General features: G+C 74.8%; 101 protein-coding genes, 1 tRNA gene, 1 other RNA gene, 4 pseudogenes and 1 riboswitch (1 of these 108 running past the window's edge). Of the genes and pseudogenes, 49 read left to right on the top strand and 58 right to left on the bottom strand.

From position 1 onward, the window contains the following. Positions 1–1,237 carry the 5' end (the start) of a bifunctional [glutamine synthetase] adenylyltransferase/[glutamine synthetase]-adenylyl-L-tyrosine phosphorylase gene (locus V6V16_RS06520; protein WP_334560430.1) on the bottom strand. 1,868 nt of this gene lie to the left of the window's left edge, so the window shows 1,237 of its 3,105 coding nt (coding positions 1–1,237); its start codon is at positions 1,235–1,237; the stop codon falls past the left edge of the window. Next, positions 1,237–2,004 carry a type 1 glutamine amidotransferase gene (locus V6V16_RS06515; protein ID WP_334560427.1) on the bottom strand — a complete coding sequence of 256 codons (768 nt, stop codon included), beginning with the start codon at positions 2,002–2,004 and terminating at the stop codon, positions 1,237–1,239. Before V6V16_RS06515 ends, V6V16_RS06520 begins: the two co-directional genes overlap by 1 nt. 180 nt (positions 2,005–2,184) lie before the next feature. Here V6V16_RS06515 and V6V16_RS06510 point away from each other — a divergent pair, with 180 nt between their 5' ends. After that, a complete protein-coding gene (locus V6V16_RS06510; protein WP_334560519.1) occupies positions 2,185–3,060 on the top strand; it encodes a S66 peptidase family protein in 876 nt (291 codons plus the stop codon). A gap of 97 nt (positions 3,061–3,157) precedes the next feature. On the opposite strand, the gene V6V16_RS06505 is transcribed toward V6V16_RS06510, so the two are convergent. The 3 genes from V6V16_RS06505 to glnA all read right to left on the bottom strand — a co-directional run bounded on the left by V6V16_RS06505 (position 3,158) and on the right by glnA (position 6,182). Further along, on the bottom strand, positions 3,158–4,042 hold the full coding sequence (locus tag V6V16_RS06505; RefSeq protein WP_334560423.1) for a Vgb family protein: 885 nt from the start codon (positions 4,040–4,042) through the stop codon (positions 3,158–3,160). Between the two features lie 276 nt (positions 4,043–4,318). Next, a complete protein-coding gene (locus tag V6V16_RS06500) occupies positions 4,319–4,744 on the bottom strand; it encodes a DUF350 domain-containing protein (RefSeq protein ID WP_334560421.1) in 426 nt (141 codons plus the stop codon). Between the two features lie 88 nt (positions 4,745–4,832). Next, positions 4,833–6,182, bottom strand: a complete 1,350-nt coding sequence (gene glnA, locus V6V16_RS06495) for a type I glutamate--ammonia ligase (RefSeq protein ID WP_334560419.1) — start codon at positions 6,180–6,182, stop codon at positions 4,833–4,835. A gap of 248 nt (positions 6,183–6,430) precedes the next feature. Between glnA and V6V16_RS06490 the strand changes: the two genes are divergently transcribed. Next, positions 6,431–8,191 (top strand): NAD+ synthase, encoded by a 1,761-nt coding sequence (locus V6V16_RS06490; RefSeq protein ID WP_334560416.1) that lies wholly within the window; start codon positions 6,431–6,433, stop codon positions 8,189–8,191. 134 nt (positions 8,192–8,325) lie between these two features. After that, entirely contained in the window at positions 8,326–9,171 is an 846-nt protein-coding gene (gene panB, locus V6V16_RS06485; RefSeq protein ID WP_334560414.1) for a 3-methyl-2-oxobutanoate hydroxymethyltransferase, read from the top strand. A 46-nt stretch (positions 9,172–9,217) separates the two neighbouring features. Here the strand turns inward: panB and V6V16_RS06480 are convergent, their stop codons facing one another. The 5 genes from V6V16_RS06480 to V6V16_RS06460 form a co-directional block, all read right to left on the bottom strand. After that, positions 9,218–9,661, bottom strand: a complete 444-nt coding sequence (locus V6V16_RS06480) for a VOC family protein (protein ID WP_334560412.1) — start codon at positions 9,659–9,661, stop codon at positions 9,218–9,220. An 87-nt stretch (positions 9,662–9,748) separates the two neighbouring features. Further along, positions 9,749–10,447 (bottom strand): NADPH-dependent F420 reductase, encoded by a 699-nt coding sequence (npdG, locus tag V6V16_RS06475; RefSeq protein WP_334560409.1) that lies wholly within the window; start codon positions 10,445–10,447, stop codon positions 9,749–9,751. A 114-nt stretch (positions 10,448–10,561) separates the two neighbouring features. After that, positions 10,562–11,995: an RNB domain-containing ribonuclease gene (locus V6V16_RS06470; RefSeq protein ID WP_334560406.1), complete on the bottom strand. Its 1,434-nt coding sequence runs from the start codon at positions 11,993–11,995 to the stop codon at positions 10,562–10,564. A 65-nt stretch (positions 11,996–12,060) separates the two neighbouring features. Continuing rightward, a complete protein-coding gene (locus V6V16_RS06465) occupies positions 12,061–12,942 on the bottom strand; it encodes a histone (RefSeq protein ID WP_334560403.1) in 882 nt (293 codons plus the stop codon). A gap of 76 nt (positions 12,943–13,018) precedes the next feature. Continuing rightward, positions 13,019–13,222: a hypothetical protein gene (locus tag V6V16_RS06460; RefSeq protein WP_334560401.1), complete on the bottom strand. Its 204-nt coding sequence runs from the start codon at positions 13,220–13,222 to the stop codon at positions 13,019–13,021. A 304-nt stretch (positions 13,223–13,526) separates the two neighbouring features. Here V6V16_RS06460 and V6V16_RS06455 point away from each other — a divergent pair, with 304 nt between their 5' ends. Continuing rightward, a complete protein-coding gene (locus tag V6V16_RS06455; protein ID WP_334560399.1) occupies positions 13,527–14,363 on the top strand; it encodes a nucleotidyltransferase domain-containing protein in 837 nt (278 codons plus the stop codon). Positions 14,364–14,421: 58 nt separating this feature from the next. Here V6V16_RS06455 and V6V16_RS06450 read toward each other — a convergent pair whose 3' ends face one another. From V6V16_RS06450 to V6V16_RS06440, 3 genes are all read right to left on the bottom strand, one after another. Beyond that, on the bottom strand, positions 14,422–16,500 hold the full coding sequence (locus tag V6V16_RS06450; RefSeq protein WP_334560516.1) for an amylo-alpha-1,6-glucosidase: 2,079 nt from the start codon (positions 16,498–16,500) through the stop codon (positions 14,422–14,424). A 13-nt stretch (positions 16,501–16,513) separates the two neighbouring features. Further along, a complete protein-coding gene (locus tag V6V16_RS06445) occupies positions 16,514–16,876 on the bottom strand; it encodes an SCP2 sterol-binding domain-containing protein (RefSeq protein ID WP_334560397.1) in 363 nt (120 codons plus the stop codon). A gap of 238 nt (positions 16,877–17,114) precedes the next feature. After that, positions 17,115–17,576 (bottom strand): hypothetical protein, encoded by a 462-nt coding sequence (locus V6V16_RS06440; protein ID WP_334560395.1) that lies wholly within the window; start codon positions 17,574–17,576, stop codon positions 17,115–17,117. A gap of 119 nt (positions 17,577–17,695) precedes the next feature. Between V6V16_RS06440 and V6V16_RS06435 the strand changes: the two genes are divergently transcribed. The 3 genes from V6V16_RS06435 (at position 17,696) to V6V16_RS06425 (ending at position 19,329) form a co-directional block, all read left to right on the top strand. Next, complete coding sequence (locus V6V16_RS06435; protein WP_334560394.1) at positions 17,696–18,193, top strand: DinB family protein; 498 nt, start codon at positions 17,696–17,698, stop codon at positions 18,191–18,193. Positions 18,194–18,308: 115 nt separating this feature from the next. Further along, positions 18,309–18,914 carry a YdeI/OmpD-associated family protein gene (locus tag V6V16_RS06430; protein WP_334560391.1) on the top strand — a complete coding sequence of 202 codons (606 nt, stop codon included), beginning with the start codon at positions 18,309–18,311 and terminating at the stop codon, positions 18,912–18,914. Positions 18,915–19,041: 127 nt separating this feature from the next. Further along, positions 19,042–19,329 (top strand): hypothetical protein, encoded by a 288-nt coding sequence (locus V6V16_RS06425; RefSeq protein ID WP_334523733.1) that lies wholly within the window; start codon positions 19,042–19,044, stop codon positions 19,327–19,329. Positions 19,330–19,767: 438 nt separating this feature from the next. Here V6V16_RS06425 and V6V16_RS06420 read toward each other — a convergent pair whose 3' ends face one another. Then, the gene (locus V6V16_RS06420) at positions 19,768–20,085 is read right to left on the bottom strand and encodes a DUF4265 domain-containing protein (RefSeq protein ID WP_334560388.1); all 318 of its coding nucleotides are present in this window, start codon (positions 20,083–20,085) and stop codon (positions 19,768–19,770) included. A gap of 236 nt (positions 20,086–20,321) precedes the next feature. Beyond that, an RNA gene (rnpB, locus tag V6V16_RS06415) (RNase P RNA component class A) lies at positions 20,322–20,737 on the bottom strand. A 103-nt stretch (positions 20,738–20,840) separates the two neighbouring features. Here rnpB and V6V16_RS06410 point away from each other — a divergent pair. Next, a complete protein-coding gene (locus V6V16_RS06410) occupies positions 20,841–21,602 on the top strand; it encodes a sulfite exporter TauE/SafE family protein (protein WP_334560385.1) in 762 nt (253 codons plus the stop codon). A gap of 194 nt (positions 21,603–21,796) precedes the next feature. Here V6V16_RS06410 and V6V16_RS06400 read toward each other — a convergent pair whose 3' ends face one another. Next, positions 21,797–22,621, bottom strand: coding sequence for a TrmH family RNA methyltransferase (locus tag V6V16_RS06400; protein WP_334560383.1), 825 nt, complete (start codon positions 22,619–22,621; stop codon positions 21,797–21,799). Further along, on the bottom strand, positions 22,618–23,427 hold the full coding sequence (locus V6V16_RS06395) for a phytanoyl-CoA dioxygenase family protein (RefSeq protein WP_334560380.1): 810 nt from the start codon (positions 23,425–23,427) through the stop codon (positions 22,618–22,620). Before V6V16_RS06395 ends, V6V16_RS06400 begins: the two co-directional genes overlap by 4 nt. Positions 23,428–23,581: 154 nt before the next feature. Here V6V16_RS06395 and V6V16_RS06390 point away from each other — a divergent pair, with 154 nt between their 5' ends. Further along, the gene (locus V6V16_RS06390; protein WP_334560378.1) at positions 23,582–24,076 is read left to right on the top strand and encodes a GyrI-like domain-containing protein; all 495 of its coding nucleotides are present in this window, start codon (positions 23,582–23,584) and stop codon (positions 24,074–24,076) included. A gap of 127 nt (positions 24,077–24,203) precedes the next feature. Here V6V16_RS06390 and mctP read toward each other — a convergent pair whose 3' ends face one another. From mctP to V6V16_RS06355, 7 genes are all read right to left on the bottom strand, one after another. Beyond that, entirely contained in the window at positions 24,204–25,859 is a 1,656-nt protein-coding gene (gene mctP / locus V6V16_RS06385; protein WP_334560375.1) for a monocarboxylate uptake permease MctP, read from the bottom strand. A 58-nt stretch (positions 25,860–25,917) separates the two neighbouring features. Continuing rightward, positions 25,918–26,160, bottom strand: a complete 243-nt coding sequence (locus tag V6V16_RS06380; RefSeq protein ID WP_334560373.1) for a DUF3311 domain-containing protein — start codon at positions 26,158–26,160, stop codon at positions 25,918–25,920. A gap of 197 nt (positions 26,161–26,357) precedes the next feature. After that, the gene (locus tag V6V16_RS06375; RefSeq protein ID WP_334560371.1) at positions 26,358–27,575 is read right to left on the bottom strand and encodes a bifunctional RNase H/acid phosphatase; all 1,218 of its coding nucleotides are present in this window, start codon (positions 27,573–27,575) and stop codon (positions 26,358–26,360) included. Positions 27,576–27,579: 4 nt separating this feature from the next. Further along, entirely contained in the window at positions 27,580–28,317 is a 738-nt protein-coding gene (locus V6V16_RS06370; RefSeq protein ID WP_334560369.1) for a zinc ribbon domain-containing protein, read from the bottom strand. Further along, complete coding sequence (locus V6V16_RS06365; protein ID WP_334560512.1) at positions 28,307–29,143, bottom strand: Nif3-like dinuclear metal center hexameric protein; 837 nt, start codon at positions 29,141–29,143, stop codon at positions 28,307–28,309. Before V6V16_RS06365 ends, V6V16_RS06370 begins: the two co-directional genes overlap by 11 nt. Positions 29,144–29,327: 184 nt before the next feature. After that, complete coding sequence (locus V6V16_RS06360) at positions 29,328–29,900, bottom strand: flavoprotein (protein WP_334560366.1); 573 nt, start codon at positions 29,898–29,900, stop codon at positions 29,328–29,330. Positions 29,901–29,916: 16 nt separating this feature from the next. Further along, entirely contained in the window at positions 29,917–31,146 is a 1,230-nt protein-coding gene (locus V6V16_RS06355; RefSeq protein WP_334560363.1) for a helix-turn-helix domain-containing protein, read from the bottom strand. Between the two features lie 243 nt (positions 31,147–31,389). Between V6V16_RS06355 and V6V16_RS06350 the strand changes: the two genes are divergently transcribed. Continuing rightward, positions 31,390–32,061 carry a bifunctional DNA primase/polymerase gene (locus V6V16_RS06350; RefSeq protein ID WP_334560361.1) on the top strand — a complete coding sequence of 224 codons (672 nt, stop codon included), beginning with the start codon at positions 31,390–31,392 and terminating at the stop codon, positions 32,059–32,061. A 244-nt stretch (positions 32,062–32,305) separates the two neighbouring features. Here the strand turns inward: V6V16_RS06350 and V6V16_RS06345 are convergent, their stop codons facing one another. The 5 genes from V6V16_RS06345 to V6V16_RS06325 all read right to left on the bottom strand — a co-directional run bounded on the left by V6V16_RS06345 (position 32,306) and on the right by V6V16_RS06325 (position 38,581). Beyond that, positions 32,306–33,028 carry an FAD:protein FMN transferase gene (locus tag V6V16_RS06345; protein WP_334560509.1) on the bottom strand — a complete coding sequence of 241 codons (723 nt, stop codon included), beginning with the start codon at positions 33,026–33,028 and terminating at the stop codon, positions 32,306–32,308. A 76-nt stretch (positions 33,029–33,104) separates the two neighbouring features. After that, a complete protein-coding gene (locus tag V6V16_RS06340) occupies positions 33,105–33,698 on the bottom strand; it encodes an FMN-binding protein (RefSeq protein WP_334560359.1) in 594 nt (197 codons plus the stop codon). Positions 33,699–33,708: 10 nt separating this feature from the next. Beyond that, positions 33,709–35,130, bottom strand: coding sequence for a ferredoxin reductase family protein (locus tag V6V16_RS06335; RefSeq protein WP_334560358.1), 1,422 nt, complete (start codon positions 35,128–35,130; stop codon positions 33,709–33,711). Next, positions 35,127–36,506, bottom strand: coding sequence for a DUF1501 domain-containing protein (locus V6V16_RS06330; RefSeq protein WP_334560355.1), 1,380 nt, complete (start codon positions 36,504–36,506; stop codon positions 35,127–35,129). Before V6V16_RS06330 ends, V6V16_RS06335 begins: the two co-directional genes overlap by 4 nt. Positions 36,507–36,514: 8 nt before the next feature. Next, complete coding sequence (locus V6V16_RS06325; protein ID WP_334560353.1) at positions 36,515–38,581, bottom strand: DUF1800 domain-containing protein; 2,067 nt, start codon at positions 38,579–38,581, stop codon at positions 36,515–36,517. Between the two features lie 453 nt (positions 38,582–39,034). On the opposite strand from V6V16_RS06325, the gene V6V16_RS06320 reads away from it, so the two are divergent. Further along, positions 39,035–39,292: a DUF3040 domain-containing protein gene (locus tag V6V16_RS06320; RefSeq protein WP_334560351.1), complete on the top strand. Its 258-nt coding sequence runs from the start codon at positions 39,035–39,037 to the stop codon at positions 39,290–39,292. A gap of 28 nt (positions 39,293–39,320) precedes the next feature. Here V6V16_RS06320 and V6V16_RS06315 read toward each other — a convergent pair whose 3' ends face one another. From V6V16_RS06315 to V6V16_RS27880, 3 genes and pseudogenes are all read right to left on the bottom strand, one after another. Continuing rightward, the gene (locus V6V16_RS06315) at positions 39,321–40,322 is read right to left on the bottom strand and encodes an SWIM zinc finger family protein (RefSeq protein ID WP_334560349.1); all 1,002 of its coding nucleotides are present in this window, start codon (positions 40,320–40,322) and stop codon (positions 39,321–39,323) included. After that, positions 40,319–43,006, bottom strand: a pseudogene (locus tag V6V16_RS06310) (DEAD/DEAH box helicase); the annotation flags it as partial. The gene V6V16_RS06315 and the pseudogene V6V16_RS06310, both read right to left, overlap by 4 nt. Positions 43,007–43,120: 114 nt before the next feature. Further along, positions 43,121–43,588, bottom strand: a pseudogene (locus V6V16_RS27880) (ATP-dependent helicase); the annotation flags it as partial. Positions 43,589–43,781: 193 nt separating this feature from the next. Here V6V16_RS27880 and V6V16_RS06305 point away from each other — a divergent pair. Together V6V16_RS06305 and V6V16_RS06300 are read left to right on the top strand one after the other, a co-directional pair. Further along, entirely contained in the window at positions 43,782–45,959 is a 2,178-nt protein-coding gene (locus tag V6V16_RS06305; protein WP_334560345.1) for a N,N-dimethylformamidase beta subunit family domain-containing protein, read from the top strand. A gap of 58 nt (positions 45,960–46,017) precedes the next feature. After that, on the top strand, positions 46,018–46,890 hold the full coding sequence (locus V6V16_RS06300; protein ID WP_334560343.1) for a carbohydrate kinase family protein: 873 nt from the start codon (positions 46,018–46,020) through the stop codon (positions 46,888–46,890). A 69-nt stretch (positions 46,891–46,959) separates the two neighbouring features. On the opposite strand, the gene V6V16_RS06295 is transcribed toward V6V16_RS06300, so the two are convergent. Then, a complete protein-coding gene (locus V6V16_RS06295; RefSeq protein WP_334560341.1) occupies positions 46,960–47,481 on the bottom strand; it encodes a DinB family protein in 522 nt (173 codons plus the stop codon). A gap of 82 nt (positions 47,482–47,563) precedes the next feature. Here V6V16_RS06295 and V6V16_RS06290 point away from each other — a divergent pair, with 82 nt between their 5' ends. Further along, entirely contained in the window at positions 47,564–47,770 is a 207-nt protein-coding gene (locus tag V6V16_RS06290) for a hypothetical protein (protein ID WP_334560338.1), read from the top strand. A 6-nt stretch (positions 47,771–47,776) separates the two neighbouring features. Here V6V16_RS06290 and V6V16_RS06285 read toward each other — a convergent pair whose 3' ends face one another. Further along, positions 47,777–48,922 carry a polysaccharide pyruvyl transferase family protein gene (locus V6V16_RS06285; protein WP_334560335.1) on the bottom strand — a complete coding sequence of 382 codons (1,146 nt, stop codon included), beginning with the start codon at positions 48,920–48,922 and terminating at the stop codon, positions 47,777–47,779. 268 nt (positions 48,923–49,190) lie between these two features. Then, entirely contained in the window at positions 49,191–49,655 is a 465-nt protein-coding gene (locus V6V16_RS06280; RefSeq protein WP_334560507.1) for a GNAT family N-acetyltransferase, read from the bottom strand. 120 nt (positions 49,656–49,775) lie between these two features. On the opposite strand from V6V16_RS06280, the gene V6V16_RS06275 reads away from it, so the two are divergent. Next, positions 49,776–50,534: a hypothetical protein gene (locus V6V16_RS06275; protein WP_334560332.1), complete on the top strand. Its 759-nt coding sequence runs from the start codon at positions 49,776–49,778 to the stop codon at positions 50,532–50,534. A 92-nt stretch (positions 50,535–50,626) separates the two neighbouring features. On the opposite strand, the gene V6V16_RS06270 is transcribed toward V6V16_RS06275, so the two are convergent. Continuing rightward, positions 50,627–52,486 carry a sigma-70 family RNA polymerase sigma factor gene (locus V6V16_RS06270; protein ID WP_334560329.1) on the bottom strand — a complete coding sequence of 620 codons (1,860 nt, stop codon included), beginning with the start codon at positions 52,484–52,486 and terminating at the stop codon, positions 50,627–50,629. A 135-nt stretch (positions 52,487–52,621) separates the two neighbouring features. Here V6V16_RS06270 and V6V16_RS06265 point away from each other — a divergent pair, with 135 nt between their 5' ends. Further along, positions 52,622–53,494 carry a hypothetical protein gene (locus V6V16_RS06265; RefSeq protein WP_334560326.1) on the top strand — a complete coding sequence of 291 codons (873 nt, stop codon included), beginning with the start codon at positions 52,622–52,624 and terminating at the stop codon, positions 53,492–53,494. A gap of 194 nt (positions 53,495–53,688) precedes the next feature. Here the strand turns inward: V6V16_RS06265 and V6V16_RS06260 are convergent. The 5 genes from V6V16_RS06260 to V6V16_RS06240 form a co-directional block, all read right to left on the bottom strand. Continuing rightward, positions 53,689–53,760 (bottom strand) — tRNA-Val (locus V6V16_RS06260). 78 nt (positions 53,761–53,838) lie between these two features. Next, positions 53,839–54,306 (bottom strand): peroxiredoxin, encoded by a 468-nt coding sequence (locus tag V6V16_RS06255; protein ID WP_334560324.1) that lies wholly within the window; start codon positions 54,304–54,306, stop codon positions 53,839–53,841. An 84-nt stretch (positions 54,307–54,390) separates the two neighbouring features. Next, positions 54,391–54,828, bottom strand: coding sequence for a DUF3052 domain-containing protein (locus V6V16_RS06250; RefSeq protein WP_030330240.1), 438 nt, complete (start codon positions 54,826–54,828; stop codon positions 54,391–54,393). A 112-nt stretch (positions 54,829–54,940) separates the two neighbouring features. Continuing rightward, positions 54,941–57,427, bottom strand: coding sequence for a transketolase C-terminal domain-containing protein (locus V6V16_RS06245; RefSeq protein WP_334560322.1), 2,487 nt, complete (start codon positions 57,425–57,427; stop codon positions 54,941–54,943). A 51-nt stretch (positions 57,428–57,478) separates the two neighbouring features. After that, a complete protein-coding gene (locus tag V6V16_RS06240) occupies positions 57,479–57,961 on the bottom strand; it encodes a MarR family winged helix-turn-helix transcriptional regulator (RefSeq protein ID WP_334560319.1) in 483 nt (160 codons plus the stop codon). 87 nt (positions 57,962–58,048) lie between these two features. Between V6V16_RS06240 and V6V16_RS06235 the strand changes: the two genes are divergently transcribed. Beyond that, on the top strand, positions 58,049–58,630 hold the full coding sequence (locus tag V6V16_RS06235) for an NADPH-dependent FMN reductase (protein ID WP_334560316.1): 582 nt from the start codon (positions 58,049–58,051) through the stop codon (positions 58,628–58,630). 74 nt (positions 58,631–58,704) lie between these two features. Here the strand turns inward: V6V16_RS06235 and V6V16_RS06230 are convergent, their stop codons facing one another. Next, on the bottom strand, positions 58,705–59,109 hold the full coding sequence (locus V6V16_RS06230; RefSeq protein WP_334560314.1) for a YjbQ family protein: 405 nt from the start codon (positions 59,107–59,109) through the stop codon (positions 58,705–58,707). A gap of 211 nt (positions 59,110–59,320) precedes the next feature. Between V6V16_RS06230 and aceE the strand changes: the two genes are divergently transcribed. Next, positions 59,321–62,065, top strand: coding sequence for a pyruvate dehydrogenase (acetyl-transferring), homodimeric type (gene aceE / locus V6V16_RS06225; protein ID WP_334560312.1), 2,745 nt, complete (start codon positions 59,321–59,323; stop codon positions 62,063–62,065). Positions 62,066–62,199: 134 nt separating this feature from the next. Here the strand turns inward: aceE and V6V16_RS06220 are convergent, their stop codons facing one another. Next, positions 62,200–62,646, bottom strand: a complete 447-nt coding sequence (locus tag V6V16_RS06220; protein ID WP_334560310.1) for an SRPBCC family protein — start codon at positions 62,644–62,646, stop codon at positions 62,200–62,202. A gap of 185 nt (positions 62,647–62,831) precedes the next feature. Here V6V16_RS06220 and V6V16_RS06215 point away from each other — a divergent pair, with 185 nt between their 5' ends. The 3 genes from V6V16_RS06215 to gltX are packed head-to-tail and all read left to right on the top strand — an operon-like array spanning position 62,832 to position 66,895. Further along, the gene (locus V6V16_RS06215; RefSeq protein WP_334560307.1) at positions 62,832–64,163 is read left to right on the top strand and encodes a GH1 family beta-glucosidase; all 1,332 of its coding nucleotides are present in this window, start codon (positions 62,832–62,834) and stop codon (positions 64,161–64,163) included. Further along, a complete protein-coding gene (locus tag V6V16_RS06210) occupies positions 64,160–65,437 on the top strand; it encodes an MFS transporter (protein ID WP_334560305.1) in 1,278 nt (425 codons plus the stop codon). The genes V6V16_RS06215 and V6V16_RS06210 overlap by 4 nt, the downstream gene beginning before the upstream one ends. A gap of 48 nt (positions 65,438–65,485) precedes the next feature. After that, the gene (gene gltX / locus V6V16_RS06205) at positions 65,486–66,895 is read left to right on the top strand and encodes a glutamate--tRNA ligase (protein WP_334560302.1); all 1,410 of its coding nucleotides are present in this window, start codon (positions 65,486–65,488) and stop codon (positions 66,893–66,895) included. A gap of 88 nt (positions 66,896–66,983) precedes the next feature. Here gltX and V6V16_RS06200 read toward each other — a convergent pair whose 3' ends face one another. After that, entirely contained in the window at positions 66,984–67,568 is a 585-nt protein-coding gene (locus tag V6V16_RS06200; protein ID WP_334560299.1) for a copper resistance CopC family protein, read from the bottom strand. A 275-nt stretch (positions 67,569–67,843) separates the two neighbouring features. Here V6V16_RS06200 and V6V16_RS06195 point away from each other — a divergent pair, with 275 nt between their 5' ends. Continuing rightward, positions 67,844–68,494 carry a hypothetical protein gene (locus V6V16_RS06195; protein ID WP_334560297.1) on the top strand — a complete coding sequence of 217 codons (651 nt, stop codon included), beginning with the start codon at positions 67,844–67,846 and terminating at the stop codon, positions 68,492–68,494. 17 nt (positions 68,495–68,511) lie between these two features. Here V6V16_RS06195 and V6V16_RS06190 read toward each other — a convergent pair whose 3' ends face one another. Together V6V16_RS06190 and V6V16_RS06185 are read right to left on the bottom strand one after the other, a co-directional pair. After that, on the bottom strand, positions 68,512–69,438 hold the full coding sequence (locus tag V6V16_RS06190; protein WP_334560295.1) for an NADP-dependent oxidoreductase: 927 nt from the start codon (positions 69,436–69,438) through the stop codon (positions 68,512–68,514). Between the two features lie 36 nt (positions 69,439–69,474). After that, positions 69,475–69,801 (bottom strand): hypothetical protein, encoded by a 327-nt coding sequence (locus V6V16_RS06185; RefSeq protein ID WP_334560292.1) that lies wholly within the window; start codon positions 69,799–69,801, stop codon positions 69,475–69,477. Between the two features lie 260 nt (positions 69,802–70,061). Between V6V16_RS06185 and V6V16_RS06180 the strand changes: the two genes are divergently transcribed. The 8 genes and pseudogenes from V6V16_RS06180 to V6V16_RS06145 all read left to right on the top strand — a co-directional run. Next, positions 70,062–71,252 carry a sensor histidine kinase gene (locus tag V6V16_RS06180; protein WP_334560290.1) on the top strand — a complete coding sequence of 397 codons (1,191 nt, stop codon included), beginning with the start codon at positions 70,062–70,064 and terminating at the stop codon, positions 71,250–71,252. 16 nt (positions 71,253–71,268) lie between these two features. Continuing rightward, the gene (locus tag V6V16_RS06175; protein ID WP_334560288.1) at positions 71,269–71,937 is read left to right on the top strand and encodes a response regulator transcription factor; all 669 of its coding nucleotides are present in this window, start codon (positions 71,269–71,271) and stop codon (positions 71,935–71,937) included. 72 nt (positions 71,938–72,009) lie between these two features. After that, the gene (locus V6V16_RS06170; protein ID WP_334560505.1) at positions 72,010–73,293 is read left to right on the top strand and encodes a PucR family transcriptional regulator; all 1,284 of its coding nucleotides are present in this window, start codon (positions 72,010–72,012) and stop codon (positions 73,291–73,293) included. A 78-nt stretch (positions 73,294–73,371) separates the two neighbouring features. Then, on the top strand, positions 73,372–74,541 hold the full coding sequence (locus V6V16_RS06165) for an acyltransferase domain-containing protein (RefSeq protein WP_334560283.1): 1,170 nt from the start codon (positions 73,372–73,374) through the stop codon (positions 74,539–74,541). A gap of 58 nt (positions 74,542–74,599) precedes the next feature. Further along, positions 74,600–75,544 carry a beta-ketoacyl-ACP synthase III gene (locus tag V6V16_RS06160; protein ID WP_334560281.1) on the top strand — a complete coding sequence of 315 codons (945 nt, stop codon included), beginning with the start codon at positions 74,600–74,602 and terminating at the stop codon, positions 75,542–75,544. Between the two features lie 86 nt (positions 75,545–75,630). Then, the gene (locus V6V16_RS06155; RefSeq protein ID WP_334560278.1) at positions 75,631–75,870 is read left to right on the top strand and encodes an acyl carrier protein; all 240 of its coding nucleotides are present in this window, start codon (positions 75,631–75,633) and stop codon (positions 75,868–75,870) included. Between the two features lie 2 nt (positions 75,871–75,872). Then, the gene (gene fabF / locus V6V16_RS06150) at positions 75,873–77,099 is read left to right on the top strand and encodes a beta-ketoacyl-ACP synthase II (protein WP_334560274.1); all 1,227 of its coding nucleotides are present in this window, start codon (positions 75,873–75,875) and stop codon (positions 77,097–77,099) included. A 51-nt stretch (positions 77,100–77,150) separates the two neighbouring features. Next, positions 77,151–78,550: pseudogene (locus V6V16_RS06145) on the top strand (acyl-CoA carboxylase subunit beta); the annotation flags it as partial. 62 nt (positions 78,551–78,612) lie between these two features. Here V6V16_RS06145 and V6V16_RS06140 read toward each other — a convergent pair. Beyond that, positions 78,613–78,831 (bottom strand): hypothetical protein, encoded by a 219-nt coding sequence (locus tag V6V16_RS06140; protein WP_334560272.1) that lies wholly within the window; start codon positions 78,829–78,831, stop codon positions 78,613–78,615. An 89-nt stretch (positions 78,832–78,920) separates the two neighbouring features. On the opposite strand from V6V16_RS06140, the gene V6V16_RS06135 reads away from it, so the two are divergent. Continuing rightward, complete coding sequence (locus V6V16_RS06135; RefSeq protein WP_334560269.1) at positions 78,921–79,832, top strand: helix-turn-helix domain-containing protein; 912 nt, start codon at positions 78,921–78,923, stop codon at positions 79,830–79,832. Positions 79,833–79,891: 59 nt separating this feature from the next. Then, the gene (locus V6V16_RS06130) at positions 79,892–80,536 is read left to right on the top strand and encodes a lipoprotein (RefSeq protein ID WP_334560267.1); all 645 of its coding nucleotides are present in this window, start codon (positions 79,892–79,894) and stop codon (positions 80,534–80,536) included. Between the two features lie 5 nt (positions 80,537–80,541). Here V6V16_RS06130 and V6V16_RS06125 read toward each other — a convergent pair whose 3' ends face one another. Further along, positions 80,542–82,278, bottom strand: coding sequence for a glycoside hydrolase family 3 protein (locus V6V16_RS06125; RefSeq protein ID WP_334560265.1), 1,737 nt, complete (start codon positions 82,276–82,278; stop codon positions 80,542–80,544). Between the two features lie 78 nt (positions 82,279–82,356). Further along, entirely contained in the window at positions 82,357–82,848 is a 492-nt protein-coding gene (locus tag V6V16_RS06120) for a DUF3145 domain-containing protein (protein ID WP_334560263.1), read from the bottom strand. A gap of 305 nt (positions 82,849–83,153) precedes the next feature. Between V6V16_RS06120 and V6V16_RS06115 the strand changes: the two genes are divergently transcribed. Continuing rightward, positions 83,154–83,483: a hypothetical protein gene (locus V6V16_RS06115; protein ID WP_334560261.1), complete on the top strand. Its 330-nt coding sequence runs from the start codon at positions 83,154–83,156 to the stop codon at positions 83,481–83,483. Positions 83,484–83,566: 83 nt separating this feature from the next. Here V6V16_RS06115 and V6V16_RS06110 read toward each other — a convergent pair whose 3' ends face one another. Next, entirely contained in the window at positions 83,567–84,157 is a 591-nt protein-coding gene (locus V6V16_RS06110; RefSeq protein WP_334560258.1) for a carbonic anhydrase, read from the bottom strand. A gap of 148 nt (positions 84,158–84,305) precedes the next feature. Between V6V16_RS06110 and V6V16_RS06105 the strand changes: the two genes are divergently transcribed. The 4 genes from V6V16_RS06105 to V6V16_RS06090 all read left to right on the top strand — a co-directional run bounded on the left by V6V16_RS06105 (position 84,306) and on the right by V6V16_RS06090 (position 89,925). Then, on the top strand, positions 84,306–85,265 hold the full coding sequence (locus tag V6V16_RS06105; RefSeq protein WP_334560257.1) for an alpha/beta fold hydrolase: 960 nt from the start codon (positions 84,306–84,308) through the stop codon (positions 85,263–85,265). 123 nt (positions 85,266–85,388) lie between these two features. Then, positions 85,389–87,506, top strand: coding sequence for a HelD family protein (locus V6V16_RS06100; protein ID WP_334560255.1), 2,118 nt, complete (start codon positions 85,389–85,391; stop codon positions 87,504–87,506). 135 nt (positions 87,507–87,641) lie between these two features. Continuing rightward, entirely contained in the window at positions 87,642–88,559 is a 918-nt protein-coding gene (locus V6V16_RS06095; RefSeq protein WP_334560254.1) for a cation diffusion facilitator family transporter, read from the top strand. Positions 88,560–88,712: 153 nt separating this feature from the next. Next, a riboswitch (cyclic di-AMP (ydaO/yuaA leader) is annotated at positions 88,713–88,844 on the top strand. Positions 88,845–88,857: 13 nt separating this feature from the next. Further along, positions 88,858–89,925 (top strand): coiled-coil domain-containing protein, encoded by a 1,068-nt coding sequence (locus tag V6V16_RS06090; RefSeq protein ID WP_334560502.1) that lies wholly within the window; start codon positions 88,858–88,860, stop codon positions 89,923–89,925. 304 nt (positions 89,926–90,229) lie between these two features. Here the strand turns inward: V6V16_RS06090 and V6V16_RS06085 are convergent, their stop codons facing one another. Beyond that, entirely contained in the window at positions 90,230–90,706 is a 477-nt protein-coding gene (locus tag V6V16_RS06085; RefSeq protein WP_334560499.1) for a hypothetical protein, read from the bottom strand. A gap of 562 nt (positions 90,707–91,268) precedes the next feature. Here V6V16_RS06085 and V6V16_RS06080 point away from each other — a divergent pair. Continuing rightward, complete coding sequence (locus V6V16_RS06080; RefSeq protein WP_334560252.1) at positions 91,269–92,024, top strand: SDR family oxidoreductase; 756 nt, start codon at positions 91,269–91,271, stop codon at positions 92,022–92,024. Positions 92,025–92,761: 737 nt separating this feature from the next. Here the strand turns inward: V6V16_RS06080 and V6V16_RS06075 are convergent. Then, positions 92,762–93,208, bottom strand: coding sequence for an SRPBCC family protein (locus V6V16_RS06075; RefSeq protein ID WP_334560251.1), 447 nt, complete (start codon positions 93,206–93,208; stop codon positions 92,762–92,764). A 176-nt stretch (positions 93,209–93,384) separates the two neighbouring features. On the opposite strand from V6V16_RS06075, the gene V6V16_RS06070 reads away from it, so the two are divergent. Continuing rightward, positions 93,385–94,362, top strand: coding sequence for a 1-phosphofructokinase family hexose kinase (locus V6V16_RS06070; protein WP_334560249.1), 978 nt, complete (start codon positions 93,385–93,387; stop codon positions 94,360–94,362). Further along, positions 94,359–95,186 carry a 5'/3'-nucleotidase SurE gene (gene surE, locus V6V16_RS06065; RefSeq protein ID WP_334560247.1) on the top strand — a complete coding sequence of 276 codons (828 nt, stop codon included), beginning with the start codon at positions 94,359–94,361 and terminating at the stop codon, positions 95,184–95,186. The genes V6V16_RS06070 and surE overlap by 4 nt, the downstream gene beginning before the upstream one ends. An 88-nt stretch (positions 95,187–95,274) precedes the next feature. On the opposite strand, the gene V6V16_RS06060 is transcribed toward surE, so the two are convergent. After that, positions 95,275–95,637 (bottom strand): STAS domain-containing protein, encoded by a 363-nt coding sequence (locus V6V16_RS06060; protein ID WP_088998998.1) that lies wholly within the window; start codon positions 95,635–95,637, stop codon positions 95,275–95,277. A gap of 332 nt (positions 95,638–95,969) precedes the next feature. On the opposite strand from V6V16_RS06060, the gene V6V16_RS06055 reads away from it, so the two are divergent. Together V6V16_RS06055 and V6V16_RS06050 are read left to right on the top strand one after the other, a co-directional pair. Next, positions 95,970–96,113, top strand: coding sequence for a hypothetical protein (locus tag V6V16_RS06055; RefSeq protein WP_334560244.1), 144 nt, complete (start codon positions 95,970–95,972; stop codon positions 96,111–96,113). A 123-nt stretch (positions 96,114–96,236) separates the two neighbouring features. Further along, entirely contained in the window at positions 96,237–96,644 is a 408-nt protein-coding gene (locus V6V16_RS06050; protein ID WP_334560243.1) for a hypothetical protein, read from the top strand. 103 nt (positions 96,645–96,747) lie between these two features. On the opposite strand, the gene V6V16_RS06045 is transcribed toward V6V16_RS06050, so the two are convergent. Continuing rightward, a complete protein-coding gene (locus tag V6V16_RS06045; RefSeq protein WP_334560240.1) occupies positions 96,748–97,386 on the bottom strand; it encodes a maleylpyruvate isomerase N-terminal domain-containing protein in 639 nt (212 codons plus the stop codon). A 175-nt stretch (positions 97,387–97,561) separates the two neighbouring features. Then, positions 97,562–100,273: a cellulose binding domain-containing protein gene (locus V6V16_RS06040; protein WP_334560239.1), complete on the bottom strand. Its 2,712-nt coding sequence runs from the start codon at positions 100,271–100,273 to the stop codon at positions 97,562–97,564. 278 nt (positions 100,274–100,551) lie between these two features. Between V6V16_RS06040 and V6V16_RS06035 the strand changes: the two genes are divergently transcribed. Next, positions 100,552–101,238 (top strand): BON domain-containing protein, encoded by a 687-nt coding sequence (locus V6V16_RS06035; protein ID WP_334560237.1) that lies wholly within the window; start codon positions 100,552–100,554, stop codon positions 101,236–101,238. A 183-nt stretch (positions 101,239–101,421) separates the two neighbouring features. Beyond that, positions 101,422–101,970 carry a DsbA family protein gene (locus V6V16_RS06030; protein WP_334560234.1) on the top strand — a complete coding sequence of 183 codons (549 nt, stop codon included), beginning with the start codon at positions 101,422–101,424 and terminating at the stop codon, positions 101,968–101,970. A gap of 78 nt (positions 101,971–102,048) precedes the next feature. Here V6V16_RS06030 and V6V16_RS06025 read toward each other — a convergent pair whose 3' ends face one another. Next, a complete protein-coding gene (locus V6V16_RS06025) occupies positions 102,049–104,886 on the bottom strand; it encodes a helix-turn-helix transcriptional regulator (protein WP_334560231.1) in 2,838 nt (945 codons plus the stop codon). A gap of 203 nt (positions 104,887–105,089) precedes the next feature. On the opposite strand from V6V16_RS06025, the gene V6V16_RS06020 reads away from it, so the two are divergent. The 5 genes from V6V16_RS06020 to serS all read left to right on the top strand — a co-directional run bounded on the left by V6V16_RS06020 (position 105,090) and on the right by serS (position 110,508). Next, a complete protein-coding gene (locus V6V16_RS06020) occupies positions 105,090–105,536 on the top strand; it encodes a hypothetical protein (protein WP_334560228.1) in 447 nt (148 codons plus the stop codon). Then, positions 105,533–106,702, top strand: coding sequence for an alcohol dehydrogenase catalytic domain-containing protein (locus V6V16_RS06015; protein ID WP_334560225.1), 1,170 nt, complete (start codon positions 105,533–105,535; stop codon positions 106,700–106,702). The genes V6V16_RS06020 and V6V16_RS06015 overlap by 4 nt, the downstream gene beginning before the upstream one ends. Before the next feature lie 44 nt (positions 106,703–106,746). After that, positions 106,747–107,928, top strand: coding sequence for a saccharopine dehydrogenase family protein (locus V6V16_RS06010; RefSeq protein WP_334560223.1), 1,182 nt, complete (start codon positions 106,747–106,749; stop codon positions 107,926–107,928). Between the two features lie 68 nt (positions 107,929–107,996). Next, positions 107,997–109,073 carry a DNA polymerase III subunit beta family protein gene (locus V6V16_RS06005; protein ID WP_334560496.1) on the top strand — a complete coding sequence of 359 codons (1,077 nt, stop codon included), beginning with the start codon at positions 107,997–107,999 and terminating at the stop codon, positions 109,071–109,073. A 151-nt stretch (positions 109,074–109,224) separates the two neighbouring features. Next, positions 109,225–110,508, top strand: a complete 1,284-nt coding sequence (gene serS / locus V6V16_RS06000; RefSeq protein WP_334560221.1) for a serine--tRNA ligase — start codon at positions 109,225–109,227, stop codon at positions 110,506–110,508. Positions 110,509–110,701: 193 nt separating this feature from the next. Here serS and V6V16_RS05995 read toward each other — a convergent pair whose 3' ends face one another. Together V6V16_RS05995 and V6V16_RS05990 are read right to left on the bottom strand one after the other, a co-directional pair. Then, positions 110,702–112,165, bottom strand: a complete 1,464-nt coding sequence (locus V6V16_RS05995; RefSeq protein ID WP_334560219.1) for an NADH-ubiquinone oxidoreductase-F iron-sulfur binding region domain-containing protein — start codon at positions 112,163–112,165, stop codon at positions 110,702–110,704. Further along, a pseudogene (locus tag V6V16_RS05990) lies at positions 112,162–112,622 on the bottom strand (hypothetical protein); the annotation flags it as partial. The pseudogene V6V16_RS05990 and the gene V6V16_RS05995, both read right to left, overlap by 4 nt.

The raw sequence follows: 112,622 nt of genomic DNA, 5'->3' as shown, positions 1-112,622 counted from the left end.
TCTCGTCGCCACGGCCGTGCACCAGTTGCAGCAGCTGCACGGCGAACTCGATGTCGCGCAGCCCACCCGGGCCGCGCTTGATCTCGCGCTCCAGCTCCTTGGGCGGGACGTTGTCGATGATCCTGCGCCGCATGGCGCGGACGTCCTCGACGGCCTCCGGCCGCTCGGCGGCCCGCCACACCAGCGGGGCGAGCTGCTCGACCCACTCCCGGCCCAGCGCCAGGTCGCCGGCCGCGGGCCGGGCCTTGAGCAGCGCCTGGAACTCCCACGTGCGCGCCCAGCGCCGGTAGTAGGCGAGGTGGCTGGCCAGCGTCCGCACCAGCGGGCCCCGGCTGCCCTCGGGGCGCAGGGCGGCGTCGACCGGCCAGGCGACGAGCCCGCAGACGTGGATCAGCCGGGTGGCGACGGTGGTGGCCGCGGCGAGGTCGTCGTCCTCGGCGGCCACGAAGATCACGTCGACGTCGGAGACGTAGTTCAGCTCGTCGCCGCCGCACTTGCCCATCGCCACGACCGCGAGCCGGGGCCGGGCGGTGCCCTCGGGCAGCTCGCCGACCGCTATGTCGTACGCCGCCGCCAGGGTCGCGTCGGCCAGCGCGGAGAGCGCGGCCATGGTCTGCTCCAGGCCCCGGCCGCCGGTCAGGTCGGCCGCCGCGATGCCCAGCAGCGCCAGCCGGTACGCCCTGCGCAGCACCGCTACCGGCGGCCCGTCGCCGACGAGGTCGAGCCGCCCCTCGGCGGTCGGCGCCAGCCCGTCCGGGGCGGTGCGCAGCCCCGACCACTGGTCGGGGTTGGCGACCAGGTGGTCGCCGAGCGCGGCGGAGGCGCCGAGGACGGCGAACAACCGGCGGCGCAGCCCCGGGTCGTCGGCGAGCGCGGCCAGCAGCGCCGAGCCCGCGCGCGCCCCGGTGGCGGGGCCGGGCTCGGCGGCCGGGCGGTCGGTGCCGCCCTCGCCAGTGGCGGACGCGCGGCGGCCCGCGGCGGGACCGCTCGCGGCGGCCCGGGTCTCGGCCTCGACGATGCGGTGCAGCTGGCGCAGCGCCAGATCCGGGTCGGCGGCCCGGGAGAGCGCGGCGAGCAGCTCCGCCGCACGCTCGTCGGTCGGCTCCTGCGCCTCCGGCCGCCACAGCCCGAGCCCGGCCGGGCCGAGCAGGTCGGCGGCGCGGGCGGCCCCGTCGCCGCCGTCCGTGCCGAAGCCGAAGCGGGCGAGGCGTCCCGCGGCCCGGGCCGGCCGGCTCATCACTGCCCGAGCAGGGGCAGGCTGCGACGGGGCTCCGCGTCGTCGAGCTCGCCGAGGGCCAGCGCGGCGAACCGGGCGGCGAACGGCTGCCAGACCTCCTCCACGTCGGCCATCACCTCGTGGCAGGCCGCCACCACCAGCTCCGGGTCGTAGCCCAGCTCGGCGACCAGCGTCGAGTCGGCGGCCCAGTCGGCGATCATCGCGGTGTCGCACTCGATGTGGAACTGCAGGCCCCAGGCCCGATCGCCGAGGCGGAACGCCTGGTGGGGGTAGCGGGTGGAGGCGGCCAGCAGCGTGGCGCCGCGGGGCAGCTCGGTGATCTCGTCGGAGTGCCACTGGAACACGTCGGGGATCAGCGGAACGTAGCGGAAGAGCGGGTCGTCGGCGGCGGCGTCCCGCTTGCCGACCACGGCGGGACCGACCTCCGGCCCGGCGGCGCTGCGCCGGACCTCGCCGGCGTGCGCGGTGGCCAGCAGCTGGGCGCCGAGGCAGATGCCGAGGGTGGGCACCCGGTGCCGGACGGCCTTGCGCAGCAGCCCCTCCAGCGCCGGGAGCCAGGGCGCGGCGAACGACCCGTCCGGCAGCGGGTACGGCGGCAGCCCGCCGCCGAGCACCACCAGCGCGGAGCAGCCCGCCAGGTCGGCGGGGAGCTCGTCGCCGGCGTGCGGGCGCACCACCCACAGGTCGAGGCCGGCCTCGGTCAGCCACTCGCCCAGCCGGCGGGCGTCGTCGGTCGGGTCGTTCTCGATCACCAGAGCGGTAGCCACGACGTCGAGGCTAGCCGGTGCCCCCGGACCGTCTCCACCGGCGCGGCGGCGGCCCCGTGGGACGACCGGTAGGTGGGCCGCGACCGGCCGCGACTAGGCTCTGCCGCTGTGGCCGACCGCACCGCACCCACACCCGCCGACGTCGTACGACCGCCCGCGCTGCGCCCCGGCGACACGGTGATGCTGGTGTCGCCGTCCGGGCCGACCCGGCCGGAGCGGGTGGCCCGGGGCGTCGAGCTGCTCACCGGCTGGGGGCTGCGGCCGGTGCTGGCGCCGAACGCGTACGCCCGGCAGGGCTACCTGGCCGGCGCGGACGAGCTGCGGGCCGCCGACCTGAACACGGCGTTCGCCGACCCCGAGGTGCGCGGCGTGATCTGCACCCGGGGCGGCTACGGTGCGCAGCGGATCGTCGACGCCATCGACATGGCCGCCGTACGCCGGGACCCGAAGGTCGTCGCCGGCTTCTCCGACATCACCGCGTTGCAGTTCGCGCTCTGGCGCGGCGCCCGGCTGGCCGGCGTGCACGGCCCCGGGGCGGCCTGGCGCGACGAGCGCACGCCACTGCGCTCCGCCGAGTCGCTACACGCCGCCCTGACCACCACCGAGCCGGTGACGGTGGCCGCCGTCGCCGAGGAGGAGACCTTCGGAGTACGCGTGCCGGGGCAGGCCACCGGTCCGCTGCTGGGCGGCAACCTCTGCCTGGTGGCGGCGTCGCTCGGCACCCCGGACATGCCGGACCTGACGGGGGCGGTCCTGCTCGTCGAGGACGTCCAGGAGCCGCCCTACAAGGTGGACCGGATGCTCACCCAGCTCCGCCGCGCCCGGGCCCTGGAGGGGCTGGCGGGGGTGGCGGTCGGACAGTTCACCGGCTGCGCGGACGGCTGGTCGGTCGGCGTGGCCGACGTGCTCTCCGAGCGCCTCGGCGACCTCGGCGTCCCCGTCCTCGGCGGCCTCCCGGTCGGCCACGGCCCCGGCCAGCTCACCGTCCCCGTCGGCACCGAGGCCGTCCTGGACGCGGAGGCCGGTACCCTCACGGTCGCCCCCGCCGTCCGCTGACCCGCCCGCCCCGCCCGCGACGCGACGGAAGCGGCGGGACGCGACGGAAGCGGCGGGACCGGCGACGGGCGGTGCGGCCACCCGGCCGGCGGGTGGTTCAGGGGGTCAGCCGGGCCAGGGCGCCCGTCTCCAGGGCGGCCCAGACCGTGCCGTCCCGGGCCACCGTGAGGCCGTGCGGCTCGGAGGCCGGCGTCGGCAGGTCGTGGGTGTCGATGGTGCCGTCCGGGGCCGCGTGCCCGATCCGGTTGCCGCCCCACTCGGTGTACCAGCAGCCGCCGGCCGGGTCGGCGACGACCGCGTGCGGCCGGGCGGAGCGGTCCGGCAGCGGATACTCGGTGATCCGCCCCTCCGGGGTGATCCGGCCGAGCTGGCCGGCTGCGATCTCGACGAACCAGAGCGCGCCGTCGACGCCGGCGGTGATGCCGACCGGCGCGGCCCCCTCGGTCGGCAGCTCGTGCAGGGTCACCCCGCCGTCCATGCCGATCCGGCCCACCGCGTTCGCCCGGTTGAGCGTGAACCAGACGGCCTCGTCCGGGCCGGCGGCGACCATCGAGGCGAAGCCGCCGCTCACCGGCAGCGGGAACTCGGTGACGTCGCCGCCGGTGCCGACGCGGCCGATCGCGTCGGCGCCCATCGCCGCGTACCAGAGGGCGCCGTCGGGACCGGCGGCGATGCCGCAGGGGCCGCTGCCCGCCGGGAGCGCGACGGCGCTCTGCTCGCCGTCGGTGGTGATCCGGCCGATCCGGTCGTCGCCGGAGCGGGTGAACCAGAGCGCGCCGTCGGGGCCGGGCGTGATGATCAGCGGGCGGCTGTCGGCCGCCACCGGCCAGGTGCGCGGCTCGCCGTCCGCGCCCACCCGGGCGATCTCGCCGGCGTGCACCAGCGTCAGCCAGAGCGCTCCGTCGGGGCCGACCGTGATGCCGTACGGGCCGGCGCCCGGCCCGGTCAGCGGGATCTCGCGGATCTTCGCGGACGTCGTCAAGAGGGTCACCTTCCGTCGCCTGTCCCGCCCGGCCGGGTGGCCGCGCCGATCGCCCACCCTCGCCGCCCGCGTGCGCCGGTGCAACCCGTTTGTCCGGTCGGGTGGCCGGGCCGGCAGCTCGCTGACAGGGCCTCCACGGCTGCCGTCCAGCCCGGCCTCTCGACGGGCCAGCGGGCGCCGCGCGGCCGTGGCGACGCGGCGCGCAGCCGCTCGACCAGGGCGTGGACACGGTCCGGTTCGCCCCCGCGACCTACGACGGGGCCGTGACGCGACAGCTCAGGCGATGCAGGCGCAGACGATGAGCGCGGCGCCGAAGTGGGTGGCGGCGCTGACCCGGGCCGCCGGGTGCGGCTCGTCCGAGCAGATGATCTCGCCGAGCTTGCCCGGGGTGAGCAGGTCCAGCACGACGAACGCCAGCGCCATGATGGCCAGCCCGACCAGGCCGAAGATGACCGTGGAGGCCAGCCCTCTGGCGAAGTCGCTGTAGCTGGTCAGGATCGCGGTGAACACGATCCCGGCGATGCCGAGCTGGTTGGCCGCGAGCAGCAGCGCGGCGTTGCCGTTGCGCCGTACCCAGATCAGCTCGCGCAGCCGCCCGGGAGTGAGCACGTCGACCAGCACGAACCCGGCCGCCATCAGGGCCACCCCGACGGCCCCGAAAACCACGCTCTGCCAGGCTCCGTTGAGCAGGTCCTCCAGCACCGACTGCCTCCCGATTGTTTGTGCCGACGAGGGTGCCGACGCGGTGATCGAGACGATAGCGGCACCGCGCCACCGGCGGCAGCCCGCCCTACAGCGACAGGTAGCGCTGCCGCTCGTAGGGGGTGACCTCGCGGCGGTACTGCTCCCACTCGGCCCGCTTGTTGCGCAGGAAGAAGTCGAAGACGTGCTCGCCGAGCACCTCGGCGACCAGCTCGGAGCCGGCCATCACGTCGATCGCCTCGGCCAGGTTCTCCGGCAGCGGCTCGTAGCCCATCGCCCGCCGCTCCGCGCTGGTCAGCGACCAGACGTCGTCCTCGGCGCCCGGCGGTAGCTCGTAGCCCTCCTCGATGCCCTTCATCCCGGCGCCGAGCAGCACCGCGAAGGCGAGGTAGGGGTTGGCCGCCGAGTCCGGCGAGCGGACCTCCACCCGCGCCGAGTTCGGCTTGCCGTAGGCCGGGACCCGGACCAGCGCGGACCGGTTCAGGTGACCCCAGCAGACGTACGCGGGGCTCTCGGTGACCCGGTCCGGCAGCGCCTGCGGGAAGAGCCGCTTGTAGGAGTTGACCCACTGGTTGGTGACGGCCGTGTACTCCCGCGCGTGCACCAGCAGCCCCGCGATGAACGCCCGCGCCACCTTGGACAGCTTCATCGGGTCGCCGGCGTCGTGGAACGCGTTGCGCTCCCCCTCGAAGAGCGACAGGTGGGTGTGCATGCCGCTGCCGGGCTGGTCGGTGAACGGCTTCGGCATGAAGGTGGCCTGCACGCCGGTGGAGAGCGCCACCTCCTTGACCACGTGCCGGAAGGTCATGATGTTGTCGGCGGTGGTGAGCGCGTCGGCGTACCGCAGGTCGATCTCCTGCTGGCCGGGTGCCACCTCGTGGTGGCTGAACTCCACCGAGATGCCGATGCGCTCCAGCGCCAGCACGGCCTGGCGGCGGAAGTCGCGGGCCACCGCGTGGGTGGTGTGCTCGAAGTAGCCGCCGGAGTCGACCGGGATCGGCACCGAGCCGTCCAGCGGGCCGTTCTCCAGCAGGAAGAACTCGATCTCGGGGTGGGTGTAGAAGGTGAAGCCCTTCTCGGCCGCCCTGGAGAGCGCCCGGCGCAGCACGTGCCGCGGATCGGCCCAGGACGGGCCGCCGTCGGGGAGCAGGATGTCGCAGAACATCCGGGCGCTCTCGCCGCTGACCCCGCCCTCGAACGGGAAGACCTGGAAGGTGGTCGGGTCGGGCATGGCGACCATGTCGGACTCGAAGACGCGGGCGAAGCCCTCGATCGCCGAGCCGTCGAACCCGATGCCCTCCTCGAAGGCGGCCTCCAGCTCGGCGGGGGCCACCGACACGCTCTTGAGCGTGCCCAGCACGTCGGTGAACCACAGCCGGACGAACCGGATGTCCCGCTCTTCCAGCGTACGGAGGACGAACTCCTGCTGACGGTCCACTTCCACCCCTCGCGACACTCTCGTCCGCCTTCGACCGGGGTCGACCCGGCCTGACCGACCAGTCTCCACCGGCCTCGTTACGCCGACGTTACGCGACCGCCCGCCGGTCGGCCCGCCCTGTCCCGCCGCCCGTGCCGGGTGGCGGCGCGACCGCCCCGGTGGGTCGCCCACCCGCGTGCCGCCGCGCCGGACGCGGTCGCGTGCCGCCCGCCGTGTCGGGTCGGAGCGGCTGGGGCAAGATGAGGGACATGCCCACCCTGCGTCTCGCCCTGTGCCAGGTCAACCCGACCGTCGGCGACCTCGCCGGCAACGCCGGCCTGGTCCGTGACTGGACCCGCCGGGCCGCCGACGCCGGCGCCCAGATCGTCGCGTTCCCGGAGATGGTGCTCACCGGCTACCCGGTCGAGGACCTGGTCTTCCGCCGGTCCTTCGTCGCGGCGTCGAAGGACGCCCTGCGACGCCTCGCCGCCGACCTCGCCGCCGACGGGCTGGGCGGGCTGCCGGTGCTCGTCGGCTACCTGGACGCCGACGGCCCGCCGCAGGTCAGCGACGACGCCCAGCCCGGCCGCGGCGCCCGCAACGCGGCGGCCCTGCTGCACGAGGGCGGGATCGTCGCCACCTACTTCAAGCACCACCTGCCCAACTACGGCGTCTTCGACGAGGACCGCTACTTCGTTCCCGGCGACTCGCTGACCGTCGTCCGCGTCGGCGGGGTGGACGTCGCCCTGACCATCTGCGAGGACCTCTGGCAGGCGGGCGGCCCGTTCGCCGCCGCCGGCCAGGCCGGGGTCGGCCTGGTCCTGAACGTCAACGGCTCGCCGTACGAGCTGAACAAGGACGACGTCCGGATGCCGCTGGTCCGCCGCCGGGCCGCCGAGGCCGGGGCGACCGTCGCGTACGTCAACATGGTCGGCGGCCAGGACGAGCTGGTCTTCGAGGGCGACTCGATGATCGTCGGCGCCGACGGCACCCTGCTCGCCCGGGCCCCCCAGTTCGTCGAGCACCTGCTCGTGCACGACGTGGAGCTGCCGGCGGCCGGGGAGCCGGCCGAGCCCGGCCAGGTACTGGCGGACGGGATGCGGGTCGTCCGCGCCGAGGCCGGCGACATCCCGCCCGCACCCACCGGCCCCGCCGCCACCGGCGGGACGATCGACCCGGTGGCGGACGAGGCCGAGGTGTGGCAGGCGCTCGTGCTGGGCCTGCGCGACTACGTCGACAAGAACCGGTTCCCCTCGGTGGTGCTCGGCCTCTCCGGCGGGATCGACTCGGCGGTGGTGGCCGCGCTGGCCGTCGACGCGCTCGGGCCCGACCGGGTGGTCGGCGTCTCCCTGCCCAGCCAGCACTCCTCGGAGCACAGCCGGGAGGACGCGGCCGACCTGGCGAAGCGGACCGGGCTGGACTACCGGGTCGAGCCGATCCAGCCGATGGTGGACACCTTCCTGGCGAACATGTCGCTCTCCGGGGTCTCGGTGGAGAACCTCCAGGCCCGGGTGCGCGGGGTGATCCTGATGGCGCTGTCGAACCAGGAGGGCCACCTGGTGCTGACCACCGGCAACAAGAGCGAGCTGGCGGTCGGCTACTCCACCCTCTACGGCGACTCGGTCGGCGGCTTCAACCCCGTCAAGGACGTCTGGAAGACGCTGATCTGGCGGCTGGCGAAGTGGCGCAACGCCGACGCCGCCCGCCGCGGCGGAACCCCGCCGATCCCGGAGAACTCGATCGGCAAGCCGCCGAGCGCCGAGCTGAGCCCGGGCCAGCTGGACAGCGACACGCTGCCCGACTACGACGTGCTCGACCCGATCCTGATCGGCTACGTCGACGGCGACCTGGGCCGCGACGGGCTCGTCGAGTCCGGCCACGACCCGGCCGTCGTCGACCGGGTGCTGCGGATGGTGGATACCGCCGAGTACAAGCGCCGCCAGTCCGCGCCGGGAACGAAGATCTCGATGAAGGCGTTCGGACGCGACCGGCGGCTGCCGATCACCAACCGGTGGCGCGAGGACGGCTGAACCGGGTCGGTTCCCGGGTCGGCGCCGGCCCGGGAGTGACATCCTCCACTGCGCTCTGCCGCCGCCGGCTCGGCGGGTGCGACGATCGCGGGGACCCGGGGACCGCGTACGCGGCCTCGAGGAAGGAGAGAGTCATGGTGGAGTCCACCCCGTCCGAGGTGACCGCCCTCTACGGCGGCCCGGCCACCCGGCGGGTCCGCACCCGCGACCTGATCGCCGCCAAGGAACGCGGCGAGCGCTGGCCGATGCTCACCTCGTACGACCAGTACACCGCCTCGATCTTCGACCAGGCCGGCATCCCGGTGCTGCTGGTCGGGGACTCGGCCGCGAACAACGTCTTCGGCTACGACACGACGGTGCCGGTGACCGCCGAGGAACTGCTCCCGCTGGTCCGCGCGGTGGTGCGGGCCACCAGGCAGGCGCTGGTCGTCGGCGACCTGCCGTTCGGCTCCTACGAGGAGGGCCCGACGCAGGCACTGCGCACGGCCGTGCGGTTCATGAAGGAGGGCGGCTGCCACGCGGTGAAGCTGGAGGGCGGCCGGCGCTGCGCGGCGCAGATCGCCGCCATCACCGGTGCCGGCATCCCGGTCATGGCGCACGTCGGCTTCACTCCGCAGAGCGAACACGCCATCGGCGGCTACCGGGTCCAGGGCCGTGGCGACGCGGCCGACGACGTGCTCGCCGACGCCCGTGCCGTCGCCGAGGCGGGCGCGTTCGCGGTGGTGCTGGAGATGGTGCCCGGTGAGGTGGCCAAGCGGATCACGGCGGAGCTGCCGATCCCGACGGTCGGCATCGGCGCCGGCCCGGACACCGACGCCCAGGTGCTGGTCTGGCAGGACATGGCCGGCCTGCGCACCGGCCGCGCGCCGCGCTTCGTGAAGCGCTACGCCGACCTGGCGGGGGCGCTGACCGACGCGACCCGGCGGTTCGCCGACGAGGTCCGGGACGGCGGGTTCCCCGCCGCGGAGCACACCTTCTGATCGCCTGCGCGGGGGCGGGGCGGCCGGGCCGGCCGCCCCGCCCCCGTCACACCACGCAGAACTCGTTGCCCTCCGGGTCGGCGAGCTGCACCGAGTAGTGGCCGTTCTCCGGGACGTCCATCGAGCCGAGCACCCGCGCCCCCAGCCCTGTCAACCGGGCCGCCTCCACGTCCACCCGCAGGCGGCGCTCCGGCAGCGGCACCGACCGGCCGCCGCCCACCGTCAGGTCGAGGTGCAGCCGATTCTTGATCGACTTCGCTTCCGGCACCGGCTGGAACCAGATTCGCGGCCCGGCCCCGGTCGGATCCTCCAGCCGGTCGAGGCAGTCGCCCTCGCCGAGTTCCTCCGGTGGGATGCCGCAGGCCAGGTACCAGTCGCGCCAGGTCGGGTGCCCGTCCGGCGGAGGCTGGGGACGGTAGCCGAGCGCCTCGGCCCAGAACGCCACCAGCCGCCCCGGCTCCCCGCAGTCGATCGTGAGCTGCCATGTCATGCCCCGATGCTGCCCGCGGGGTACGACAGGACCCCCGTCGCGGCGCTCGGCGACGCCGCCCTGGCCGGCGATCGGAGCGGGCCGCGTTCAGAGGTCGGTGACGCGGATGCCGGCGTGCGCCTTGTAGCGCTTGTTGATGGCGATGAGGTTGGCGGTGAACGCCTCGATCTGGTGGGCGTTGCGCAGCCGGCCGGCGTAGATGCCGCGCATGCCGGGGATCCGGGCGGCGAGCGCGGCGACCACACCCGCCAGCTCCCGGTCCTCGGTGCAGATCAGCACGTCGAGGTCGATCCGGTCGACCTCGGGGTCGGCCAGCAGCGGGGCGCTGACGTGGTTGAACGCGGCGCAGACCCGGGAGTCGGGCAGCAGCCCGGCAGCCTGCTGGACGGCGCTGCCCTCCGCCACCGTCAGCGCGTACGGGCCCTGCTTGTCGAAGCCGAGCGGGTTGACGCAGTCGACGACGATCTTGCCGGCGAGCGGCTCGGCGAGCGCCGCGACGGTGGCGGCGTGCCCGTCCCACGGCACCGCGATGACGACCACGTCGCTGCGGCGCGCCACCTCCTCGTTGCCGGCCCCGGAGAGGAGGCCCCCGGCGGGCACGCCGGGCAGCGCCGCGATCTCCTCGGCGGAGCGCGCGGCCCGTTCCGCGGTGCGGGACCCGATCAGCACCCTCTGGCCGGCCCGGGCGAACCGGTAGGCGAGGCCCCTCCCCTGGTCGCCGGTGCCGCCGATGATGCCGACGGTCAGCCCGGACACGTCGGGCAGCGTGCTCGCGTCGTAAGCCATGCCGCCATCCTCGCAAACCTTCGGCGCCCGCAGCAGCGCCGGACGCTGTGACAATGCCCGCTGCGCACGTCGTCGGCCGGCCCGCCGGGCGGGAGCGCGGCGGGGCCCGGCGGGTCAGGCCAGCTCGAAGGCGACCGCGCGGGCGGCCGGGTCGGCGGTGACCAGGCGTACCCGGACCCGCTCGCCGAGCGGCAGCTCGCCGAGGCAGCGGGCGCGTACCGGCGGGTCGTCCAGCGCCACGGTGCCGCCGGGCCGGCGCCCCGGGCGGGCCTTGCCGTCCGGGGGCGCGTCGACGTCCAGCACCGCCGCGTCGAAGGTCTCCCCCACCCGGTGCTGGAGCAGCACCGCCTCGGCCAGCTCGATCGCGCCCCGGGTGGCCGCCGAGGCGGCCCGGTCGGTGCTGGCCATCACCTCCGGCAGCCGGGGCAGCGCCCCGCGGGCCCAGTCGGGCACCGCTCGCCCCTCGTGCAGGGCCAGGCAGACCTCCGTGGCGTAGCGGTCGGCCAGTCGCCGCAACGGCGCGGTGACATGGGCGTACGCGGCCGCGACCCCGCCGTGCTCCCGCAGCTCCGGCGGCGTGCCGTCGAAGGCCGTGTACGCGGCGCCGCGCATCAGCTCGGCGGCCTGGTCGACGAAGGCCGCCGCCCGGGGCCGCGACGGGTCCAGCCCGGCGATCACCTCGCCGGGGCCGGCACCGTCCGGCCAGTGCACGCCCAGCGGCGCGGCGGCGGCGCGCAGCCGCTCCACCGCCTCCGGCTTCGGCGCCGGCATCGTGCGCAGCAGGCCGACCCGCCCGCCCAGCATGATGTCGGCGGCGGCCATTCCGGTCAGCAGGGAGATCTGGGCGTTGTGCTCCTCCATCGCCACCGGCCCGCGCAGCACCAGCCGCCAGCCGTCGCCGTCGGCCTCCACGTCCTGCTCCGGCAGCGGCAGGTTGATCGCTCCCCGGCGCAGGCCCCGGGCGGTGAGCAGCGCCCCGATCTCGGGCAACAGGGCGATCGGGTCGGGCAGCCGGCCGGCGTCGGCGGCCGCCTGCACGCCGACGTAGTCGAGCTTGGCCCGGCTGCGCACCAGCGCGCGTTGCAGCGCGACCGCCACGGTGGCGCCGTCGGGGTCCAGGTCGATCGTCCACAGCACGGCTGCCCGGTCCACGTCCGGCAGGAGGCTGGCCGCGCCCTCGCTGAGCGTCGCGGGGTGCAGCGGGACGGTGCCGTCGGGCAGGTAGACGGTCTGCCCGCGCCGCCAGGTCTCCTCCTCCAGCGCCCCGCCGGGGCGGACGTGCGCGGCGACGTCGGCGATCGCGTACGACACCCGGTAGCCGCCGCCGGCGCGGCGCGCGAGGTGCATCGCCTGGTCTAGGTCGCGCGAGCCGGCCGGGTCGACGGTGACGAACGGGACGTCGGTGCGGTCGTTGGCCGGCCGGGGCGGCGTGGCCGCCGCGGCGTCGGCCTCGCGTTGCGCCGCCGCCGGGAACTCCTCGGGCAGCCCCAGTTCGCGGCGCAGCGCGCCGAAGTCGATGCGGGGTGCGAGTACGCGTCGGATCACCACGGGATCAATCCTGACAGTGTGGCGGATGATCCGCTTCCCGGCGAGGGCCGTTCAGCGCGCCGCGCTCAGCCGGTCGCCCTGCGTGCGCTCGCCCGTACGCCCCGGGGAGCGGTGGCCCGCGCGGCGGTCGTGCGGGCGGCGGGCGCCTTGCGGGCGGTGACCTTCCTGGCCGGCGCCTCGGCGGCGGTCGTCTTCTTCGCCGGGGCCTTCTTCGCGGCGGCCTTGCGGGTGGTGGCCGAGGACGTCGCGGTGGCCTTCCTGGCCGGGGCCTTCTTCGCGGCGGCCGTCCGGGCCCCGCCGGCGGGGCGGGTGGCGGCCGTCTTCCTGGCCGGCGTCGTCTTCGTGGCGGTGGCCTTCTTCGCCGGTGCCTTCGCCGCCGTCGTGGTCTTCCTGGCCGCCGTCGTGGTGGTCTTCTTCGCCGCCGAGGCGACCTTACGGACGGCGGTGGTGCCCCTGGCGGGAGCCTTCTTCGCCGCCGCGGTGCTCTTCTTCGCCGGGGCGGTGGTCTTCTTCGCGGCGGTGGTGGCCTTCGTCGCCGCCTGCCGGGCGGGCGTCTTCGCCGAGGTGGTCTTCTTCGGCGCCGTGCTCTTGGCCGCCGCCGTCGTCCGCTTGGCTGCCGCGGGGGCCTTCTTCGCCGCGTCGGCGGTCGTCTTCTTCGCCGCGGCGGCCGTCTTCCTGGCCGCGGTGGCGGCCTTGGTCGCGGCCTTCTTCGCGGGGGCCTTCTTCGCGGGGGCCTTCTTCGCCGGAGCCCTGGTGGCGGTGGTCTTCGCCGGGGTCCGTCCGGCACCGCCCGCCGCCTTCGTGGCCGGCGCGCGCTTCGCCGCCGTCGCGGTGGCGGACGGGCGCGTGGTCCCTGTCGTACCCGCGGTCCGCTCCGCCGCGGCGGCCTTCCGGGCGGTCGTGCGTCTGGCGGCCGGGCGGGTGGTGGCCTGCTGTGCTTCGGCCATCTCGGTTCCCTTCCTGGGGACGTGCTCTCGCCCTCGCGGAGCACGGAGTACTTCGGCGCGGGCCGTCCCGCGCCGACTATCGGCCCTCCCCGGCCCAGCGGGCGTCCTCGGCCTCCCACGCTTCGTTGCGCTCCCGCACCTGTTGCAGGGCGTTCTCCGCGTCGGCGGCCGAGGCGTACGGCCCGAGAACGTGCCGAGCGGGGCACACGTCGGCATCGGTCTCGACCCGGTGGTGGCGGGTGCACCAGTAGAAGTGCCCACCGTTTCCGCTGTCGCTCATGGGATCACTGTGCACCGCGAACCACCCGGCCGCCACCGGAACACCACAAGTCGCCGATGTCTCCAAATTAGACGTGCTGTCGGGCCGCAGGGGCCGGAACTGCGCAAACAGTTCCTCCGGGGACCGGCCGGAGGGCCCCGGGGGGGCAGCCGCCGGGCGGGCGGCCACCCGGTTCGCCGGGCGGCGGGCGGCGGGCGGCGGGCGGCGGGCGGCGGGCGGGCTAGGGTCGCCGGATGGTTCCGCGACACCTCCCGCGACCGCGCCAGCGCGTCGGCCGGGCCGCGCTCCGCCCGGGCCGGGCGCGATGACCGACCTCGACCCGCCCCTGCGCCGCTACCTCGCCGACCTGGTCGCCGCCGCCCGCGACGTCCTCGGCGACGGCCTGGTCGGGGCGTACGCGGCCGGCTCGGTCGGGCTGGGGGCGTACCAGCCGGGGCGCAGCGACGTCGACGTCGCGCTGGTCTGCGCCGACGCCCTCGGCCTCACCGGCAGACGGGAGCTGGTGGCGCGGCTGCGGCACGAGGCGCTGCCCTGCCCCGCGCGCGGGCTGGAGCTGGTCGTCTACCGCCGGGCCGTCGCCCGCTCCGGCACCCCGGAACCCGGGTTCGAGGTCGAGCTGAACACGGGGGCGCGGATGCCGTTCCGGGCGACGTGGGCCGCCGCCGACCGGCCCGCCGAGGACGGCCTCTTCTGGTACGGACTGGACCGCAGCATCCTGCACCAGTGCGGGTACGCCCTGCTCGGGCCGCCGGCCGCCGAGGCCTTCGCCGACCTCTCCCCCGCCGACCTGCGCCGCCTGCTGACCGACGCGCTGCGCTGGTGGCTGGCCCTGCCGACCCCGTCCGGCGACGGCCCCGCCCCGGGGGCCGAGGACGCGGTGCTCGGCGCCTGCCGGTCCCTGGTCAGGGTCCGCCACGGCGTCTGGCTGTCGAAGGCCGACGCCGGCCGCCGCCTTCTCGCCGACGGCTGGCCGGCCGACGCGGCCGACGGCGGCGCGGCTGCCGACCCGATCGGCGGCGGGGCCGCCGGTCTGATCGAACGGTCGATCGCGGCGCGGGCCGGCGGGCCCCCGCCGGGCGGCCCGGAGTCGCGGGCCTTCCAACGCCGCGTCCTGGCGGCGATCCGCGCGGCGGCGCTGTGACCGGCGGGTCGGGCAACGCGGAGGGCCCCGACCCGACGGCGCGGGCTCGGCGGGCGTCTCAGGAGAACCGCGGTTCGGACCCGCTGCCCCCGGCGCGCGGCCGGTCGAAGCGCTGGCGGGCGAACGCGTCGACCTTGCCCCAGCGACCCGGGATGTCCAGCAGCGCGAGCCGGGCGAAGCCGGGAGGCAGCGCCGGGTCCACGGCGAGGTGGTCCTCGTGCGGTTCGATGCCGAGCATGGTCCGGATGAGCAGCAGGGACGCTCCGCTGGACCATGCCTGCGGGCTGCCGGCGGTGGGATACCGGACCGGGTACCGCGTGGTGTGCCGGTCGAAGCCGCCGAAGGCCTCGGGAAGCCGGCCCTGGAAGTACGTGGCGGCGTCGATGATGCCCTCGGCGATGCGGCCCGCCTCGTCGGCGAATCCGTAGCGGCGCAGGCCCCAGGCGATGAACGAGTTGTCGAACGGCCAGACCGTGCCGCGGTGGTATCCGAGCGGGTTGTAGCGGGTCTGCCCCTCGGCGAGGGTCCGCACTCCCCAGCCGGAGAAGAGCGCCGGACCCAGCAGGTGCTCGGCGACCCGCGCGGCCCGCTCCGGCGGCACGATGCCGCTCCACAGCAGGTGCCCGATGTTGGAGGAGAGGCTGTCGACCGGGGTGCCGTCACGGTCGAGGGCGAGGGCGTAGTAGCCGCGGTCGTCGAGCCAGAAGTCGCGGTTGAAGCGGTCGTACAGCGCCGCCGCCTCCCGTTCCAGCCGGTCGGCGTACGCCGGGTCGCCCCAGAACGTACGGGCCAGCCGCGCCGCCCGGATCTTGGCGTCGTAGGCGTAGCCCTGCGCCTCGCAGGTGGCCCTCGGAAAGCCGGGCAGCCTGCCGTCGGCGTAGGAGATGCTGTCCCAGGAGTCCTTCCAGCACTGGTTCTCCAGGCCGGTGGCGCGGTTGCGTCGCTCGTACCAGAGGTAGCCGGTGGACGTCAGGTCGGCGTACTCGTCGATCCACGCCAGGGCCGCGCGGACCTCCTGCTCCAGCTCCAGCACCAGCGCCGCGTCGCCGCTCCACCGCTCGTACTCGTCGAGCAGCACCACGAACAGCGGCGAGGCGTCCACGGTGCCGTAGTACGGCGAGTGCGGCTGTTCCTCGAACGCGGCCGACTCGCCGTAGCGCAGCTCGTGCGGGATCCGGCCGGGGTCCTCCTCCAGGATGTCGTCGGTCCGGACACCCTGTAGCGAGGCGAGGATCCGCAGGGTCGGCGGGGTCAGCGAGGGGGTGAAGGGCAGGGTCTGCAGGCAGGTCAGCAGGCTGTCCCGGCCGAACAGGGTCATGAACCAGGGCAGGCCGGCCGCCGGCACGGCCGCGCCGCCGAGCGAGAGCGGAGCGAAGCGCAGCGCGGCCAGGTCCACCAGGCTGCGGTGGTACACCTGTTGCAGCGCGCTGCTCTCGGTGTCCAGTTTCGGCGCCTGCGCGAGCCACGCCCGCACGCTCGTCGGCAGGGTGGAGTGGTCCGGGCGCAGCGCCCGCACCGGGGCACGGAGGTCGACGCCGTCCGGACGCAGCGCCCGCATGACCACCCGCAGCTCCGTCGACCACCGGTCGCCGGGTCGCAGCCGGGGGGTGAACCGGAGGCCGCGCGGATCGAAGTCGGCCGGCTCGCTCGCCGAGACGGAGACCTCCCGCCGGAACGTGCCGCGCCGGTAGCCCAGGCGCAACTCGTCCGGGCCGACGTGGGTGTAGTGACTGCCGGCCTTCTCCCGGAGGTCGAACTTGATGTCGAAGATGTCCGCGAAGTCGGCCGCCACCTCCAGACGTACGTCGAGTTCGACCTCCTCCTTCCCGTAGTTGAACAGCGTCAGCCACTCGGTCAGGTCCGGCCCGATCCGTCGCCGCCGGATCGCCGACACGTCGGCCTCCACGTAGTCGGCCTGGCCGCCCGGCACCACGAAGAACGCCGCCTCGTAGTACTGGCTGTCGTCCACCGACAGCGCGGTCAGCCGGTCGCCGTCGACGGTGAGCACCCAACGGGACAGGAAACGGGAGTCGGCGGCGAACAGGCCGACGGGGGTCGCGGGCGACGACTCCACGTCGCCGCTGGAGTCCGAGACGATGAAGGTGCTGCCGTCGATGCACGACACGGTGCCGGGAATGTCCTTCACCGGGTCAGTCCCCGTGGCCGGGGACGGCCTGTCGTCGCGCGGGGGCGGTCACCGGGAACAGCCGCCCGATCCGCATCGCCAGGGCGAGGTCGCCGTCCACGAGGATCTCGCCCCGGGTCATCCCGGCCAGACCGTTCATCTCGCCCCGGGTCATCGCCTCCGCGACCTCGGCGGAGACGGTGATGACCGCGTCGGCGGGGTGGGCGCCCCGGGTGACCCGCAGGTTCCCGTTGTCGATGTCCAGCAGCCACTGTTCGACCCCGTCCCCCTCCCGGATGTCGAACCGGACGCTGCCGCGCACCTTGCACAAGTTCGGATCATGGCCGACACCGGCCAACTGCTCGAAGAAGGCACTGGTCGCCGTCATCCGACCTCCCCGCCGCTCGTCCCGGCGCAGCCGACTACCCGTCGCAGGAGGGCACTAACGCTCCCCGTCGGGGCGCCCCGACCGCGGTTCCCCCCGCCGACGGGGGCCGCCGGGCCGCACCGGCTCCGGACGAAGGGACGCGCGCGGGCCGCGCCGGTCGGCGGGCGTCGCGCTAGCGGCGTCGCAGATCTCGAACCCTCACCTTCCGCCAGCTGTGCCCGGCGGGCGCGGGGTGGGCTCAGCGGCGAACACACCAGGCACGCGCCGACCTGGTGCGGACGAGCAGCCCGCCGGCCAGCAGCGCCAGCACCGCCAGCGCCCCGCCCGCCAGGGCCACGACGACGGCCGGTTCGACCGGCGTCGTGACCAGGGACCCGAGGTGCGGCCCGAGGAGCAGCACGCTGGCGGCCCCGGCCAGGAACGTCACGGCGACCGGCGCGGCGAACCGGTGCACCACCCGCCACGCCGTCTGACCGCCGCGCCAGAGCCCACGCAGCACGACGACGACCGCCACCGTGCAACCGGCCAGGGCGAGCCAGTTGCCGGCGCCACCGACCTCAGCGAGCAGCGCGACGTCCACGGCGAGCAGGTACGCCCACCAGAACGCGAGCAGCAGCATGCTCCCGACGATGCTCGCCGGCCGCCGCAGCGGCTCCGGCCCGGCGGTCAACGGGCCGGGGCTCGACGGCTCGTCGGTCATCGCCGGATCCTATGGTCCCGTCGCGACCACGCGGCCGGCCGGCACGCCCGGGACCGTGGCCGGGCCGGCTCCGCACCGGCGCCTACCGGGCGGTGGCTGACTGCTGGAATGCTTCGCTCATGCCTTCCTACCCGCCCACCTTCGCCGACCAGGTCGTCGCACAGCCAGTCCGGGCCCAGTTCGAGGCGTTCCTCGACGAGCACCGCGGCGCGCTCAACGGCTGCCTGGACGGGCTGACCGAGGAACAGGCACGCCGATCGCTGGTGGCCTCCCAGACCACGCTGCTGGGACTGGTTAAGCACGCGACCTTCGTCGAGAAGGTCTGGTTCGACGAAGCCGTCACGTGCCGTTCGCGCGCGGAGATCGGCATTCCCGCCACGGCGGACGAGTCGTTCGTCCTCGATGACGACGACACGATCGCCTCCGTCCGGCACGCACACCGCGAAGCCTGCGAAGCGTCACGCCGCGCGACGTCATCCCTGGACCTGGACGACATGCTGCACGGGCACCGGCGGGGCCCAGTTCCGCTGCGGTGGGTGTATCTCCACGTGCTGCGCGAACTCGCCCAGCACTGTGGGCACGCGGACATCCTTCGAGAGCAGCTCGTCGACGAGTAGCGCCCGGACGTCCGCACCTGCCGCGGGCCGAGGGGGTCGAGGTCGCCGGCAGCCCGGCGGGTCGGGCTGCCCACCGGCAGCGGCTGCGGCAACGGCGCGGCGTTAGCCTGTCGTCATGGCGAGCGTCGAACTGGATGAGTTGATCGTCGCGGACGCCGACGCGCTGCGCGAGTGGTTGTCGGCCAACCACGCCACCTCGCCCGGTGTCTGGCTCGCCCTCACCAGGAAGGGCGGCACGGTCACGACGCTGACCTGGCAGCAGGCGGTCGACGAGGCCCTCTGTTTCGGCTGGATCGACGGGCAGGCCCGTAAGCGGGATCAGGAAAGCTCCTGGATCCGGTTCACCCCTCGCAGGCCCCGCAGTTCCTGGTCACAACGCAACGTCGCCCACGTGGCCCGGCTGGAGGAGCAGGGGCGCATGCGGCCCGCCGGCCGCGCCGCGGTGGAAGCCGCGAAGGTTGACGGACGGTGGGCGGCCGCCTACGCCCCGCCGTCGGAGGCCGAGGTGCCCGCCGACCTCTCCGCCGCCATCGCCGCCGACCCCGCCGCCCAGGCCATGTTCGACGTACTCACCAAGACCAATCGGTTCGCGCTCATCCACCGCCTGAATGCCGTCAAACGGGCGCAGACCCGCGAGCGGAAGATCGGCGAGATGGTCGCCATGCTGGCCCGCCACGAGACGATCTACCCGCAGAAGGCCAAGCCTCCGAACTCGCCGTGACCGGCAGGTTCAAGATCATCCTGTACGCGCCTGCCGCGCGTCGCGCCCGCTCCGTAACGAGCGAGGCGGTTGAGCCTGATGCGAGTCGGGCCGCGGACGAGCGCGGTCCGGGATAGCCTTGGCGCATATGGCTACCTATCGCAGCGCCTCAGTGCTTCTCTCCTCCGACGGCACCAGGACCCCCGGCACCGCCGCGCTCTTCGCCGAGCCGGCCCGCAGGGGTGGGATCCCGCCCTGGGCGGGCGACTTCCGACCCGCCAACAGCGCCGGCAACGGCCCCAAGAACGCGGTCGGGAAGACCTTCACGTTGGAGCTGCCCGACGGCAGCACCGGCAAGGTCGTGGTCCAGGGCCTCAAGAGCGGGAAGGGAGGCGTCGTGCTGGCGTTGATGGGCGAGGACGCACCCCCCTTCTGATCAGAGAGATCTGTCGCCACCGGCTCGAACAGCCGGTGCACGACCCCGCTGAAGGCGATGCGCTCGGACAGCTGCCGGGCGCATCGCCCGACCCTTTGCTGGGCGTCGACAAAGGCCGGGTGTACCGCCTCGCCGCGATGTGGCCCCCGCCCCCGGGCCGTGAGGCGCGCCGTGAAGCCGCTCGATGGGCGGGCATCACCGGATGATCGCCTAGCTCAGAGCCGTCATCAGGCTATGAGCTGGCGGGCGATGGAGGCCGTCGGGGAGTCGTAGAGCCAGTCGACCGATGAGGCAGCACCCGAGGGACGACAACCGGGCACCGTGGTTACCGATACGGAGCGGCTCCCGGACGAACACGTGATCATGGAGCGGCCGCCTGCCACGCCGCGGTGACACACAGCTCGTCGACAGTCCAGCGACCGGCGCGTTCACCGTCGCTCAGGAGCAACCGCACCCGTGGGCGAAGTCAGCCAGTACAAGGTCCTCGAAGTGTTCGAGATCGTTGTCATCAGAGGCCCAGACGCGGATCGCGCAGTAGCCCGATGCCGTGACCTTTTCCTTGACCCACCACTGACCGTCGTGGTCGCGCTCAACACGAAGAATGTCGTGCCTCGCGGCGTCGAACGCGCCCCACGGCGCCCTCGGTAGCCGCACCCGATCCGGTGCCACCAGTTCCGCACCCATCCCCATGCTCGTCGCACTACTGCCGGGCGGCATGAGAAACCACACCTGCACCCACCCCGGCAGATTGCGCATCAACTTCCTCCTGCTCGCTGATCGATCAGCGTTCCGCCGACGGACACCCTAAGCACGCGGGGTCACACGTCGCGCGTCGATGGTCTGGCGGGTGCGTTCCTGGCTGGAGCGTGAGCCGGGTTGCCAGGTAATCAGGAGGCCTCAAAACGCCGGCCAAAGTTGACCAACAATGACCATCGACGCCCGGACATAGAACCAGCTCAGAGCCTTGATCGAGGCTCTGAGCTGGTGGGCGACGGACGAGTCGACCTGTACGCCGGATTCTGTGACCGGCACGCGCCCGAGGGGCTCGTGCCGGCGGCGGCCATCCATCTAGGCCTGCCGTTGCCGGCAGGCTCAAGCGGCCTACCCGCAGACATCGGGCGGGCCACCCTCGATCGTCTGCGCGGGTCGTCGTCCTGCTGGTCGACGGCCCTTTCTTGGCCTTGCTCCGGGTGGGGTTTACCGAGCCACCCCGGTCACCCGGGGTGCTGGTGGGCTCTTACCCCACCGTTTCACCCTTACCGTCCCCGATGGGTCCGGCGGTCTGTTTTCTGTGGCACTGTCCCGCGGGTCGCCCCGGGTTGCCGTTAGCAACCACCCTGCCCTGTGGAGTCCGGACGTTCCTCGGCGGCGGGCCGGAGCCCGCCGACGCGACCGCCCGGTCGACTCGTCCGTCGCGCACCCATCCTAACGACGCCACGGCCGCGGCTATTGCCACCCCGGGACCGACCGGCACCCGTCTCGCCGTGGACGCGTACTAGCCTCTGGGGACCATGGATGTCTCCGACGCCGCGCTGCTGCTCGCCGCCGGGCTCGCCGCGGGCACGGTCAACGCGGTGGCCGGCGGGGGCTCGCTGATCACCTTCCCGGCGATGATCGCGGTGGGCCTGCCGCCGGTGCCGGCCAACGTGAGCAACTCGGTGGCGGTCTTTCCCGGGTATGTGGCCAGCGTGGCGGGCAGCCGGCAGGACCTGCCGCCCCGGCGGGCGCTGGCCACGCTGGCGCCCACCACGATCGTCGGCACGATCGCCGGGGCGCTGCTGCTGCTGGCCACCCCGGCCCGGGCGTTCGAGCTGGTGGTGCCCTTCCTGGTGCTCGGGGCGACGGCGGTGCTGGCGTTCCAGGATCCGCTGCGCCGGCTGGTCGGGCATCCGCGCGACCTGACGGCGCGGCGCCGTACGGTCACGGTGCAGGCCATGGTCGCGCTCGGCGCGGTGTACGGCGGCTACTTCGGCGCGGCGCTCGGGGTGATGCTGGTCGCCGGCCTGGCCCTGGTGCTGGATGCCACGCTGGCCCGGGTCAGCGCGATCAAGAACCTGCTCTCCGCGCTGGTCGGGCTGACGACGCTCGTGGTGTTCGCGCTGTTCGGGCCGGTGAACTGGGCGGCCGTCGCGGTGGTCGCGCCGGCGACGCTGGTCGGCGGGTACGCCGGCGCGCGGCTGGTGCGCCGGCTGCCCCCGGTGGTGCTCAAGGTGCTGATCGTGGTCTTCGGCACGTCGATCGGGCTCTACCTGCTCTGGCGCGCGCTGCGCTGAGCCTCGTCGACAGCTGGCCGGCCTGGGACGCCCGAGCGGCTGGTGGTCGTGGAGCGTGAAGCGGGGTAGCCGCTCGTTGATCGCTGCGGCGTGCACGGTGGCCTCGTAGCGCACGGCGAGCTTGTCGTACCGGATGGCTACCCCGCGGTGGCGTTTGAGCCTGTTGACGCCGCACTCCACGGCGTGCCTCTGCGCTACCGGCGGGCGGCAGCGCTGCGCTGGCGTGCCGACTCGTAGAGCACGACGGTCGCGGCGGCCGCCGCGTTCAGGGAGCTGGCGGCCCCGGACATCGGGACCCGGACGAGCTGGTCGCAGGCCTCACGCCAGCCGACGCTGAGACCGGTGGTCTCGTTGCCGATCAGGGTCAGCGTGGGTTGCGTGAAGTCGTACTCGGCGGCATCCAGTGCGCCGTGCTCATCGGCACCCACGATGCCGATGCCGACGCCGTCGGCGCGCACGTCGGCGACCCAGGACAGCACGGCCTGGTGTGAGGGCGCCCGGACCACGGGCAGCGCGAACAGCGAGCCGGTGCTCGCCCGCACCGCCTTCGGGTCGTACACATCGGCGGCATGGCCGGTGACGATGACGCCGGACGCGCCGAAGGCGTCTGCGGACCGGATGAGCGTCCCGATGTTGCCAGGGCTGGTGGGCCGGTCGAACACGACGGTGAGCATGGTCGGCCCGGCCGGGATGCGGCACAGGTCGTCCTGCGGCAGCGCGACCACGGCCAGCAGCTCCGGAACCGTGTCCGCCTTGCCGCCCAGCATGTGCATCAGTTCACGGGAGACGGCGAACCTCTCGGCCCGGACGGTGTCCAGGGTCTCGCGTGCCCAGCCGGACAGCTGGACGTCGGCGTCGTAGAGCAGTTCTCGAACCTGCCAGCCGTGTTCGATGGCCATGGCGATCGGGCGCACGCCCTGTACGAGGAATTCGCCGCGACGCTGCCGCTTGGTCCGATTGCGGAGCAGAGCCTCCCACTGTTGGAATCGTGCGTTGCGGCCACTCACCCGCACCCTCACCGTTGTCCCCGCCTCCCCCGTACCTCAGGAACGGGGGTGTCCTGCCCGAGTCCTCGGCGAATCGCGATCTCCACGGGCGAGTACGCACCGTCGGCCCGTTCCAGTTCGTACGGCGCGGCCGGCACCAGCGGCGGCTGGGCCATGAAGCGCGGCCGCGTCCCGTGGTGCGGTTGCGCAGCGTGCACCAGGAAGGGATGGCACAGGAAGACATCGCCTGGGGACCCGGTGGCCAGGGCGAGTGGCCGGTGGTCGGACGCCGCCACCAACTCGGGCGCGAGGTCCAGCCCGCTCGCGCCGTCCTCCCCGTACTTCTCGAGCACCTTCGGCACGTCGAGGTGTGAGCCGACCCGGATCCGTGTCGGGGCGTCCTCCGCACCGGTCTCGCTGAACAGGAACAGCATCAGCAGCGCCCGGCCCCGGGAGCGAACGTTCGTGAAGTACCAGCTCGCGCCCTCCGGCAGATAGCTGCCCTCGATGTGCCAGCCCGCGTCGTTCGGCTCGTCCCTGTGCGGAAAGCGCAACGGGAACGTGCCCAGCGAGTAACGCGGCTCCCAGCGTCCCGCGCCGACGAGCAGGTCGTACGCGTGATGGAGGAACGGTGAATTGGGTGCGGCGGCGAACGGCCCCTGCGCCATGCCGGGCACCCAGTGCACGGGCTGCGTCCAGGTGGCTGGGTCGTCCGGGTCGCAGCCCGTCTCCCGCCACAGCAGCCGCGCGCAGTCCGCGGCCACGCGCGGTGCGACGGCGCCCGCCAACTTCACGAAGCCGTCGCGAAGGAACCGGGATACCAGTGTCGTGTCGTCCATGCCCCCATCGTGTGGCGGCACCGATCCCGATCACCCGACACTTTCCGCTCCCCTTCTGTCGGGTGTGCCGCGGCAGAGCCGGTCACGATACGGAGGCACTGTCGCGCAGCACCACAGCTTCAGGTTCCGCCCGACTGCCGAAGGGAGCGAACGCATGGAAACCCGCGTCGTCGAACGTCCCGCGTTCCGGCTCGTGGGGCACGCTGCCCGGGTTCCACTGATCCACCGGGGCATCAACCCGTACATCCAGCAGCACATCGCCGCGCTGCCGGCAGAGGAGCACCTGCGCTTGAAGGCACTCGGCGACACTGACCCGGGCGGCCTGCTCGCGGTCTTCGACGAGCTCGACGCGGACTACGACGAAGGCAGCGAGCTGACCTACCTGCACGGGGTCGCCGTGACCCCGGGCACGCCGGTCCGGGGCGATCTCGAGGTCATCGAGGTCCCGGCGGGCCGCTGGGTGGTCATCCGGGCCGTGGGGCCGCCTCCGCAGGCCCTGCAGAAGACCTGGGCCGCGGCCGCAGCCGAGTGGTTTCCCTTCAACCCGTGGCGGCTGCGGCCGGGCCCGGAGATCGTCGCGGTGCCCGAGCCGACCGACGACCTCAGCACCGCGACCCGCGAGCTCTGGCTGCCCGTCGAGCCGGCGTAGCGACGGAGCCGCCGAGGACGGCCACCAGCGCGCGTCTCGTCATGGTCGTCAGCGTACGAAGGGCGCCCACCCCGCCGGTCGGCCCCCGGCCGCAGGGGGCCGGGGGCGACGCGGTCCGGGAGAGGGCTCAGGCGACCGGTTCCGGGGCGGCGTCGGCGTCCCGGCGCGGGCCGGGCACGACGCGCGGGTCACCCTCGTCGGCGAAGTAGTCGTCCGACGTGGTGCCGTCGCCGCCGTCGCGGACCTTCGCGGCCCGCAGCACGACCGTCAGCAGCGCCGCGACCGCGAGGTTGACCAGCACCGCCACGATCCCGACGTAGATCGTCTTCGGGGTGTCGAAGCCGAAGTCGGCGAGCGGGAACGCCGAGCCGCCGAAGTGCTTGCGGCCCGTCGCGGCGTTGGGGATCTGGTAGAGCATCCACATGCCCAGCCCCATGCCCGCGGCCCAGCCACCGATCAGCGCGCTGCGGTGGAACCAGCGGGTGTAGAGGCCCAGCGCCACCGCCGGCAGCGTCTGGAGGATGATCACGCCGCCGATGAGCTGGAGGTCGATGGAGAACTGCGGGTCGAGGAAGACGATGCACGCCACCGCGCCGACCTTCACCACCAGCGAGGTGATCTTGGAGACGTTCGCCTCCTGCGCGGGGCTGGCGTCCCGCTTCAGGTACTCCTTGTAGATGTTGCGGGTGAACAGGTTCGCCGCCGCGATCGACATGATCGCCGCCGGCACCAGCGCGCCGATGCCGATGGCCGCGTAGGCGACGCCGGCGAACCAGTCGGGGAACTGCTGGTCGAACAGGACCGGCACCACCGTGTTGCTGTCCACGGTGCCCTCCTTCGACCCGGGCAGCGGCTTCACCCCGGCCGCGATGGCCATGAAGCCGAGCAGCGCGATCAGGCCGAGCAGCAGGCTGTACGCGGGCAGCGCCGACATGTTCCGCTTGATCACGTCGCGGTTCCGGCTGGCCAGCACGCCGGTGATGCTGTGCGGGTAGAGGAAGAGCGCCAGCGCGGAGCCGAACGCCAGCGTGACGTACTGGAGCTGGTTGTTGGCGTTGAGCAGCACCCCGTCGTTGGGGTTCGGCGACGCGTCGAACTTCGCGTCCGCGGCGTCGAAGATCGCGCCCCAGCCGCCCAGCTTGTACGGCAGGTAGAGCACCGCCACCAGGATCACGATGTAGATCAGCGTGTCCTTGACGAACGCGATCAGCGCCGGCGCGCGCAGCCCGGACTGGTACGTGTACGCGGCCAGGATCGCGAAGGCGATGATGATCGGCAGGTGCCGGGCCAGCGCGCTCTCCCCGGTGACCCCCATGGTCTTGAGCACCGCCTCGATGCCGACCAGTTGCAGCGCGATGTACGGCATCGTGGCCACGATGCCGGTGATCGCGATCAGCAACGCCAGCACCGGCGAGTCGAACCGCTTGCGGACGAAGTCCGCCGGGGTGACGAAGCCGTGCCGGTGCGAGACCGACCAGAGCCGGCACAGCACCAGGAAGACCAGCGGGTAGATGACGATGGTGTACGGGACGGCGAAGAAGCCCGCCGCGCCCGCCCCGAACATCAGCGCCGGCACCGCCACGAAGGTGTACGCGGTGTAGAGGTCACCGCCGACCAGGAACCAGGTGATCCAGCCGCCGAAGTTGCGCCCGCCCAGCCCCCACTCGTCGAGGTGGGCCATGTCCTTCGGGGCGCGCCACCGGGCCGCCACGAAGCCCATGGCGCTGACCAGCAGGAAGAGCACCGAGAAGACGATGATCTCGGTGAGGTGGTCGCGCCACATCAGAACACCACCTCCGTTCGCGACCGCGTGGCTCGCAGCACCGACTCACTCCGCGCGCTCACCGGCCACCCCGCTTCTTCGTCATCTGGTACACCAGCGTGGTGGTGGCCACGCCGAGCAGGATGTAGGCGAGCTGGAGCCAGTAGAAGCGCGGAAAGCCGAGGAACCGGGGCGAGTCCGCGTTGAAGAAGAACGGGATCAGGGGCACCACGATGGGGATGAAGAGCAACCAGTTCCAGGGGCTGTGGTCCTTCGCCCTGGACCGCGCCGCTGTCGGCGCCTCCGGTTCGGGTGCGGCCATTGCCACAAACCTCCGCGTGTCGTAGATCGGCACTGATGACGGCCGGAGGCTACGACCCTGTGAGCCCGGTCACGTCCACGAGGCGGAGGCCGGTGCGCCGAACGGCGCAGGGCGTGCGCCGAACGGCGGGGGCGGGCCGGACGCGCGGGCGCCGCGCCGGCCGGCAGGCGCGGGCGGGACCGGGCCGCCGCCCGGGCTCAGAGGGCGGCGAGGTGCGCGGTGTCGTTGACGGAGCGGACCGCGACGCCGCCGTCGGGCCAGGTGTCGAGCACCGAGATGCCGGCGGGGTCGAGGAAGAGCCGGTGCAGGAGGGCGTCGCCGGCCGCGAGCGCGTCGCGCAGCACCAGCTTGATCGGCGAGACGTGCGAGACCACCACCACGGTCTCTCCCGGGTACGCCCGGCACAGCCCGTCGACGGCGCGGCGGCAGCGCTCGGCGACGTCGACGAACGACTCGCCGCCCGGCGGGGCCACCCGGGTCGAGGCGAGCCAGGCGTCCAGCTCCCCCGGCCACTCCTGGCGGACCTCGGCGAAGGTGCGCCCCTCCCAGGCCCCGAAGTCGCACTCGACCAGGTCGTCCTCGCGGCGCACCGGCACCCCGCCGAGCGCTCCGGCGATCGCCTCGGCGGTCGCCGTACACCGGGACAGGGGGGAGCTGACCACGGCAGCGACGGACGGGGCCAGCCCGGCCACCCGGGCGGCCGTGGCCCGCGCCTGGGCCCGGCCCCGCCCGGAGAGGGGCACGTCGCCGCGGCCGGAGTAGCGGCGCTGCTCGGTGAAGGCCGTCTCGCCGTGCCGGACCAGGATCAGCCGGGTGGCGGTAAAGCTCGGCCGCGGCTCCCAGGAGGCGGGGGCGGTGGCCGGGTCGGTGCCGGAGGTCGTCGCCGACGCCGCGCGGGCGGCCGCCTCGCGGGCCCTCGCCCGGGCCGGCGAGTCGGCGCCGGCCACCTCGCGCGCGGGCTCCACGACGCGCGGCGGCTCGACGGCGGACCGGGCGGGCGCCCGGCCGGCGGCGTCCATGGCGGCGTTGGCGAGGGCGTCGGCGTGCCGGTTGCGGTCCCGGGGGATCCAGGCGAACCGGACGGCGGCGAAGCGGGCCGCGAGCCCGGCGGCCTGTGCGGCGAGCGGACGCAGCCCGGGGTGCTTGATCTGCCAGCGGCCGGACATCTGCTCGACCACCAGCTTCGAGTCCATCCTGGCCTCGACCTCGGCGGCGCCCAGCTCGGCGGCGGCCTCCAGGCCGGCGATCAGCCCCCGGTACTCGGCGACGTTGTTGGTGGCGACGCCGATCGACTCGCTCCGCTCGGCCAGCACCTCGCCGGTGTCCGCGTCGCGGACCACGGCGCCGTAGCCGGCCGGGCCGGGATTGCCCCGGGCCCCGCCGTCGGCCTCGACGACGACCACACGCGGCGCCACGGGTCTACAGGCCGGACTCGTTGGTGCGCACCATGATCCGCCGGCAGTCCTCGCAGCGGACGACCTCGTCGGGGGCCGTCTTGCGGATCCGGGCCACGTCGGCGCCGGAGAGCTCCAGTCGGCAGCCGCCGCACCGGCCGGCGGTCAGCAGCGCCGCGCCGAGCCCGGTGTCCTCGCGGATCTTGTCGTAGAGCCGCACCAGGTCGGCCGGAAGGTCGCTCGCGAGGGGCTGGCGGGCGCCCTGCTTGAACTCCTCCTCCTTGGCGATCTCGGCCAGGCTCTCGTCGCGGCGCCGCTCGGTGGCGTCGCGCCGCTCGCGGATCTCGGCGAGCCGCTTCTCGACGCCGTCGAGCACGCCCTGGGCGGTCTCCCGCTGTTCCATCAGCTCCAGCTCGGCGTCCTCCAGGTCGCCCTGGCGGCGGTTGAGCGAGACCAGCTCGTGCTGGAGGGCCTCCAGCTCCCGGGCCGGGCCGGTGCCGGCGGCGAGCCGGTCCTCGTTCTTGGACTTGCGCGCCCGCACCTGGTCGACGTCCTTCTCCAGGCGGGCGATGTCCCGGTCCAGGTCGTCGACGGCCACCTGGGCGCGGACCCGCTCGTCCTCGAGCGCGGAGAGCTCCCGGGCCAGCGCGTCCAGCTCGGCCCGCTCCGGCAGCGACCGGCGGCGGTGGGCGAGCTGGGCGAGGGAGGTGTCGATCGCCTGGAGGTCGAGCAGGCGGCGCTGGACCTGGGGGTCAGCCTTCACGTCGGGGCTCCTTGTCGTCCACCGCGGGTGGGGCGGCGTGTACGGTCCACGGGTCGGTGGCCAGGTCGGACACCAGCGTCTCGACACCCGTCGCCTCCCGCAGGAGGGCGGCCAGGTCGTCCAGCCACGGTCGTTCCGTCGCCCAGTGGGCGGCGTCGAGCAGGGCCGGGCCGTCGGCGGCGAGGTGCTCGCCGGCCGGGTGGTGGCGCAGGTCGGCGGTGAGGAACGCGTCCGCCCCGGCCGCGGTCGCGTCGGCGAGGAAGCCGTCCCCCGCGCCGCCGCTGACCGCGAGGGTACGAACCATACGCCCGGGATGCCCGGCGGCGCGAACTCCCGAGGCGGTGGCGGGCAGCACCGCGGCGGCGTGCCGGGTCAGCTCCGCCAGGGTCATCGGCTCCGGCAGCTCGCCGACCCGGCCGATGCCCCGGCCGCCGCCGTGCGCCGGCGCGCCGGGGGCGGGCCGGTGCAGCGGGCGCAGCCCGGTCAGCCCGAAGCGGGCGGCGAGGGCGTCGGAGACCCCCGGGTCGGCCACGTCGGCGTTGGTGTGCGCGACGTACAACGCCACGTCGGACTTGATGAGCCGGTGGACGATCCGGCCCTTGAAGGTCGTGGGAGCCACCGAGGAGACGCCGCGCAGCAGCAGCGGGTGGTGGGCGACGATCATGTCGGCGCCGGCGTCGAGCGCCTCGGCGACCGTCTCGGGCACCACGTCGACCACGCAGAGGATCCGGCGCACCGGGGCAGCCGGCTCGCCGAGCACCAGCCCGACCCGGTCCCAGTCCTCCGCCCAGGCCGGCGGATAGCGCCGCTCCAGCTCGGCGACCACGTCGGCCACGGTCGGCGGGACTGCGTTGGTGCTCACGGCGGGCCAGCTTACCGGCGCGGGCCGTACCCGGGGGCGTCGCCCACCGGCGCGACGGCGTGTCCCGACCCGCGCTCCGGCGCGCCGCGGCGTGCGGAAGGGTCCCTCGCGGACGCCGGGCGCGCGCGAGGGACCCTTGGCGCGCGCGTCAGGCGACGCGGCAGAGCCGGTCCCGTACGGCGGCCAGGCCCATGGCCCAGGGGAAGGCGTGCAGGTGGCGCTCGCCCGTGCCGGGCGGGTGCAACGGGTAGACGTGGTCGCCGAAGAGCACCGTCACCCCCCACTCGACGAGCCGGTCGATGCCCGCCCGGAAGGCCGGGTGGGTCGCCATCGCCGCGTTGGTGTAGGGCACGGCCACCACCGGCACGCCCAGGCCCTGCCCCTCCACCAGCAGCCCCAGGGCGAGCGTGTCGGTGATCCCGGCCGCCCACTTGTTGACGGTGTTGACCGTCGCCGGGCAGACGATCATCGCGTCGGCCGGCGGCAGCACGTCGAGATCACCCGGATTCTTGTAGTGGGTGCGGACCGGATGACCGGTCTGCCGGGCCAGCGCGGCCCGGTCGACGAACTTCGCGCCGTCCGGCGTGGTGACCACGCAGACGTCCCAACCGTCCTGGTGGGCCAGCTCGACGAGTCGGCCGACGTCGCGGGCCAGCGGCGAACCGCAGGCGATGACGTAGAGCACCTCGCGGCGCTCGCTGGTCGGATGCGGGCCGGCCATCAGGCCGCCTCCGCGCTCATACCCCTACTCCCATGTGCTCAGCCAACTCCGCAATCGGAGAAGGCGGCGCACCACGTGTGCGACGCAGGATGTCGGACATCACCTCGTGGGCGATCGGCCGGCAGCGGATCTCCGACGGGGCGAGGCGGTCGCCGCGCAGCAGCATCTCGCCGGCGTTGGCGACGTCGCCGATCTGGGCGAAGCCCCGGGCGATGTCGAGCAGGTGGTGTGCCCGGCGCTCGGGCAGCAGCGCGCTGAAGGCCGGCTCCTGGATGCGCTGCTGGTGCACCTCCACCGCCCGGCCCCCGTCGCCCAGCTCGACCGCCGCCGCCGCCCGGTGCAGTTCCACGTTGGTCGGCCCGAACGAGGTCCAGTAGTGGTTCTGGTCGCCGCCGAGCAGGTTGGCCGCCTCCTGCGCGCCGCCGATGAGGTCGTCGACCGAGGCGGAGTCGCCGATCCGGGAGGCGGCCATCGCCCCCTGGAGCAGCAGCATCCCGTAGACGGAGAGCAGCGCCGGGGAGGCCTCGTTGCCGCCGCCCGGGGCGAGCCGGTTGGCGATGGTGACGTTGAGTTCGAGGGCGGGGCGGGGCCGCCCCATGGCCACCAGCGCGTTGCAGACCCGGGTGGTGGCGATGCCGGCCAGCAGCGGGTCGTCGGCGCGCTGGGCGACCGCCATCGAGCGGTCGGCGGCCAGCCACGCCAGTTCGCACTCGCCCAGCTTGCGCAGCACCGACGAGGCGATCTGGTAGACCTGCCCGAGCAGGTGGGCCGCCTCGCGGGCCTGGCCGCCGCCGGAGCCGGCGTCGGCCGCCTGGGCGTCGCGCAGCAGCTTCGGCAACGCCCGGGTCAGCATCCCGTAGCGGCCGTACTGGTAGGTGAGCCAGGCGTGGTTCACGGCCTTGCGCATGTCGGTCAGCGGCGGGGGGAACGGCGCGGCGTCGAAGTACGCGCTCATCGAGTCGTACCGCTCCAGGGCCGCCCGGATCTCCTGCACCTCGATCTGGTCGATGCAGTTCAACGCGTCCGTACGCCGCTCCGGGTCCTTGCCGAGCAGCAGCTGCACGTCGACCTGGAGGATGTCGGCGATCTCGTAGAGGACGGAGAACTTGTCCAGCCGGCGTACGCCGCGCTCGACCTTGTCCACCCAGCTCTTCGACTTGCCCAGCCGGTCGGCGAAGACCTGCTGCGACATCTTGCGCCGCCCCCGCCAGTAGGCCACCCGCCGCCCGATGGGCAGTTCGTCCATCTCCCGGTCCCTCCCCTGTGCCAATCCGGCCGGGTGGCCGGCCGTTCCGTCCGGGTGCGGCGGTCCGCTCGCCTTCAGGTTTTCGCTGGTCGCACAGCATGTACGTCAGTCGTACAGCTGGTCCTCGTAGTTTCGTGCAAGTTGCATCAGCCGTTCGTCAACTCAACGATCGCGGGTTACGGCAGTGACGGGCTCGACAGGCGACCCGGGCACCCGGTGGGGTCCGGCGAGGGGAGATGGCACATGTGGGGAAACGTCGCGCCGCGCGTCGTCCAACTCTCCCCGTTGGAGCGGGTGCGGCTGCGCCGGGTGGCCGTACGGTACGCCCTGCACGGCTGGGACGTCACCCCGGGCGCGTGCCTCGCCCGCAGCCGCTTCGTCTGCGGGCGCGCCGGCTGCCCGACGGTCGGCTGCCACCCCGCCCTGGAGAACTGGGAGCACGCGGCGAGCGCCGACCCGGCCCGGGTGGCGACCTGGTGGCGGGACAGACCGCACGGCGTGCTGCTGCCCACCGGCCGGGCGTTCGACGTGCTGGAGGTGCCCACGCACCTCGGCCGGCACGTGCTGGACGCGGTCCGCACGCACCCGGCCGGCGTCGGCGTACGCGGGCCGGTGCTGGTGACCCCGACCGGCCGCTGGATGTTCCTGGTCCGCCCCGGCGACCCGCTCCGCCCCGAACTCGACCACTGTTTCCACGTGGTCCGGCACGGCCCCGGCTCGTGGATCCCGGCCCCGCCGACCCGGCTGCCGGAGGGGCCCGTCCGCTGGGCGGTCGCGCCCGAACAGGCCCGCTGGCAACTGCCCGACTCCTATCTGGTGCAGAACACGCTGATCGACGCCCTGCGGGCCAACGGGGTCACGGTCACCTCCGACCTCTTCCCCGGGCACCTGCCGCTGCCCCGCCGGGGCATGTGAGGGCGCACCGGCAGCGACGCCGGAGGGTCGGCGCTCGTTGAGCACGGCGACGGCGCGTCGCGCCGGGAGCGGGGGTTACATGTCCACCGACGACACCACGCGCCAGCCGGGCGGGGCCGAGCCCCCGCCGCGGCACCACCGGCCACGCCGGCGCTGGCCGACCACCCGGCCGGTGGGCTCCCGCCCGGGCCGCCCCCGCCCCGTCGGCTCCCGCCCCGCCACCAGCCGCCCCTTCCGCTGACCGTCAGCCGGCCAGGGGCAGTGCGGCGGAGTGCAGCAGGCGGGCGTCGTCGGTGACGACCGCGTGCTGGTGGTCGGGAAGCCTGTCGAGCCAGCCGATGCCGGCGGGACCCATCGCGACCGCCGCGGTGGCGTAAGCGTCGGCCAGCCCGAGGTCCGGCCCGACCACGGTGACCGAGCGCAGCCCCCGGGCCGGTGCGCCCCGGCGCGGGTCGAGCACGTGGTGGCCGCGCTCGTAGACGCCGGAGGTGGCCACGGCCAGGTCCGTGCCGGCGAGCACCAGGCAGGTGGCCATGGCGTCCCACGGGTGCCGGACGCCGATCCGCCAGGGGCCGCCGGACGACGCGTGGCCACGTACCCGCACGTCTCCGCCGGCGTTGAGGCAGTGGTTCGCCGCGCCGGCGGCGAGCAGCCGGTCCGAGGCGACCTGCACCGCCCAGCCCTTGACGTAGCCGGACGGGTCGAGCCGCCCGGTCGCGTACGCGTCGAAGAAGCCGTCGGTGGCGCCCCACAGGTCGGCGCAGCGCGCCAGCACGGCCCGCAGGTCGGCGCCGGCAGCGGCAGGTGACAGCTCGCCCCGGTCGACGCGGCACACCTCGCTGTCGGCCCGGTACGTGCTGAACCGGGCGTCCACCTCGCGCAGCCAGGCGAACACGCCCTCGGCCAGCTCGGCCAGCTCGACGGCGGGCAGGTCGTCGGCGAGGTCCAGGCTGATGGCGGTGCCCATCACCTGCTCGACCCGGCGCAGCCCGGGCCGGACCACCGGCGCGGTCCCCCGGGGCGCCGCCGCCGAGGCGGGCACGTCAGTTCGCCCGGTCGATCGCGGCCTGCAGCGACCGCTTGTACGAGGTGCTGGTGGCGGTGGCCCCGGAGACGGTGTCCACGGCGGCGCTCTGCCGCTGCACCACCAGCCCGGAGCTGCCGCTGTAGCGGCCGTCGACCTGCTCGCTGCGCTGGTCGGACTGGGCGGTCTCCTCAGGCAGCTCCAGCGCCACCACGTCGACGATCCGCGTGCCGCGGAGCGTGATCTGCACCTGGACGTTGCCGTACTCGTTCTCCACCACCGGGCCGGTCACCGTGCGGGTGGTCGGCGCCGGCGGCGGCTTGGTGGTGGTACGCGGGGCGGACGGCGCCCGGCTGCTGGCGGAGGGCCGGCTCGCCGGGGCGCGGGTGGCGGTGCGGCTGGGACGGGGGGTCGCGGTGCCGCCGGCGCGAGACGGCGCCACGGAGCGGTCGGCGTCGGCCGGGGCCGGACCGGCCGACGCGGGGACGACCGGCGGACGCCCGGTCGGCAGGTCCTGGGCGACCTGGGCGGTGGTGCCCGGCGAGCCCTTCAGCACCACCATGACGGTGGTGCTGGCCGCCAGGCCGGTGATCGCGAACAGGGCGCGGCGCATGCGTGCCTTCCTACAGCTCGAAGGTGGCGAGGTGGATCTGCCGGCGGGGCACGCCGGCCCGGCGGAGCACCCGGACCGACTGTTCGACGAGGCCGGGCGGCCCGCAGAGGTAGACGTCGCGCTTGGCCACGTCGGGCACCAGCCGGCGCAGCCCGTCCGGGCTCATCACCTGGCGCGGGCCGGGGTCGTCGCGGGAGCCGACGACGTACCAGATCGCGGTGTCCCGGGCCTCGGCGAGCCAGTCCAGCTCCCGTTGCAGCAGCACGTCGGCGGGGGTACGGGCGCGGTAGATCAGCGCGGCGCCGGGCGGCAGCTCCTCCAGCATCGCCCGGATGGGGGTGATCCCGCTGCCGCCGGCGATCAGCAGGGCCCGCTCCCGGGTCCGGTGGGCGGCGGTGAAGGTGCCCGACGGCCCCTCCGCCCAGACCCGGGTGCCCGCTTCGAGATCGCGCAGGCCGGCGGTGTGCGCGCCGACCACCTTGACGGTGAGCCGCAGCCAGCGGCCGTTGGTGGCGGCGGAGACCGAGAACGGGTGCGACTGCCACCAGCAGCCCCGGGTGAGGAAGCGCCAGCGGAAGAACTGCCCGCCGAGCAGTTCCAGCCGCTCCAGCCGGTCCCCGGTGAGGTAGATCGAGATGGTGTCCGGGCTCTCCGCCACCACGTCGGCCACCCGCAGCCGGTGCCGCAGGTTGAACGTCAGCGGCGCGACCACCCGGCCCCAGAGCAGGGCGGCGAGCACCAGCGCGTACATGGCGATCCAGCCGGTGCGCACCGGGCCGGGGCGGAACAGCTGCGCGCCGTTGCTGAACTGGTGGCCGAAGCCGAGCAGCAGCACCGCGTAGCTCGACAGGTGCAGGGCGTGCCACAGCTCGTAGGGCAGCGCCGTCCGGATCGCCCGGACGCTGGTGAGGCCGACCAGCACCAGGATGCCGGCGGCGGCGAACGCGGAGACCATGTCCTCGTGGTCGCGCAGCAGCACCCCGGCCTCGGTGAGCACGGAGTTGTCCTCCAGGTCGGCGTAGCCGACCAGGATCAGCGACACGTGCGCGAGCACCGCGACCAGCAGGGTGGCGCCGACGTCGCGGTGCCAGCGGGCGATCCGCTCGCCGCCGACCCAGTGTTCCAGCACCCGCAGGCGGCTCATCATCAGCACCTGCACGAGCAGCAGGTAGCCGGCGATCAGCCCGGTGATCCGGCCGGCGGCGGTGACCGTGGCGGCGGTGGACCGGAGCGAGCCGGCGGGGGTGTCCAGCCACCAGGGCAGCACGCTGGCGAGCAGTCCGCCGACGAGCAGCACGGCCAGCAGCCGCCGGCCGCCGGGTCCGCGACGCGGCGGCACCAGCGGGCGTACGTCCGCAGCCGACCGGCCGCCGTGCCGGGACGAGGTCGTCCCGGTGCGGCGGCCGGCGGCGTGGGCGCGCGGGTAGGTCACGCGTACAGCTTCATCGGGGTGTACTTCTGCCGGGGGAAGATCTTGTCCACCTCCGCGTTGGTGAGCCCGAAGCGACCCTGCGCGACGGCTCCGTAGACGTTGAACATGTTGTTGTACTCGGGAACGTCGCCGGAGTCCAGGTCGTCCAGGCCGTTCCAGGTGCCCAGCAGCGAGCCGGCGAGCTTGCGACCGGAGAGCAGGGTGACCACCCCGCCGTGGCCGTGGTCGGTGCCGCCGCCGTTGGAGGCGACCCGCCGACCGAACTCGCTGGAGACCATGATGGTCACGTCGGCCGACCGCTCCCCCAGGTCGGTGAAGAACGCCGCCATGGCCCTGGCCAGCTCGTTGAGCCGCCGGTGCAGCTGGCCGCCGTCGCGGGTGCCCTGGTTCTCGTGGGTGTCGTAGCCGCCCATCCCGACGGTGGCGACACGGACGTTCGCCCCGCCCTTGATGAGCTGGGCGAGCTGCTGGAACGCGTAGCCGACGCCCTCGTACTCGACGCCCTCGGCCGGCTGGTACGGCTTCGCGGCGAGGCGCTGCGCGGTGGCCAGCGCGCCGAGGCCGTCGTGCACGGCCTCCTGCACCGGGTGGTTGATCCCGGTGAAGAGTCCCTTGATCGCCTTCTCCGTCGCGGCCCGGTACCGGTCGTCGCCGTTGAGCCGCAGCGAGCCGACGCTGTTGAGCGAGAGCGCGCCGTTGTTACCGACCAGCGACCGGGGCAGCGTGCTGCCGATGCCGACGCTGCGGAACGCGGTCCCGGTGCCGAGCGTGTCGACCAGGCTGTCCAGCCAGCCCCGGCCGCCGGTCTGGTTCGGCAGGCCGCCGAGGTTGCAGGCGTCCGCGGCCTGGAAGTGGCTGCGGGACAGCCGCTCGTCGGAGACCGCCGGGATGAAGCCGAGGTTGCCGCTCTTGAGCCACCGCTCCAGCGGCTTGAAGGCGCTGGTGAGCTTGAAGCCGCGCCCCACCGCCAGGGAGTCGTCGGCGAGCAGCAGGTCGGGGCGGGCCTTGGCGAGCACCGGGTCGTCGGCCGGCGCGACGAGGCTCAGACCGTCCAGCCCGCCGTAGAGGAAGACGTGGATCAGGGTGCCGGTCTTGGTGGCCGCGAACGAGGCCGAGGTGGTGACGAACTGGGCGGTCGCGAGCGCGGTCGCGGTGGCGGCGGCGCCGGCCACGAAGGTCCGCCGGGTGACGCCGCGACCGTCCTGCTGGGCCTCCTCCAGGTCCTCCAGCCGCCGGTAGCGGTCGGCCTCGGCGGCGTTCTCGGCGGCGACGATGTCGGCCTCCGCCCGCAGCAGCGCCTCGGCCGGGTCGTCGGCCAGCCGCCGCAGGTCGGGGCATTCGGGGTGCAGGGGGAACGTGTGCACAGTCTTCTCCATCGGGTGCCTCACCGGAGGTGGTGCTGGGGGGAAGCGAGGATCGCCCGCGCGACTGCGGTGACGGCCCCGCCGAACGTGGCGTCGACCTTGTCGCCGGCGGAGACGCCGGCCACGCCGAGGATCAGGGCTCGTTCCCTGGTGCTCAGCTTCTGGCCCACCAGCCGCAGGGACAGCGCGTCCACGTACGCCCCGGCCGTGGCCGGCGGCCGGGCCACCAGCTTCTCGGCGGGCGTGTAGGTGAAGACGGTGCGCCGGCCGGCGAGCAGCTCGCCCGCCTCGTTCCAGCCGTTGACCATCGTGCCGGCGGAGGTCCAGGCCGGGTAGACGTCCGGGTAGCCGTCCGGGGTGGGCTGGCCCATCGGGTACTGGCCCAGCTCGCGCATCTTGTCGTGGATCTGGCGCAGCCCCCGCGAGTACGGGGTGCGCTTGTTGTCGCCGTTGTCGTGCTTCGGCGAGGCCTGCGGCGACACGCCCAGGGAGCGGTAGGTGGCGACCAGGTACTCCATCGGACGGCGCACCTTCTGCCCCACGGCCGCCCAGAACTCCGAGGAGCTGAAGAGCGTCATCAGCACCGGCTTGATCATGCCCTTGTTGGTGCTGTACGTCTTCGCCAGCCGCTCCACGAGGGACTTCGGCGGGGTGTCCGAGACGAACCGGGTGGCGAGGCTCTGCGCCACGTACTTGGCGGTGGACGGGTGCAGCGCGATGTACGTCAGGTACGCGTCGATGGCCGCCTCGGCCTTCTTCGGGTCCTTGGAGTTGTTCGCGTGCGTGAAGCCGAGGACCTTCACCTTGCCGACGTAGTGCCGCTCGGGGCGGAACACGTACTTGCCGTCGTTGACCCCCCGGCCGGTCTGGAGCAGGGCCGCCTGCCGTACGTCCTTCTCGGTGTATCCGCCGTCGACGCCCACCGAGTAGAGCTCCAGGTTCTCCCGGGCCAGGTTCTCGTTGACCGCGTCGGCGCGGGAGTCGTTCTGGTTCAGGTAGAGCAGCAGCGCCGGATGCCGGTTGGCGGCGAGCAGCATCTCCGGGTAGCTGCCGAGGGCGTGCGCCCGGACGACGTCCCGGTCGAAGGACGCGCGGTACACCTCGCCGCCGTCGAAGTCGGCGGCGACGTGCAGGAAGTCGTTCCAGAAGTCGACCATCACCTCGAAGAGCTGCCGGTCCGACCAGATCTGCCGGGCGACGGTGGCGTCCACCATCTCCTTCTCCGGGTGCGCGCCGCGCTCGTTGAGCTGGTCGCGCTGCTCGCGCAGCTGTGCCGTGCTCATCTTCAGCGTCGGCAGCTCGGCGAGCTTCAGCTCCGCCCGGGTCGGGGCGATCTTCTCGGGGTCGAGCTGCCAGCGCAGCCAGCCGTCGATGCCCCGCTCCTTGATCTCGGCGACGACCCGCGGGGTGGCGCCGAAGGTGGCCCGCCGGGCCAGGTGCAGGACCGGGTCCTTGGCGAGCACCGTCTTCACGGTCACCTTGGTCTCCGCGGCGGCGGCCGCCGGCCCGGAGAAGGTCCGACCGCCGGCCGGGGCGTTCTTCTTCAGCGCCTCACCGGCCCGGGAGCCCATGTAGCTCTCGTTCTGCTCGGTGTAGGTGCGCACCGTGCTCGGCTGCTGTCCGCTCGGGCGGGCGGGGGTGCCGTCGGTGACGGTGGTGCCGGTCGCGTCGCCGGCCACCGCGTCGTCGCCGAAGAGGCTGCGGATCTGCGGGGTCATCGCCAGCGCGGCGCCGCCGGCGACCACGGCCGCGGTGCCGCCGAGGGCCGCCAGCGCCTTGCGGCGGCCGACCCGGCGGCCCGGGTCGCCGTCGTCGTCCAGGTTGGGCAGTCCGGCGCCGGCCGCGGGCGCGACGGGCTGCCGCGCGAAGCCGTCCGGGCCCACCCACTGCGGCCCGCGCGCCCCCGGGTGCCCGGCGTGCGCGTACCGCGGGTCCACCGGCTGCCCACCCGGGTGCTGCCGGGGCGCCTCGTAGCCGTACGGGGAAGGGGTGTGGCTGTCGCGGTGTCCGTCGACGGCGGGGTGCTGACGTCCGTCCCAACCGCGGTCGTCCCGCGGTCGACGCGGTGGCACATTCTGGTCGGCCATGTACCAATCCGTTTCTGCTGCGCCGCTACGACTGCCACCTGGCACGGGGATGCAGGTGCGGCGACTGATGCCTGAGGGGGTTGCACCGGAAGGTAATGAAGCGTTCAGGTGCCATCAAGCAGCACCGGAAGCCCTCCCGAGGGCACTTAAGGCGCCGCTCAGCGCGGACCGGCGCCGGCACCGGGTCGCCCGGGCGGGCACGGACCTCGCGAGCAGGGCGTACGCGGCACGGGCCGGGTCGGACGCGGCGATTCCGGCCGATCCGGCGTGGGCCGTCGACTTCATCGCCAAAGACAAATTTAAGGTGCGACTAAGGCTGCGCTGAGGTGTCCACCGCCGCCGGGACCCCGGGTCGGGCCGGAGCGCAGCCGCAAAGTAGCAGCAGGACGGGAGCGTGAGCCGCCACCGCAGCGGGTATGCCGCCGGACCGCTGAACACGTGAGGGGAAGGCACATGCTCAGCAAAGAGGATCAGCGCAGGTTCGAGCAGATCACCCGACAGCTCCGGGAGAGTGATCCGGCGTTCTTCGCCCGGCTCGACTACCGGGCCCGGGCCCGTCGCGGCCGCTGGCTGATGCTGTTGACCATCGTGCTGTGGGCCTCGCTGCCGGCGATGACCGTGCTGGCCGGGCGACTGGCCGGGGCCATCTGCGCGGTGGTGCTGGTGGCCAACGCCGCGATCATGTGGCGGTTCCGCCGCCGTTGGCTGTGACCCGCGCGCCCACGCCGCCGCGGCGGCGCTACCGGCCGAGGAGCCGGTACGCCCGCCGCAGCCGCTCGACCAGGCCGGGCCCGCCGATGGCGGGAGCCGGCGCGCCGAGCTGCCGCAGCAGCAGGTCCGGTCCCGTCGCCAGGCTCGGCGGCCGGTCGGGCAACGGCACGGGCGGTACCCAGAAGCGGTCGACCGCCTCGGCGAGCGGCACCGGCGGCAGGCCGGCGAGCGCCCGCGCCGACCCCACCACCGGGACGTCCGGACCTCGGGTCTCCGGGGGCGGCGGGGTGGCGGCGGGGGCCGGACAGTCTCCGGCGCCGGGGTGTCCCTCGCGGGTCCGCCGGGCGCCCGGGTCCCCGGCCGGCCCGCTGCCGGCCGGTTCCGGCTGCTCCCCGTCGGCTCCGCCGCCCGCCGCCCGCAGGACGCGCAGCCGGTCGAGCAGCCCCACCCGGCTGCGGCCCCGCCAGTGCAGCAGCTGGAACGGGTCGGCGTCGAACGCCTCGGCCAGCAGGTAGAAGGTGGCCGCGAGGTGCTTGCAGGGGACGGCGAAGTCGGGGCAGCTGCACCGCTGGCGAAGCTCCGCCATCCCGGCGGGGAAGAGCGGGGCGCCGGTCGCCGCGAACAGCTGCTCCAGTTCCGGGGGCAGGTCGCCGGCGAGCAGCCGGGCGCTGAAGAACGCCTGGGCGGCCAGCTCCGCCTCGACGCGGGCCCAGAGTTCCGCCGGGAACGGGGTCAGCGCGATGGTCACCTCGTACGGCTGCGCACGCGAGCCCTGCACCACGGCGCTGACCGTGCCGGGCGCGACCTCCAGGCTGACCACCTGGCCGGCCCGAGCGTACGACCGGCCGCGGGTCAGCCGGGTGCCGAGGGCGAAGGACTCCAGCACCTCGAGGAAGCGCCGGGACCACCAGGAGCGGCCGATGGCGCCCCGGGTGCTGCGGGCCCTCAGCCCGCCGTCGACCCGCCGCGGCCGGCCGTAGTCGGCGAACCCGCCGGTGGGCCGGGCGTCGGGCTCCGGCTGCCCGTTCACTCCACCACCGCCCCGGCCTCCAGGGCGAACAGCTCGCGCAGCCGCGCCGTGGAGAGCTCGGTGACCCACTGCTCCCCGGTGCCGACCACGGAGGCGGCGAGGCTGCGCTTGTCGGCGATCAGCGCCGCCACCTTCTCCTCCACCGTGCCGGCACAGACGAACTTGCGGACCTGGACGCGGCGCCGCTGGCCGATCCGGAACGCCCGGTCGGTGGCCTGGTCCTCGACGGCCGGGTTCCACCACCGGTCGACGTGCACCACGTGGTTGGCCTCGGTGAGGGTGAGCCCGGTGCCGCCGGCCTTCAGCGACAGCACGAAGACCGGCGGCCCCTGCGCGGACTGGAACCGGGTCACCATGGCGTCCCGGTCGGCCTTGCCGACGCCGCCGTGCAGGAAGAGCACCTCGCGGCCGAACCGCGCCGACAGGTGGCCGCGCAGCATGCCGCCGAACTCGGCGTACTGGGTGAAGAGCAGGGCCCGCTCCCCCGCCGCGAGGACCTCGTCCAGGATCTCCTCCAGCCGGGCCAGCTTGCCGGAACGGCCGGCCAGCGCCGAACCGTCGCGCAGCAGTTGCGCGGGGTGGTTGCAGACCTGCTTGAGCCGGGTCATGGCGGCCAGCACGAGCCCGCGCCGCTCGATGCCGTCGCTGGACTCGATGCGCGCCAGCATGTCGTCGACCACCGCCCGGTAGAGCGAGGCCTGTTCGGCGGTGAGGTTGCAGAGCACCTCCATCTCCAGCTTCTCGGGCAGGTCGGAGATGATCGAGGCATCGGTCTTGAGCCGGCGCAGCACGAACGGGCCGGTGATGCGGCGCAGCCGCTCGGCCGCCTCGGCGTCGCCGTGCCGTTCGATCGGCTCGGCGTAGCTCTTGCGGAAGCTCGCGGCCGGGCCCAGCAGGCCGGGGTTGGCGAACTGCATGATCGACCAGAGGTCGGCGAGCCGGTTCTCCACCGGCGTGCCGGTGACGGCGATCCGGTGCCGGGCGGGCAGCGCGCGGACCGCCTCCGCCTGCCGGGTGGCGGCGTTCTTGATCGCCTGGGCCTCGTCGACGACCACCCGGTGCCAGGCGATCCCGGCCAGGTCGACCGCGTCGCGCGCCGCGACCGAGTAGGTGGTGAGGACCAGGTCCGCGTCGTGCGCGGCCGTGCCGAACGCCGCTCCCCGCGCCCGCTCCGCGCCGTGGTGCACGTGTACGCGCAGCCCCGGCGTGAACCGGGCCGCCTCGCGTTGCCAGTTCCCCACCAGCGACATCGGGCAGACCAGCAGGGTCGGGCCGGCGTCCGGCGGGTCCCCGGCGAGCAGCGCCAGCAGCTGCACCGTCTTGCCGAGCCCCATGTCGTCGGCGAGCACGCCGCCGAGCCCGAGGGACTGTAGGAACGCCAGCCAGGCCAGCCCCCGCCGCTGGTACGGCCGCAGCGTGCCGCGGAAGGTGGCCGGCGGGTCCAGCGGGGTCAGCCGCCGCTCCACCGCCCCGGCGAGCAGATCGCCCAGCGCGCCGTCGGCGGCGACCTCCAGCACCGGCAACGCGTCCGGCTGCCCGGCGTCGGCCAGGCCCAGCCGGAGCAGGTCGGCGACGGTCAGCTCGCCGGAGGAGCGGAGCAGCCGCAGGCCGGCCGCGAGCCGCCGGGGGTCCAGCTCCACCCACTGGCCGCGCAGCCGCACCAGCGGGGTCTTCCGCGCGGCCAGCGCCGCCAGCTCCTCGGCCGTGAGCGGCTGGTCGCCGAGGGCCACCTCCCAGCGGTAGTCGACCAGGGCGTCCAGCCCCACCCCGGCGCCCGTGGCGGCGACGGTGCCCGGGGCGGTGCGGCTGCGGGCCTGCAACCGGGCACCGAGCCGCGACGACGGGCGCCGCCACCAGGAGGGCAGCAGCACGGCGAACCCGGCGGCGTGCAGCACCGGTGCGCCCTCGCGGAGGAACCGGTGCGCTCCCTCGACGTCCAGCTCCAGCGCCTCCGGCGTGGCCGTACGCAGCGCGGTGTCCAGTTCGGGCCAGAGCCGGCTGGCGCGGCCGAGTTCGGCGAGCAGCGTCTCCTGCGGGTCGTCGGCGCGCCCGCCCAGCCCGGCGACGGTCTCCGGTGCCCGCCAGACCCGTCCCGCGTCCACGTGCAGGCTCGGTTCGTCGGCCGCCTGGAGGCCGAACTCCACCCGCCACCGCCCGGCCGTCCCCACCGTGGCGGTCGGGTCGGCGGGCACCACGACGACCGGCTCGGTGACCTCTTCGGCGGGCGGCTCCACCAGGCGGAAGCTGGCCCGTACCGCGCCGCCGGCCGCGTCGCGCTGCCAGGCGTCCAGCTCGGCCCGGAGGGTGTCCAGCGCGGCCGGGTCGGCGGCGAAGTCCCGCACCGCGCCGGTCAGCGCGGCCAGCCAGGCCGGCACCGCGCCGTCCGGGCGTACGCCCCGGGCCAGCGCGGTCTCCGCCAGGGCCACCCGGACGGCGGCGTCGGTGAGCGCGTCGAGCGCGTCGGCCACCAGCGCGCCCGGGGCGTCGGCGGTGCCCGGGACGGACGGGTCGTGACCGGCCGTCGGGCCCGGCGGCGCGGATCGGCGCCCGGACGGGGTGCCTGCCCCCGGCGCGGGAGCGCCCGGCCCGACGGCGGCGCGGGCGGCGGGGGGCAGTGCCAGTGCCAGCGCCCGCGCCCAGCCGGCGTCGGTGCCGGTCAACAGCGGCCGCCACACCGCCCGGGCCCGGGCCGTCGTCGCGTCGCCGCCCGCCGGGCGGCGGCCGGCATCGCGCGCCGCCGGTCCCGGGTACGGCGCCGGAACCGGACCGTCGGAGGCGGCGGACAGCGGGGACGGGAGCGGCTCGGCGAGGCCGGGCAGGACCCGCCCCCGGGCCGCCAGGTCGAGCGCGAAGCCGGCGATCTCGGCGAGGTGGCGCAGCGTCGCGCCGGGCACGGCGGCCACCGCGTCGAGGCCACGCAGCAGGGACAGGGCGGCGTCGGGGGCGTACCGCAGGACGGGGACCCGCCACCCGGCGAGGGTGACCGAACCGCGGGCCGGGCCGGCGACGGCGGCGCGAACCAGTTCCGGGGAGTCCAGCGGCACGCCGGCCCGGGTGGGCAGGGCCAGCAGCGCCGTGCCGACGCCGGTCGGCTCGGCCACCCCGGCCAGCGCGGCGGCCAACGCCGGTTGGCCGGCGGCGAACGGGTGCGGCCGTTCCCGGGGCGCCCGGCCCGGCCGACGCGGCGGGTGGACCGGCGGCGTGCTGTCCTCGGCCCAGACGGCGAGCCCGGCAGCCGACCGCCAGACCCCGTGGACGACCAGCACGCGTTCCCCTCCCCCGCTACGACCTGGCGAGGATATCGGGCCGGAGCGGCCTGCCCCGGCGGGCACTCCGGCGCGCTCCGGCCGGCTGCCCGGCCGTCACCTCGCGGTTTCCGACCCGGCCCGACCCGACCGGCACCGCCCCTCTCCGTGCGGCTACATTGCCCTGGCTCGATAATCGGGAAGGTTCTTCACAATGTCCGCACGCGCGCCCCGTCGGGTCACCCGCCGTCGCGTCCTGTCCTCCGGCGGCGCGCTGGCCGCGGCCGCCACACTGACCCCGGCGCTCGCGGCCCAGGCCGCACCGGCGGACGGCAGCACCGTCACCTACGACCCGGAGCAGGCCTTCGTGCAGCTGGTGGGCGGCGGGGACGGGGTCGTATACGCCATCCGGGCCGACGGGGCGTTGCTGTGGTACCGGCACCTGGGCTGGCAGACGGGCGCGAGCGGCTGGGCCGGCGGCTCGGGCCGCAAGATCGGGTCGGGCTGGAACCAGTTCCGCACCGTGCTCGGCGGGACCGACGGCTCGCTCTACGGGGTGCGGGCCGACGGCACGATCCACTACTACCGCTACGTCTGCACCAACCTCACCACCGGGGCCGGCTACTGGAGCGGCACCCGGCAGATCGGCAGCGGCTTCCAGCGGTTCCCCCGGATCTTCGGCTTCGACGGGGCGGTCTACGGGGTGGACCCCGAGGGCGACCTGTACGGCTACCAGTACACCCCGTCGACCGCAAAGTGGACCGGAGGCAGCCGGATCACCCGGGGGTTCAAGAGCTACCAGGGCGTGGCGGACAGCTCCGGGGTCATCTACGCGTACCGGCACGGGGCGATCCACTGGTACCGGCACCTCGGCGGCGGCAGCTGGGCCGCCGGCTCCGGGACGCGCGTGGGCAGCGGCTTCGGCGAGCTCACCATCAACGGGCTGGTCTGCGTCGGGCAGGGCGCCCTCTACGGCGTGCAACCGAGCGACCCGACCCGGCGCGCCGCCGGCGGCCTCGTCACGTACCGCCTCACCAACTGGCTGACGGCCGGCACCGACGGGCGGGCGAGCTGGACCAACGGCGGCTCCGGCCGCACCGTCGGCAACGGCTTCACCCTCCAGGCCCAGGCCGCCCTGCAGGGATACGCGCGGACGCCCGCGGTGACCGCGGGGAACAGCGTGCGGATCGCGGTCTCCACCGCCTACCCGACCTTCACCGCCTCGTTCGTGCGGGTGGCCCCGGGCGAGGGCGCTCCGGAGGTGGTGCGCGACCCGGTCGACGTGAAGGGCGCCCTCCAGCTGCTGCCCGCCGGCTACCTGCACTCCGGCTGCGACTGGTCCGACACCCTGACCCTGGAGATCCCGCAGAGCTGGCCGTCGGGTCTGTACGCCGCCCGGCTCGAAGGGCCGCACAGGCTGCGCCGGCATGTGCCGTTCGTGGTGCGCCCGGCGACGCCCGCGCACGACATCGCCCTGCTGCTGCCGACCAACACCTACCACGCGTACAACACCTGGGGCGGGCACTACCAGTACTGCACCGACCTGGCCGGCACCCGCACCCTCTCGCTGCGCCGGCCGTCGACCGAGCTGAACGTCGAGGCGACGGGCAACCTGGAACACACCCTCTACGCCGACGTGCTGCTGATGCGCTGGATGACCGGGCAGGGGCTGGAGTTCGACTGTTACGAGGACACCGACCTGCACGTCTCCGGCGGCTGGTTGAAGCGCTACCGGGTGCTGGTGCTGGGCAGCCACCCGGAGTACTGGTCGGAGGAGATGCGCCGGCACCTCGCCGAGTACCAGGCCGGCGGCGGACGGGTGATCTACCCCGGCGGCAACGGCCTCTACGAGCGGGTGCGGTTCAGCGCGGACCGCAGCGCCCTCACCTTCCGCACCCCGCAGGGGCAGCGGGACACCTACAACTCGCTGGGCCTGCCGGCGTCGCAGCTGCTCGGCGTCAACTACACCAGCGCCAGCTGGTTCACCTTCGCCCCGTACGCCGTGGTCCGGGACCATCCGCTGCTGGCGGGCACCGGCCTGACCGTCGGCAGTCGGTTCGGGCTCGCCGGCTACAACGGCGCGGCCAGCGGCTGGGAGACCGACGCCATGCTCGGCCTGGACGGCGAGGCCGGCCCGACCGAGGTGATCGCCCGGGGGCAGAACACCGGCGGCGGGGCGGCCATGGTCCTGATCCAGAAGCCCGGCGGCGGCTTCGTCTTCAGCGCCTCCTCGATCAGCTTCGGCGGCTCCCTGGCGACCGACCCGGCGATGTCCCGGCTCCTGCGCAACGTCTTCGAACTCGCCCTGGCCGACGGCCCGACAATCCGCCGTACGCCGCGCCGGCGCACCGCTCCCGCGCCCGCGCAGCCCGAACCCCAGCCGCTGGAGTGACGGCCGGGCGGGACGGGCGGTGCCGCCCGTCCCGCCCGGCCCGGGCTAGGGTCGCCGCATGTACGACCTGCTGGTGGTCGGCGGCCTCGGCGTCGACGTACGGGTGCGGGTGCCCGCCATCCCGCTGCCCGTGGCCGACTCCCTCACCGTCGACCCGATCGACCTGCGCATCGGCAACACCGGCGCCGGGGTGGCGCTCGCCGGGCACGCGCTCGGGCTCCGGGTGGCGGTGGTCGACGTCCTCGGCGCCGACCCGGCCGGCGACGTGGTCCGGGCCGCGCTGGCCCGCACCGGCGTGCACGCGGTGCTGGGCCACGCCCCGGCCGGCACCCGACGGTCGGTGAACATGGTCGACCCGGCCGGCCGGCGCATGTCGCTCTACGACCCGCGTCCCTGGGCCGGGCCGTCGCCGTTCCCGGCGGCCGAGCTGACCGCGCTGGCCCGGGACGCGGCGCACGTGCACGTGTCCATCATGGACTGGGTGCTCCCCCTGCTGCCCGCCCTGCGCGCCGGGCTCGCCGACGGTGCCCTGCTCTCCACCGACCTGCACGACTGGGACGGCGCCGACGCCTACCACGGCCCTTTCGCCGTGGCCGCCGACCTGGTCTTCGTCAGCGGGGTCCGGCTGGGCGCGGGGCCCGACGTGCTCGCCGCCGCGCTGGCGCCCCGCACCGTGCTGGTCACCCGCGGGGCGGCCGGCGCCGAGCTGTACCCCGGCGGGGGCGCCCCGACCCGGGTGCCCGCCGCCGAGGCGCCGGCGCCGGTCGTCGACACCAACGGCGCGGGGGACGCCATCGCGGCGGGCCTGATCGCCGCCCGGCTGCGCGGCGCGCCGACCGCCGGCGCCGCGGCGTACGCCGCCCGGGTCGCGGCGGCGGCCTGCACCCACGACGGCATGGAGTATCCGCCCGACCTGCTGCCCCGCCGCTGACGCCGCCGGCCCACCGGGTGCCGTGCCCGGGCCTCCGGCCGCCCCGGGGCTCCCTCCGCGCCGGGGCGGTCAGACCGCGCCCGTGGCGCCGTCGGTCAGCTCGCGGAGGATGTCGGCGTGCCCGGCGTGCCGGGCGGTCTCCTCGATCATGTGCACCAGGATCCAGCGCAGCGAGACCTCGCCGAGCTGCGGGTGCGGCACGACGTGGTCGAGGTCGAACCGCCCGGCGACCTCCCGGGAGCGGGCGCAGGCCCGCTCGTACGCGGTGGCGAGCCCCGCCACCGTGTCCCCGTCGGTGAGCGCGAAGCTGGCCGTCGCCTCCTCCTGGGAGGTGCGGTAGACGTCACCCGGGCCGGGGTCGAGCAGGCACGGAAACCAGTTCCACTCCACGAGCGTCAGGTGCTTGACGAGCCCGGCGACGGTGGTGGCCGACGGCACCAGCCGGCGGGCCGCGTCGGCGTCGGAGAGCCCCCGCAGCTTGCGCAGCAGCACGCCCCGGTGGAAGTCGAGGAACGATTCCAGCACGGCCCGCTCGTCGCCCGTGCGCGCCAGCACCGGGCCGAGGGTGGGGTCGATCGGGATCTCCGCCATCCGCCGACCCTAGTGCGGGGCCGGTCCGGCCCGCTGCCCCGCATCCGCTGCGCGGTGACCGCGCGCGGGGCAGGATGGGCCCATGGCATCAACGGTAGAGATCCCCCTGGCGGGCGGCGCGGCCGACGGCGAGACGGTCACCGTGGAACTGGACCCGAACGGCCGCCCGCCACTGACCCACCACCACCTCGGTGACAAGGGGTTGGCCGGGGCGGAGATCTACGAGCTGGAGTCCGTGGACGCCGAGGCCGACCGGTGGTGCTACCGCTGGCGCGGGCCGGCCGTCTGAGCCGGGTCAGCCCACCCGGATCAGGCTGCGGGCGCGCAGGCTGTCCAGCACCGCCCGGGTGACCTGCGATGTCCCCCGCGCCTCCTCGCAGACCTGGGCCACCCGCCGGGCGGTGGCCCCGGCCCGCTGCTCCCGCTCGTCCCAGAGCCGGTCGACCTCGGCCAGCAGCGGGCCCTCGACCTCCCGCTCGACGCCGCGCAGCGCCGGCACCCCGAGCCGCTGCGCCAGGTCGAAGACCTTGCCGGCGTACGGCAGGGGCAGGAACGGCGTGCCGACCATCGCGGCGAAGATGAGGAAGTGCAGCCGCATGCCGACGGCCAGGTCGAAGTGGCGCATCAGCCCGAGCACCTGCTGGGGCGAGTACGTGCCGTGCAGGATCCGGCCCCGCTCGGCCGCGATCATGTGCGACAGCACGCCGTGCGAGTGCCGGATGTCGTCGCGCTCCATCGGGACGAAGAGGACGTAGGCGTCGACCCGGTGCACCAGGAAGTCACCGATCTGGGCCAGCAGCCGGTGGTAGCCGTCCACGTCGAGCCGCTCGGCGGCCCGGCCCGGCTCCCGTACGCTCATCCCGACCAGCCGTTTCCCGGCCGGGACCCCCTCCTCGCGGAGCAGCTCCGCCGGGAAGTCCTCCGGTTCGAGCAGGAACGCCGGGTCGGCGGTCACGGTGATCGGGTTGAGCAGCCCCGCCTCCTCCAGCACCATCCGGGACTCCTGGTCCCGCACGGTCACCTGGGTGGCGCTGGCCAGGGTCTCCCGCACCATGCCGGTGTCCACCCCCTCGCTGAGCGGCCCGACCCCCACCGCGTACGTCAGCAGCGGCAGGCCCCGCTCCTGGGCGACCCGCACCACCCGCAGGTAGCGGCGCGCCTCCCGGTCGTAGAGGATGCCGCCGCCGCCCAGGATCAGCAGGTCGAGCTGCGCCAGGACCAGCGCGGAGTCGCTCCGGCTGACCCCCTCCCAGGGCACCGCCTCCACGTCGGGATGGGCGACGCGGGTGTGCTCGGGGTGCCGGGAGAAGACGATGATCCGCCCGTTCGGCTCCTGCTCCCGCAGATCGGCCAGGAGCCCCGTCAGGATCGCCTCGTCACCGAGGTTGCGACCGCCGTACGACCCGAGCACACCGATGGTCAACCCGCCACCACGCGTCATCCGTCGCTCCTCCCCAGGTGCGTCCGGGGGCGGGGTTTCCCGCTGGGCGGGGGAACACTCCTGGCGTCCGGGTCGGAACCGGCGCCGGTGGAGGTGCCGAGCGGGTCGGGCGGCAGCTCGTCCGTGGCGTCGAGCGGCAGCGCGGTCTCGGACGCGCCGCCGGCAGGGCCGACGCGGGTGGCACGCGACGTCGTCGCGGAGGCCCCGGACCGGAGGGTCGGACCCGGTCGAGACCCGCCCCCTCGCCAGCCGGGGTGGCCCTCGGGCGCTACAGGCTCTTGCGCATCTGGATGCTGGTCGCCTCGAAGCCCATCTGCTCGTAGAGCCGCCGGGCGGGAAGGTTGTGGCCGAAGACGTTCAGGGCGATCGAGACCACCCCCCATTCCCGGCACCGCCGCTCGACGGCCTCCAGCACGGCCCGCCCGTAGCCCCTGCGCCGCAGCTCCGGTCTCACCTCCAGGTCGTAGACGAAGGCGTGCGGGCCGTCCGACTTCTGCTCGAGGTGCAGCCACAGCATGCCGACGGCGTCGCCGCCGTCGTAGGCGTTCCAGAGGTGGTTGCCGGGCGTCGCCAGACCGTCGGGCAGGAGCCTCACGTAGTCGTCCCGCGCCTTCTTCCGCGCCTCGGGCGGAGGCATCGCACCGGAGTCGGCGATGCTGCGCGCATAGCTCGTCTCCGCCCGCTGCCGATACCGGAGATACTGCTCTTCGGTCAACGGCTCCAGTCTCAACATCACCACCAGGACACCGTAATTCAGGCGCTCCGGTCGGACCGCCCGGCCGGGACAAACAGGACACAGGGGTACGCGCAGGGGGACCAGAACCGGACGGCCCCGCCCGTTAGGGTCGCAACCATGCGTCGACTGATCCCCGCCCTCGTGGTCGCCCTCGCCGTGCTCGTCACCGGCTGCGGGACCGACTCCGGCGGCTCCACCACGAACTCCCCCGCCCCCGCCACGTCCGCGGCCGACCCCGTCGCCGTCGTCCGGCAGGGCATGGACCGCAGCTTCTCCGGCACGCTGACCATGGACGCCTCGGTCAAGGCCGGTCCTACGTCGATCAAGCTGCGCGGCAAGGTCGACCCTGCCGCCCGCGCGCTGCACGTCACCGGCAACGCCCCCGAGCCGGTCGAGGCCCGGCTGATCGGTGACGCCGCCTACATCAAGTCCGACTCGACCGACGGCGACAAGCCGTGGATGAAGATCGACCTCACCAAGCTCCGGCCGGGCAGCTCGCTGCGCCAGTCCTTCGACCTCAAGTCGCAGACCGGCGTCGTCGGTGGCATCGTCTCCGCCGAGCAGGTGGGCGACGGCCGTTACCGGGGCGTCACCGACCTGGAGAAGGCGGCCGCGGCCGCCAGCGACGAGGGCGGGATGCGCGCCGGCATCGAGTCGTCGGCCAAGCTGGCGAAGGACCCGAAGGCGATCCCGTTCGAGGCGACGGTCGACGCCGACGGCCGGCTCACCACGCTCTCCTACACCATCGCCACGAAGAACGTGGGCGACCTCGTCACCGAGATGCGGATGAGCGACTTCGGCAAGCCGGTGTCGGTCACCGCCCCGCCCGCCGGCGACACCGAGGAGGCCAGCAAGGAGGCGTACGAATTCCTCTGATCCCGCCGTCGTCACCTCCCGGTGACCCGCCGCCGTCCGAGTCCTTCGGTCGGTGGCGGGCTCCGGGAGGTTCGACGGGCGGCCCGGGCCGGCTATCCCGGCCGGACGCAGGGGTCGGTGACCGTGTAGGTCGGGCTCGACGCCGCCCGCCCGTCCGCGGCGGTCGCCCGGACCGACCAGGTCAGCGCCGGCACGCGCAGCCCTCCGACGGTCGCCCGCCCGGCCGACCCGTCCACCGTGAGGGCCCGGACCACCGTCCTGCCTCCGGTGGGCGTCCAGCGGACCTCGGCCGCGCCGAGCGTGGCACTGCCGGTGGCCCGCACCACCAGGCTGTAGGCGTCCGATCCGCACCGCACGTGAGCGGTGGCGGAGACCGTGAACGGCGCGGCGACCTGCGCCGAGACGTCCGGTCGGGGCGCCGTCGGCGGCTTGCTCGGCGCCGCGGTCGGTGCCGGCGCGGCGCCACCCGGCACCGCGTCGGGCGTCGGGGTCGCGGTGGACCTGTCGCCGTCCGCCGGCTCCACGGCGGTTCCGGACGCCGTCCCGGCGGCGCCGACGGTCGGCGTGGCCGCGGCCGGCGTACCGGCTCCCGTGGCGGACGCCCCGGGGGCCGGCGCCACCGGATCGGCCGCCGGTGCCGCGAGCGCCTCGGACACCGGCCGGGCGGAGCCGTCGCCCGCGGCGGTAGGGCGTCCGGGTGCCAGTGCCCAGGTGCCGAGGGCGGCGAGGAGGAGCAGCGCGGCCGCGCCCGCCGCCAGCCGCCGCCGGTGCCGCCCACGGCTCCCCGTCGAGGTCGCCCGCACGGCGTGCGCCGTGCCGCGCGGCACCGCCCCGCCGGCCCCGCCGGCCCGGGCCACCGCCGCCGCGTCCGTAGCCATTGCGGTGCCGCCCCCGTCGCCCGCAGGGCCGTCCGTAGTCAGTGCGGTGCCGTTCCCGTCGCCCGCCGCGCCGTCAGTGGCCAACGCGGTGCCGTCCCCGGTCACCGCAGTGCCGTCCACCGTCACCGCAGCGCCGTCCGCGGTCACCGGGGGGTCGGACGGCGCTGTGGACCCGCCGCCCGGTGCGTCCGGCGGCGTGGGGTCCCCGGGACCGGCGGGTCCGTCGCCCGCCCGCGACGGCTCGGGCGGCGGGCCGGCCGTGACCGCGCCCGTCGGATCGACCGCCGCGCCGGTCGCGCCGGCCTCGGCCAGCCTCGGCCACACCGTGTCGGCCACGACCAGGAAGGCCGGCGCCGTGTACGCCGACAGCAACGCGGCCGGGCTGAGCTGTTCGCGCCGCAGCAGGCCGCAGACCGCGCAGTCCTCGATGTGCCGCGAGACCCGCTTGCGCAGGGTCGGGGTGAGCCGGCCCTGCCAGCCGTCGATCAGGGCGGCGAGGGTCGGGCAGTCCCGGGCCCCGGTGCGGGCCACCAGCAGCGCCCCCAGCGCCCGTTCGAGCTGCGAGCGGGCCCGCGACAGGCGGGCGTGCGCGTGGTTCGCCGGCACCCCGAGGGCCGCGCCGATGTCGGCGGACGACAGGTCGTGGCGGATGGCCAGGTGGACCACCTCGCGGTCGCCCGGGTTCAGCGCGGCGACCGCGCTGTGCACGAGGTCGCGTACCTGTGCGGCGTTGACGCCCGCGCCCGGGTCGACGGTCTCGGCCGCCGGCTCGCCGGCCTCCTCCAGCGGCAGCGACCGGGACCGCTGCCGGAGCTGCCGCAGGCACTCGTTGCGCACGATCGCGTACAACCACGGACGCAGCCGGTCGGGCTCGCGGAGCTGGTCGATGCGCTGGCCGGCCGCCAGGAACGCGTCGTGGACGGCGTCCGCGGCGGCCTCCGGCTCGCGCAGCACCGTCCGGGCGTACGTGTACAGCCGGTCGGCGTACCGCCGGTACATGCCCTCCAGCCCGGCCCGCTCGCCGCGGCGCACCGCCTCGACCAGTGCGGTGTCGTCCCGTGCCGCCGTGTCCATCCGTCTCCCCCGCTGCTCGTCGACGCTTCCAGTAGAACCGGGGATTTTTTTCTTCCGACGTTTCTGTTGGCATCCCGACCCGACCGCGCTCCTACCGGTGTCATCACAACCGAGACAGCAGTGGAGGAAGACACCATGCGAGAAGGATCGAAGCACAACCCGTGGTCGCGTCGGAGCGCCACCGTCGGCGGCGTCGCGCTGAGCGCGCTCGTGCTCGGCCAGCTGGCCCTCACCGGGCCGGTGGCGGCGGTGCCCGGCCTGAGTCTCAGGACGACGACCGGCCCGAGCAACAGCGTCGCGAAGTCGCAGAACACGACCTGCCCGACCGGCACCAAGGTCATCGGCGGTGGCGGCGCGATCACCGGCTCCGGCCTCGGGCAGGTCGGCATGGACATCATGCTGCCGGTGGTCGGCGGGACGGCGTACTCGGTGACCGGCCGGGAGGACGAGAACGGCGTGGCCGGCAACTGGGCGGTCACCGCGAGCGCCCTGTGCGCCACGCCGCCCCCGGGCCTGGTGACCGTGTCCGGCAGCTCGGCGCCCAGCTTCGGCACGTCGAACTGGTTCGAGAAGTCCTGCCCGGCCGGCAAGCACGCCATCGGGGTCGGTGGCGCGGTCGTCGGGGCCTCGAACAGCGAGGTCGTCCTCGAGGACCTGCGAATCCACCAGAACAGCGTCGTGGTGGCCGGCGCCGAGGACGGCACCGGCTTCGCCGGCAGCTGGTGGCTCGACGCGACCGCGATCTGCGCCGACCCGCTCCCCGGCGAACAGCGCGTGATCGACGACAGCGTCTTCAGCTCCGCCGCCACCCGGTCGATCACGGCGACCTGCCCGGCCGGCACCCGGGTGCACGGGGTGGGCGGCGAGATCCTCGGCGGCGAGGGCGAGGTACGCCTCACCCAGATGCGCGCCACCACCTCGACCACCGTCACCGTCGCCGCCGCGGAGGACGAGAACGGCTTCAGCGGCAACTGGAAGGTCCGCGCGTACGCGGTCTGCGCGAGCTGACCCGCGCGGTCGTGGAGGCGATGGGCTGGTCGCAGATTGGCGATGACGACCCGCTACCAGCACCTCGCCCCGGAACTCATCTCCGGCATCGCTGAGCAGGTCGCCGGACTGCTCTGGCGAACGGACTGAGACGACAACTGAGACGACGCAGGGCACCGGTCATCCGGTGCCCTGCTCGCGTCCTGGTCAAGGTGTGGGCGCGGCAGGTTTCGAACCTGCGACCCCTCGCTTGTAAGGCGAGTGCTCTCCCGCTGAGCTACGCGCCCGGAACGCCCGTACGGCGGGCCGGTGGCTGGCAAGCTTACCCTGCCACCGCCGGCCCGGTCGTACGGCGTACCCGGTCGTCAGGCCGCCGCGGCCTCGGCCAGCGCCTTGCGCCAGCCCTGCTGGTCGCGCGCCTCCCCCGGCATGTTCATCTCGGCGAAGCGCACCACGCCCGCCCGGTCGATGACGAAGGTGCCCCGGTTGGCGATGCCGGCCACGTCGTTGAAGACGCCGTACGCCTGGGCGACCGCCCCGTGCGGCCAGAAGTCGGCCAGCAGCGGGAACTGGTAGCCCTCCTTGTCGGCCCAGATCTTGTGGGCGTAGACCGAGTCGACGCTCACGGTCAGCACCTGGACGTCGTCGTTGACGTACTCGTTGAGGTTGTCCCGCACCTCGCACAGCTCACCCTGGCAGATCCCGGTGAAGGCGAGCGGGTAGAAGACCAGCAGCACGGTGCGCTTGCCCCGGAAGTCCGAGAGCCGGACCTCCTGGTTGTTCTGGTCCTTGAGCACGAAATCCGGCGCCTCGGCGCCAACCTCGATCGGCATGCGAGCTCCTCACGATGGGGGGTGGGATGGGCAACACCCTGCCACACCCGGCGGCACGCGCCGCCGGGTGATCATGGGCGTGGACTACTTCTTGGCCTTGGCCCCGCGGCGCAGGACGAGGCGGGCGCCGCTCCAGTCCCGGCCGGCGTTGACGGTCGAGGTCTGCTGGAGGCCGGCGGTGGGCGCGGACTCGGCGACCTCGCTCGGCTCGACGTGCCCCTCGCGCCCGGCCTTGGGCGTGAGCAGCCACACGACACCGTTGTCGGCCAGCGGGCCGAGGGCGTCGACGAGGAGTTCGAAGAGATCACCGTCGCCGTCGCGGTACCAGACCAGCACCGCGTCGACCACCTCGTCGGTGTCCTCGTCGACCAGATCTCCACAGCGGTCGGTCAGGGCGTCGCGGAGATCCTGGTCGACGTCGTCGTCGTACCCCATCTCCATGACGACCATCCCCGGCTCGATCCCGAACCGGTCCGCCAGGCTGCGTACCCCGTCGGCGGCCTGACCAGCGGTCGCGCTCACTGTCGCGTGCCTCCTCATCTCATCCCTGCCCGCGGCGCCGTGGCGACGCCGTCAGGCAAAGTCCACACAGTTGTGGCTCCCCGCGCAAGTGGCGCACCGGGTGAAACGGAATTTACCGTGCCAGGAGCGTGCGGGCACCCTGGGTAATTGCGTTCTCGGAGACCAGCACCTGACGCGCCGCCGGACCCAACGGCACGAACGAGTCGACTCCGGCGACCCGTCGAGCCGCCCCGACGTATCCGGCGTCCACCAGCGCCGCGATGATCCCCTCGCCGACCCCGCCGGAGCGGCGGGTCTCGTCCACCACCAGCACCCGTCCGGTCGCCGCCGCCTCGCGGATCACGTCGGCCACGGGCAGCGGGGCCAGCCAGCGCAGATCCACCACCCGGGTGCCGATCCCCTCGTCGGCGAGCGTGGCCGCGGCGCGCAGCGACATCGGGACACCGTTGCCGAAGGTGATGATCGTGACGTCCTCGGCGGAGCCGACGCCGTAGACCCGGGCCCGCCCGATCGGCACGTGCCCGCCGGTCCACCCGCCGGGCTCGGCATACGGGGCCAGCCACTCACCGTCACCGTCGGCGTAGAGGTCGCGGGTGTGGTAGAGCGCGATCGGCTCCAGGAAGACGCAGACGCTGCCGTCCACCGCCGCGCTGGCCAGGCAGGTACGCAGCATGGGCGCGGCGTCGTCCGGCCGCGCCGGCACCGCGATCACCAGGCCCGGCACGTCCCGGAGCACGGCCACCGAGTTGTCGTTGTGGAAGTGCCCCCCGAAGCCCTCCTGGTACGCCAGCCCGGCCACCCGCACCACCATCGGGTTGCGGAACGCCCCCCGCGAGAAGAACTGCATCGTGGCGGCCTCGCCACGCAGCTGGTCCTCGGCGTTGTGCAGGTACGCCAGGTACTGGATCTCGGGCACCGGCAGCATCCCGGCCAGCCCGGCGCCGAGTCCCAGCCCGAGGATCGACGTCTCGTCGAGCAGGGTGTCGAAGACCCGCGCCGCGCCGAAGCGGTCCCGCAGCCCCTTGGTCACCCCGTAGACGCCGCCCTTGGCGCCGACGTCCTCGCCGAAGACCGCCATCTGGGGGTGGTCGAGCATCCCGTCGGCGAGGGCGGCGTTGATGCTCTGCGCCAGCGTCAGCGGGCCGGTCAGCTCCGGCGGCTTCCCGCCGAACGCCTCGGCCCGGGCTCCCGCGCCGGGGCCGGCGGCACGCGCCGCGGCGTCGGCCACCGCCCGGGCCACCCGCACCGGGCGGCGCGGGGCCAGCGGGGCCACCACCTCGGCGGGTGCGGTCAGCTTCGGCTCGTCCAGCACCTCCTCGGCGATCCGGCGCACCTGCCAGCCGATCTCGTCGTAGCGGGTCAGCAACTCCTCGCCGCCGGCGAGGCCCGCCCCGACCAGCAGCCGCGCGGTGGCGGCCAGCGGGTCCCGGTCGAGGTCGGCGGCGATCTCACCGGCGGCCCGGTACGCGGTCTCGGCGTCGGCGCCGGCGTGCCCCATCAGCCGTACGGTCGACAGGTGGAGCACGGCGGGGCGCCGGTGCCGGCGCACCCACGCCGCGGCCTCGACGGCCGCCTCGTACGCCCCCGGCAGGTCGCCGCCGTCGGCGGAGAAGTAACGGACGCCGGGCTTGGACCGCAGCGTGGCCTCCACCCACCCGCTCGGGGAGCGGACGCTGATGCCGAGGCCGTTGTCCTCGCAGACGAAGAGCACCGGGATGCGCAGCCCGGTGTGGTCGTACCAGCCGGCGGTGTTGAACGCGGCCGTGGCGCTGGCGTGGTTGACGGAGGCGTCGCCGAACGAGCAGACCACGATGGCGTCCGGCGGCCAGGACGCCTGCGCGGCACCCGCCCCGCTGCCGACGCGTACCCCGTCCCGACGCCCGGCGGCGTCCAACCGTCGCAGCCGTTCCACCGCGAGCCCCATCCCGACGGCGCGGGGCAGGTGCGAGGCGATGGTGGAGGTGGTCGGGACGACGGCGAGGTCGGCCCGGCCGAAGACCTTGTGCCGGCCGCCGGCGACGGGTTCCAGGCTGGACGCGGCCATGCCCCGCAGCACGTCGCGGGCCGCCTCGGCGTACCCGGGGGCGAACGGACGGTCCAGCACCGGCCTGGCGTCCCCGCCGGCGTCGGCCGGCCCGTCCGCGCCGGGGTCGGCCGGGACGGCTCCGTCGCCGGGACGGCCCGGACCGGGCCGGACGTCCTCGGCCGGCCCGTCGTCCGCGCCGGACGGGTCGGCGCCGGCGGCCTCCGACCGGGCGCCCTGGGCGGCGCGCACGCAGTAGAAGGCGCCCGAGCGGTAGTGCAGCAGCGCCGGATCGGTGACCCGCAGGGCGGCGGCGACCGTGGCGTTGCCCTCGTGGCCGGCAGAGCCGATCGTGTAGAACCCCTCGCCGAAGCTGCGCAGCCAGCGGCCCGCGAGGTCGAGCTGGCGGCTGGTGGCCTGCGCGTCGAAGAGGTCCAGCGCCAGCGCGCCGGTCAGCGTGGTGTCGTCGGTGATCGGCCGTTGCGGGTCACGCCGCTGCTGCGGGGTGGCCAGCGCGGCCAGCGTCTCCCGGAACCGGTCGTCGAGATCTTGCGGCGTGGTCACGTCGGACAGCATTACCGACAAGCGGCCGACGCGCCCAGTCGGACACGAACGACGCGTTGCGGGTCAGTCGTCGCCGCACGGCTCGGGACAGCCGCCGTCGGAGACCTTCCACACCAGCTCGCGCAGTGTGGCCAGCTCCTCGACGGAGAGCCCGGCGAGCAGTCGGGAGTCGGACATCACCCGGTGGACGCGGGCCCGGACCCGCCGCCCCGCCTCGGTCACCACCAGCGTCTTCTGCCGCCGGTCGGCGGGGTCGACATGCCGCTCCACCAGCCCGGCCCGCTCCAGCTTGTCGACGAGGGCGGTGACGTTGGACCGGTCGCAGCCCAGCCCCTCGGCGAGGTCGCGGGCCGGCAGCGGCCGGTCGGGGTCGAGTTCGTGCAGCGCCCGGGCGGCCGCGGGGGTGAGCCCCAGCTCGGCGATCTCGACGTCCTGGTGGTGGCGCAGCGCCGAGGAGATGTGCGCGATGCGGCGCACCACGTCACCGGCCAGCGCCGAGCGGTCCGCGGTGCCGGACGGGGCGGAGGGGACGGTGTGCTGCGCCATACCCCCATGCTACTTGCGGTCAATAGTTGAGCAGCTCTACTGTTTAGCTGCTCACGCAATCCCCGTGGGCGTACAAGGGAGGAAGACATGTCCGACTTCTCGGTCCTCGCCATCTCCGGCAGCCTGCGCGACGCGTCGTTCAACACCGCGCTGATCCGGGCCGCGCAGCGCCTCGCCCCGAGCCGGCTGACCATCGAACGGTACGAGGGCCTCGGCGCCATCCCGCCGTTCAGCGAGGACGTGGAGGCGGAGCCGCCGGCCCCGGTGCTCGACCTGCGGGAGCGGATCGCGGCGGCGGACGCGTTGCTCATCGCCACCCCGGAGTACAACTACGGGGTGCCCGGCGTGCTCAAGAACGCCCTCGACTGGGCGTCGCGGCCGAGCTTCCCCGTCACCTCGTGGGTGTCGCCCCTGGCGCACAAGCCGGTGGCCATCATGGGCGCGGCGCCGACCGGGATGGGCACCGTCCGGGCCCAGCTCCAGCTCCGGCAGCTCTTCCTCTGGACCGACTCCGCCGTCCTGAGCAAGCCGGAGATCATCGTGACCAACGCGCACGAGAAGATCACGCCGGACGGCGGGATCAAGGACGAGACCACCGAGGCGCTGCTGCGGGCCCTGCTCGACGCCCTGGTCACCCGCGTCCGCGTCGCCAAGCTCGCCGCCGCCTGACCCGCGCCCGGTGCCCGCCCACCGGGGGGCGGCGGGCGCCGGGCGGCCGGCCGGGCCGGCCGCACCGGGGGCGGTCAGCCGGGCAGGAACGAGAAGCGGACCTGCCGGGTCGGATTGTCGCCGTTGGTGTCGACAAGGCAGACCGACTGCCAGGTGCCCAGCGCCAGCCGACCGTCGACCACCGGCAGCGTCGCGTACGGCGGGACGAACGCCGGCAGGACGTGGTCGCGCCCGTGACCGGGCGTCCCGTGCCGGTGCCGCCAGCGGTCGTCCGTGGGCAGCAGGTCGTCCAGCGCGGCGAGCAGGTCGCCGTCGGAGCCGGAGCCCGTCTCGATGATCGCCAGCCCGGCCGTGGCGTGCGGCACGAAGACGTGCAGCAGCCCGTCGCCCTGCCCGGAGACGAACCGCGCGGCCTCCGCCGTGATGTCCCGGACGGTCGGCCGGGACCCGGTCTGGACCGTGATCACCTCACTGCGCATACGACGCATTCTGCCCCAGCCTGGGTCCGGACCGCCGCCGGAGTCGCCGCCGCCCGCCGGGCCGCCGAGGGGCGGACCGCCGGTCGCGCAAAGTTACCGACGGGTACCTGTGTCGCGCGTCGCGTCTCCGGGCGGTGGGCGTGACGCCGGGTGCCACCAGGAGGCAGGATGGCGCTAGAGACCTATCCCACACAGAACCGAGGGAACGCCTGTGGCTACGGAACGCAAGCGCCCGGTGATCACCGCTGGTCTGCCGAGCCAGCTTCCGGACATCGACCCTGAAGAGACCAGCGAATGGGTCGAGTCACTCGACGGTGTCATCGACGAGCGCGGGACCAAGCGCGCCCGCTACGTCATGCTGCGCCTGCTGGAGCGGGCCCGCGAGCGGCAGGTCGGGGTGCCGTCGCTGACCACCACCGACTACATCAACACCATTCCGCCGGAGCGCGAGCCGTGGTTCCCGGGTGACGAGCACGTGGAGCGGCGGATCCGGGCGTACGTCCGGTGGAACGCGGCCATGCTGGTGCACCGGGCGCAGCGTCCCGAGATCGGCGTCGGCGGGCACATCTCCACCTTCGCCAGCTCGGCCTCGCTCTACGAGGTGGGCTTCAACCACTTCTTCCGGGGCAAGAACCACCCCGGCGGCGGCGACCAGATCTTCTACCAGGGCCACGCCTCCCCCGGCATGTACGCGCGGGCGTTCCTGGAGGGGCGGCTGACCGAGCACCAGCTCGACGGGTTCCGCCAGGAGCTGTCGCACCCGGGCGGCGGCCTGCCGTCGTACCCGCACCCGAGGCTGATGCCGGACTTCTGGGAGTTCCCCACGGTCTCGATGGGCCTGGGCGGGCTGAACGCGATCTACCAGGCGCGGTTCAACCGCTACCTGCAGCACCGGGGCATCAAGGACACCTCGGACCAGCACGTCTGGGCGTACCTGGGCGACGGCGAGATGGACGAGCCCGAGACGCTCGGCGCGATCGGCGTGGCCGCCCGCGAGGAGCTGGACAACCTCACCTTCGTGATCAACTGCAACCTCCAGCGACTCGACGGGCCGGTGCGCGGCAACGGCAAGGTCATGCAGGAGCTGGAGGCGTTCTTCCGGGGCGCCGGCTGGAACGTCATCAAGGTGGTCTGGGGCCGGGAGTGGGACCCGCTGCTCGCCGCGGACACCGACGGCGCGCTGGTCAACCTGATGAACACCACGCCCGACGGCGACTACCAGACCTACAAGGCGGAGTCCGGGGCGTACGTCCGGGAGCACTTCTTCGGCCGCGACCAGCGGACCCGCAAGATGGTCGAGGACCTCAGCGACGACGAGATCTGGAACCTGAAGCGGGGCGGGCACGACTACCGCAAGCTCTACGCGGCCTACAAGGCGGCGATGGAGCACACCGGTCAGCCGACGGTGATCCTGGCCAAGACGATCAAGGGTTGGACCCTGGGCTCGCACTTCGAGGGCCGCAACGCCACCCACCAGATGAAGAAGCTGACGCTGGAGGACCTGAAGACCTTCCGCGACCGCCTCTACCTGGACATCCCGGACAAGGCGCTGGAGGACAACCCCTACCTGCCGCCGTACTACCACCCGGGCGAGAAGTCCGACGAGCTCGCCTACCTCAAGGAGCGGCGCCAGCAGCTCGGCGGCTACCTGCCGTCGCGGCGGTCGGGGCAGAAGCGGCTGGCCATCCCCGGCCCGGAGCGCTTCGCCGACGTCAAGCGCGGCTCGGGCAAGCAGAAGGTGGCCACCACGATGGCCTTCGTCCGCCTGCTCAAGGACGTGATGAAGGACAAGGAGTTCGGCAAGCGCTGGGTGCCGATCATCCCCGACGAGGCCCGCACCTTCGGCATGGACTCGCTCTTCCCCACGCAGAAGATCTACTCGCCGCACGGGCAGCGCTACACCTCGGTCGACCGCGAGCTGTTCCTGTCGTACAAGGAGTCCACCGGCGGGCAGATCCTGCACGAGGGGATCAACGAGGCCGGCTCGGTCGCCTCGTTCACCGCGGCGGGCTCGGCGTACGCCACCCACGACGAGCCGATGATCCCGATGTACATCTTCTACTCGATGTTCGGGTTCCAGCGCACCGCCGACGGGCTGTGGGCCGCCGCCGACCAGATGGCCCGGGGCTTCCTGCTCGGCGCCACCGCCGGCCGGACCACGCTCAACGGCGAAGGGCTCCAGCACGAGGACGGCCACTCGCTGCTGATCGCCGCCACCAACCCGGCGGTGGTCGCGTACGATCCGGCGTTCGCGTTCGAGATCGCGCACATCGTGGAGAACGGCCTGCACCGGATGTACGGCGAGGCCCAGGAGAACGTCTTCTACTACCTGACGATCTACAACGAGCCGATCCTCCAGCCGGCGGAGCCGTCGGAGGTGGACGTCGAGGGGCTGCTCAAGGGCATCTACCGCTATTCCCCCGCCCCGTCGGTGGGCGACGACGCCCCGAAGGCCAACGTGCTCGCCTCGGGCACCGGCATGCAGTGGGCGCTCAAGGCACAGCAGCTGCTGGCCCAGGACTGGGGCGTGGCCGCCGACGTCTGGTCGGTGACCTCCTGGACGGAGCTGCGCCGCGACGCGGTGCAGTGCGAGGAGCACAACCTGCTGCACCCGGGCGAGGAGCAGCGGGTGCCGTACATCCAGCAGAAGCTGGCCGACGCCGAGGGGCCGAAGGTCGCGGTCAGCGACTGGATGCGCGCGGTGCCGGACCTGATCGCCCGCTGGGTGCCCGGTGACTACACCTCCCTCGGCACGGACGGGTTCGGCATGTCCGACACCCGCCACGCCCTGCGCCGGCACTTCCACGTCGACGCCGAGTCGGTGGTGGTCGCGACGCTGCGCCAGCTCGCCCTGCGCGGCACGGTGCCGGCGAACGTGCCGGCCGAAGCGGCCAAGAAGTACGCCATCGAGGACGTGAACGCGGCCCCGGTCGGCGAGACCGGCGGCGACAGCTAGGACGCACGCGACGAAGGGCCCGGCGCACCCCCGCGCCGGGCCCTTCGTCGTCCGGCGGCCAACCGGTGGTGCCCGGAATCCCTGGCGGGGACTCCGCGGCGCCCCGGGTCGCGGTGCCGCCGGACGTGCCCGGCTCAGCCGACGGCGGCCAGATCGGTCAGCCGGGCGAGCGAGTCCTCCAGGTCGGCGCCGACCCGGCGCAGGCCCAGGCGGAGCAGGGCGGCCTTGACCGGGCCGGCCGGCCACCGTACGACGATGAGCCGCACGATCGTCCCGCCCTCCTCCTCGTCCGAGGTGAGCTGGACGTATATCTCGGTGCGCGCCTCCGCCCGGGCACCGGCGCCCTTGGCGCGTTCGCGCCAGCCGATCAGGGTCGGCTCCTGGTAGGCGATCACCTCGGCCTCATGCGCCGCGCCACGCCCGGCCTGGACGAGTTGTCGGCGCCCGAAGCCCTCTCCCGAGAGCACCTCGGCCGCGCGGACCCCCGCCAGCCAGGCCGGCAACTGCTCGGCCCGCTGCACGACGTTCCAGACCGCTTCCACCGGCGCCACCACGTGCGCACTGCGTTCCACGAGGATCATTTCCGTCTTCCTCCAGTGAGGACATCCCACGATATCGGCACTCTATGCGCAAATTCGGACGTACCGGGACGGGTTTGGAAAAGACACGCCGAAATCCATTGCGCTGCGGCGACGTACGGCCTATGGCGGATCTCGCGGCCGGCCCCTAAAGTCCCGAACACGATTCACGTATGCCGGGAGGGCGCATGTCGACCGCAGCGATGCCCGAGTTCCCCGCCGGATTCCGCTGGGGGGTGTCCACCTCCGCCCACCAGATCGAGGGCGGCGTCGGCGAGGACGGACGCGGGGTGTCCATCTGGGACACGTTCGCCCACTCCCCCGGCCGGATCGCCGACGGCAGCACCGGCGACGTGGCCTGCGACCACTACCACCGGCGCGCCGAGGACGTCGCCCTGCTGGCCGGGCTCGGCGTCTCGGCGTACCGCTTCTCGGTCGCCTGGCCCCGGGTGCGGCCCACCGGCGACGGGCCGGTCGACGCGCGCGGCCTGGACTTCTACGACCGGCTCGTCGACGACCTGCTCGCCCACGGCGTCGACCCGGTCGCCACCCTCTTCCACTGGGACCTACCCCAGCCCCTCGACGACGCCGGCGGCTGGCTGGCGCGGGACACCGCGCACCGCTTCGCCGAGTACGCCGACGCCACCGCCGCCCGCCTCGGCGACCGGGTGAAGCTCTGGATCACCCTCAACGAGCCGTTCATCCACATGAGCCTCGGCCACGGCACGGGCGAGCACGCCCCCGGGCGGACGCTGCTCTTCGACGCCCTCCCCGTCGCCCACCACCAGCTCCTCGCCCACGGTCTCGCCGTCGCCGCGCTGCGGGCGCGCACCACCAGCCCGATCGCCATCGCCAACAACTACTCCCCCGTCCGGGCGGCCGGCGGCACCGAGGCCGACCGGGCGGCGGCCGCGGCGTACGAGGCGCTGCACAACCGGCTCTTCACCGACCCGCTGTTCGGCCGGGGCTACCCCGAGGGGCTCGACCCGGACCCGGCCGTGCTGCGCCCCGGCGACCTCGACGTCATCTCGGCGCCGATCGACGTGCTGGGGGTCAACTACTACAACCCGACCGGCGTACGCGCCCCGGCGGAGGGCTCGCCGCTGCCGTTCGAGTTCGTGCCGCTTCACGGATACCCGCGCACCGCCTTCGGCTGGCCGGTCGCCCCGGACGGGCTGCGTGAGCTGCTGGGCTGGCTGCGCCGCACGTACGGCGACGACCTGCCGCCGGTCCAGGTCACCGAGAGCGGCTGCGCCTACGACGACGCGCCCGACGCCGAGGGCCGGGTGCACGACCCCGAGCGGATCGCCTACCTCGACGGGCACCTGCGCTCGCTGCGCGCGGCGATCGACGACGGCGTCGACGTGACCGGCTACTTCGTCTGGTCGCTGCTGGACAACTGGGAGTGGGCGGAGGGCTTCACCAAGCGCTTCGGCCTGGTGCACGTCGACTTCGCCACCCAGGTCCGCACGCCCAAGTCCTCGTACGCCTGGCTCCGCGACCTGATCGCCCGGCCGTGACCGCCGCCGGCCCGGCCCCGGGTTCGCTGCCGGCGGCGCTCGCCGAGCCGACCGTGCGGGTCCGGCGGGGCTGGATCGCGCTGGCCTTCACGGCGAACCTCGGGGTCTGGATGGCGTTCTTCACCCCGATCCAGGTGCTGCTGCCGCAGCAGCTGGAGCGGATCGCGCCGGCCGACAAGGAGACCGCGCTCGCCCTGGTCACCGGCCTCGGTGCGCTCGCCGCGGTGCTCGCCAACCCCCTCGCCGGGGCGCTGTCGGACCGGACCTGCCTGCGGCTGGCCGGGCGCGAGTTCGGCCGCCGGCACGTCTGGACCGCCGGCGGCGCGCTGCTCGGTGCGGCCGCGCTGGTGCTGCTGGCGCAGCAGCGCACCGTCGCCGGGGTCGCGCTCGGCTGGGTGGCCGCCCAGGTCTGCTTCAACGCGATGCTGGCCAGCCTGACCGCCGCCGTGCCGGACCGGGTGCCGGTCGCCCAGCGGGGCGGCGTCTCCGGCTGGGTCGGCATCCCCCAGGCGCTGGGGCTGGTGCTCGGGGTGGTGCTGGTGACCGCCGTGGTGAGCGGCACCGCCGCCGGCTACCTGGCGATGGCGGCGGCGGTGCTGCTGCTGGCCCTGCCGTTCGCGCTGCTCACCGCCGACGACCCGCTGCCCCGGGCGCACCGCCCGGCGCTGCGCTGGCGCGCCCTGCTCGCGTCGATGTGGATCTCGCCGCGCCGGCACCCCGACTTCGGCTGGGCCTGGATCACCCGGTTCCTGGTGCAGCTCGGCAACGCGCTCGGCACGCTCTACCTGCTCTACTTCCTCACCGACCAGGTGCGCCACCCCGATCCGGAGGGCGGCCTGCTGGTGCTGATCCTGCTCTACACGGCCGGGTTGGCGGCCACCGCCGTGGTGGCCGGCCGGCTGTCGGACCGGTCGGGCCGGCGGAAGGTCTTCGTCATCACCGCCGGCGGCATCATGGCGGTCGCCGCGCTGCTGCTCGCCGTCGCACCGGTCTGGCCGGTGGCCCTGGCCGCGGCGCTGCTGCTCGGCGCCGGCTACGGCGTCTACCTGTCGGTGGACGCCGCGCTGATCACCCAGGTGCTGCCGGTCGCGGCCGACCGGGCCAAGGACCTGGGCGTGATCAACATCGCCAACTCCGCCCCGCAGGTGCTCGGCCCGGCGCTCTCCGCCCCGATCGTGGTGCACCTCGGCGGCTACCCGGCGCTCTACGCGGTCACCGCGGCGGTCACCGTGCTGGGCAGCGCGCTGGTGCTGAGGATCCGCTCGGTGCCCTGAGCCGCACCCCTGGCGGAATCCCGTCGCGGGCCGCCGTAGGCTGGGGACGTGACGGTACGTGTACGCTTCGCCCCCTCCCCGACCGGTATGTTCCACGTCGGCGGCGCCCGCTCGGCGTTGCAGAACTGGATCTACGCCAAGCAGCAGGGCGGGGTGTTCGTGCTCCGCATCGAGGACACCGACGCGGCCCGCAACAAGCCGGAGTGGACCGAGGGCATCCTCTCCGCGCTGGACTGGATCGGCATCGAGCGCGACAGCTACGAGGGCCCGTACTTCCAGTCGGCGTACGCGGGCGAGCACCGGGCCGCCGCCGCGCGGCTGCACGACGCCGGCCGCGCGTACTACTGCGACTGCACCCGCGACGCCGTGCAGGCCCGCACCGGCTCGCAGTACCAGGGCTACGACGGCTTCTGCCGGGACCGGGGCCTGCCGGCCGGCGAGGGGCGCGCCCTGCGCTTCCGCACGCCCGACGAGGGCGAGACCGTGGTGGTCGACCTGATCCGCGGCGAGCCGACCTTCGAGAACAAGCTGATCGAGGACTTCGTCATCGCCCGGGGCGACGGCTCGCCGGTCTTCCTGCTCGCCAACGTGGTCGACGACATGACCATGGGGATCACCCACGTGGTCCGGGCCGAGGAGCACCTGCCCAACACCCCGAAGCAGCAGCTGCTCTGGGACGCCCTCGGGGTGAAGCCGCCGGTCTGGGCGCACGTGCCCGTGGTGGTCAACGAGAAGCGGCAGAAGCTCTCCAAGCGCCGGGACAAGGTGGCCCTGGAGGCGTACCGGGACGAGGGTTACCTCGCCGCGGCGATGCGCAACTACCTGATGCTGCTCGGCTGGGCGCCCTCGGGCGACCGGGAGATCGTCGAGTGGTCGGTGATCGAGCAGGAGTTCCGGCTGGAGGAGGTCAACCCCTCGCCGGCGTTCTTCGACGAGAAGAAGCTGCGCGCGTTCAACGGCGAGTACATCCGGGCGCTATCCGTCGAGGAGTTCGTCGACGTCTGCCGGCCGTGGCTGACCGGCACCGGCACCATCGCCCCGCCGCCGTGGCAGCCGGAGGAGTTCGACGCCGAGGCCTTCGCGGCCGTGGCCCCGCTCGCGCAGACCCGGATCGCGGTGCTCAGCGAGATCGTGCCGAACGTTGACTTCCTCTTCCTCGCCTCGCCGCTGGTCGACGAGGCCGCCTGGGCCAAGGCGATGAAGGAGGGTTCGGCGGAGCTGCTGGACGCCGCCACGGCGGCGTTCGAGGCGCTGGAGTCCTGGGACGCGGAGTCGCTGAAGTCGACGCTGGAGGCGGTCGGCGCCGAGCGCGGCCTGAAGCTCGGCAAGGCGCAGGCCCCGGTGCGCGTCGCGGTCACCGGCCGCACCGTCGGGCTGCCGCTGTTCGAGTCGCTGGAGGTGCTCGGCCGCGAGCGCGCCCTGAGCCGGCTGCGCGCCGCCCGGGTCCGCCTGGTCTGAACCGACCCCGAAGGCGTACGCCGTCGGCGCCCGGCCCGGTCGGGCCGGGCGCCGACGCGTCAGGGGCGGGTGCCGACGCGTCGCCGACTCAGCGACGGGCGGCGCGGCGGCGGAGCAGCAGGCCCGCCGCGAGGGCGGCGAGGAGCAGCGCACCGCCCAGCGCCCACAGCCAGCCGCGCCCGGAGGCGTCGTCCTCCCGCGACGCCGGCACCGCCGCCGCGCCCGGGCCCGTCGGCGCCGCGTTCGTCGGCGACGGCACCGCCGAGGCCGGCCCGTTCCCCGTCGGTGACGGCGCGGCCGACGCGGTGGGCGCGACGGCCGACGACTCGGCGGGGGTGCCGGTGGTGAGGGTGAACCGCACCTCGCCGGAGACCGGGTGCCCGTCGCTGGAGGCCACCCGGTAGCCGACGATGTAGAGCCCGGCCCGGCCCGGCTTGAACGGGACGCTCACCCGGGAGCCGGAGAAGGCCGGCGCGCCGCCCAGCGCGGCCACGTTGTCGGGCCCGGTGACTGTGATCTTCGTCGTAGCCGGGTCCGCCTTCGCGAGGAACCGCAGCTCGATCTTGGCCGGAGCCTGGGCCACCCGGGCGCCGTCGCGCGGGTCGCTGCCGGTCAGCGAGTTGTGGGCCGCCGCCGGCGCGGCCGGCAACACCAGCGACACACCGAGCGCCACGCCGAACACCACTGGCCAGGTACGTGCCGTGCGTGGGAACCTGCCCCCCATGAACCCCTCCGTAAAGGTACGATCCGCCCGCTGACCAACGGCCGACGTTCATTGGTCGGGCCGGGATCACAGATAGTTCCAATTACTGTTCCACGAGCTGCAACCGATCGACGTTCTGCGCAGTCTTGAGGGTGGCACCCGGCGCCGGGTTGGTCACTCCGTCGGCCATCCAACGCGCGTGACCTGCAGCGAAGCCATCCATCGAACGGGGCGAGGAGGCGGCGATGGTCCGAACGATGCGGCGGATGGTCGCGATGTTGGCGGGCGGGCTCGCGGCGGCGGTCCTGTCGCTCGGGTTCGCCGCGACGGCGACGGCGGCGCCGAAGCCGGTGCCCGCGGCCGTGCAGATCACCGGGGAAGGGCTCGCCGAGCCGCTGCGGTTGCACGCCGAGGCGCACCCGGGACACGTGGTGGCGATCATCGACCAGGTGAACTTCCTCGGCCGCACCGGCCAGGCCACCGGGCCGAAGGCCGCCGAGCTCGGTCCGAAGTACACGGTCGTCGTGCTCGCCGGTGACGTCCCGAAGCAGACCTACGACCTCTACCCGAAGGCGGTCGGCGGGCCGCGCGTCTACCGCCCGGCCAAGCAGCCGGACGCCCGTAAGGCCGTCGCCGGCTGGTTCCTCGGCCGGCTCAGCATGTCGGAGACCCTGCGCACCGCCGGCGTACCGCTGGAGCGGCAGTTCGACACCGTCAGCGGCGGCGTCGGCGGCGGCGAGCGGGTCATCCCGGAGGACGCCCTCAACCCGGCGAAGGATCTCGACGAGGCGCTCGGCGAGTTGCAGCGGCTGCTCCTGCTCAACGTCGCGGTGGTGCTGGTCATCACGTCCGGCCTCGCCGGGATCGCGCTGCTGGTCCGCCGCCGCACCCGCTGAACCCGGCGCCCGCCGGGTCAGACCTCCAGGACCACCTTGCCGCGCACGTGCCCCGCCTCGACCAGGCGGTGCGCGTCCGCGGCCCGCGCCAACGGGAACGTCCGTGCCACGTGGACGCTCAGCCGGCCGGCGTCGACGAGCCCGCCGAGCACCCCCAGGTCCACGGTCGACGGCTTGACGAACAGATAACTGCCGCCCAGGCGGGTGACGTGCTCCGGGTCCGCCGTGGAGACCAGTCGCGCCGGGCGGGTGATCAGCCCGGCCGACACGTCGAGCGCCGCCCCGCCGAAGAGGTCGAGCACCACGTCCACCCCGTCGGGCGCGATCGCGCGGACCCGGTCGGCCAGCCCGTCGCCGTACGCGACCGGCTCGGCGCCCAGGGAGCGGACGAAGTCGTGGTTGGCCGCGCCGGCCGTGCCGATCACGCGGTCCGCGCCGAGCGCGCGGGCGATCTGCACCGCGAGGTGACCCACCCCGCCCGACGCCCCGTGCACCAGCACCGTGTCGCCGGCGCCGGTGCGGGCCGACAGCAGTGCCTGGTATGCCGTGAGACCCGCCAGCGGCAGTCCGGCCGCCTGTGCCCAGGACGCCCGGACCGGCCGGGCCGCCAGCGTCCGCTCGGGCGCCGGGACGAGTTCGGCGTACGTGCCGTACTGGACGTGGTCGCGTCGGACGTACCCGACGACCTCGTCGTCCACCGCGAACCCGGTCACCGCCGGCCCCACCGCCTCGACCACCCCGGCCGCGTCCCAGCCGGGGACGAGCGGGAAGTGACCCGGGATCACGCCGGCCAGCTCCCCCTCGCGCACCTTCCAGTCGACCGGGTTCACGCCGGCCGCCCGGACCCGGACGAGCACCGTGTCCGGCCCGACGGGCGGGGTGGGAAGCTCCTGGAGGGTGAGCAGGTCGGCCGGGCCGTACGCGTCGATCGCGATCGCCTTCACGCCGATCACGCTAGCGGCCGGACGGCCTGCCCAGGGTCAGCACCAGCGGCGTGGCGGTCGCTCGCGGCGGGCGGCGCGCCGCCGGGGACGGACCGGGCCGTGCCGGTGCCCGCCGGCCCAGCCGGGCAGGTCGCTCTGGCAGCCCGGCGCGGCGGGCGGCTCCGCCTCGCCGTGGGAGGCGGGCTCGGCGGTGCGCTGCCGGGGCACCGTGACGTCGTCGTCGCGCTCGGGCATGCGGGCCGGCGCCTCCGCCGGGAACCCGCCGGGCAACCGGCGGTGCTTGGCGGCCGCCTGCTGCTCGTGGTGTCCGGGCCGGCAGGGCTCACCCTGGGCGCAGCCGTGCTCGGCCTCCCCGTGCGCCATCCCGGTCTCCTCACGCGTCGCCCCCACCCCGCCGGGTCGCTCCGACGGGCCCTGTCACCGTACTGGCCGGGGCGGACCGGTCGTGCAGCCGGACCCGGATCGACGCAGCGCCCGCGCGGGGAGATCGTCTTCCGCCCCGGCCCACCCCGGAGGGTGACGGGTCGGCGGGCGGCGGGGTAGGTCTTTCGGGGGACGCGGGCGTGGGCGGAGTCCTCCGCCGGTCTGAGTCCGGCCGGCGGCCGGTGTGGTGGGATCGGTCCATGCGACCGCGGACCTGGCTCCGGCCCGGCACCGCCGGCCGGGACCTCGCGCTCGCCGGCGCGTCCCTGCTCGGTGGGGTGGTGATGTACGGCCTGGGCACGCAGCCCCAGCTGTCCTGGCGCCCGGACGTGCCGGAACCGCTGTTCCTGCTGCCGCTGACGGCGGTCTGCGCGGCGGTGGGCCTGCGCCGCGTCGCCACCCGGGGCAGCCTGGCGCTGGGCACGGTGGCGACGCTGGCCGACCTCGCGATGGGCGGCTCGCTGGGCACCGTCCTCGTCTACACCCAGGTGCTCTACGACGCGTGCGTGTTCGGTTCGGCGCGGACCTGGCGCCGGCTGCTCCGGGTCATGGTCGGGTTGAGCGTCCTCGGCACGGCGGCCGGGGTGCTGCTGACGGGCGACTGGCGGGGCGTGGGGTTCGGGGTGCCGGTGGTGCTGGCCGGGGTGCTGCCGGTGCTCACCGGGCTCAGCGTGCGGCAGTACCGGGACCAGGCGGTCGCCGAGCGGGCCCGGGCCGAGCAGACGGCGCGGCTGGTGGAGCTTGACCGCCGGCAGGCGGTGATCGCGGAACGGGCCCGGATGGCCCGCGAGCTGCACGACGTGATCGCCAACCACCTGAGCGCTGTGGCCATCCACGCCACGGCCGCGCTCTCCGTGCCCGGGCTCGACCGCTCGCAGGTCGAGTCGGCACTGCGGGTGATCCGGGAGAGCAGCGTGCAGGGGTTGGGCGAGATGCGGCAGATGATCGGCCTGCTGCGCGAGCCGGCGGAGGGCGGCTCGCCCGTCGACGCGTCGGACGAGGCGACCCGGGCCCGGCTCAGCGAACTCGACGGGCTGGTCGACCGGGCCCGCGCCGCCGGGCTGGCCGTCCGGGTGACCCGGCGCGGCGAGCCGCGCGCGCTGCCGGTGGGGGTGGACCTGGCCGCGTACCGGATCGTGCAGGAGTCGCTGACCAACGCGCTCAAGCACGGCGCCGGCGAGGCCGACCTGCTGGTGGCGTACGAGCCGGCGGGGGTGGTGGTGGGTGTGGAGAACCCGGTCGGCGCCGACCGGGGCGCCCCGACCGGCGCGGGCGCCGGCCTGATCGGGATACGGGAGCGGGCGGTGCTGCTCGACGGGCGCTTCTCGGCCGGCGCGGCGCGGGGACGCTGGCGGGTACGGGTGGAGCTGCCGACCGGGGTGGCGTCGTGAGGGGACGGGACGTGTCATGGCCCAGGTGACCCGGGTGCTGCTCGCCGAGGACCAGCCGGCGGTGCGGGCCGGGCTGGCGCTGATCCTGGCCGGCGCGCCCGGCGTCGAGGTGGTGGGCGAGGCCGACGACGGCGTGGAGGCCGTCCGGCTCTGCCGGGAGCTGCGCCCGGACGTCGCGGTGCTGGACGTGCGGATGCCCCGGCTGGACGGCATCTCGGCCACCCGGGAGATCGTCGCCGACCGGCTCGCCGACGTGCTCGTGCTCACCACCTTCGACCTCGACGAGTACGTCTTCGGGGCGCTGCGGGCCGGCGCGGCGGGCTTCGTCCTCAAGGACACCGACGCCGAAGGGCTGGTGGCGGCGGTGCGGACGGTCGCCCGGGGCGAGGGGTTCATCGCCCCGGCGGTCACCCGCCGCCTGATCACCGCGTTCGCGGCGGCCGCCCCGGCCGCCACCGCCGCGGCCCGGACGGCGGTGGCCGCGCTGACCCCCCGGGAGCGCGACGTGCTGGCCTGCCTCGGGCTCGGGCTGTCCAACCAGCAGATCGCCGACCGGCTGGCGATGGCCGGGAGCACCACCAAGACCCACGTCAGTCGGATCCTCGCCAAGCTGGACCTGCGCAGCCGGGTACAGGCCGCCATCCTGGCCCAGGAGCTGGGCCTGCCCGTCCCCCCGCCGTCCTGACCCGCCCCGGGCTCGCCGCCCGCCGGCACGGCAGGGCGGGCCGGTGCCCGCGCCCCGCCCGGCGGCGAGCCGCTGGTCGGGGCGTGTCAGGCTGGGGCGGTGAGCGAGCCGGACGGGACGGAGCTGTCGGCCACGCTGCGCCGGATCGAGCGGGCCGCGGGGGCGCTGGCCACCGCCAGCGTGGCCCGGATGGACGAGAGCCTGCCCTGGTTCCGCGGCCTGCCGCCCGACCACCGCTCCTGGGTCATGCTGGTGGCCCAGGCGGGCGCCCGGTCCCTGGTGCAGTGGCTGCGCGACGGCGGTGGCACGGCGGACAGCACCCAGGAGGTCTCCGACGAGGTCTTCGCCACCGCGCCGCAGGCGCTCGCCCGCTCCATCAGCCTCCAGCAGACCGTCGCGCTGGTGAAGGTCATGATCGACGTGGTCGAGGAACAGGTGCCGCACCTGGCGGCGCCGGGCGAGGAGCGGCAGCTGCGCGAGGCGGTGCTGCGGTTCTCCCGGGAGATCGCCTTCGCCGCCGCCCGGGTGTACGCCCGCGCCGCCGAGTCGCGCGGCTCCTGGGACGCCCGGTTGCAGGCTCTGCTGGTCGACGCGCTGCTGCGGGGCGACACGCCGGACGTGCTGGCGAGCCGCGCGGCGGCGCTCGGCTGGGCGGACGCCCCGCCGGTGGCGGTGGCGGTCGGCCGGTCCCCCGGCGGGGAGGTCTCCGCCGTGCTGCACACCGTCCACCGGCAGGCCCGGCGCATCGGCACCGAGGTGATCGGCGGGGTGCACGGGGACCGTCTGGTGATCGTCCTCGGTGGTGCCGCCGACCCGGTCGCGGCCACGGGCAAGCTGCTCGACGCGTTCGGCGACGGGCCGGTGGTGGTCGGTCCGGCCGTGCCGAGCCTGGACGAGGCGACCGAGTCGGCGCGCGCCGCGCTGGCCGGCTTCCGCGCCGCCCCGGCCTGGCCGGCCGCGCCCCGCCCGGTGCCGGCGGACGACCTGCTGCCGGAGCGGGCGCTGGCCGGCGACCCGGAGGCGCGCCGGCGGCTGCGGCACGACGTCTACGCCGCGCTGGTGCGCGCCGGCGGCGAACTGCTCGGGACCCTGGACGCCTTCCTCGCGGCCGGCGGCACGCTGGAGAGCGCCGCGCGGACACTCTTCGTGCACCCGAACACGGTGCGCTACCGGCTGCGGCGCATCGCCGACGTCACGGGCTTCTCGCCGCTGGCGGCGCGGGACACGTTCGCGCTCCAGGTGGCCCTCACCGTCGGCCGGCTCGACCCGGTGGTCCCGATGGCACCAACCCCGACATTGGCCGCGAGCAACGGCAAAGCTCCGCACACGGGTGATGATCGCCGCCGATCTTTGTAGGATCCCCCCAAAGGTCCTAGTGTGGTTTGGTCGGGGGCGGCACAGCGCTACCCACGCGTATCCGGGAGAGTCATAGACGTGCTCGCCGTACTCTCGCCCGGCCAGGGTTCCCAGAAGCCCGGCTTCCTGACTCCCTGGCTCGACCTCGCCGGCACCGAGGCGCGGCTGCGCTGGTGGTCGGCGTCGGCCGGGGTGGACCTGCTGCACCTCGGGACCGTGGCCGACGCCGACGAGATCAGGGACACCGCCCGGACCCAGCCGCTGCTGGTCGCCGCCGCGCTGCTCGCCGCCGAGCACCTGCCGATGCACGACGTCACGCTCACCGCCGGGCACAGCGTGGGCGAGCTGGGGGCGGCGGCGCTGGCCGGGGTGCTCCCGGCGGAGGCGGCGATCACCCTGGCCGGCGTACGCGGCCGGGAGATGGCGGCGGCCTGCGCGCTGGAGCCGACCGGGATGGCCGCCGTGCTGGGCGGCGACCCCGGCGAGGTGCTCGCCTCGATCGCCGCGCACGGGCTGCACCCGGCCAACCACAACGGGGCCGGCCAGTTCGTCGCCGCCGGCTCGATCGAGGGGTTGGAGAAGCTCGCCGCCGAGCCGCCCGCCAGGGCGCGGGTGATCCGCCTGAAGGTGGCCGGGGCGTTCCACACGCCGTACATGGCCCCCGCCGAGGCGGCGCTGGCCGCCGTGGCCGCCGGGATCACCCCCGCCGACCCGGCCCGGATCCTGCTGTCCAACCTCGACGGCGCCGCGGTCGACCACGGGCGCGACATGGTGCAGCGCCTCGTCCGCCAGGTCACCGCGCCGGTGCGTTGGGACCTCTGCGTGCGTACGCTGGCCGACCTGGGGGTGACCGGCGTGATCGAGCTGCCTCCGGCCGGCACGCTCTCGGGCCTGCTCAAACGGGAGCTGAAGGAGGCCGGCGTCCCGGAGATCGTCACCCTGAACACCCCGGACGACCTGCCCGCCGCCCGGGACCTCGTCGCCCGGCACGGAATGGCGCCGGGCCACGAGCCGACCATGCAGTTCCGGGTGGTGGTGGCCCCGTCGGCCGGCACCTTCCAGCCGGCGGAGGGCCTCGCCGAGGGCGAGCCGCTCCGCGTCGGCCAGGTCGTCGGCCACGTGGCCACCCGGCAGGGCCCGGTCGAGGTGACCGCCCACGGCAGCGGCGTGCTCACCGAGTGGCTCGCCCACCACGACGACCCGGTGGCACCGGGCCAGCCGCTCGTCCGAATCGGAGGTCACGCGTGAGTGCGAGGAACGAGCCGGGGTCGCGGGTCCCGCGGTCGCGAACGGAAGGACAGCTCTGATGGCCGGCAGCCGGATCGCCGCGCTCGGGCACTACCAGCCCTCCCGGGTGGTCACCAACGAGGACATCGCCCAGCTCGTCGAGACCAACGACGAGTGGATCCGGGACCGGGTCGGCATCGCCAGCCGGCGGATCGCCGACGGCGAGTCGGTCGCCGACATGGCCGCCGCGGCCGCCGGCAAGGCGCTGGCCAACTCCGGTCTCACCGCCGCCGACATCGACCTCGTCGTGGTCGCGACGTGCAGCTCCGCCGACCGCAGCCCGAACGTGGCCTGCCGGGTCGCCGCCAAGCTGGGCATCACCGCTCCCGGCGCGTACGACCTGAACACGGCGTGCTCCGGCTTCGCCTACGCGCTGGGCACCGTCGACCACGCCGTCCGGGCCGGCGCCTCGCGCAACGCCCTCGTCATCGGCGCGGAGAAGCTCTCCGACATCGTCGACTGGACGGACCGCTCCACCTGCATCATCTTCGCCGACGGTGCCGGCGCGGCGGTGGTGTCGGCCACCGCCGAGGGCGAGCCCTCCGGCATCGGCCCGGTCGTCTGGGGCTCGGCTCCGGAGAGAGGCGACGCCGTACGCATCGAGGGCTGGCGGCCCTCGATCCAGCAGGAGGGGCAGTCGGTCTTCCGCTGGGCCACCACGGAGCTGGCGCCGCTGGCCCGGCTCGCGTGCGAGCGCGCCGGGGTCGAACCGTCGGAGCTGGCCGCCTTCGTGCCGCACCAGGCCAACACCCGGATCATCGACGGCATCGTCAAGCGGCTCGGCATCTCGAACGCGATCATCGCGAAGGACATCGTCGAGTCCGGCAACACGTCGGCGGCGAGCGTCCCCCTGGCTCTGTCGAAGCTCGTCGAGCGGCGGGAGGTGCCCTCGGGCGCCCCGGTGCTGCTCTTCGGCTTCGGCGGCGGCCTGACCTACGCCGGTCAGGTCGTCCGCTGCCCCTGAAACCCCCTCCGGCGAGCTGCGCCGGGGAGTGACGGCCGGCGTCGTCGGCCGTCGAAGTGATCCACCAATGAAAGGAACCAACCGCAATGACCCGTGACGAGATCACCGCCGGCCTCGCCGAGATCCTCGAAGAGGTTGCCGGGGTGAGCCCGGACGACGTGGCCGAGGGGAAGTCCTTCACCGACGACCTGGACGTCGACTCGCTCTCCATGGTGGAGGTCGTGGTGGCGGCCGAGGAGAAGTTCGGCGTCAAGATCCCGGACAACGAGGTGCAGAACCTGAAGACCGTCGGGGACGCCGTCACCTACATCGAGGCGCAGTCCTGATCATGGCTCACACCGACGTCGTCGTCACCGGGCTCGGCGCGACCACCCCGCTGGGCGGGGACGTCGCGTCGACCTGGGACGCCATGCTCGCCGGCCGCTCCGGGGTGAGTCCGCTCACCCAGGAGTGGGCCGCGCAACTGCCGGTCCGGATCGCCGCCCAGCTCGCGGTGGAACCGACCGGCGTCATCGACCGGGTCAAGCTGCGTCGGCTGGACCGTTCCGAGGCGATCGCGCTCATCGCGGCGCAGCAGGCCTGGGCCGACTCCGGCCTGGCCGACTCCGGGCTGGACCCGGAGCGGCTGGGCGTCAGCGTCGGCTCCGGCATCGGCGGCGCGCTGACGTTGCTCGCCCAGGACGACATCCTGGAGGCGTCCGGCCCGCGCCGGGTCTCCCCGCACACCATTCCGATGCTGATGCCCAACGGGCCCGCCGCCTGGGTGGGGCTGGAGCTGGGCGCGAAGGCGGGGGTGCACTCGGTGGCCAGCGCCTGCGCGACCGGCGCGGAGGCCATCGCGCTCGGCATGGACATGATCCGTGCCGGCCGGGCCGACGTGGTGGTGGCCGGCGGCACCGAGGCGGTCATCCACCAGCTGCCGATCGCCGGGTTCAGTTCGATGCGGGCGATGTCGACCCGCAACGACGAGCCGGAGCTGGCCTCGCGGCCCTGGGACAAGGCCCGCGACGGTTTCGTGCTGGGCGAGGGCGCGGGGATCGTGGTGCTGGAACGGGCGGACCACGCCGCCGCCCGGGGTGCCCGGGTCTACGCCCGGCTGGCCGGGGCCGGCCTCACCTCCGACGGCTACGACATCGTCCAGCCGCACCCGGAGGGCGAGGGCGCGATCCGGGCCATCGCGATGGCGATCGCGGACGCGGACGTCGCCAGGCAGGACATCGTGCACGTGAACGCGCACGCCACGTCGACCCCCGTCGGCGACGTGGCCGAGATCACCGCGCTGCGGGCGGCGCTGGGCGACCACCCGGTGCTGACCTCGACCAAGTCGATGTCCGGTCACCTGCTGGGCGCGGCGGGCGCGCTCGAGTCGATCGCCACCGTGCTGGCGATCCGCGACGGTGTCGTGCCTCCGACGATCAACCTCGACGACCCGGACGACGGACTCAGCCTGGACGTCGCCGCCAACGAGCCGCGGCGCATGGACATCCCCGCCGCGCTCAACAACTCGTTCGGCTTCGGCGGCCACAACGTGGCCCTCGTCTTCACGCGGGCCTGAGCGCAGCACAGCCTTGGAGGGGCTCACGTGACCAGCACCGCCACCGTCGGCGTGGACGCCACGCCCGGCGCGGACCACCGGGATCCGGAGGTCCGGCTCCGGGCGTTGTTCGACGCCGGTTCGCTGCGGTTGTCGGTGCCGCGGGACGCCTCGGACGTGCTGTGGGCGCGGGGTGAGGTCGAGGGCGCGCCGGTGGTCGCGTACGCGACGGACGCGACCCGGATGGGCGGGGCGATGGGCACCGAGGGGTGCCGGCACGTCGTGGACGCGATCGACACCGCCGTGCGGGAGCGGGTGCCCGTGGTGGGGCTGTGGCACTCGGGTGGGGCGCGGTTGGCCGAGGGCGTGGTCGCGCTCGACGCGGTGGGTCAGGTGTTCGCGGCGATGGTGCGGGCGTCGGGTCGGGTGCCGCAGATCTCGACGGTGCTGGGCCCGGCGGCCGGCGGGGCGGCGTACGGGCCGGCGTTGACCGACATCGTGGTGATGAGCGGGGCGGGCCGGATCTTCGTGACCGGCCCTGAGGTGGTGCGTAGCGTCACCGGCGAGCAGGTCGACATGGCGCGCCTGGGTGGGCCGGAGCCGCACGGCCGCCGCTCCGGGGTGGTCCACGTGACCTGCCCGGACGACGAGACGGCGCTGGCCGAGTCGCGCAGGCTCGCGGCGTTGCTCGGCCGGCAGGGCCGGCTGTCGCCCGACGACGTCTCCGCCGACGGGGCCGGGCACGACCTGGCGGCGAGGATGCCGGCGGAGCCGAACCAGGCCTACGACGTCAGGCCGGTGGTCAAGGCGCTGTTGGACGCCCCCGGCGTGGAGTTGCACGCCAGGCGGGCGCCGAACGTGGTCACCACCCTGGGCCGCTTCGCCGGCCGCACCGTCGGGGTGGTGGCGAACAACCCGCTGCGCCTGGGTGGCTGCCTCGACGCCGCCAGCGCCGAGAAGGCCGCCCGGTTCGTGCGGATGTGCGACTCCCTCGGCGTGCCGCTGATCGTCCTGGTCGACGTCCCCGGCTACCTCCCCGGCCTCGGCCAGGAGTGGGACGGGGTCGTACGCCGGGGTGCGGAACTGCTGCACGCCTTCGCCGAGGCCGTCGTGCCCCGCGTCACCCTGGTGACCCGCAAGGCCTACGGCGGGGCGTACATCGCGATGAACTCCCGTTCCCTGGGCGCCTCCGCCGTGTTCGCCTGGCCGAACGCGGAGGTCGCCGTCATGGGCGCCAGCGCCGCGGTCAACATCCTGCACCGCAGGAGGCTCGCCGCCGCGCCCGCCGAGGAGCGCGAGGCCCTCCGCGCGCAGCTGGTCGAGGAGCAGATCCGCGTCGCCGGCGGCGTCAACCGCGCCTGGAGATCGGTGTCGTCGACGACGTCATCGCCCCCGCCGAGACCCGCCGCCGCATCGCCGAGGCCCTCGCCGCGGCCCCGGCCGCCCGGGGCGCCCACGGCAACATCCCACTCCAGGGCGGCCACGGCGCTCAGGGCGGCCACCGGCAGGGCCGGCGCGGGCCCTGCCGCGTGGCTCAGCCGCGGTTGCGGGGGTGCTGGCGGGCGGCCCGCTCGTTGCCCCGACGGTAGTTGCCGGTCCACCGGGCCATCACGAGCTGCGGGTCGCCGTCGACCTCGGCGAGGAACTCCGCCGCCCGGCCGCCGCGCAGGGTGCCGGCCGCCCGGCCGTGGTGCGTGATCACCACCGTGCCGTCCGACCGCTCGACGTACGCGAAACCCTCAGCCGTCCCCATGTGCGCCGAGGGTGCCAGGCGGGGCGGACGGAAGCCAGGGGATTTTCCTGCTTGACTCTCCAGCGGCCGGAGGCGGGAGGCTTCTCGACGTGGACGACCGCACCGACCTGTTCACCATCGGGCAGCTCGCCCGCCGCACCGGCCTCTCCGTCCGGACGATCCGCTTCTGGTCCGACCTCGGCCTGCTCCCACCGACCGCCCGGTCGGCCGGCGGGTACCGGCTCTACGACGCGCCCGCCGTGGCCCGGCTGGACCTGGTGCGGAGCCTGCGGGAGCTGGGGTTCGGCCTGGACGACGTCCGGCGGATCCTGGAGCGGCGGACCAGCGTCCGGGAGGTGGCGCAGGCGCACGGCCGCGCCCTGGACGCGGAGATCCGCGCGCTGCGGCTGCGCCGGGCGGTGTTGCGGTCGGTCGCCCGACGTGGCAGCACGACCGAGGAGTTGAGACTGGTGAACGACCTGGCCCGCCTCTCCGCGCGGGAGCGGCAGCAGATCATCGACGATTTCGTCGCCGAGGTGTTCGGCGGTGTGCCGACCGGCCCGGGCGGTGACGGGCTGGCGCAGGCGATGCGGACGCTCCCCGCCGAGCTGCCCGACGACCCCACCGACGAGGAGGTGGACGCCTGGGTGGAGCTGGCCGGGCTGGTCGCCGACCCCGCGTTCCGGCTGCGGGTCCGCGCGATGGCGGTGGCCGGGGCGGCGGCGTCCCCGCCGCCGGCGATGCCCTCCGTCGAGCCGGCGCGCGCCGCGCTCGCCGCCGGGATCGCCCCAAACTCGGGGCGCGCGCGGGCGGTGCTCGACGAGATGGTGGACCCGGGGCTGTCCGGCGCCGAACGGCTCGCGCTCGCCGAGGGCATCGCGGCCTTCACCGACCGGCAGGTGGAGCGTTACTGGCAGCTGATCGGGGTGCTCAACCGGCGGCCCCCGTTCCCGCCGGCGGTGCCCGCCGTGGAGTGGCTGGTGGCGGCCCTGCGCGCGGCACCGGTGGACCAACCGGGTTGACGTCGCCGGTCCGCGCCGCTTTGCTGGGCCGGCCTTCGTCGCCATCGGGAATGGACACCATGGAACGTCGTACCCGCGTCGCCGTGCTCGCGGCGCTGACCGTCGCGCTGACCGGCGGCTGCGCCGACGGCGGGGAGTCGCCGTCGAGCGCCGGCTCGCCGTCGGCCCCGCCGAGCCCCACCACCTCGCCGGTGACCCCCGGCCCGCCCTGGCACGACGAGGTGGTGGCGGCGCCCGCCGGTGTCACCGTCGGCGGCAAGGGCACGCCCTGCGAGCTGCCGGTCACGTTCTCGGTGCCGGCGGGGTGGAAGGTCGAGGCGGTCAGGACGTCGGCGAAGTTCGGCGAGGCCGGCCTCGTGGGATTCACCATGATCTGCGAACTCGACGCCCGGCCCACCGGCGCCGTCGGCTTCCTCCGGGTCTGGCGGGGCGACCCCGGCAGCACCCAGCAGCGGTTCGAGAGGTTCCTGACCGCATACTCGGCGAAGGCGGCCGACGCCGAGTACCGGCGCGTCAGGGCCGGCACCATGGACGCCGTCGAGGCCAGCTACTTCAAGGAGGACGGTGGGACCTACCGCGACCGGGCCGTCGTCATGTCCGCCTGGCGCCACAGCGTGGTGTTCACCCTGGACGCCCCGGAGGTCGAGGAGCTGCTGCCCGCGTACCAGCTGGCGAAGCAGTCGGCCCGGATCAACCGCGACTGAGCCGGTCAGGCGCGGCAGGTGGTGGCCGGCAGGCCGGTCACCCGCACCGGGGAGCGGCCTTCCGGGCGGGTCTTGCCGGCGAGCACCCCGGCGAGGGCGGTCATCGACGCCTGGCTGGACGAGTAGGTCGCCAGCAGGGTCGGTGACTTCGCCTTCGCCAACACGTACGGGGTGTCCATGGCGACCGTGACGGCGGCGTCGGCGCGCAGGTCGCCGGCGCCGTCGCCGTAGCCGACGAGGTGCACCACCGTGCCGCCGCCGGCCACCACCTCGACCCCGGCCGCCTTGAGCGCCTCGGTCAGCGCCGCCCGGGTGTGGTCCCGCCCGCCCGAGGAGCTGACGGTCACCGGTCCCCGTACGCCGCCGCCGCAGGCGCCGCGCAGCACCGTCACCGCCGCCGCGGCCAGGTCCTCCACCGCCTTGCGGTGCTGCGGGCCGCCCAGCGTGGAGAGTTCCGGCGCGGGCCGGTCGGCAAGCTTGAACTTCATGGTCAGCACCCGGGTCGCGGCCTCGACGAGGCGGGCCCGGGGCAGCGAGCCGTCGCGCAGGGCGGCGAGCAGCCCGTCGTAGGCCTTGCCGACGTGCGGCGGCATCAGGATCAGGTCGTTGCCGGCCTTCAGCGCCCGCACCGCCGCCTCGCCGGGCGACCAGCGCTTGGCGGGGGGCATGTTCATCCCGTCGGTGATCACCACGCCCCGGAAGCCGAGCTGGCCGCGGAGCACGCCGGTGAGCAGCTTGTGCGAGAAGGTCGCCGCGGTGCCGGGGTCCACCGACCGGACGTCGAGGTGGGCGGACATCACGGCCATCGCGCCGGCGTCGATGCCGGCGGAGAAGGGCGGCCACGCCCCGCTCTCCAGCGTCCTGCGGGGCTGGCCGAGGACCGGCAGTCCCTCGTGCGAGTCGGCGGCGCTGTGCCCGTGGCCCGGGAAGTGCTTGACGGTGGCCGCCACGCCCGCGGCCTGCAGGCCACGGACCGCGCCGGCGACCTGCCCCGCCGTCACCTTCGGATCCGCCCCGTACGACCGGGAGCCGATCACGGTGCTGCGGGTGGCGAGCACGTCGGCGACGGGGGCGAAGTCGAGGTTGATCCCCATGGCGGCGAGTTCGGCGCCCGCCGCCCGCCAGGCGGCCTCGGTCAGCTCGGGCCTGGCGGCCGCGCCGGCGGCGAGGGCGCTGGGCAGCAGGGTCACCCCGTCGGTGACGCGGGTGACCACGCCGTACTCCTGGTCGGTGCCGATCAGGAAGGGCGCCTGCCCGGCGGGCAGTCGGGCGGCGGCGCCGCGCAGGCCGTCGGTGAGCGCGCGGACCTGCTTCGGGTTGTCGACGTTGGTCGTCTCCTGGTTGCCCTTGGTGGGGTCGTCGGCGCTGAAGCCGACCAGGATCAACCCGCCCAGCCGGTACTTCTCGACCATCTGGGCGGGGGTGTCCACCCCGCCCAGCGCCTGGTTGCCGGCGGCCGAGCCGGGCGACACCCGGGTGGCGGCGTCGCCGTAGGCGTACGGCATCAGCACCTGGCCGACGAGATCTTCGTCGGCCAGGGTGCCGACGAGGGCGACGGCGCGGGCGGCGGGGTCGGCGGCGGGGACGCTGGCGCCGGGTGTCGGGGTGTCCGCCGGGGCGGCGCTGGTGGGCACCGGGGCGGCACGGCGCTCGGCCGGCCCGGTGCAGCCGGAGACGAACAGCGCGGTCAGGGCGGCGAGCGCGACGCCGGCACGTCGCGGGGTAGTCGACACGGGCCCCATCCCACCAGTTCGCCCCTTATCGGGGCAACTTGACCTTCACCCGTCCGGGGAGCCGGCCCCGGCCCCGGGCTGGGCGGTTCAGCCGACGCGGGTGAGCAGGGTCACCGGGGCGCCGTCGCCCGCGTACCGGTAGGGCTCCAGCTCCGCGTCCCACGCGGTGCCCAGCGCCTTGTCGAGCGCGTGCGCGAGGGCCTCCGGCGCCCGGGCGGCCGCCATGATGGCGCGCAGCCGGTCCTCGCCGAGCTGGATGTCGCCGGCCGCCCCGACGGTCGCCCGGAAGAGACCGCGCCCGGGCACGTACATGAAGCGCTCGCCGTCCGCGCCGGGGCTCGGTTCCTCGGTCACCTCGAAACGGATCATGGGCCACTGCCGGAGGGCAGCAGCCAGCTCGGCGCCCGTCCCCGGACGGCCGGTCCACCCGCACTCGGCCCGGCGGACGCCGGGGTCGACGGGCTGAGCCGTCCACTGCAGGTTGACCGGCGCGGCGAGGACGCGCGCGATCGCCCACTCGACGTGTGAGCACACGGCGAGCGGGGTCGAGTGGACGTATACGACGCCACGCGTTGGCACGGTGACCTCCCGGAGAGCGAGGTGCGTCTTCCCCTACGACCTCGACCACCCGGGTGGTTGCTGCAACACATGATGACTGGTGTGACGGATGGTGCGCCAGGGAATCGGAGAATTCGCGGTCGGAATAGCCGGACGGGTGGCCCGGTTGACCCCCACGACGCGATGACCAGCCAGGGACCGTGTTCGTGTACAGTTCCATCGGCGGCCTGTGCCGCGCACATCTTCGCGGGCCTCACCCACCGGGTGTCGCCCGCAACAGCCCCCGGACGTTCCGTCCTCCCGTACGTCTTGCAAGGAGTACCTCCGTGGCGAGCAACACCTCTAAGACCGCGCGCGCGTCAGTCCGGGCCGGCCAGGCTGGCCAGGGTGGCGCCCTCAGCGTGCTGGGCGAGTTCAAGTACCTGATCCCGCTCAACGGCGGCAAGCACGCCTACGTGCGGAACCTGACCAACGGCAAGACCGCGCACCTGCGCACCGACTCCGAGGCCTTCGTCGAGGAGATCCGGGTGCTGGCTGCCGCCGGCCACGCCGCGAAGATCCGGGCCGAGCTCAACAACCTCAACGCCACCCACCCGGGTGACGGCTGGGACGCCACCGAGAAGCGCCTCGTCGAGGCCGGCGTCTTCGAGGGCTGAGCCTCCCCACGCGGCACCCGAACCGCCCGCCGGGATCATCCCGGCGGGCGGTTCCGCGTCCGCGGCACCCGCGCGGTGCCTCGTCACGCCTCCAACAGGGCCACCTCGCCGGTCGCCAGGTCGTAGAGCGCGCCGACCACCGCGAGCCGGCCGGCCGCGACCGGGGCGGCGAGCAGGTGGTCGGCGCGCAGGGCGGCCACCGTACGGAGCACGTGCCGCCGGACGGCCATCGGCCGGACCCGGGGGTCGTCGACCCCCACCTCGGTCACCGCCGGGGCGATCTGGTCGACCAGGTGGGCCAGCGCGCCGCCCGGCGACGTCCCGCCGCGCAGCGCGTCCACGGTGGCGGCGACCGCGCCGCACCGCTCGTGGCCGAGCACCATCACCAGCGGTACGCCCAGTTCGCCGACCACGTACTCGATGGAGCCCAGCACGGCCCGGTCGAGCACGTGCCCGCCGGTGCGGATCACGCAGATCGAGCCGAACGTCTGGTCGAAGATCGCCTCCAGCGGCACCCGCGAGTCGATGCAGCCGAGCAGCACCGCGTACGGCTGCTGGTCGCCCGAGGCCGCCGCGGCGGCGGCCGTGACGTCGTGGCCGTGCACCGGCTGACCGCTGACGAAGCGGCGGTTGCCGGCGAGCAGTTCGGCCAGCGCGGTCCGGGGCGACCCCATGGCCTTCAGCGTGGCGGGCGCGTGGCAAGCGCGGAGCCGGTTGCGAATCTTCTCACCGGGACGGTTGTCGTGGTCTGATGACGGGTAGCCGGTGTTACCACCGGGTATTCCCGGTGTCGCGGTTCCGTACGGCCCTGGGGAGGTGGCGATGCCGGAGGACGTGGAGGTACGTCTTCCCGACGGCGTACGCCTGCACGTCGAGACGACCGGCCCGGCCGAGGCCGGGGTGACCGTCGTGCTGCTGCACGGCTGGACACTCGACGCGCGGGCCTGGCACCGGCAGCTCACCGACCTGCGGCGGCGCTTCGGCGACGCGGTGCGGGTGGTCGCCTACGACGCCCGCGGGCACGGCCGGTCGAGCTGCATGGCGCTGCCCACCGCCACGCTGGCGCAGCTCGGCGACGACCTGGCCGCGGTGCTGGACGAGGTGGCCCCGGCCGGTCGGGTGGTGCTCGTCGGGCACTCGATGGGCGGAATGACGATCATGGAGTACGCGCACCGCCACCCCGAGCACTTCGCCGCCCGCACGGCCGGGCTGGTCTTCGTCTCCACGACGGCCGAGGGCCACACGCACACCGCCTACGGCCTCTCGCCCCGCATCGCCCGGCTGATCCGGCTCGCCGAGACCACCGGGGCCGGCGTACTGGCCCGCTGCGGGTCCTGGCGGCCGCCCCGGGCGCTGCTGCGCGCGCTGCGTCCGAGCATCCGCTGGATGCTCTTCGGCGACCGCTGCGACCCGCACGACATCCGGCTGGTCACCTCGGCGGTGGCCCGCGCGTCGCTGCGTTCGATCGGCGGGTTCCGCGCCTCCATCGGCACGCAGCACCGGCTGGACACCCTCACTGCGCTCGCCCACCTGCCGGCGGCCGCGCTCGTCGGCGACCGGGATCGGCTCACCCCGCCGCCGTGCGCCGAGTCGATCGCCGCCGCGCTGCCGGCGACCGAACTGACCGTCTGCCCGGGCGGCGGCCACATGCTGATGATGGAACGCCCCGACGAGGTCAACGACGCCGTGGGCGGCGTACTCGACCGGGTGCTCGCCGCCCCCGGGAGCGGCGCCCCGGCGGCGCGCGGTCGGGTCGGGTCGGGCGGATCCGGGAGCGTGTGACGCGGGTTCCTTTCCCACTCCGGTGCCGCCGCCGGTGGCGCGCGGGCCGTACCCTCTTGCGGTTGGCCTGGCGCGGTTCACCCGGATCGCACCGCCCGCCGCCGACGTCAGGAGGAGCGAGCGGTGACCGACCAGACCACCCTGGAGCGGGAGATGGCCGTCGAGCAGCGGCATCTCGACCGGGTGTACGCCCGACTGGCCGAGCTGCGCCGGTCGGCGGTCAGCGCCGAGAAGGAGGGCTACCGGCTCGCCCGGGTGGGCAACTTCGGGGCGCTGGTCGAGCGGGACGCGATGGTTTTCCACGCCGCGCGGCGGCGGCACATGCTGGACGCCGAGCACGAGGGCCTGGTCTTCGGCCGGCTGGACCTGCTCGACCGGCAGGTGTTCCACGTCGGGCGGCTCGGCATCCGGGACGAGGACGCGTCCACTCTGGTGGTCGACTGGCGGGCCCCCGCCGCCGCCGCCTTCTACCAGGCCACCCCGGCGCAGCCGCTGGGCGTGGTGCGGCGGCGCACGATCCAGTCCTCAGGCGAGCGGGTCACCCGGATCGAGGACGACCTGCTCGACCCGGTCGCCGCGCCCGCCGACATGGCGGTGGTCGGCGACGGCGCGCTGCTGGCGACGCTGTCGAAGGCCACCGGCCGGGGCATGCGGGACATCGTCGCCACCATCCAGCGGGAGCAGGACGAGGCGATCCGCTCCCCCGGCTCGGGCGTGACGCTCGTGTCCGGCGGCCCCGGCACCGGCAAGACGGCGGTCGCGCTGCACCGCGCCGCGTACCTGCTCTATTCCGACCGCAGCCGGTACGCCGGCGGCGGCATCCTGGTGGTCGGCCCCTCCTCGGTCTTCGTGGAGTACATCGCCTCGGTGCTGCCCTCGCTCGGCGAGGAGACCGCCACCCTGCACTCGCTGGGCACGCTCTTTCCCGGCATGAGCGCCACCCGCACCGATCCGCCGGCCGTGGCGGCCGTCAAGGGCTCGCTGCGGATGCGGCGGGTGCTGGAGCGGGCGGCCCGGGACGCGGTGCCGGGCGGCCCGACCGAGCTGCGCCTGCTCTACCGGGGGCAGCTGCTCCGGCTGGAGCGCCGCGAGCTGGACGGGATCCGGGACCGGGCGATGCCCCGGGGCGCCCGGCGCAACGAGATCCGCCGGGCGGGCTTCGACGGGGTCTTCGCGGCGCTCTGGGCGCAGGCCCGCCGGCTGGGCGTCGGGCGGCTGCCCGAGCAGCGCGCGTTCGAGGACGAGATCGCCGAGCGGCCGGAGTTCCGGGAGTTCCTCAAGGCGTGGTGGCCCCGGCTGCACCCCCGGCACGTGCTGGGCTGGCTGGCCCGCCCGGACCGGCTGCACCGCTACGCCTTGGGGATCCTCTCCCGGGCCGAGATCCGGCTGCTGGCCGACGCGTACCGGCGTCTGGACGACGACGGGCTGACGATCGCCGACGTCGCGCTGCTGGACGAGCTGGACGCGCTGCTCGGCAAGCCGCTGCGGCCCGCCCGGGCGAAGCGGGACCCGTTCCAGCTCGCCGGCGGCGTCCGGGAGCTGAGCACCTTCGCCGACCGGCAGCGCGCCGCCCGTGAGGCGGCCCGGGAGCGCCCGGAGGACTACCGGGAGTACGCCCACGTGGTCGTCGACGAGTCGCAGGACGTCTCGCCGATGCAGTGGCGCATGATCGGCCGGCGCGGCCGGCTGGCCTCGTGGACCGTGGTGGGCGACCCGGCGCAGACGGCGTGGACGGGCGATCCGGACGAGCTGGACCGGGCCCGGGACCAGGCGCTGGGGCGACGCAGGCGGCACCGCTTCACCCTGACCACGAACTACCGCAACTCGGCGGAGATCTTCGCGGTGGCGGCGGCCGAGATCCGCCGCCTGCACCCCGACCTCCCGCTGCCCCGGGCGGTGCGCTCGACCGGCGTCGACCCGGTCGAGCTGGCGGTGCCGCCGGCGGAGCTGCGGGCCGCCGTGGTGGCGGCGGCCGCCGCGCTGCTGGCAGAGGTCGAGGGCACCGTCGGCGTGATCACCCCGGTGCCCCGCCGCGACGAGGTGGCCGGCTGGCTGGCCGGGCTGGGCGCGCCGCGCCTGCAGGTGGTCACCAGCCTGGAGGCCAAGGGCATGGAGTACGACGGGGTCGTCCTCGTCGCCCCGGGCGAGATCCGGGCCGACCCCGGCTCCGGGGTGCGCACGCTCTACGTCGCGCTCTCCCGGGCCACCCAGCGGCTGACCACCGTCGACCCGACCGGCTGAGGCCGCCGGGCCCACCCCACTTCGCCCCGCCGGCGTCCCCCTGGCCGACCGGCCGGGGTCTCCGACTTACTTGCACACATTGCGATGTGAGCATAGATTGGACGCGGATCGGGACGCCTGGACGGGGGGTGGCGCGTGGGCGCTGGTCATGACCACCATCACGGCTCGGTGGCGAACGCCGCACACCGCCACCGGGGTCGACTCTGGGCCGCCTTCGGGCTGCTCGCCGGCCTGATGGTGGTGGAGGCGGTCGCGGCCTTCCGCACCGGCTCGCTGGCCCTGCTGAGCGACGCCGGGCACATGTTCACCGACGTGCTCGGCATCGGCATGGCGCTCGCGGCGATCGCCGCCACCCGCCGGGCGGGGGCGGACCCGCAGCGCACCTTCGGCCTCTACCGGCTGGAGGTGCTCGCCGCGCTGGCCAACGCCGTGCTGCTCTCCGGCGTCGCGGTCTACGTCGTCATCGAGGCGGTACGCCGCTTCGGCGACCCGCCGGAGGTGCTCGCCGGCCCGATGCTCGCGGTCGCGGTGCTCGGCCTGCTCGCCAACGTCGGCGCCTTCGCGCTGCTGCGCTCCGGGGCGCAGGAGAGCATCAACGTCCAGGGCGCGTACCTGGAGGTGCTGGCCGACCTCCTGGGCTCACTCGGCGTGATCGGGGCGGCCCTGCTGATCACCGTCACCGACTGGTGGTGGGCCGACCCGCTGGTGGCGGTCGCGATCGGGGTGTTCATCCTGCCGCGCACCTGGCGACTCGGGCGGGCCGCGCTGCGCATCCTGGTGCAGGCCGCTCCGGAGCACCTCCAGGTCACCGCGGTGCACGACAGGCTGGCCGCCGTGCCCGGCGTCGCCGAGGTGCACGACCTGCACGTCTGGACGCTGACCTCCGGGATGGAGGTGGCCTCGGCGCACCTGACCATGGCGCCCGACGCGGAGGTCGGCGCGGTGCTCGGCGCCGCCCGCGCGGCGCTGCACGAGGACTTCAGGATCGAGCACGCCACGTTGCAGATCGAGCCGGGAGCGTCCACCGGGGCCTGCGGGGCGGTTGAGTGGTAATGAGCTGCGCCTTAATTCTGAGATGATATTGTCGCGCTATGCCGGATTTGACCGTGTGTGGACGCGCACCGTCAGTCACCTCCGCTGCGCCAGTCACAGCGGCACCGGTAGGCTCGGCTTCGGCCTCCGCCAGGCGGCACCCACCGGTGCCGGCGGTGGCCGCCGCCTAATCGCCCGACGGGGCGAACCGGGGAACCATGTTCGTGGGGTGCATCCGCGTCAGCGGTAGGGATCTTCCGTCCCGAACCCGTCAGCTAACCCGGTCGGCGGCTGACGGAAGGACACGTGTATGCCAGTGATGGCACCTGTACGACGACGTGCCGCCCGCGTGGCGGCCCTGATCGCCACGGCGCTCGCCCTCGGCACCGCGGTGGCACCGGTCACCGCCGCCCCGGCGGCCGCGGCCCGCGCCGGCCTGCTCGCCGCGGCACCCGGGCAGGACGAGGAGGGCGGCACCCCCGCCCTGCGCGCGCAGCTGGAGGCCGCCAGCAAGGGCTACCTGGACGCCAAGCGCGCCCTGGAGACGTCGGTCAAGCGGCAGCAGCAGCTCGCCGCCCAGCTGAAGACGAACGAGGCCGAGCTGACCGAGCGCGCCGCGAAGGTCGGGGAGATCGCCGGGGTCGCGTACCGCACCGGCCGGCTCGGCGTCGCCTCCGCCCTACTCAACAGCAACTCACCCGACGGCTTCATGGACCGGGCCGCCGCCCTCGACGCGGTGGCCGCCAACGAGGACCGCGCCCTGCGCGAACTCCAGGGGACGCGCGACGAGGCGGCCCGCACCAAGCTGGCCCTGGACGGCGAGATCCGGGAACAGCGCAAGCAGGTCACCGTGATGGCCAAGCGCAAGGAACAGGCCGAACGGGCGCTGACGGTCGCCAACCGCAAGCAGCAGTCCGCCGCTGGGGGCGGCTCCCCCGGCGGCACCTCGAACAAGACGGCGAAGGCGGCACCGCGCAACTCCGACGGCTCCTGGCCCTCCGAGTCGTGCAGCGTCAACGACCCCACCCCCGCCAACGGCTGCATCACCCCCCGCACCCTGCACGCGCTCAACCAGGCCAAGGCGGCGGGCTTCACCCGGTACGTCTCCTGCTACCGCCCGGGCGGCTCGGGCGAGCATCCGAAGGGTCGGGCCTGCGACTTCGCGGCCCAGAAGGGCGGCTTCGGCGGCGACGCCAGCGGCGGCGACCGGACGTACGGAAACAACCTAGCGGCGTACTTCGTACGCAACGCCGACCGGCTCGCCGTGCTCTACGTGATCTGGTACCGCCAGATCTGGCTGCCCAGCAGCGGGTGGAAGTCGTACAGCGGGGCCAACGGCGACCCGTCCAGCGACCACACCAACCACGTCCATCTCTCGGTCTACTGATCCTGCAACGGCAGTTCGTCAGGGGTGGCCGCGTCGTCGGTAGTGGCAGGTTCGGGCTTGGTGTCGGCGTCGTCTGCGCCGTCGGGACCAAGCCCGGACGCGTTCTGGTGGGTGGGTTGATCGCACTACGAGTGCGGTGAGCAGTCTTCGGATCTCGGGTACGGGTATGACCGATGATCATGTCGTCGCCGGGACTGGTTCTCCTTCTGTGGTCACGGATCGGGCGACGGAGAGCCAGGCGTGGCGGCCATGGACGAGGACGTGGTCTTCGAGGCGTGGTCGCGGCTCGTCGCGGCGGTCCGGCTCACGTCTTCTCGGCGTGGGGATCGGACGTACCACCGCGCGTGCGATCGGGAAACAGCAGCAGGATCGAGAGCACCAGGACGCCACCAAGGCCGAGCACATGGCCGATTTTGTCGACCATGGGGAACATCTGCAGGTGCAACATGTGCCACAGGAAATGCTCGGCACTGAAGATCAGCCAGGCGCCACCGGCCATGTGCATCGCGGCGACAGTGGGGCGGCGGAATGCATAGACGCTGAGCACCAGCAGGGCGAGATAGAGGCCGCCGACGTCTCGGATGAGATGTTCGGAGTATGGCCCGAGGGTCGACACCCAACGGCGTCCCGGCAGGGGGAAGTCGTTGTAGAAGGACACCGGCAACACCGCCGCCCAGACGCCCACGAACGCGGCGGAAATCGCGAGTACCGCGACGACGAGCTGTTTCGTCTTCAGGGTCATGTCCTTAAGACGAGCGAGACCGGGATATGTGACGGTCATGCTCACCCAGTGAACGTCACGGGCTGCGGCGCGTGGAAGCCGGTCCGCCGGGAGCTGATGCCGTCGGACCTGGGAGGTGCTCGCGTTCCAAGCGACGAGACAGCACGCCGGTGCGGTGCGCCAAGAGGTGACAGCGGTCCCGCACCACGCAGGGCCGACGTCGGCCTGATCGACGTGCTGCTCCACCCCGGTGGGTGAGGCGCGCATCGGCTCGTCGGGGTGGAGCCGCACCTGGAATGGATGCCCGCCCTGCGTGCGGAGATCCCGCTGTTGACGACGGTGTGCACCGGCTCGCTGTGCGCACCGCCGTCGGCCGGCCTACTGGCGGGGCGTCCGGCGGCCAAGCTTTGGCGGTCGCTCGGCAAGCTCGCCGCGCTCGACCCGCGCATCGAGGTGCTCCCCGGGCGAGCAGCGGGTGGGATAACGCGGCCACGTCGACATCCAGGGACCGCGGTAATCCTCATCAAACTCTTTCGGCAATTGTCCTGCATCTGCGCAGGGCTTCCGTCTTACTGTGGTTGGCAGAACGACTCGACCAGGGCAGACGGGGAGTGGCTCGACCATGAAGATCGTCGTCATCGGCGGCAGCGGGCTCATCGGCTCCAAGCTCGTGGAGAGCCTCGCTGCCCAGGGTCACGAGGCGGTGCCGGCGTCGCCGAAGACCGGCGTGAACACACTGACCGGCGACGGAGTGGCGGAGGTGCTCGACGGCGCCGACGCCGTCGTCGACGTGACGAACTCGCCGTCGCTCGAGGGCGCCGCCGCACTGGAGTTCTTCGAGACGTCCACCCGGAACCTCCTCGCCGCCGCCGCGGACGCCGGGGTGGGTCACTACGTGGCGCTCTCCATCGTGGGTGCCGACCGGCTTCCGGACAGCGGCTACATGCGGGCAAAGGTCGCCCAGGAGAAGCTCGTCGCCGCGTCCGGGCTCCCGTATTCGCTGGTGCACGCCACCCAGTTCTTCGAGTTCATCCAGGGCATCATCGACGCCGCCACGGAGGGTGACACCGTGCACCTCACGCCGGTGCTCATCCAGCCGATGGCAGCGGACGACGTCGCGGCCGCGGTGGCCGAGGTCGTGGTCGGCGCGCCGACGAACGCCGCGGTCGAGGTCGGTGGCCCGGAGCAGTTCCGCCTCGACGAACTGGGACGATCCTTCCTGGCGGCGAAGCAGGACCCTCGTTCGGTGGTGGGTAGCTCCGACGCTCGGTATTTCGGTACCACGCTGGAAGAACGCTCGCTCCTGCCCGCCGACGGCGCCCGCACCGCTGGTACGCGCCTCGATGACTGGCGAACGCGGGCGACCCACGGAAAGTGAGTTGGCGCGCTACGTGGGTGGGACGGGCGGGTCCGCCCGCCCACCGCGGCGCTGCACCAAATCCCGCACCGCCTCGGTGAACGGCTCCGCTGATTCGTCCGGGCAGTGCCTGTTATTCGGCGGGTCAGCTCCGGTATGGCTCGTTCGGAGTAGCGGGGTGGTGCGAACGGGTGGGCGGCCCGAGGCAGAACCGGGCCCGGAAGATCGCGTCACGCACTTGCCGCGGTCGAGGTCCGCCCCCCGCCGGCGGGTCGGGGAAGTCGCGCGCGACCATCGCCGCAGGAGCGCGGCGCCGACTGCGGCGGGATCGGAGAATGAGCAGGCCGCGACGATCAGCGTGATCAGCAACCCGCGAAGGGAGCCGTAGATCACCCATGTGCATGCCCGGGCAGGACCGGTGGCCACGGCAGCGCGGGCAGGCCCTTCCACCCGTCACCAAGTTCCTTGCTTGGGCGACGAAGACGACACCGTCCGGGTGCCGGTACGCCGCCCACACTGCCGCACCCGCCGCCACGGCTCCGACCGGCGGAACCAACCCCCGCCCCACTCCCGCCCCCGCGCCCCCGCGCCTCCTCCCTCCCGCGCCTCCTCCCTCCCGCCCCTCCGCCCCCGCTCCACCCGCGATCTTGCACTTTGCGCCCACGCAAACAGCCACATGACGCCCAGCAGAAGGGCCGAAACCGCAAGATCGGCGGGCTGAGGGGGAGGGGGCCCGGAGGGTGGGGGTGGGGTGAGGGCTAGTGGGTTGTGAGGGCGGGGCCCAGGCGGGCCGCCAGCCCGAGGTGGGCGGCGCGGGCCTGGCGGAACGCGTAGCCGAAGAGCGGCGCGGGCGCGGCCAGGGTGATCTCCACGTCGATGCGGACCACGCCGTCCGGCTCCGCCCGCAGCCGGGTGTGGTTGCGTACCGTCGTCGCCGGCCACTGCCGCGCGACGGTGACGATCTCGTCCGGCTCCTCGACGAGGACGTCGGCGCGGTAGGTGACCGGCAGCCGCACCGGGCCGGCGGTCAGCCGGTCGGTGATCAGGTAGCTGGCGCGCGCGCCGGGCCGGGGCGGCACCCGACGGACCCGGACGATCAGGGGGTGCAGTTCCCCCTGCCTGGTCAGGTCGGCGAGCAGGGCGGCGGCCTCCGCGACGGAGCAGCGCGCCTGGACGGTGTAGCTGAACGAATCCCGCCTGAGCACCCGGTCTCCCACCGTCGATGGTCGCCCGATCGTCGCGCATGGCGGGCCCGCTGGCAACGCCGCGCCGATCCCGCCCGGAGTCCGGACGATCGGCCGCCACCGCCACTACGGTCTGTTGATGGATGGTCGCGCGACGTGTCGATCGGCGGAGGGTGGCGCATGAACGGGTACGACGGATGAGCGGGCACGTGATGGTCTTCGCGCCGACGCCCCGGCTGACGGTGACGATCGACCAGCCCAGCGAGGCGCCGGAGCTGCACCTGCATCCCGGCGGCCAGGGCGTGTGGCAGGCCCGGATGGCGCTCTCGCTCGGGGTCGACGTGGTGCTCTGCACCGCCCTCGGCGGCGAGATCGGCCAGGTGCTGGAGCCGCTGCTGGTCAGCGAGGGGGTGAACCTCAAGGTGGTGCTGCGCGACTCCGGCAGTGGTGGCTACGTGCACGACCGACGCGAGGGCTCCCGGCGGGAGATCGTCGACGTGCCCGGCCAGCCGCTCAGCCGGCACGAACTGGACGAGCTCTACAACCTGGCGCTCGGCGAGGGGCTGCGCGCGGCGGTCAGCGTGCTCAGCGGGCCCAACGAGCCGTCGCTGGTCCCGGCCGACCTCTACCGGCGCTTCGCCGCCGACCTAGGTGCCAACGGCAGCCGGGTGGTGGTCGACCTCTGCGGTGAGCACCTCGACGCGGTGCTGGACAGCGGCGTCTTCTTTCTCAAGGTCAGCCACGAGGAGCTGATCGCCGACGGCCGTGCCGAGGGCGCCGACGAGGAGCAGCTCACCCGGGCGTTGTACGACCTGCACGCCGGCGGCGCCGAGAACGTGGTGGTGAGCCGGGCCGACAAGCCGGCGCTGGCGCTGGTCGACGGCGAGGTCTTCGAGGTGGAGATGCCCCGGCTGGAGGCGGCCGACCCGCGCGGGGCCGGCGACTCGATGACCGCCGGGGTGGCGGCCGTGGTGGCGCGCGGCGGCGACGTGCGCACCGCGATCCGTACGGGCGCGGCGGCCGGTGCGCTGAACGTGACCCGGCACGGCCTGGGCACCGGTCGGATCGATTCGATCACCGGCCTGGTGGACCGGGTGCGCCTCGTGCCGGCCGGCGGCCGGCCGCAGGAGCGGACCACCCCGGACGAGCTGGCCGACCGGGCGGCCGAGCGATGACGCTGCGGGTGCTGGTCACCAACGACGACGGGATCGTGGCACCGGGCATCCAGGCGCTGGCACGGGCGGCGGCGGACCGGGGCCTGGACGTGGTCGTCGCCGCTCCGCTGGAGGAGGCGAGCGGCACCAGCGCCGCGATGACCGCCGTGGAGCGCGACGGGCACGTGGTCGTCCGCGAGCACCCGCTGCCGGACCTGCCGGAGGTGCCGGCGTTCGGGGTGGGGGGCTCCCCCGGCTTCATCGCGCTGATCGCGGTGCACGGCGCGTTCGGGCCCCCGCCGTCGGTGGTGCTCTCCGGCGTCAACCGGGGCGCCAACGCCGGGCGCGCGGTGCTGCACTCGGGCACCGTGGGCGCCGCCTTCACGGCCGCCGCGAACGGTTGCCGGGCGATGGCCGTCTCGCTCGACGTGCTCTCGGCCGGGGAGGCCACGGCCGCCAGCGGGGGTGCCGCGGTGGCGGCCGCCGCCCGCGTACGCGACGCCGAGCGGCACTGGGCGACGGCCGCCCGGGTCGCCCTGGACCTGCTGCCCCGGCTCACCGCGGGACCGGTGGAGAGCGTGCTGAACGTGAACGCGCCCGACGTGCCGCACGGGCGGCTGCGCGGGGTGCGGCGGGGCACCCTGGCCAGCTTCGGCCAGGTGCAGATGACCGTGGCGGAGGCCGGGCACGGCTTCGTCCGCACCTCGCTGGAGGAGCCGGGGCAGGCGGTGCAGCCGGGCACGGACCTGGCCCTGCTTGCCGCCGGGTACGCCTCGGTGACGGCCGTCCGCGCCGTCACCGAGGCGGCGGACATCGACCTGTCGGGGCTGGGCGACGACGACTGAACGCCGCACCGAGGGGTCGAGCGCCGGGGGCGGCGACCTGGCGCCCGCCGGCAGGACCTCGGGGCGACGGCTCGACGCCCGCCGCGGGTCAGGCGCCGGGAAGGACCTCGGGGGTGGGCGCGCCGGCGTAGTAGGGCTCGGGGGCACCGAAGAGGCCGAGCAGGCCGGTCACCCAGAGCTGCCGGTGCACGAACCGGCTCGGCTCGGTGACGACGAGCTTGACGCCGCTGACCTCGGCGGTCTGGAAGCCGGCGACCATCGCGCTGATGCCCACCGAGTCGATGAAGGTGACGAGCCGCATGTTGAGCTCGATCCGGCCGGGGCGCCCCTTGGTCAGGACCTCGGCGATCGCCTCACGCACCTCGTACGCGGTGTCTACGTCGATCTCGCCCCGCGGGGCGATCTCGATGACACCACCGGGCAGAACCGACTTCACGATCGACAGGCTCACGCGAGCACCTCCACTCGCCCGTCCGACGGGCGCCTCATCAGTACGCGGGCCGCGACCGAGAGTATTCCTCTCACGGCCTCGGTCGCCACCCCTCGGGGATGAGCAATTCGCGGATTAGGACACGGCAAACCGCCCCTGATCCGGACTATTTGTCTGTTATGCCAACGATCCAGCTGCCGCCGACGCGTCGACGCCCCAGGGTAGCCGGCCGTTGCCAGCGCCGCCCAGCAGCCGGCTCCCGGGCGTGGCCTTGTCCCGCTTACCGCCCCGGCCCTTGCCCGTCCTGCCTAGCATCGGTTCGGAGAAGAAGACTACGACCGGGAGGAAGATCGATGATCAGGAGACTTGCCGCGCTGGCCGGCGCCGGCGCGCTGTTGGCACTTCTGTTGGCCTGCGGGTTCGGCGGCGGCGGAGGCGATGACGACGACGATGACGACTTCGCGGGGAGCGTGAGCACGGCGGTCGCCCTGCGCTGAGGTCGGCCGGGTTTGCGGAACCGCCGGGCGGGGCACAGGCGGAAGGAGCGAGCCGTCACACGCCGGTGAGACGCCGAAGTCCGAAGTGGCCGTCGGCTTCGGCACCCGAGGAGGTAACCCACCATGTTCGCAAGCAACCTGCTGGACCGCCGCAACAAGCCCGAGCGGATCGCGGACCAGGCGTGGCAACAGATGCTCACGGCGGTCAGCTCCGCCGGTGACAGCGTCCGCGACACCGCCCGGTCGGCCCGCCGGGGCGGTTCCGGCCTCGCCGACGAGGCCGGTGACCTGGTGGGCAGCGCGGCGGAGGAGGCCCGCCGCCGGGCCACCCTGGCCTTCGACGCGCTCGCCGGCCGCCGGCCCGCGCTGCCGTGGACGCTGCTGATCGGCGCCGCGCTGGTCGGGGCCGCGATCGGCTGGGCCGCCGGCACCGCCGCGCGGGCCGCCGGCAGCCGAGGCGACCGGGCGATGGACGACATCGAGTTCGTCGACGTCGACCGCCCCAACTCCCCCGTCGGCCTCGACGGCTGACCCGCCGCCCGCTGACGACACGGGTCCCGGTCGCCCCGCCGCGGAGCGACCGGGACCCGCGTCGTTTCCTCGCCCACGGGCGAGGCGACGCGCCGCCCGCGCGTCAGAGGGCGGCGACGCTCGCCGGTGCCCGCTCGGCCCGGCTCAGCGCCCGCAGCACCGCCGGCTGGCCGTGCCGGCGTACGGCGAGGCGGGCCAGCAGCGCCAGCACCGGGTCGACCACCTCGTCCGGCAGCTGCGGGGTGGGCAGGCCGACGCTGACCGCGAGGTCGTCGGCGTGCACGACGAGCTCCATCAGCCGGGTGGTCAGGTAGTCGTCCAGGGTCAGGGAGTACGCGCCCCGCACCAGGTGCACCACCCGGCCGGGCGGCTGCGCCGGCAGCGCGTCGGTCAGCTCGCGCAGCGTGCCGGCGTACCGCTCGGTCAGGGCGACCGGACCGTCGGCGGCGAGGCCGTCCCCGGCGCGGCGGATGGCGACGTTCACCGTGGCCCCGACCGGGGCGCCGAGCCAGGAGCCCCGCGCGTAGTGCTCCAGCAGGTCGACCGGCTCGCCGTCGGGCACGGGCGCCGCCAGCACGGCGGGGACACCGAGCACCTGGCTGGCGAGGTGGCCGGCCAGACCCGCCACGCCGAACGCGGGCAGCGCGCTCGGTTCGTTCCACCGGGCCGCGACGGCGGGGTCGGCGAGCAGGTCCGCCGCGGAGCGCGCGGCGGTGAGATAGATCGTCCTGATCGGACTCACGGGAGATTCCCCCTTCGACGACGGGCGATCTCCTGAGCCTAGGGCCCGGTCCGCCGGGGTGCCGGACCCCTCAGGCGGGCCCCGGCGGACCGGAGTGCGATGCCGACCGGCCGCCCCGCGCGACCGCGCAGGTCAGCCCCCCGGGTCGGGGTGCGCGGTCGGCGGGGCGGGACGGTCAGCGGGCGGTGCAGGTGACGGTCGCCGGTGGGGCGTTCGCCCCGGTCGTGCTCGCCAGGAAGCCGGCGGTGGCGGTGGCGCCCGCCCCGAGGGCGCCGTTCCAGCCGGCGTCGCGGACGGAGACGGCCGCCCCGGTCTGGGTGTGCGTGCCGCCCCAGAGCTGGGTGATCTTCTGGCCGTCGGGGAAGGTCCAGCTCACCGTCCAGCCGGCGATCGCGGAGCTGCCGGCGTTGCGGACCACCAGTTCGCCCTGGAAGCCGCCCTGCCACGAGCCGGTCACCCGGTAGCTCGCGGCGCAGCCGCCGGTCGGCGGCGGGGTGCTGGGTGGCGGGGTGGTGGGCGGCGGAGTGGTCGGCGGCGGGGTCGTGGGCGGCGGGGTGGAGCCGGTCGGCGTCGGGTCGGGCGTGCCGCCGAGCCGGTCGGCCACCAGGATGCCCCGGCCGTTGGTGCCGAGGTAGACCCGGCCGTAGACGCGGGGGTCGCCGGTCAGGGCCTCGCCGGCGTTGCCGTACTGGTGCTGGTCGTCGTTGATCCGCACCCAGGTCGCGCCCGTGTCGTCCGACCGGTGCACGCCGGGCTGGCCGTCGACGGTGCCGAAGAGGTAGAGCGCCGGGTACGTCCGGCCCGGCGCGGCCCTGCCGAAGCCGACGTTGCCGGCGGTCTCCACTCCGGCCAGCCTGGTGAAGGTGGCCCCGGAGTCGGTGGAGCGCCACAGCCCGCCCTCGCCGGCCAGCCACAGTTCGCCCTCCCGGCCGGGCAACGCCTTGAACTTGACGTTGCCGGTGGCGGGCAGGCCGGTGGCGGCCGAGGCGGTGAAGCTCGCCCCGCCGTTGGTGCTGACGTAGAACCTGCCGCCGGCGAAGCCGTAGAACCTGTTCGGGTCCACCCGGTCGGACTCGATCGTCGCGTTGGCCGGGATGCCCGTCGAGGCGTTCCACGAGGTGCCGAATCCGACCGAGTGCACCACCTGCTGGCCGGCGTCGCCCGGCGCCCAGACGAAGCGGCTGCCGTCGGCGGACGCGGCGACCGTGCCGCCGCTGTTGACTCCCGACGGCTCGGTGCCCTGGAACCAGTTGGCCCCGCCGTCGGTGGAGAACGCGACGTGGCTGTCGTTGGGGCGGTCCGCGTCGGCGAAGTTGCCGGCGCGCACCATCACGGCCGGCTTCGTCTCGGCGTAGTCCAGGCTCGTGGTGCTGGTGAAGTTCGGCTGGGTGAACATCATCGGCGGTACGGCGTCCAGGTCGGTGTGCCGGAAGCCGCCGATGTCGCCGAGCGCGCTGACCAGTGGCGCCCCCGAGGGCGGGCTGACCAGGTCGAGCACCGCGGTCTCCTCCAGGCCCCTGACCATCGGCCTGATGGTGAACTGCCCGCCGGTGTCCCACTTGGTGAGGTCGGTGCTGCCGTAGATGGTGGCGCCGGTGCCGTACAGGAAGCGGTTGCTGTCGTGCGGGTCGATCTCGACGGACTCGTTCATCCAGCCGAGCTTCGGGGTCTCCTCGGGCGGGGACGGGTTGCTGCCGAAGGTCAGCCACGGCACGGAGCTGACGTCCATCGTGTAGCGCTTGGACCGGTTCGGGTAGCTGGTGAACTCCCAGATCCGGGTCCAGGTGGCGCCCCCGTCGGTGCTGCGCCAGAAGATCGCGTCCGGCCACCACGAGATCTGCGTGGCCACCATCAGGGTGTTCGGCTTCTGCCGGTCGATCGTCAGCCCGCTGTAGCCGAAGTAGGCGTCGGTGCTGGTGGACGGGATCGGGCTGATCCGCGTCCAGGCGCCGGTGGCACGGTCGAACTTCCAGACGTCGCCCTTGCCGCCGTCGTACGGGCCGCCGGTGTCGCTGGTGGCGATGTAGAGGAAGCCGCCCACCGGGTCGACGACGCCCTTGTGCGCCAGGTAGCCGGTCGGCTGCCCGGCGATCCGCTCCCAGCTCGCGCCGCCGTTCGTGCTGCGGTAGACCGGGTTCTCCTTGTCGGCCACGCCGACGTAGATGGTCTGCGTGGCGTTGCCGGCCGTGCCCGTGCTCTTGTCGAAGCTGACCCAGGTCAGGCCCTGGTTCTGGCCGTTGTAGCCGTTCGGGTCGCTCGGGTCGGCCCGGTAGTTGCCGACGTTGGGGAAGTTGGCCACCTTGGCCCAGGTCGCCCCGAAGTCGGTGCTGCGCCACAGGCCGTTGCCGCCCTCGGCGCCGAAGTAGAGGATGCTGTTCCGGTTGGGGTCGACCGCCAGCCGCTCGCCCATGCCCCGGCCCGGCATGTTCCCGCCGTTCTTGAACGGCAGCTCGGTGGCCTGCCAGGTGGCGCCCTTGTCGGTCGAGCGCAGGATCGCGCCGTTGTTCGGGTCCCAGTCGTTGGTGTACATGCCGACGGCCGCGTACACCCGGTGGGTCTGCACCGGGTCCGTGGCGACGCTCAGCACGCCGTTCCAGCCCCACCTGTCGGCGCCGACCCAGTCGAGCAGCGGCGTCCAGGACTGCCGGGCCTGCTCCCACCGGTACATGCCGCCGATGTCCGTGCGGGCGTAGATCAGGTTCTTCTCGGTGGGGTTGAAGACGATGCCGGGGACGAAGCCGCCGCCGTCGATGCGGACGTTCCTCCAGGCGTACGGCTCGGCCGCGGCGGCGGTGGGCGCGCCGGCCGCGGTGAACGGTGCCGCCACGACGACGGCGGCGGCGACGACCAGCGCGGACACGACCGCGCCGACGTAACTTCTCCGCATCTGCGGTTCCTTCCGGGTGGAGACGCCGGGGCGGCGCGGTGGCGGCCGCGCCCGGCAACGGGGACGTGCGGAATCGCACCGGAGCTGCCCTGGCTCCGGGGTCGGCGCGACGGCTCCCGCACCCGAGGAACGGGCTTACCCTAGCCCATCCCGGCCCGACGTGGAAGCGCTCCCAAGAGCCACCCGGGACGGGTGAGGCTCCCTCACCCCGGCCCGCGCCAGGATCGGTCCCGGCGGGCCCGCGCGCGCCGGGCAGCAATCCCGTGAGGAGTGTTGAGATGGCCATCGCGACGACCAGCCGTACCGACCGGGACATCCAGTCCGCCGTCCTCGACGAGCTGGGCTGGGAACCCCGGGTGCGGCCGAACGAGATCGGCGTGACCGTCGCCGAGGGCGTGGTGACGCTGACCGGCCGCGTGGACAGCTATGCCAAGAAGTGGGCCGCCGAGCGGGCGGCGCACCGGGTGGCGCGCGTCCGGGCGGTCGCCAACGACCTGGCGGTACGGCTCGGCACCGGCGCCGAACGCGCCGACCCGGACATCGCCGCCGCCGCCGGACACGCCCTGGAGTGGGACGCGTTCGTCCCGCTGGAGCGGCTCGACGTGACCGTCTCGAACGGTTGGGTGACGCTGCACGGCGAGGTGGACTGGGAGTACCAGCGCCGCGCCGCCGAACGCGCCGTCTCACGGCTCACCGGCGTACGCGGGGTGAGCAACGGCCTCACCGTGCGCCCCGGCGCCCGGGCGGACGGACACGCCCTGGCCGACCGGATCGTCGACGCGCTGGCCCGCAACCGGGCCACCGAGGCGGAGCGCATCACCGTCCGGGTGCACGGCGACACGGTGGTGCTCGGCGGACTGGTCCACTCGATGCCGGAACGGGCCGAGGTGGAACGCACCGTCTGGTGCGCACCGGGCATCCGCGAGGTGCAGAACCACATCGCGGTCGCCCCGGTGCTCGGCTGACCGCACTCGGGCGCGGACCACCCGGGCGGGGTGAGCCGTCCTCACCCCGCCGGCTGCGAACCTGGCGGACATGACTGATCCCAGGGGGTCGACCCGGCCCGGGCGCGGCGCGCCCGGACCCTGCCCGCCGGCCGCCCCGGCCGGGACCCGCCACGGCGCCCCGACGCCGGGGGTGACCGCCCGATGACCACCCCGCACCAGGTCACCGCCCGCCTGCGGACCCCGGTGACCGACGACGACCACGCCCGGGGGCCGGTGGACGCGCCGGTGACGATCGTCGAGTACGCCGACTTCCAGTGCCGCTTCTGTGGTGCCGCGTACGCGAACCTGCGGGAACTGCTGCGGCAGCGGTCCGAGACGGTACGACTGGTGTACCGGCACTTCCCGATCACCAACATGCACCCGCACGCGGAGCAGGCGGCCGAGACGAGCGAGGCGGCCGGGCTGCGCGGGCGGTTCTGGGACATGCACGACTGGATCTACGAACACCAGGACCAGCTCGACCCGGTGCACCTGTCGATGGGAGTCGAGCAGCTCGGCCTGCCCGCCGACGAGGTCGTCGCCGAGGTCGAGGGGCAGGCGCACGGCGACCGGGTGCGGCGGCACTTCGTGGGCGGGATCCGCAGCGGCGTGGACGCCACCCCGACCCTGTTCGTCAACGGCGCCCGCCTCGACGGCGGGTACGACCTGGCGGAGCTGTTGGCGGCGGTCGACGCCGCCGCCACCGCCTGACCGAGCGCCGGCCGGCTCCGCGTCCCGCCGCCTGACCGACGGCCGCCGGTCGGCGTTCCGGCGGCCGTCGGGCGCGGGTCAGATCAGGTGCAGGTCGCGGGCCCGGCGGACGGCGTCGCGGCGACGGGTGGCGTCGAGCTTGCGGTAGATGTTGCGCACGTGCGTCTTGACCGTGTTGACCGACAGCGACAGCTCGGCGGCGATCTCCACGTTCGACAGGATGCTCTGCAGGTAGCGCAGGATGGTCAGCTCCCGCTCGGTCAACGGCTCGTCCAGGGCCGCGCCCCGCTCGGCCGGGACCGGCTCGGCGGGCGCGTCGGCGCCCCGGACCAGGTCGCTGACCGTCGGCCAGTGCGCGGTGCCGGTGTCCAGATGGGCGGCGAGCAGGTCGCGGACGCCGGGCTCGGCGCGGGTGAACGCGCGCCGGAACCCCTCCGGCCCGGCCAGGTCCAGGGCCCGCTCCAGGAGCCGTCCCGCCCGCCGCTCGTCGCCCGACCGGCGCGCCAGCGCCGCGTCCAGCACGGCGGCGTCCAGGCGTACGGCCAGCGGCCAGCCGGCCGCCTCCGGCGCCTCCCAGTCCGGCAGCGCGTACCCGGCGGCCCGCGGGTCGCCGGCGCGCAGCTCCACCCGGGCCAGCGCGACCGCCAGCGGCGGGGCGGACCCGTCGCGTACCCGGTCGGCGAGCAGGTCCCGGGCGGCGCCCAGATCACCCCGGGTTGCGCGCACGTCCGCCTCGGCGGCCAGCAGCCACTGGGTCAGCTCCGCGGCCCGGGGGCGACCGGTCAGCCGCTCCCGCGCCTCGGTGAGCACCCGGTGCGCCCCGGGCAGCTCCCCGGCGTCTCGCAGCAACTGCCCCCGGCACAGCGCCGCCACCGCCCCCACCACGGGCTCTCCGGTGGCCGGCGTCGCGAGCGCCAGGTTCGCCCCCGCCTCCTCGGGCTGGTCCCGGTGCAGCGCGACCAGGGCCAGTGCCAGGTACGCGTGGGCGCAGTCCTCCCGGCAGGACCAGCCCTGGCAGGGCGGCGTGGCGAGGGCGTCCCGGGCCAGCGCCTCGGCGGCCCGCAGGCCGCCCCGCACGGCGTGCAGCAGCGCCCCCCGGCTGGCGCAGACCAGCTCCGTACGCGGCCGCCCGGCGGTGCGCGCCGCCGAGAGCGACCGCGCGAAGGCGAGCCCGGCGGCGGGCAGGTCCCCGTCGGCGAGGTCGACCAAACCCAGCGCCGTACCGGCCACCGCCCGCACGTCGGCGTCGTCGGCGGCGGCCCCCCGGGGCTCGGCCGGCGCCGGCACGGCGGGGGCGGTGCCGAGCAGCCGGGCCGCGGCGACGCGTACCGCCTCGGCGTCGCCGGACAGCCGGGCCAGGGTGAGTTCCAGCGCGGCGACCAGCCGCCGGAACCGGTCCCGGCGGGGCGCGGGCAGCGTCCGGGCGGCCTCGACCGCGCCGCGCAGCTGCCCGGCCGCGGCGGCGGCGTCGCCGACCCGGGCGCGCTCGGCGGCGCAGGCCAGCCCCAGCTCCGGGTCGCGGGCCACGGCCTGCGACGGCGGGGCCCCGGGCGTCGGGCCGACGGGCTCCGCCCGGTCGTACGGGGCCAGCTCCGGCCAGTGGGCCACGAGAAGGGCGACGGCCCGGCCGTGGTCCCCTCCGGCCAGCGCGTGCCGCAGCCCTTCGGCGGGCCGCCCGTTCCCGGCGTACCAGGCGGCCGCGCGCCGGTGCAGTTCCCTCAGCTCGTCGGCGGGGAGCCGGCCCAGCTCGGCGCGGAACAGGTCGGCCAGCAGCGGATGGCAGCGGTACCAGGGCGGGTCGCTGTCGTCGCGGCGGAGCAGTCCACCGTCACCGGCCAGCCCCGCGAGCGCCTGCTCGGCGTCGGCCCGGCCGCCGAGCGCGTCGGCCAGGCCGGCGCAGACCGCGTCGGCGACGGCGCCGCGGCGCAGCACGTCCCGCGCGTCCGGGTCCAGCCCGCCGAGCACCTCCTCGCGGAGGTAACCGGCCACGTCCGGCTGGTCGCCGCCGAACCGCTCGGCCCAGCGCGCCGGGTCGGGCGCAACGCGCAGCGCCAACGCGGCGAACCGGAGCACGGCCGGCCACCCGCCGGTGCGTTCCCCCAGCCGGCGTACCCCGGCCGTCGGCAGCGCCACGCCGTGCGCGGTCAGCAGGTCGGCGACCTCGTCGCCGGTGAAGGCCAGCTCGTCGGGGCCGATCTCGGTCAGCTCCCCGGCCAGCCGCAGCCGGTGCAGCGCCAGCGGCGTCCCGGCGCGGGCGCCGACCACCAGCCGCAGCCGGCGCTCGGCGTGGCGCAGCAGGAAGTCCAGCCCGGTCAGCGCCCCCGGGTCGGTGATCCGGTGCAGGTCGTCCACGACCAGCAGCACCGGCCGTTCCAGGGCGGCGAGGCCCGCGGCCAGCACCTCCAGCTGCTCGGGCCGGGGCGACCGGTCGGGCACGGGCGGTCCCGGCGCACCGCCGGCCGGCGCCACCAGCGTGCCCAGCGCCGCCGCCAGGTAGCACCAGAGCCGGTCGCCGTCGTCGCCGGCCTCGACCGAGACCCAGGCCGCGCGCGGCCCGCCCGGTTCCGCCGGGGGGCCGGCCGCCGCGCCGAAGTCGCCGGGGGCGGCACCGGCCGGCACCACCTCCCGGGGTCCCTCGGCCGCGGCCGTCACCGGTCCCTGCCCCGCCCGGCCCCGGTGCGCTCCCGCCTGGCCCGCCGCCCGGAACCAGGAGGCGAGCAGCGTCGTCTTGCCCCAGCCCGCCGGGGCCCGGACCAGGGTGACCGGCCCGGCCGTCCCCGCGTCCAGCGCCCGCAGCAGGCGTGGCCGCAGCAGCAGCGGCTCCGGCGGCGGCGCCGGGCTCAGCCGGGACGCCAGCAGCGGCGCACCGGCCGCCCCGCCGGCAGGCGCTCCCGTGTCCCGTACGTGCTCCGGCATCCGGCCCCACCCCCACGGACGCGTCCACTCCCCCAGGTCCTGCGGGCGGCGGTTACCCGGCCCGGGCCCGTTCACCCATTCGGGGGGAGCCGGCTTCACCCCGGCCCGGGTCACGCTGGTCGGACGCGGAGGACCGGCCGCGCAACCGTGCGCGTCCGACGCCGCGGGACGGGAGGCGGGCCGAGGTGGACACGGAGGCACGGGTGGGACGGATCGCGGGCGCGGCCGGGGCGGCGCTCACCCGCGCGGCCGGGGCGGTGACGCGCCGGGCGCCGGGCGTACGTCGGCGCCGTTCGGCCTGGCCCCGCGCGGCCGGCACCGATCCGCGGCCCGCCCGCTGGCAGGTCGTGACCGTCGACCGCGCGCCCGGCGAGGTGCTGCCCGATGGCCGCTGGCCGGAGCCGCTGCGCCGGCTCGGCAACGCCGTGCGGGTCGAGCTGCGGCCGGCGCCCGGCTGCCGGGGCACGGAGCTGGCCGCCCGCCCGCTGGCCGGCGCGGCCCCCACCGGGCTCGCCGCCCACCTGGTCGGCGACGACCCCGGCCTGCTGGTCCGCCGGGCGCTGTGGGAGGTCAAGCAGGCCGTCGAGGCCGGCGAGGTGCTGCGGGCGGACCGCTCCCCGGTCGACCGTCCGGCGGGGCCGCCGCGATGAGGGCGCTGTGCTGGGTGGGCGACGGCGAGCTGGCGGTACGGCAGGTACCCGACCCGGAGCTGCGCAACGGCCACGACGCCATCGTCCGGGTCCGGCAGAGCGCCACCTGCGGCGGGGACCTGCCGCTGCTGGCCGGGCGGGTGCCCTTCCTCGCCGTCGGTGACGTGCTCGGGCACGAGTTCCTCGGCGAGGTGGTCGAGGTCGGCCCGGAGGTACGCCGGCACCGGGTCGGCGACCGGGTGGTGGTCTGCTCCTCGGTGGCCTGCGGCGGCTGCTGGTACTGCCGGCGCGACCTCCCCTCCTGCTGCGACAACGGCAGCGCCGACCCGGCGGTCGCCGAGGCGGCCTGGGGCCACCCCACCGCCGGCGCGTTCGGCCGGCCCCGGGCGGCGGGCGGCTTCGCCGGCAGCCACGCCGAGTACGTCCGGGTGCCGTACGCGGACGTCGGCGCGTTCACCGTGCCGGAGCCGGTCAGCGACGACCGGGCGCTCTTCGCCTCGGACGCCGCGCCGGCCGGCTGGATGGGCGCGGACCTCGGCGAGGTGCGCCCCGGCGACGTGGTGGCGGTCTGGGGCGCCGGCGCCGTCGGGCAGCTCGCCGCGCGGGCCGCGGGGCTGCTCGGCGCCGACCGGGTGATCGTCATCGACGCCGAGGCCGACCGGCTGCGGATGGCCGAGCGGCACGCCGGCGCGGAGACGATCGACTACCGGCTCGCCGACGTCCCGGCCGAGCTGCGCGAGCGCACCGGCGGGCGGGGCCCGGACGTCTGCGTCGAGGCGGTGGGCAACGCGGACGCCCCACGCTCGCTCGCCGACCGGTTCGCCGGTGGCGCCGAGCGGCCGGCCGCCGTCCGCGAGGCGGTGCATGCCTGCCGCAAGGGCGGCTCGGTCTTCGTGCTCGGCGAGTTCACCGGCTTCGTCGACGCCTTCCCGCTCGGCGCGGTGACCAACAAGGGGCTGACCGTGCGGGGCGCGCGGCAGCACGGGCAGCGCTACATCCCGATGCTGCTGGAGCGGATGGCCCGCGACGAGCTGCGTACCGAGCACCTCGCCACCCACCGGCTGCCGCTGGAGCGGGGCGCCGAGGGGTACGCGCTGTTCCGGGACCGGGCCGACGGCTGCGTCCGCGCCGTGTTCAGCCCCGACGCCCCGCCGGCCGGCGGCTGAGGCGGAACACTGCGACGGGCCGTACCGGGTGGCAGACTCGGCGGATGCGTGAGCAACGGACGTACGACGTCGTCCTGTTCGGGGCCACCGGGTTCACCGGGGGCCTGACCGCCGAGTACCTGGCCCGCACCGCGCCGCCCGGTCTGCGCTGGGCGCTCGCGGGGCGCAACCCCGGCAAGCTGGCCGCCGTCCGGGACCGGCTGGCCGCGATCGACCCGGCGCTGGCCGGGCTGCCCCTGCTCACCGCCGACGTCACCGATCCAGGTTCGCTGCGGGCGGTGGCCGAGAGCGCCCGGGTGGTGGCCACCACCGTCGGCCCGTACGTGCACCAGGGCGAGCCGCTGGTCGCCGCCTGCGCCCGCGCCGGCACCGACTACCTGGACATCACCGGCGAACCGGAGTTCGTCGACCTGATGTACGTGCGCCACCACGCCGAGGCGGAGCGCACCGGGGCGCGGCTCGTGCACGCCTGCGGGTTCGACTCGATCCCGCACGACCTGGGCGTCTGGTTCACGCTCAAGCACCTTCCCGACGACGTGCCGCTCGCCGTCGACGGCTTCGTCCGGGCGGGCGGGCGGTTCTCCGCCGGCACGTACCACTCTGCGCTCACCGCGTTCTCCCGCACGGGCGAGGCCTCCCGGGCGGCGCGCGAGCGGCGGCAGGTCGAGCCGCGACCCGTCGGCCGGCGGGTGCGCGCGGTGCCGGGCCGGGTGGCCCGCTCGAAGGAGCTGGGCATGTGGATGGTGCCGCTGCCCACCATCGACCCGCAGGTGGTCCGCCGCTCGGCCGCCGCCCGCCCGGAGTACGGCCCCGACTTCCGTTACCGGCACTTCGCGGCCGTGAAGCGGCTGCCCACGGTGTTGGCGGGCGGAGTGGGGCTGGGCGGCCTGGTGGCCCTGGTGAAGCTTCCGCCGACCCGGCGCTGGCTGCTCGGCCGGCTCGCCTCCGGGCAGGGGCCGACGCCGCAGCAGCGGGCCAGGTCCTGGTTCCGCGTACGGTTCGTCGGCACCGGCGGCGGGCGGCGGGTGCTGACCGAGGTGGCCGGCGGCGACCCCGGCTACGACGAGACGGCGAAGATGCTCGCCGAGTCGGCGCTCTGCCTGGCCACCGACGAGCTGCCGGCCACCTCCGGGCAGGTCACGCCGGTCACGGCGATGGGCGACGCGCTGCTGGACCGGCTGGTACGGGCGGGGATGACCTTCCGGGTGCTGGACACGCCGCACTGAACGGGGTCGGCCGGCGGGTTGACCCTCGACCAGGGTGAGACGGCAGGATCACCGCCGTGGAGAGCGACCTGCGCAGCATCGGCGAGCTGGCCCGGGCCAGCGGGTTGACGGTGAGCGCCCTGCGGTTCTACGACTCCGCCGGGGTGCTGGCCCCGGCCCTGGTCGACCCGACGACCGGCTACCGCTGGTACACCGGCGACCAGGTGGCGCCCGCCCGGCTGGTGGCCGGGCTGCGCCGGGTCGGCATGCCGGTGGCCGAGATCGCCGCCGCGCTCCGGGTCGGGCCGGCACAGGTGCACCGCCTGCTGGACGCGCACCTGCGCCGGCTGGAGGACGGCCTCGCCGACGCCCGGCGTGAACTCTCCCGCATCCGCGACCTGATCGGCCCCGAGGGGCCCGCCGCGGCCACCCGGGTCGTGCTCTGCGGCGCCGACCTGGCCGCCGCCGTGGACGCGGTGCGCTTCGCGGTCGGCGCCGACCCCGACCTGCCGATGCTCGCCGGCGTGCTGCTCGACGTCGACGAAGACGGCGTACGGCTGGTGGCGACCGACCGGCACCGGCTGGCGGCGGCGCGGGCGGGGGGCCGGGTCGACGGGCCGGCGGCGCGGGTGCTCGCCCCGGTCGCCTTCGTCGACGAGGCGCGGGCCCTGCTCGGCGCCGGCGCGGGAGGCGCCGCCGAGGCGCGCCTGACGATGGACGCCGGCACGGTCTCGCTCTCCGTGGCCGGCCGTACGGTCCGCGCCGACGCCCTGCCGTACGACTTCCCGGACTACCGGCGACTGCCGGGGGCGACCCCCGGCAACCGGCCGGCGCACCGGCTGACGGTCGACGCCGAGGCCCTGCGGGCGGCCCTGACCAGCGCGGACGCCCCCGTCGTCAGCCGGCGGCACGACGGCGCCGAACTCGCGGTGACCGTGCTCGGCCCGGACGGTCGGGGCGGGGTGCGGCTGCTCGGGGCGGACGAGCTGAACGGGCGGGAGGACGCGTTCCGCGTCGGCGTCAACGGCGGGTACCTGCTCCAGGCCCTCGACGCCGCCGGCCCGGGTCAGCTGCTGCTGGAGCTGGACGGCCCGATCGCGCCGCTGGCCGTACGCCGGTCCGACGACGCCGACGCGTTCTCCGTCCTCATGCCGATCCGGCTCTAGCCCTCCGGAGGGCCCGCGGCCCGGGTGGCGGCGGACCCGGAGCGCGCGGTGCCCTCCGGCGGGCGTGGTGAGACCGGGCCGGGCCCGAGCGGGCCGCGACGGTAGCATCGGTGGGTCCACCAGACGTCCGGACGGAGGCGTACGGAGCAGCATGCTCGACATGGAGTTGATCCGGAAGGATCGCGAGGCGGTGGCGACCGCGCTGGCGAAGCGACTGGATCCCGCCGAGGTCAACCGGGCCCTGGACGAGATCCAGCGGCTCGACCAGGAACGCCGTGCCCTGATCAGCGCGATCGACGGCGAGCGGCAGCGCCGCAAGGCCGAGGCGCGGGCGTACGCGGCCGCGAAGCGCGCGGGCGCCGAGCCGGAGGTCTCCACGCCGGAGGCGGGCCGCAAGCAGCTCGCCGAGCTGGAGTCCGAGCTGGACGAGGTGCAGTCCCGGCTGCGCGCGGCGATGAGCGAGCTGCCCAACCTGCCCGCCGACGACGTCGTGCCGGGCGGCAAGGAGGCCAACCGGGTCGTCCGGGCCTTCGGCGAGCCCCCGGCGATCGAGAAGGTCCGCGACCACGTCGAGCTGAGCCGGATGCTGGGCCTCGTCGACCACGAGCGCGGCGTCAAGCTCGGCGGCTCCGGCTTCTGGATGTACACGGGCATGGGCGCCCGGCTGGAGTGGGCGCTGCTCAACTTCTTCGTCGACGAGCACATCCGGGCCGGCTACGAGTTCCTCCTCCCGCCGCACCTGCTGCTGGAGAGCGCCGGCTTCGCCGCCGGGCAGTTCCCCAAGTTCTACGACGACGTCTACCACCTGGACCGGGACTCCGCCCCGCGCGGGCAGTTCCTGCTGCCCACCTCGGAGACGGCGATCCTCGGGGCGTACCAGGACGAGATCCTGGAGACGGCCAAGCTGCCGCTTAAGGCGTTCGCCTACACGCCGTGCTACCGGCGCGAGGCGGCCGGGTCGCACTCCGACGAGCGGGGCACCGTCCGGGGCCACCAGTTCAACAAGGTGGAGATCTTCCAGTTCTGCCTGCCGGAGCAGGCCGACGCCGCGCTGGAGGAGATGCTCCTGCACGCCGAGAGCCTGGTCGAGAAGCTGGGCCTGCACTACCAGCGCACCCTGCTCTCGGCCGGCGACGCCAGCGCCTCGATGAAGAAGACTCTCGACATCGAGGTGTGGATGCCGAGCACCGGCAAGTACAAGGAGGTCTCCTCGGTCTCCTGGGCCGGCGACTACCAGGCCCGCCGGGCGGCCATCCGCTACCGGGAGCCGGGCGGCAAGCAGACCCGCTTCGTGCACACCCTGAACGGGTCGGCCCTGGCCACCAGCCGCCTCTTCCCGGCGATCCTGGAGCAGTTCCAGCAGCCCGACGGCTCGGTCCTGGTCCCCGAGGTCCTCCAGCCCCGCCTGGGCACCCCCCGCCTGACCCCCCGCTGACCCCCCGCTGCCCCCCGCTCCCCCTCCCTCTCCCCCACCCCACTCAGCCGGCGATCTTGCACTTTCCGCCCCGGCGAAGGCGACATCAGGGCGATGTCGAGGGCCGAGAGTGCAAGATCGCCGAGGCGAGGGCGGGGCGAGGCGGGCGAGGCGGGCGAGGCGGCGGGCGCGGGAGGGGCGGCGGGGGTGGGGGTTAGAGGGGGGTCAGGCGGAGGGCCAGTCCGGGGCAGGTTCTGACCGCCCTGCGGGCGCCCTCGCGTAGCCAGGTCGGCACCGGGGTGGGCGGGAAGGCGGGGTAACCGTTCGCGTCCAGCCGGATGAAGTCCGGCACCACGTGCGCGCAGAGCCCGTGCCCGTCGCAGCGGGACCAGTCCAGGGTCAGCCGCTGCGGGTTCTCCTCGGGCGCGCCGGGCAGGCCCGCCGATCCCCGGACCCGTCTGCCGCAGCCCTCCCCGGTGGTGTGCAGCCGCAGGTCTTCGGCGAAGACCTCCATCGCGGAGAGGGCGAACCGGGCCGTACCGTCGGGATGGCCGCACGCCCCTCGGCCCTTCACCTCGCCGGCGGCGGCCCGGACCACCTCGACGGGGGCGCTGCCGGCGACCGCCAGGTCGACGGCGCGGGCCAGGTCCGGCAGGCCCATCCGGCAGGGGCCGCACTGACCGGCGGACTCACCGGCCAGGTAGCGGACCACCTGCGCGGTCTCGCCGAGCGGGCAGGTGTCGGCGCCGAGCGGCACGACGATGCCCGCGCCCAGGGTGCCGCCGACCGCGGCGAGCCCCGCGCGGGAGATCTCGGCCCGCTCCGCCGCCTCCCGGGTGATCCACCTGCCGTGGTAACCGCCGGTCAGGACGCCTGGGCCGGCCGGCACCTCGCAGAGGTCGAGGATGTCCCGCAGGGCGGTGCCCGCCGCGCACTCCACCACCGCCGGGCGCTTCGCCGCGCCGGTGACGGTGAGCAACACGGTGCCCGGCTCGTCGTCGGTGCCGAGCGCCGCGTACTCGTACGGGCCGAGCCGGGCGGCGACGGCGAGCTGGGCGTACGTCTCGGCGTTGGAGAGCAGGGTGGGCAGGCCGGCGACCCCGGAGTCGCTGGAGCGCCGCTTGGTGCCCGGCGGGATGTGCGGCAGGCCGTTGATGCCGTTGACCAACGCACCACCCTCGCCGGAGATGAACCGGTGCGGCACGGTGACGACGCTGGTCGGCACCGGCGCGGGACGCTCCCGGAGCGCCCGGGTGAGAGAGTCCCGACCCACCCCGTCGTCGGCCACCGCGACGACGATCTCGTCGGCGTCGAGCGCGTACGCGGCCAGCGCGGCCCCGTCGAGTAGCAGGTGCGGGGCCCGGGTGAGCAGCACCTTGTCCTTCCAGCTGGCGGGCTCCCCCTCGGTGGCGTTGACCACCACCACCGCCGGGAGGTCCCGCCGCCCGCAGGACTCCAGCACGGCGCGGAGCTTGCGCGCGAACGGGAAGCCCGCGCCGCCCCTGCCCCGCAGCTGGACGTCCTCGGCGAGCCGGAGCAGGGCGGCCGGCTCCATCGGCCCGACCGGCCCGTGCACCTCCTCGTGGGCGGTCAGGTCGAGCCGGCCGAACTCGGCGAAGCCGGCGGTGAGCCGGGGTTCGCCGACACAGGCCACCGGCGGCAGGCTCGGGCGGGTCACTTCGCCTCACCCCGCAGCGCCGCCCAGTACGCCCCGTCGACGGCGTCCGCGGCGCGGCGGCGGCGACCGGAGCGCCCCTCGCCGGCCGCCCGGCGTGCCCGCCGGGACGCGAGGTCGGCCAGGGTCGGGGTGTCGTCGGCCGGCAGCGGGGCGTCCTCGGGGACGTACCGGGCGGGGGGCCGCCAGTAGTCCGGCTCGACGTCCGGCTCGTCCTCGGCGCTGTGCCGGCCGCCGCCGCTCGGCCCGACGCGGAGGGGCCCGATCGGGGCCGACCCGACCGCGACCGGTCCCACGGGGGCCGGGGCGGGTTCCCAACGCCCGGGGCTGTCCCAGGGCTCCTCGACCGCCGGGCGGCGGGCCGGCGCGGAGTAGCGGCCGGCCCCGTCCCGCCCGGCCCGGTCCCGGCGGGGCTCCCGCTCGGCGGAGCCGCGCCGGCCGGTCGGCTCCGCCTCCGCCG

The sequence above is a fragment of the Micromonospora sp. CPCC 205561 genome (genome assembly GCF_036906775.1).
Lineage (GTDB): Bacteria > Actinomycetota > Actinomycetes > Mycobacteriales > Micromonosporaceae > Micromonospora.
Note: the sequence above shows the minus strand (reverse complement) of the source record. Positions and strands in the feature narration are given on the sequence as shown.

Excerpts from the sequence above, each read along its gene's own strand:
- V6V16_RS06195 (WP_334560297.1), top strand. The coding sequence starts at position 67,844 with ATGGTCCGAACGATGCGGCGGATGGTCGCGATGTTGGCGGGCGGGCTC.
- V6V16_RS06330 (WP_334560355.1), bottom strand. The coding sequence starts at position 36,506 with ATGGAGAAGACTGTGCACACGTTCCCCCTGCACCCCGAATGCCCCGAC.
- V6V16_RS06105 (WP_334560257.1), top strand. The coding sequence starts at position 84,306 with ATGCCGGAGGACGTGGAGGTACGTCTTCCCGACGGCGTACGCCTGCAC.
- surE (WP_334560247.1), top strand. The coding sequence starts at position 94,359 with ATGACGCTGCGGGTGCTGGTCACCAACGACGACGGGATCGTGGCACCG.
- V6V16_RS06285 (WP_334560335.1), bottom strand. The coding sequence starts at position 48,922 with ATGACGCGTGGTGGCGGGTTGACCATCGGTGTGCTCGGGTCGTACGGC.
- V6V16_RS06355 (WP_334560363.1), bottom strand. The coding sequence starts at position 31,146 with ATGGACGAACTGCCCATCGGGCGGCGGGTGGCCTACTGGCGGGGGCGG.
- mctP (WP_334560375.1), bottom strand. The coding sequence starts at position 25,859 with ATGTGGCGCGACCACCTCACCGAGATCATCGTCTTCTCGGTGCTCTTC.
- V6V16_RS06340 (WP_334560359.1), bottom strand. The coding sequence starts at position 33,698 with ATGCGCCGCGCCCTGTTCGCGATCACCGGCCTGGCGGCCAGCACCACC.
- V6V16_RS06425 (WP_334523733.1), top strand. The coding sequence starts at position 19,042 with ATGGCTACCTATCGCAGCGCCTCAGTGCTTCTCTCCTCCGACGGCACC.
- V6V16_RS06035 (WP_334560237.1), top strand. The coding sequence starts at position 100,552 with ATGGCCATCGCGACGACCAGCCGTACCGACCGGGACATCCAGTCCGCC.
- V6V16_RS06055 (WP_334560244.1), top strand. The coding sequence starts at position 95,970 with ATGATCAGGAGACTTGCCGCGCTGGCCGGCGCCGGCGCGCTGTTGGCA.
- V6V16_RS06390 (WP_334560378.1), top strand. The coding sequence starts at position 23,582 with ATGGAAACCCGCGTCGTCGAACGTCCCGCGTTCCGGCTCGTGGGGCAC.
- panB (WP_334560414.1), top strand. The coding sequence starts at position 8,326 with ATGGTGGAGTCCACCCCGTCCGAGGTGACCGCCCTCTACGGCGGCCCG.
- V6V16_RS06360 (WP_334560366.1), bottom strand. The coding sequence starts at position 29,900 with ATGGCCGGCCCGCATCCGACCAGCGAGCGCCGCGAGGTGCTCTACGTC.
- V6V16_RS06280 (WP_334560507.1), bottom strand. The coding sequence starts at position 49,655 with ATGTTGAGACTGGAGCCGTTGACCGAAGAGCAGTATCTCCGGTATCGG.
- V6V16_RS06230 (WP_334560314.1), bottom strand. The coding sequence starts at position 59,109 with ATGCGCAGTGAGGTGATCACGGTCCAGACCGGGTCCCGGCCGACCGTC.
- V6V16_RS06140 (WP_334560272.1), bottom strand. The coding sequence starts at position 78,831 with ATGGGGACGGCTGAGGGTTTCGCGTACGTCGAGCGGTCGGACGGCACG.
- V6V16_RS06025 (WP_334560231.1), bottom strand. The coding sequence starts at position 104,886 with ATGCCGGAGCACGTACGGGACACGGGAGCGCCTGCCGGCGGGGCGGCC.
- V6V16_RS06155 (WP_334560278.1), top strand. The coding sequence starts at position 75,631 with ATGACCCGTGACGAGATCACCGCCGGCCTCGCCGAGATCCTCGAAGAG.
- V6V16_RS06085 (WP_334560499.1), bottom strand. The coding sequence starts at position 90,706 with ATGACCGTCACATATCCCGGTCTCGCTCGTCTTAAGGACATGACCCTG.
- V6V16_RS06345 (WP_334560509.1), bottom strand. The coding sequence starts at position 33,028 with ATGGGCACCGCCATCAGCCTGGACCTCGCCGACGACCTGCCCGCCGTC.
- V6V16_RS06030 (WP_334560234.1), top strand. The coding sequence starts at position 101,422 with ATGACCACCCCGCACCAGGTCACCGCCCGCCTGCGGACCCCGGTGACC.
- V6V16_RS06440 (WP_334560395.1), bottom strand. The coding sequence starts at position 17,576 with ATGACCGACGAGCCGTCGAGCCCCGGCCCGTTGACCGCCGGGCCGGAG.
- V6V16_RS06010 (WP_334560223.1), top strand. The coding sequence starts at position 106,747 with ATGCGTGAGCAACGGACGTACGACGTCGTCCTGTTCGGGGCCACCGGG.
- V6V16_RS06320 (WP_334560351.1), top strand. The coding sequence starts at position 39,035 with ATGCTCAGCAAAGAGGATCAGCGCAGGTTCGAGCAGATCACCCGACAG.
- V6V16_RS06110 (WP_334560258.1), bottom strand. The coding sequence starts at position 84,157 with ATGGGGTCGCCCCGGACCGCGCTGGCCGAACTGCTCGCCGGCAACCGC.
- npdG (WP_334560409.1), bottom strand. The coding sequence starts at position 10,447 with ATGGCTTACGACGCGAGCACGCTGCCCGACGTGTCCGGGCTGACCGTC.
- V6V16_RS06380 (WP_334560373.1), bottom strand. The coding sequence starts at position 26,160 with ATGGCCGCACCCGAACCGGAGGCGCCGACAGCGGCGCGGTCCAGGGCG.
- V6V16_RS06215 (WP_334560307.1), top strand. The coding sequence starts at position 62,832 with ATGTCGACCGCAGCGATGCCCGAGTTCCCCGCCGGATTCCGCTGGGGG.
- V6V16_RS06325 (WP_334560353.1), bottom strand. The coding sequence starts at position 38,581 with ATGGCCGACCAGAATGTGCCACCGCGTCGACCGCGGGACGACCGCGGT.
- serS (WP_334560221.1), top strand. The coding sequence starts at position 109,225 with ATGCTCGACATGGAGTTGATCCGGAAGGATCGCGAGGCGGTGGCGACC.
- V6V16_RS06180 (WP_334560290.1), top strand. The coding sequence starts at position 70,062 with ATGCGACCGCGGACCTGGCTCCGGCCCGGCACCGCCGGCCGGGACCTC.
- V6V16_RS06130 (WP_334560267.1), top strand. The coding sequence starts at position 79,892 with ATGGAACGTCGTACCCGCGTCGCCGTGCTCGCGGCGCTGACCGTCGCG.
- V6V16_RS06040 (WP_334560239.1), bottom strand. The coding sequence starts at position 100,273 with ATGCGGAGAAGTTACGTCGGCGCGGTCGTGTCCGCGCTGGTCGTCGCC.
- V6V16_RS06480 (WP_334560412.1), bottom strand. The coding sequence starts at position 9,661 with ATGACATGGCAGCTCACGATCGACTGCGGGGAGCCGGGGCGGCTGGTG.
- V6V16_RS06275 (WP_334560332.1), top strand. The coding sequence starts at position 49,776 with ATGCGTCGACTGATCCCCGCCCTCGTGGTCGCCCTCGCCGTGCTCGTC.
- V6V16_RS06185 (WP_334560292.1), bottom strand. The coding sequence starts at position 69,801 with ATGGCGCACGGGGAGGCCGAGCACGGCTGCGCCCAGGGTGAGCCCTGC.
- V6V16_RS06435 (WP_334560394.1), top strand. The coding sequence starts at position 17,696 with ATGCCTTCCTACCCGCCCACCTTCGCCGACCAGGTCGTCGCACAGCCA.
- V6V16_RS06240 (WP_334560319.1), bottom strand. The coding sequence starts at position 57,961 with ATGGCGCAGCACACCGTCCCCTCCGCCCCGTCCGGCACCGCGGACCGC.
- V6V16_RS06510 (WP_334560519.1), top strand. The coding sequence starts at position 2,185 with ATGCTGGTGTCGCCGTCCGGGCCGACCCGGCCGGAGCGGGTGGCCCGG.
- V6V16_RS06235 (WP_334560316.1), top strand. The coding sequence starts at position 58,049 with ATGTCCGACTTCTCGGTCCTCGCCATCTCCGGCAGCCTGCGCGACGCG.
- V6V16_RS06160 (WP_334560281.1), top strand. The coding sequence starts at position 74,600 with ATGGCCGGCAGCCGGATCGCCGCGCTCGGGCACTACCAGCCCTCCCGG.
- V6V16_RS06460 (WP_334560401.1), bottom strand. The coding sequence starts at position 13,222 with ATGAGCGACAGCGGAAACGGTGGGCACTTCTACTGGTGCACCCGCCAC.
- V6V16_RS06350 (WP_334560361.1), top strand. The coding sequence starts at position 31,390 with ATGTGGGGAAACGTCGCGCCGCGCGTCGTCCAACTCTCCCCGTTGGAG.
- V6V16_RS06445 (WP_334560397.1), bottom strand. The coding sequence starts at position 16,876 with ATGACGGCGACCAGTGCCTTCTTCGAGCAGTTGGCCGGTGTCGGCCAT.
- V6V16_RS06220 (WP_334560310.1), bottom strand. The coding sequence starts at position 62,646 with ATGATCCTCGTGGAACGCAGTGCGCACGTGGTGGCGCCGGTGGAAGCG.
- V6V16_RS06305 (WP_334560345.1), top strand. The coding sequence starts at position 43,782 with ATGTCCGCACGCGCGCCCCGTCGGGTCACCCGCCGTCGCGTCCTGTCC.
- V6V16_RS06270 (WP_334560329.1), bottom strand. The coding sequence starts at position 52,486 with ATGGACACGGCGGCACGGGACGACACCGCACTGGTCGAGGCGGTGCGC.
- V6V16_RS06410 (WP_334560385.1), top strand. The coding sequence starts at position 20,841 with ATGGATGTCTCCGACGCCGCGCTGCTGCTCGCCGCCGGGCTCGCCGCG.
- V6V16_RS06490 (WP_334560416.1), top strand. The coding sequence starts at position 6,431 with ATGCCCACCCTGCGTCTCGCCCTGTGCCAGGTCAACCCGACCGTCGGC.
- V6V16_RS06265 (WP_334560326.1), top strand. The coding sequence starts at position 52,622 with ATGCGAGAAGGATCGAAGCACAACCCGTGGTCGCGTCGGAGCGCCACC.
- V6V16_RS06090 (WP_334560502.1), top strand. The coding sequence starts at position 88,858 with ATGGCACCTGTACGACGACGTGCCGCCCGCGTGGCGGCCCTGATCGCC.
- V6V16_RS06290 (WP_334560338.1), top strand. The coding sequence starts at position 47,564 with ATGGCATCAACGGTAGAGATCCCCCTGGCGGGCGGCGCGGCCGACGGC.
- V6V16_RS06295 (WP_334560341.1), bottom strand. The coding sequence starts at position 47,481 with ATGGCGGAGATCCCGATCGACCCCACCCTCGGCCCGGTGCTGGCGCGC.
- V6V16_RS06455 (WP_334560399.1), top strand. The coding sequence starts at position 13,527 with ATGACCGACCTCGACCCGCCCCTGCGCCGCTACCTCGCCGACCTGGTC.
- V6V16_RS06430 (WP_334560391.1), top strand. The coding sequence starts at position 18,309 with ATGGCGAGCGTCGAACTGGATGAGTTGATCGTCGCGGACGCCGACGCG.
- V6V16_RS06015 (WP_334560225.1), top strand. The coding sequence starts at position 105,533 with ATGAGGGCGCTGTGCTGGGTGGGCGACGGCGAGCTGGCGGTACGGCAG.
- V6V16_RS06255 (WP_334560324.1), bottom strand. The coding sequence starts at position 54,306 with ATGCCGATCGAGGTTGGCGCCGAGGCGCCGGATTTCGTGCTCAAGGAC.
- V6V16_RS06245 (WP_334560322.1), bottom strand. The coding sequence starts at position 57,427 with ATGCTGTCCGACGTGACCACGCCGCAAGATCTCGACGACCGGTTCCGG.
- V6V16_RS06300 (WP_334560343.1), top strand. The coding sequence starts at position 46,018 with ATGTACGACCTGCTGGTGGTCGGCGGCCTCGGCGTCGACGTACGGGTG.
- V6V16_RS06050 (WP_334560243.1), top strand. The coding sequence starts at position 96,237 with ATGTTCGCAAGCAACCTGCTGGACCGCCGCAACAAGCCCGAGCGGATC.
- V6V16_RS06125 (WP_334560265.1), bottom strand. The coding sequence starts at position 82,278 with ATGGGGCCCGTGTCGACTACCCCGCGACGTGCCGGCGTCGCGCTCGCC.
- V6V16_RS06070 (WP_334560249.1), top strand. The coding sequence starts at position 93,385 with ATGAGCGGGCACGTGATGGTCTTCGCGCCGACGCCCCGGCTGACGGTG.
- V6V16_RS06175 (WP_334560288.1), top strand. The coding sequence starts at position 71,269 with ATGGCCCAGGTGACCCGGGTGCTGCTCGCCGAGGACCAGCCGGCGGTG.
- V6V16_RS06420 (WP_334560388.1), bottom strand. The coding sequence starts at position 20,085 with ATGCGCAATCTGCCGGGGTGGGTGCAGGTGTGGTTTCTCATGCCGCCC.
- fabF (WP_334560274.1), top strand. The coding sequence starts at position 75,873 with ATGGCTCACACCGACGTCGTCGTCACCGGGCTCGGCGCGACCACCCCG.
- V6V16_RS06465 (WP_334560403.1), bottom strand. The coding sequence starts at position 12,942 with ATGGCCGAAGCACAGCAGGCCACCACCCGCCCGGCCGCCAGACGCACG.
- V6V16_RS06080 (WP_334560252.1), top strand. The coding sequence starts at position 91,269 with ATGAAGATCGTCGTCATCGGCGGCAGCGGGCTCATCGGCTCCAAGCTC.
- V6V16_RS06395 (WP_334560380.1), bottom strand. The coding sequence starts at position 23,427 with ATGGACGACACGACACTGGTATCCCGGTTCCTTCGCGACGGCTTCGTG.